The following is a 115343-nucleotide window of genomic DNA, read 5'->3' as shown; positions in this document are numbered from 1 at the left end:
CTTGTAATTTTGGATGACTAACAAACTTCGCTCCAACAAGACCATCAAACCAAGGGTTTTCTCTTTTACTATCTGAAGCAGCATGAATACCTATAAAACCTCCACCTCGTTTCATAAATGCTTTTAAAGCAACCATATGCCTTGTCTTTAAAGAATCGGCATTGGCATTCATAAATATTACCACATCATGTTCTGGTAATTTTTCTATAAGATCATTTGGCCTTTGCGTCCAATTAAACCTAAATTGATGTGCTTCTTCCATATCCTCAAAAGCTTGTATAGCAACAGGGATGGTATTGTAATGCCAATCATCATGTTGGGTAAACAATAATACACTAAATTGATCTTGAGCATTGGTTTTAATCATTGTAAGCATACATAGAGTTAATAAAAAATACTTCATTGTAAAGAGTTTCATAATAATACGTTTATTTTAATAATTCATAATAAATATACTCCCAAGCCAAACCAACACTAAACAACGGTGGAAAGCTATAATCTTCAACTTCAGATAAAATATATTGAACTCCAGATATTTCTTGATACCTAAATATATCTTCGAAATCTATTTTCCCACTTTCTCCTAATTCTTTATAGTCTTTAACATGCCAACTAATAAATCGGTTAGGATAGGTTTCAAAATAATGAACAGGATTAACACCTGCGACATGCATCCAATAGATATCCGATTGAAAATACACACATTCCGGATTTGTGTTTTGCAGAAAGTAATCGTAAACTCTTATACCTTCAACCATTAAAAATTCATCAGCATGATTATGAAAAATAAATTTTAAGCCATTGTCTTTACAAAGTTTTCCGATTTTATTATAATAATTACAATAATCTTGAAGCTCTCTAATTGTCTTAATACTTTTTATTTTACTATTTGAAGTTGAAAGATATTCGACACCCGCTTTTTTATGATCTTGTATAGCCTTATCCCACCAAGACTTGATTGCCACATCATCATTTTTATCTGCAGGATCAAAGAACGTCATGGAACCTAAAAACCTCATACCTGCTTTTTCAACTACAGCCTTGAACGCTTCCGGAGTATAACCATAAAAAAACCCTTCTTTATACACAAAAGTTTCAACATAACTATAACCCATTCTACCTAATTGTATCAAGGTTTTTTCTGGATTTTTAAGCATATCATCATGCACCGAAACTAATTGAATACCTATATTCTTATTTTTAGGATTATGCTTGATATATCTCGTTTTCCATAGACGTTTTTCGTTATTATCAAAGCCTTCCAAAGTAACATCGGTATAATTATTAAAGTTAAAATTAACCGTCATGGTGTTATTTCTATTAAGATCTTTATCCTGCATGGTACATTTTTTTTCTGAAGAAAACCTGCCTTTCCCTGTAAAAAAAGCACCTTCATTATTATGTCCGGCTGCAAAGACAGTATTCGTAACACGATCATAACCAATTATCTCCCTAAGTATTGGTTCATATTTACTGGCACTATTTTTTAGCAAAACCGTTATGCTAAGCGAATTATTATTAAAATTACTTATACTGCTCATTTTCAAAGCCGGCAGTGCTGCAACGCTATCTGTGCTAGAATTAATAGCACTTACCCATTGCCCACAATATTGCCTTAATCTATCTTTTTGAGAAGAAATACTATAGTCTGTTTGCCCAAAACTGAACGTAGATATTAATACAGTCAATATCTTAATGATTCTATTTCTTGTTTTCATTACAATTCTTCTTTTAAACCTTCTAAAACTCCAAAATAAGCTGGTTTTGGTTGTAAATTATCATCGTAAATTGTTGGCCAATCGGTTATACTAAAAAAGCCATCTATCCAGGAGTCTCTATCTGTAAAATCCCAAAATGTAATGCCGTATTGTTGTGCTTTCGGTACAATGGAACGGTACATTTTAACAAGGTTTTTATATTTTTCAGCTTGTGCCTTTTTCATATCTGTGGTTAATTCAGTGTAAATTTGTTCACCACCATATTGCGTATCGTTATGTGTATTAAAAATAATATCAACTTCAGATAAATGAATTTTTAAACCTGTATCGGCCGCTTTCTTCAAAGCATTTGCAATCACCTCATCTGGAATATCCATACGGATATGCATTTGAAAACCTAAACCATGAATTGGAACATTTTCCGCCCTTAAATCTTCTATTAATTTAAGTGTTGCATTTAGTTTTAAAGTGTCTCGCTCAATATTAAAATCGTTGTAAAACAAAACTGCATTTGAGTCGGCTTCATGGGCATAAGTAAATGCTTTAGCGATGTAATCTTTGCCCATAACGCTATACCAGATGGTCTCTCTCATGGCTCCTCCTGCAGATTCAAATGCTTCGTTTACAACATCCCAGCCCGCGACTTTACCTTTATAGCGGCTTACATAAGTTGTTATATATTCTTTCATAAAACCGGCTAACCACAAAGTATCTTTTAAAGCTTTCTCTTCTACCCATTTAGGTGTAGAACTGTGCCAAATTAAATTATGACCAAACAAACGTTGGTTATTATTTTGAGCGTAATTAAGAATACCATCTATTCTGCTCCAATTGTACACACCTTCGCTTTCTGTGATGCGGTTCATTTTCATGTCGCTTGCAGAGGTTATGCTATTGAAGTTTGATTTTTGTAAATCTTGAAGCTCAAAATCGGCATTTAAAGTTTCAATTTTAATGGCAGTTCCTATTGGAAATTCCGCATTAGCTTTTAAACCATTAATTTCTAATGTTTTATTTTTATCACAAGCATACAGAACAATTAACAGTAGGGTTATAAAAGTGATTTTTAAAATTTTATTGAAAAGCATATTTTAATTATTTGTTGGTTACTTTCGGTTTTTTTTAAAAAAGCAAAGCCCTAAAATGCTTAACAACTTAGGGCTCTCTAACTAAAATCTTAAATAATATTTATTACTCCAATCCTTCTAAAAACCCAGCATATGCAGGCTTTTTATTATAATCTTCGTCAAACATTAATGGCCACTCTGGAACACCCCAGAAATCTAATAACCAAGACTCATTATCTCTCACTCCCCAAACTGTTAATGCAAATTTATTATCCAACGGAATGGCATTATAGATTTGAACAACCTCTTTAAATTTATCTTTCTGAGCATTTGCTCTATCTGAAGAAAGTGAAGTTAAACTAGTATCTTCTTCTGGGTTTGCTCTAATATCTAATTCTGCAAAGTGTAATTTTAAATTTCTTGATACCGTACCATCTGCAACAGCTTGAATATTGGCAGCAGAAGGCCCGTTGTAAGAAATATGCATTTGTGCACCTACACCATCAATTAAATCTCCCAACTCATCTACCAAGTTAAACATAGCTTGACGTTTTGTTGGGCTAGATGCCATGTTGTAATCGTTATAAAAAAGAATTACATCTGGATCTGCGTTTCTTGCAAACTGAAAACATTTTTTAATATAATCATCTCCCATTTTTTGTCTAAAAACTGAATTTCTTAACGGGTGTCCTGTGCCATCTTCAAAAGCTTCATTCACAACATCCCAAGAACGTACCTTTCCTTTATAGTGATTTAAAGTTGTTGTAATATAATCTTCTACCATAGCTTCAAACTCTGCATCGGTTCCAGAAAAATTTTCTACCCAACTAGGTGTTGCATTGTGCCAAATTAAAGCGTGACCATGCACATTCATATCATTTGCTTGAGCGAAACCTACAATGGCATCTCCTGCAGAAAAATCATAATTACCTTCTGATGGATACATAATATTCATCTTCATTTCATATTCCGAAGTCAAGTTATTAAACTCATTCTTTAGAATTTCTATATGCTTACCTCCTGCCGTAACATAAGGCGATCTTGTAATTGTACCTACCGAAAATGTAGTTGCAGCACCTTTTAAACTCGCTGTATTTACACTTCCACAAACTGCATTAAGACAAATACCAATTTCATCTACAATAATATCTTTACTAATGGTGTTTGTAATACCATCACTAGATACGGTAAGGCTAATAGTATATCTTCCTGGAGTATCGTAAGTCACCTCTTTTACTCCTGCTCCATCGGCAATAGCGCTAGAGCCATTTCCGTAATCCCAAACTCCGGTATATGGTAGGTAATATTCGGTTGTATTATTTAAAATAAGCACTTTTGGATCTGATGGTGATATTGTGAAATCGAACGATGCTTGTATAGCATCTGGAAGTTCAGTTGGTCCAAATGTTGGAGAATCATCTGAAGAATTAGAACAGCTAAAAGCCATAAATAATACTACCAAACGAATTATATATTTAAATGTGTTTTTCATAGTTTTTTCGTTTTGTTTAGTTTTTAACAACTTTAATTGCATCTATTAAAAATGTTCCTTTTGTTTTCCCCATATCTAAAGCTATGGAAGATGTATCTGAATTTGCTGTAAATGTCCAATCATATTTTGTCCATTCTGCAGATGCGATATAACCACCAGCATATTGTTCGGTACTATTTGCACCTGGATTAGTAGAATATCTAACAGAAACAGCATCGCCTTTAATCCATAATGATACGGTGTAGTCTGCTCCATTCTCGGTTGCAAAACCATCACTTACCATTTGAGCTTCCCATTCGTTACCATCGACGCCGTTATTAACTCTAAGCGCTCTAGAACCACTTAAAACATCTACAGTTTCTTGAGTCATTCTATCTGCACCATTGTTTTGACTCCAATTGGTAAAATCATTTTCTTCACCTGCTTCTAAATCACCGTTTAATAATTCGCTATCATTAGAAGGTAATGGCAAGGCTACTTCGCCTGTTACAACCTCAACAGCATCTATTATAAATGTTCCTTTTGTTTTTCCCATATCTAGGGCTAATAAGGTTGTTGCAGAGTTTGCTACAAAGGTCCAAGAGTATTGAGTCCAATCGGAAGTAGCGGTGTAATTACCAGCATACTGATCGCCACCAACTCCAGGGTTTGTAGAAAAACGGATTGAAACAGGAGAACCTTTAATCCAAACAGAAGCAGTATATTTTTCACCATCTACGGTAGAAAATGCATCTGAAACTAATTGAGTTTCCCATTCGTTACCATCTACATCATTGTTAATTTTTACAGCTCTAGAACCTACTAATGGTTCGCTGCGTTCTTCCGTCATCCTATCGGCTCCATTATTTTTACCCCAATTAGTAAAATCATTACCTTCACCGTCTCCAAAATAACCATTAGCTAACAAATTCTCAGGATTTATTAAATGACGAATGTCTGATGGCGGTGGCAAGGTTACCGTAATATTTTGACTTGTATGTAAGTTTGTTAAAGCACTTACCATAGTTAATTTTACTGTTTTAGAACCTGAGCTTTTATACTCATATACAAACGGGCCATTTTGATCGATTACTTTAGAACCTCCAACTTCAAATTCCCAAAAGCTATAAAACTCTTCTTTATTTGGTGTTGTATTTTCGAATGTAAAAAAGCCAGACTCTCCTTCTGGAGCAGTTACCGTAAATTGAGGTTGTGTTAGTTCTATAACCGCATCGTCATCAGAACATGACCAAAACGCCAGACTTAAACATAAAAAACTTAAAATTTTAGTTGTTTTCATAATTGTTTTAATTAGTTTATTTAGTTATCAATATGTTTTCAACTACAGAAAAGTAACCTGAAATATTTTTTTAATTGAATCCATATTTTTGATACTCAAATTTATTCTTTAGCCACCTTTTTGAGTATAATAAATGTAGCGATGAATGATAAAATTGTTGCTTTTTACAGTAAAACCAGCGTTTTACCTCACTTTTACAACATCTAACGAATCGTTATTTTTAGCAATCAAAATATAGGTTTCATTTTTTACTGCTATGCTTTGCATATCCTTTGAATCTCCAGTAACAAAAAAGCCAGACTGATCAGCGGGTACAGCATTGAACTCACCTTGTCCATTTCCCTTTAAAAGCAATCCGTAACTAGCATCATTTCGTGGTGTTTCAACTTCAGACACATATAAGTTCCCTACTAAAAGGGCATCTAAATGCGTGTCTTTATCAAAATCTTCAACTATAATTTTATTGATACTAGACATCTGAGCCTCTATAGGTAATTGGTGCGTAACAAAATGATTGTTTTTATTTTCTAAATATATGCTAGCGAAAGATTGCACGCTGTAATGTAACGAAGATTCTAGCGCTTTTTTGGTGTAAACATCTACCAAAGTGGCTTTAGAAAAAGTTTCGTAATTTTTAAATTTACTTTTAATACCAGGTATTTGTTGAGATGAACACGACCTACCACGAACTGGGTATTGCCTGCCTTTATTGAAGTAGCTTAAAACAATATCGGTTTTCTGGTTATTATCAAAATCGTTTACAAAAATATCAAAGGTTTCGTTTTCTGTAGCTTTATATTTATAATTTAAGCCATTGTTGCCGAGTATATAATCTATATCACCATCGTTATCAAAATCTCCCGCTTCAATACTCCACCACCAACCTGTAGTATCTTTACTTAACCCCATGGTTTCCGATACGTCTTCAAAACCAGTTTTTATATTTTTATAAACCTTTATAGGCATCCACTCGCCTACCAAAATAACATCTGGCCAAGAATCGTTATTAAAATCGGTGATAACAGCGCTTGTAGCCATTCCTATATTTTCGAATACTTTGGAGTAACTTTCTTCAAATAAATTAAATTTTGGGCTGTCTTTTTCACCAACATTTCTTAATACATAAGAAGAAACTGGCATTGGATATTTACCCGGTATTTGTCTACCTAAAACCAATAAATCGTCCTTTCCATCTTTATTAAAATCTGCATTATAAACTTTAGATCCACTTACTAAAAACTCAGGTAAAACTTCAGGTTTTGCTCTTATAAAGTTTCCAGCTCCATGATTAATATACAATCTATCTTGTAATAATTTTGGTTGCGTAGCAAACTCATAACCGCCACTTACTATATACAAATCGTTATCATTATCTTTGTCTGCATCAAAAATGAGTGCGCTAATATCTTCATAGCTTTTATCTTCTAGCAATGCCTTTATAGATTGCTGCTCAAAACCACCTTCTTTATTCTGAAAATACATAGCTCCAGAATTTTTGTGAGATCCTCCAATAAAATAATCGTCCAAACCGTCTCCATTTAAATCACCTACAGCCAAAGCAGGTCCAAAAGCCGACATTTTGTGAGGCATTAAAACTTGATGTTCAAAATCATCAAAATTATTTTCAACGTGTTTATGTTTTGGAAAACGACTTTCTGAGGCTTTAGAAAATATTTTTTGATAGCTATCCGTTTCGTTGTTATTCTTTGCCTCAACTATGGCGTCAGCATAACTCAATACTAATTCTTGATTTGCTTTTAGATTTTTTAATTGCTGAATTTTTCCATCGGGCCAAACCACTTTTAGGACTTCTATATCGTTTTGTTTGCCTAATCCAAAATGTAATATTGGTGCTACGGAAGATTCAAAGCCACGAGTAAGCGTGAGCTCCTGCATTTGAGTTTTGTTCGCCGTTGTGATATAAACGCGCGCTCCCAAACCGAAAGCATTTGCTTTTTTCCCCTTAAATGAAACCATTAAATAATTATTGATTTCTGAGCTTTTGTTTTCAAAAACAGAAGCATAGTCGTCAACATTATTTGTCACAATTTCTAAATCGCCATCATTATCTAAATCTGCATAAATTACACCGTTAGAGAAGCCTTCGAACTCAATACCCCAATCTTTATTAACACGTTTAAAATTGAAATCACCTTTGTTTTGATACATGTAATTATCCAATTTCTCTGAAGGAATTTGTTCAACTAAATAAAGGACAGAATCGTTTGCAACCTTAAGTTCTTCTAAATTATTGAAAAAATCATTATTATGAATCTCTCTTCGTGAACCGTTAGAAATGTATAAATCTTTGAACCCATCGTTATCAAAATCAGCAAACAGTGGTCCCCAACTCCAATCTGTAGAAGATACTCCTGCTAATCTTGAAATATTTGAAAAATGAGGAATTCCATTCTGGTAAACTCCCGAATTAACTTGCATACAGTTTTGCATGTATTGGGTTTGAAATCCCGCATTTTCAATATTGGTGAACAACTGCGGATTCATGCTAGACATGTTTGCTTTTTGCCTTTTATTATCTTCCGCATCCATATCTGCTTGAAAAATATCAAGATTTCCGTCGTTATTAAAATCCGAAATATCGGCACCCATACCATAAAATGCTGTGTGCGATGTCGCTTGTTTTATAACCTCGCTAAACGTACCATCTTTTTGATTTAGAAACATTAAATCTGGTGAATCAAAATCGTTAGACACATAAATATCTGGCCAAGAATCATTGTTTAAATCGCCAACCGTAGCACTTAATGTTAATCCGAAATTTTTAATACCTGCTTCTTCCGATACATCGGTAAACGTGTTACCATCATTTCTATATAAATGATCGGATTCAATAGCTTTTACATTTCGCATATTCTGTTGATATACAAAGGTTGGCGAACCAAATTTTGTTGGCGGATAATTGGCTACATACACATCCAGATCTCCATCTTTATCATAATCGAAAAATGTTGCTTGTATACTATGGCTAACATCGTCCAATCCATAAGCAGTTGCACTTTCGGTAAATGTACCATCTTGATTATTGATGAATAATTGATTATTTCTAGGTTCAAACTTCCCGCTTACGGAACAATAAATATCTAAAAACCCATCGTTATTAATATCTACCATAGTTGTGCCTGTATACCACCTTTGATCTCCAGAAACGCCTGCTTTAGTTGTAATATCTTCAAAGTTTAAACCACCTTTGTTTAAGTACAATTTATTCTCTGCTTGGTTGCCCGTAAAAAACAAATCTATTAAACCATCATTATTAATATCTCCAGCAGAAACACCTGCTCCCATATACATGTAAGCATAAGTAAAGTAGTTTAACTTATCTGTTTCACTAAGTATATTTTTAAAATCTATTCCTGATTTTGAAACCTCAACTGAAGAAAAAATTTTACCATCTATAGATTTTACCTGTGCTTTCTCATTGGAACAACTAATAAGTATTACAAAGCAAATTACACTTACTACATGTATTTTTAAATGTTTGATTTTCATTTGTTAATATTTAATGGTTGATAATAAAATTCTAAAACATCATTATTTTACAAACGTTTTTTAAAGTTAAAAAGCAGCACAATTACATTGTGCTGCTTTTATCCAACTTAAAAAAACTATCACTAAACTAATTCTAAACTATTTTTAATACCCTGGATTTTGGTCTGCCACTGTAACGTTTGGATTTGTTGCAATTTCCTTATCTGGTATTGGCCAAAGCTCATGTTTACCAGCTTGAAAATTAGTGCCTGCTAACTCTGTAGCTGCGATGCCCCAACGAATCATATCATCAAAACGTACTTGCTCTCCACTTAACTCTACTTTACGCTCGTGCACAATAGCATCGAACACAGCCGGTTTAGAAAGCGAAGTAGATAAAGGATCTAAATCTGCACGTGCTCTAACTTCATTAATATACCCAACAGCAGTTGCTTGAGAACCGCCCGGTCTTTCATTTTCACATTCGGCCATCATTAATAGCACATCTGAGTAACGAATTACTTTCGGGTTAATTCCAGATTCCTGCACCTCACTAACTTGCTTATAATAATTTTGATATTTTTTCCAAGCAATAGGGCGAATATCTCCACTATTTTCAGCAAAATCTCCTTCTACAAAAGTATTAGCGCCATTGTTGTATGTATCACCAACAAAGTAAAAACTACCTTCAATTCTGTTATCTCCAGTTTCAAATTCGGCAACTAAATCATCTGATGGATATACGTTAAACCAATCTAACACACCATAATCTTGACCTCTATAAGTCGCATGATTTTTACCAAAACCAGCAACAAGACTAGACCATTTGTCTCCTGTTCCTAAAGATAAATCGTATTGAATTTCCCAAACAGACTCTATACCATTTTCTGTTTCTTCTTTAAAATTATCGAAATAATCAGGTTCTAAATCGTATCCAGACATTTTCTTGAAAGAGTTTAAAGCAAGTTCATATTCTTTTTGATATAATAATGCTTTTCCTAAAAATGCTTGCGCAGCTCCTTTTGTAGCACGACCAGTTTCTTCTTGAGATTTTGGTAATAAGTTTGCTGATGCAAAAGTTAAATCTTCAATAATTTGATTCATTACATCAGCTTTTGGACTCAATGGTTTTCCTTCCGGCTGTGTAAAATCTCCATTTCTTAAAGGCACATTACCAAATCTATTTACTAATAACCAGTAATATTGCGCTCTTAAAAACTTAGCTTCTGCCATAAATTTAGCCTTAGTAGCAGTCGATAATTCGTTTTCCGGAATCTTATTTATAGTAGCTTCATTACCTATAACAAAATTTGCTTTGTTTATACCTCTAAAACAACTGTCCCAATATTCTGCAATTTGTCCATTAGTGGAATCGAACGAGAAATCGTAAAATGTAATTTTATCGGCTTCTTGTTGTCCGTTAGGAGATTGCTCATGAGACATATTATCCATCATATACCAAATCAATCTACCGTATAATGAAATGGTTTGTAAATTAGCATAAGCTGCATTTACCGCAGATTCTACTTGGGTTTCTGTAGCAAAAAACGTTTCTGGAGACAACTGATTAGGATTAGCTAATTCAAACTCGCTCTCTGAACAAGAATTCACTACAAATATCCCAAACAACGCTGTAAGTATTAATTTATATGTTTTCATAATTTATTTCTTTTTTATTAAAATGATACTTGAAGTCCTAAAATAACAGATTTAGGTTGTGGATAAAGTCCACGGTCTATTCCAAATTCTTGATTTCCTTGTCCTATTTCTGGATCTAAGCCGCTGTAATCTGTTAATGTTATTAAGTTTTGCGCACTTACATATAATCTCAATTTTGAAAAATAATTTTCGAATACACCGTCGGTAAACGTATAACCTAAACTAATGTTCTTTAACCTTGTAAACGATCCGTCTTCAATATATCGATCTGAAACACTATGGTTTTGTGGAGCTCCTGGCACTCTTGGTTGGGTTGTTGATGGATTAGTTGGCGTCCAACTATCTAGTAATACTTTACTACCATTAAATAACCTATTGGCCCCAGCTTCTAAATCGTATTTATTAGTGTTATAAATATCTACACCTTCTATACCTGTAATGTATAGAGTTAAATCTAAGTTTTTATAATTAGCACTTAAGTTTAACCCGTAAGTAAAGTCTGGATAAGGGTTTGCTAAAATATCACGATCTTCTGATGTTATGTCTCCATCTCCATTTAAATCTTTATATCTAACATCTCCAGGCTGTACTGTAGTTTGCCCTGGGTTTGATGTAAACACCGCTGCCACCTCTTCTTGAGTTTGGTAAATACCATCGCTTACCAAACCATAAAAATGAAATAAAGATTCGCCAACCGTGGTTCTAGAGATATTTCCTTTTCCATCTTTCATGGCAGCACCTTCAAAAGCATCGAGGCTTCCTAAACTTAAAACTTCGTTTCCACTAGTTCCTACATTTAAATTCGCCGACCAAGTAAAATCACCTTCATAATCATTAAACCCTAAGGCTAATTCTAAACCACTAGTTTCTACAGAACCAACATTTGCTGTAATATTACCTGCATTAATACCATTTGATAATGGCGCTGGTAGGCTTAATAATAAATCGTCACTTTGATTTCTATAATACTCTAAACTTGCAGTAAACTGCCCATTATTTAAACCAAAATCTAAACCAACATTAAACATGGTAGTTTCCTCCCATTTTAAATCCGGATTTGCGCCACCATTTGCAGTTACACCTGCTCCATTACCATCGCCTAATGGGTACTCAAAATTCCCCGTTAACGTGGCACTGTATAAATAGTCTCCAATATTATCGTTACCAACAATACCGTAACTAGCTCTAAGTTTTAAATTACTAACATTAGAATCGTTTAAAAAGTTTTCTTTAGCAATGTTCCAACCTAAAGAAGCCGAAGGGAATGTACCCCAACGATTGTTTGCTCCAAACCTTGAAGAAGCATCTCTTCTAATAGAAGCCGATAAAATATATTTATCTTCAAAGTTATAGTTAACTCTTCCTAAATAACCTAATCTATTGGTTTCGCTCGACCCACTGCCAATAGCTTGATTTGTAGCGCCAAATTGAACCAACTCATTTGTAATTAAGTTTCTTGCACTTCCACCAAAATTAGTACTCTTGTTTTCTGTTTTTTCGGCAAGCGCTAATAATTCTAAATTATGTTTTTCGGCAATTGTAGTACTATAACTTAAACTGTTGGTAAAAATTAAAGTTTGTCCTTGAGTATGGCTTCTACCGTAATCTGCATAATTTTGAGCATGCGTTGTACTACCCTCTACACTATCATCACTAAATGATGGTGTAAATGTGTTACCATCAAAGGTAAAATAATCTAAACCTACTTGTGTTTTGTAATTTAAACCTTCAATAACCTCTAAATCGGCATATAAGTTACCGATAACGCTTAACGTTTTGTTAATGCTTGTAGGGTGTGTTTGAATACGTACTGGGTTTTCAGCATCTTGTCCATCTGCAGATGAAGAAGGCCCTTGAAAACCACCATCGTTATTAGAATTATAAACAGGTAAATACGGAGCCGCTTTAATAGCATGAGTAATTAAAGAACGTCCACCACCAGATAACTCTGGGTTTTGTTTTCCAAAAGAAAGCGCCATAGATTCACCAACTTTTAACTTCCCGATGTTAACAGAGCTGTTTGCCCTAAAAGAATAACGCTCAAAGCCTGTATTAACAATAATACCTTCCTGTTTTAAATATTCAGCAGAAAAATATTGAGAACTTTTATCGGTTCCCGCAGAATAGTTTAAACTATGATTTTGCATCATTCCTGTTCTAAATATCTCATCTTGATAATTTGTATTTATTTTATACGTAGATAATGGTCTGTTCGGGAATACTCCTAAATTACCTGCATGTTGTAAATACTCAATGGTGTTCATTGTGTTGTAGCGTTTTGTATTTTGCTGAAAACCGGTATAGGTATTGAATGATAATTGACTTTTACCACTTTTTCCTTTTTTAGTGGTTACCAGCACTACACCGTTAGAACCACGTGCCCCATAAATAGCAGTAGTAGATGCATCTTTTAAAATAGAGACGTTCTCGATATCACTTGGGCTTATTCCTGATAAATTACCAACAATAACACCATCTATTACATACAATGGTGAGTTGTTACCAAAAGTACCAAGACCTCTTATTAAAACTACTGGGCTAGAACCCGGTACACCACCATTTACAACGGTAACTCCTGGTGCACGACCCTGAAGCGCAGATTCTGCATTAGTTACTGGTAACGACGACATTTCTTCAGCATCTACTGTAGAAACTGCTCCTGTTACCGTTGCTCTACTCTGTTTTCCGTAACCAACTACAACAATAGCAGCTAGTGCTTCTACGGATTCTTCTAAGGTGATTTTCAATATATTTTGAGTACCTACGGTAAGCGTTTTAGTAGACATACCAATGTAACTTACAGTAATTTGGTCGCCTACATTTACGTTTTTCAAAGAAAAATTACCATCGAAATCTGTAGAGGCTCCATTTGTGGTACCTGCAACAATTAAAGACACACCTGGTAAAGGCATACCTCCAATATCCGAAACTGTACCGCTTATGGTTTTTACTTGTGAAAAGGCATTTTGCATACAGAACATAGCAAGCAACATACCAAAAAGTTTAAACTTCATCATATTAAATAGTTTAAGTTAATTAATTAGTTATTTATTTAGTTTGTTAATAATACTCTTTTTGTTAAAACAGATGTAGAAATCGCATCGGCAACACCTTTAAAATCAGACTGTTTACCTCCTACACTTAGCAATATATTCCCTGGTTCTAATATTTTTTTTCCTTCAGAATTAACCCAAGCATACTGTTCAGCATCTAATTTATAATTTAATGTTTTCGTCTCTCCGGCGGCTAGATGCACTCTATCGAAACTAACCAAAGTTCTAATGGCATTTTGCTCTTGTTTATCTAAATGAGATAAATAAATTTGAACCACATCATCGCCTACAACTTTACTTATATTTTTTATTTCGATTGAAATATCAATAGCATCTTTAAGCGTTACTTGTTCTTCTATTTTTAAGTTGGAATATTCGAAATTTGAATAACTTAGTCCGTGACCAAAAGGAAATAAAGGATCTCCTCTAAAATATTTATACGTTCTATTCTCCATGCTATAATCTTTAAAATCTGGTAAATCTGTTACCGATTTATAAAAGGTTACTGGAAGTTTTCCTCCAGGATTATAATCACCAAATAACACATCGGCAATAGCTTTTCCTCCAAATTCACCTGGATACCAAGCCTCTAAAATTGCAGGAACATTTTCGGCTGCCCAATTTACAGCAAGAGCACTTCCATTCATTAAAACAACAATGGTTGGTTTACCGGTAGCGTACACCTTTTTCATTAATTCAATTTGGTTTTTAGGTAATGAAATTTCAGAGCGATCTCCTTTATCAAACCCCTCCAATTCCACTTCCATTTCTTCGCCTTCAATTTCTGGTGAAAGCCCTAAAAATAAGATGGCAACATCGGCTTTATTTACCGCCTCTATAGCCGGAGTGATTAAATCTTTATCTAATTTAGCCCATAGTAAATGTGCTTGCGGATCGGACAATACGTTATTATACTCTATTTTAATATTATATGCTTTTCCTTTTTCTAGAACCGTATCGAAATATTTTGTTTTTGGCTCGTATTCTGAACTAAACTCGAAGTATAGCGAATCGTTTACAAACAATTTAGCAAAACTACTTGCCTTTAAACCTATTCTGTAAGCACCACTTTGGGTTGGTATTAATGCTCCTGTCCATCGGACTGAAAAATTATCTGATTTCAAATCTTTAATGGGTCGTTTTGGAGTCCAAACAAAATTGATAATGCTATCTACTCTGGTAAACTCAGGTATTCCTTTAAATATATTGTTACTATAATATTCTCCTTTTAAACCTGCTCCGCCTTCGCTTTTTAGTTCCGAATTAGGAATAGGTGTTAAAGTGGACCATCCCGTAGCAATATCACTACCCAAAGCATAATGTACTTCAGTATTAGGTAATTTTGCTTTTATAGCTTTTAAAGGAGTAATAAACTGGTTTGGTGTACCGTGATAATTACCTAATAGAGCTTGTGTAGCATTTGCATTAGGACCAATTATAGCAATGGATTTTAAGTCTTTACTTAGTGGTAATGTTTCATTTTCATTTTTAAGTAACACCATAGATTCCTTAGCTACTTTTTCCGATAATGCAAAATGTGCATCGCTAGCTACAACATCATAAGAAATGTTTGCCCATTTTACATGTTCCGGCACATCAAACATACCTAATTTAAAACGTGCCAAAAACAGTTTTTTTACAGCAACATCAATAGCTACCTCATTTACAAGTTCTTTTAAAACAGCATCGCTAAGACTAGGATCGTAAACATTTCCGCAATTTAAATCTGTGCCGTTATTTAAAGCCATAGCTGCCGCTTCTGCTGGTGTTTCTACAACACCGTGATGTTCTGCTTGCCAAAAATCGTTTATCGCCCAACAATCGGATACTACATAACCGTTGAAACCCCAGTCGTCGCGAAGAATTTTTTGTAGTAACATATCGCTCCCACAACATGGTACATCTCTATATCTATTATACGCACACATTACGGAATAGACATTCGCTTCCTTAACGGCTGCTCTAAACGCTGGTAAATAAGTTTCGTATAAATCTTTATTATTTGTTTGGTAATTATCTTGATGTCTCGATTTCTCCGGACCGCTGTGTACAGCAAAATGCTTAGCTGTAGCAACTACTTTCAAATATTTATCATCATCGCCTTGTAAGGCATTAATATAATTAACACCAATTTTACTGGTTAAAAACGGATCTTCACCATAAGTTTCTTGACCTCTACCCCAACGCGGATCTCTAAAAATGTTGATATTAGGTGTCCAAAATGTTAAACCCTGTCCCATACGTCTTTTATCCTCTTGTATAAACTGGTGATGTTTAGCTCTGGCTTCATCTGAAACTGCTGTTCCCATTTCAAATATTAAATCAGGGTTCCATGTCGCTCCCATGCCTATAGCTTGAGGAAAAACGGTTGCTTCTCCTGCTCTAGCCACACCATGTAAACACTCGTTCCACCAATTGTACTCAGGAATACCTAACCTCTCTATTGCAGGAGCATCATATCTTAATTGAGATATTTTTTCTTTTAAAGTTAAACGCGATACTAAATCGTTAACACGTGATTCTGTAGAAAGCGATTCATCTTGAAATTGAAAAGCAACCTCTTTTTTATTGGAGTTGCATGAATTCAAGACGCATGTAAATACTACAACAAAAACGATGTTATAAAATTTAACGTTCAATATGTTAAGTTTAGCTGGTAGCATATACTATTTGCGTTTAAAAAAAACTGAATATCATAACCAAAATGAAAAGCATAAAACAAACCAACATAATTTCTGCTAAAAGTTTTAATAGGGTTTTGCGGTGTTTCATTTTGAAATTCAATAATTACGAAATCAAATATACTTGACGAATTGCTTTTTTGATAGAACGCATTAAGCAAACAATGAGAATTTTGTTGCGATTACCCCCATAAACCCATGTTTTACAACATTTGACACAAAAGATGCAACATCTATTACAAAACAGCCTTGATGTTAAAATATTGATATACTTAAAATAAGGTAGCTAGAAATATTAAGATTGAATACGTTTAACATAGATTGTAGTGCATAAAAAAACACATAAAAACTATGCTTTTACAAGCCGCTTTTATGTGTTTCTCTTCTTTAATTTAAAATTGCATTCTTATTTACACCTCATCATCTTTTACCTTAACCTCGGTAGGTAGAATTCCAAAGTGTGCTTTAAAACATTTTGTAAAATATGAAGGTGAAGAAAACCCAACTTTATAGCATACCTCACTAATATTAGAATTTCCGGTTTCAAGAATTTGTTTAGCCTTCTGTATACGTATTTTTCTTAAAAACTCATTTACCGTTTGGCCTGTAAGCGATTTTATTTTACGATAGAGCTGACTCCTACTTAAATTTAATTGCGATGCCAAAACCTCAACACTTAAATCGGAATCACTCATGTTTTCACTTATGTAGCTCAGTACTTTTTGTATAAACTCTTTATCAATAGATGTAGTTCCGGCTTGCTCCTTACCACTAATATCTCCAAAATATTTATCGAATATTAACTTTCTACTCGTTATTAATTGCGCTAAACGTAATTTTAGTAAACGCATATCAAACGGTTTTACCATATACGCATCGGCACCAAAACCAATACCTTCCATACGGTCGTCTATTCTGGTTTTAGCCGTTAGCATTAATAATGGAATATGACTCGTTTTTATATCGGTTTTTATTTGTTTGCAAAACTCAAACCCATCCATTTCTGGCATAATTACATCGGTTAATATAATATCTGGCATAGATTCTTTTGCAATTTTTAAACCTTCCTTTCCATTTTTTGCAACTAATATTTTATAATGATTCTTTAATTCACTTTTTAAATATTTTCTAAGTTCTACACTATCTTCGACAATAAGTAATGTGCTCGACTTATTTTCGTTTACTAACTCTTCATCTCTTTCAACAGATTCTACAGAAGAATTTAAAATGAATTTTTCCTGTTTTGTACTTTCTGAAACTACCTGAGGTGCAAGTTCTTCTTTTGTAAAATGTGTATTCCCAGCAGGAAGTAGAATTCTGAATGTGGTACCCTTACCGACTTCACTTTCCACTTCAACTTTACCTTTATGCAGTTTAATAAAACTTTGCACAACCTCTAAACCTATACCTGTACTTCCGTAATACCCTTTGTTAAGGTTTTCAATTTGATAAAAACGTTCAAAAATTTTATTTATTTGATCTTTTTCTAATCCCGGACCTGTATCCGATATTCTAATTTCTAATGCCTTACGTGGTTCTTTTTCATCTATTAAAGGGAATAAAACCAAATCGTCTGTAGATAAAATATCTGCATTAATAGCACCACCATCTGGCGTAACTTTTATAGCGTTAGACAGGATATTAAAAATAATTTTCTCTAACATACTCGCATCTGCCCAAATTGGTAAATCGGGCACATCGGAATCCATAGAAAGATAAATATTTCGGTTAGATGCTTCTTCTTTAAAAAAAGCAACCACATCTTTTGTTAAACTCACCAGGTTAAATTCTGAAGCTCTAATATTAACTTTATCGAGTTCTAACTTTCTAAAATCCATAAGCTCGTTAATCATTCTATAAAGCCTATCGGTATTTCGGTAAATAACATCTAGTTTATCTTTAACCGTAAAAGGAAGGCTTAATCCTGTATCTCTTAAAATATCTTGTAACGGATTAATTATTAAAGTTAGTGGTGTTCTAAACTCGTGAGAAATATTAGTGAAAAATTGAATTTTCTTCTCATTTAATTGATCTTCTTGCGCACGCTGAACACGCTCATTTTTGATAGCCTCCTTCTCTTTTATTCTACTTTGGGTCATTCTATTTAAAAGGTATACTCCCATAAAAAACAAGGCAATATAACACACCATGGCAACATTTGTTTTCCACCAAGGTGGTAACATGGTTATTTTAAGTGTTAGCGGCGTTTCGTTCCAAACGCCATCATTATTAGCAGCTTTCAGCTTAAAGGTATACTCGCCATAATCTAGGTTTGTGTAGGTAGCACTTTGCAAATCGCCTACATAATTCCAAGATTCCTCGAAGCCTTCTAAATAATAAGCATATTGATTTTTTTCTGGTCTTGTGTAATTAATTCCGGTATATTCTATAGTAAATACCGTTTGTTCATAATTAAATTCTAAACTTTCAGTTTCGGTAATAACCATATCAAGCGGGCTATTTTCCTGATTAGGAACCACATCTTTATTGAAAATTTTTAATCCTGTTAAAAATAAAGAAGGTACGCTTGAGTTTACCTCTAGTTTTTCTGGATTGAAATAATCTATGCCTTTGTAATTACCAAAATAAAGAACACCATCTTCATCTTTTAAAGTGGCGTTGAAATTAAAATCGTCGGACAATAAGCCATCGTTAGACGAGTAGCTTGTTACTTCATTCGTTTCAATATTTAGTTTTGAAATACCAGAATTACCCGTTACCCAAATATCGCCAGCATTATCTTCAATAATACCAGTTATATTTTCTTCTTGCAAGCCTATGATTTTATTATACCATTTAAATTCATTGGTTTGCTTGTTGTATCTGCAGAGTCCTGCGCCACGTGTGCCGATCCAAATATATTGATTAGAACATTGATATAATGATAAAATATGATTTGCACTTTTTTGATTATTTGGCGCCTGCGACATCTGTTTTTCTAGAGAAGCAAGTTCCAATTCATCGTTTTCACTTTTTGTTATTTTGAAAAGTCCTGCAGTAGTACCAAACCAAATGGTATTATCTTTATCGACCAAAATTTTTCTAACATCGGTAGTTGAAATGCTTTCAAATGGACCAGAATTATAATTTTCAAGCACACCTGTTTCTGGGTTATAAGCGTATATACCAGTGTAAAACGACCCTATCCAAATAATCCCATCTTGATCTTCTGTAATAGATAATATAGCATTAGAAATTAAACTGCCTTGAGAGTTTTTTACATTAATATTTTCAAACTTATTTTGGTTTTTTTTAAGTATATAAAAACCATTATCCCAGCTTCCTGCCCAAACATTTTCTTTACTATCAATAAAAATAGTTTGAATATAATTACTAGTTAACCCCGAATAATGCTCGGTATTAGAAAGATTTATATGATTAAATTTTGAGTTTTTAACATCAATTACATCAATGCCTCCACCATCCATGGAAACCCATAATTTATCATCCCTATCTTTAACTATACCTGTTACAGAACCTGTTTGTAAAGAATTTACATTGCTCGTTAAACTTTCTATATTACCAAATTTATCAAAAAGTTTATCGCTTACAGCAACACCGCTGTTATAATATCCAAGCCATATACGCTCTTCTTTATCAAGAAATAAAGACCAAATAGAGTTTGAAAGAATGCTATTTTCATCTCTTTTATGATACAAGTATCGTTTTATAAGTTCTCCATTAGAATTAATATGAAAAAGTCCATCATTCTCAGAGCCAATTAATATTGAATTATCTGGCAACTGAATCATTGCAAGTATGCGCTTATTACTTATTTCAAAATTTGAATATTCAGTAATGGTATCGTCTTCTAATTGATACTTAACAACACCGTTTCCGTAAGTTCCCGCCCATAAATTATTATTAGTACTCCATTTTAATGTTTGTATAGGTAGGTCAAAATTTGCGCTGCTATTATTATGTGGTTTTCTAGTTTTATTATTAGAATAATCTAATACACGAAGCCCTACACTTGTTCCTAAAAACACTGTTTTATTACAAATTTCTATAGCATTTATAGCAGGATATCTATCTGTATCAATCACCCTTACTACTTCTCGGGTTTTTAAATTCATGAGAAACAAACCTAAACCTCTTGTTCCTATTAAAAGATTGCCATGATGATCTTCTTTAATACTTAATACTGAAATACCAATCTCATCGGTATTACCAACCGGTATTTTTTCAAACTGATCTAAATCTCTATTGTAGAGGTTTAGTCCATCTTCCGTCCCAACCCATAAACGATTGTTATTATCTAAATATGATGAAAAAACAAGATTGCTACATATTGATGTTGAATCTTCAACTTTAAATTTGTACGATGTATAATTAATACCATCAAATTTATATAAACCCGATCCGTTAGTACAAATCCACATAAACCCATGATGATCTTGGGTTATGGAATAAATACCTACTTTAGAAATACCTTCTCTTATATTAACAAAATTAAAATCTTGAGTAGGTGTTTGTCCCCAAAAATTTAGGGTTAACAGAAAGCTTAAAAATATTAAAAGATTAGTACATCTTTTTAGCTGCATATTATTACAATTTATTTAGGACTATAATTAACATCGGTTGTTAAAATAATTCGATCCATTTTTAAACCATCTTCGCGCATAGAGAACGATAAAATAGATTCTCCTTTTTCTAAATCTAAAAATATAGTTTTTGGCATTCCACAATGATTATCAGGCACACGCTGTGCTGACGACCAAGTCCATTTATTTTTACCATCGCACCATTGCATACGTGCTCCACTATCCGGCCATGTATTGTTTACACCAACATGAACGCCATTATCTTCAGTACCATTAGAGTAAACACTTACCCAAACATAGTAACGACCAGCTGTATTAATGTTTATTTTATATGAAATCAAACCACCAATACCAGGCACCGGAAAAAAGTTTTCATCTTCAATTAAAACATCGTCATGGGTAACACGAGTATCCGGAAAGGCCTCAATATATTTATTAGAGCTTGCGGTTTTACTTTGGTTTGTTTTCTCTTTAGCCGTTTTAATAATCCACGCTCTGTTTGTTCCGTTTTTTGAATTATAATGAAAATCTTCTGCCTCAATTTCTAACACCCCATCTTTTTCAGTAAAAGGAGTTTCAGATAACAACATATCGTTAGTTACCATGCCTTCGGGTGTTAAAACCAAACAACTCCATCGACCTCTAGACCAGGCTGTTTCATCATTTTCAGGTATTTTTTTATTTGTAACAGCCTTAGATGCTATTTGGATAATATCATTTTCAGAAATAAAAATCCTGCCTAAATCATGACGTGCTTCATTAAATGTTTTATCTGTTTCTGGGTTTGTTACCTCACTCATAACACTACCATTTTTTAAAATGAGGTATTCCGATTCCCCATCATTCTCTGCCATAGAAATAAACGTCAAGTTATACAATCCAGATAATCCGCTAAACCTAGTACTTGCATAAGCAAACTTAGAGCGTTGGTCTTTATTTGCTGCATTAATAGCAAACACACCATTAGCTTTGTCTTTGTAATAAACTGCGTTGTTATTAGCTACATCTATTTCAAAATCGGTTAAAGCACTTAAGGTTACTATTTCTTTTTTAGTTACCGAAGTTACTTTTGTTATCTTACTATCTAAGGTTAATAAAGCCACCCAATCTTTTTCTTTACTTGGAGGAAAACCAATGTCTACTTTTTGGCCACCTTGTATATCTTTAATAGTTCCGTTTTGTAAAGCTTCGCCTGTTCTTGGGTTATACCATTTTACTTGAAACGTGTTTTTAGAACCAAATAGATTGATTTTGGTTTCTGTCACTTCTGGTAAATAAACAGCATAGGTATCATCATTTTTAGCAAAAACAAAATCTTCCGGATTATCAGTTAAGCCATCGGCAGATTCCATTTCTGTAAAAGGTAAGTACTTCTGAAAAAACTCTAAAGCATATCTTGTTTGATTCCAAACGGCATCTCTAGAGCGCCAATCTTCGCATTTTAAATCGTTGTGATCAAATTTATACCCAAAATACCACTCTACACCTGCCCCACCAGCCATTAAATTTCCCCATAACACTTTGTGTCTAATATCATCATGATTAGGATCGTCCTTGTCTGGTTTTGCACCAGTATCAGCAGGGCCAATTTCATCTTGATTTACAACCCAATTTCTTCCATTTTTTTGAGATTCGTCTATCCATTTTTTTGTTATTTCATGAATTAAACCGGGTTCGTGCGTTTGCAACGAAGGCCCATCTAAAAATGGATAACCCAATAAAGGATTCAAAAATAAATCTTGATCTTTTGGTTGAGAGTGTGTATGTAGCACCACTAAACTCTGGTAAGGGTCTTGGCTTTTAAAATACTTAGCCATAGCCTTTCTATCGCTATCTGTTTGACCTTTCGGAGACCAATGTATAGGTCCATTTTCTTCTCCTAAATTCCATGTTATAGCTAAATGGTGAGAAAACCTTGCTATTAACTCCCTGTAGTACAGCTTTCTTTGCACACCCAGTTCGCCAATATCCATTAACAACTCGTTTTCTGTTTCTTGAGTTACAATATGTAGCATTAAACCTAACTTATCCATGTGATTGAAAACAATTTCCCATTGGTCTAGTTTACTACAATCAAAGCGGTAACGCTCATTCTCGTCTGTCCATGGCCAAACATCTTTTCCATCGCCTTGCACATTCATGGTTAAAAAATAAACCGAGTTCATGCCTTTTGATGCTAGATAATTTAATGCACCAATAATGTTTTTCCCTTTTCCGCCTTGCCACGTTGGATCTCCATTTTTCCAATCTTTAAAATGCGGTTGATATCTGTGTTTATCAGGTGTTTGGTCGAACTCGTAATATCCTAAAAAGTTTTCAGGACTATCCGTTCCTCCTTTTAAAAATGGTGTATTGGTTTCTGCATAGTGCAAATATCTATCGCCTGTATATTGCAATCGTCCTTTTGCTTCTTCATCTGGCTTAGTAATTTCGAAATCACCTTTTACACCATTAAAAGTCACTGGTTCTCCTGCTTCTTTATTATCATCTACAGCTATATTTTTTCCTTTTCTAAAAGACACTTCGTAAGTCCATACTCCAACTTCATCTGGAGTAAATCGAACTTGCCAAACCTTACCATCTTTCGCGCTTGTTTCGGCAGCATTACCATCTGCAGCATAAAAACCGGGAACTTTATAGGTCTTGTTTTTATGCTTAAAAAAAACATTAAGTCTGTAATTTAAAAAAGGGTTATCTTCTTGACTTTCACTAAAAGCATCACCTTTAAAACTTAAGGTTATTTTTTGCCACTTTTTAAAGGTTCCTTCTACTTTCACATCTTTATTTTGTGAAAAAGACAATTGGCTTATTAAAAAAAATAGCAGTGCAAAAATTCTCATTATATTTAGTTTTGGTTGGTTAATCCCATGTTGACTGTAAAAATTTCGGAGAATTAAATAAAATTCCCCGAAATCTCATTTACTTTTTATTTACTCTTTAAAAGTAAATATTATTTTTATTACATCCTATGCATTACCTTTTTTATAGTCTTCTAAAAATTTTGCCAAACCACTATCTGTTAACGGATGTTTTAATAAACCAGTGATTGATGATAAAGGTCCCGTCATAACATCAGAGCCTATTTTAGCACAATTAATAACATGCATGGTATTTCTTACTGATGCCGATAAAATTTGTGTTTCAAATCCGTAATTGTCATAAATTAACCTTATTTCGCTAATTAAGTTTAATCCATCTGTAGAAATATCATCTAAACGCCCTAAAAAAGGAGAGACATAGGTTGCTCCTGCTTTAGCAGCTAACAAGGCCTGCCCTGCCGAAAAAACTAAAGTGACATTAGTTCTAATTCCTTTATCCGAAAAATATTTGCAAGCTTTTACACCGTCCGCTATCATTGGTAATTTAACGACGATTTGAGGATGTAGAGCGGCTAAAGCCTCTCCTTCTTTTACCATGCCTTCAAAATCTGTTGAAATAACCTCTGCACTTACATCGCCCTCAACAATATCACATATTTTTTTGTAATGCGCTATAATGTTATCTGCTCCGGTAATACCTTCTTTAGCCATTAGCGATGGGTTTGTTGTTACTCCATCTAAAACTCCTAAAGCTTCTGCTTCTGCAATATCATTTAAATTTGCTGTATCTATAAAAAATTTCATACTTTTAATTTTATTCTGTTTTTAAATATTCTAATACTTGTTGGCTTACTTTTTCTCCTGTAAATCCAAATTTATCATCTAAGATTGTTGCTGGTGCAGAATATCCAAAATGATCCAATCCGAACACTTTACCTGCATCACCAACCAAACCTTCTAAGTTTACTGGTAAACCTGCAGTTAAGCCGAATAATGGTTTATTTTTAGGTATAACACTTTGTTGATATTCTTTAGATTGTAACCTAAACACTCCTTCAGAAATTACAGAAGCAATATTTACTCTCAATCCGTTTTCTGATTCTAAAATTTCTGCTGCAGCTACTAATGTTGCTACTTCAGATCCATTTGCAACTAAAACGACATCAGGATTCTCTACTTCTTTTACTAAATAGCCTCCTTTTTCTGCTGCTAAAGCCTCTTGATATCTTGAACTTCCTTTTGTTGGTAAATCTTTAATGCCTTGTCTTGATAAAATTAAACCTGTTGGTGTATTTTTATTTTCTAAAGCCATTTTCCAAGCCACACTTGTTTCTGCAGAATCTGCAGGACGCAAAGCCAAAAAACTCGGATTTCCACTATGGTTTTTTAATTTTTCCAACAATCTTATTTGTGCTTCTTGTTCTACTGGTTGATGTGTTGGTCCATCTTCTCCAACCCTAAATGCATCATGTGTCCACACGTATTTTACACCTAATTCTTGAATTCCGCTTAAACGAATCGCTGGTTTCATATAATCTGAAAACACAAAGAAAGTAGCTACAACAGGAATAATTCCTCCGTGTAATGCAATTCCGTTTGCGATACAAGACATGGTTAATTCTGCAACACCTGCTTGTAAAAATGATCCACTAAAATCTCCTTTTTTAAGCGCATGTGTTTTCTTTAAAAATCCGTCTGTTTTATCAGAATTTGATAAATCTGCAGAAGAAACAATCATGTTTTCTACATTTTCAGCCAAATACCCTAATACTCCAGAAGAAGCTGCTCTTGATGCTAAACCTGCTTTATGTTCGATTTTTTCAAAATCTAATTCTGGCAATTCTCCTGATAAAAAGAAATCTAATTTTGTCGCTAATTCAGGATTTGCTTCTCTCCAAATAGAAATATCTACTTTCTTACTTTTAGCTTCTTCAATTTTTCTTTCTAATAATTCTTTATAAAAAACACTTACATCTTCATAAATATCAAAAGGAGTTTCCGGATTTGCGCCTAAATTTAATAAGGTTTTTGCATAATCTGCTCCTGTTGCTCCAATAGGCTGACCGTGTAATTCACATTCACCTTCAAAAATTGAATCATCTGCAGAAACACATCCTTTACCCATGATGGTTTTACCAATAATTAAGGTTGGTTTTTCTGTTTCGGCATTTGCGTCTTTTAACGCTTTTCTTATTTCATCATGATTATGTCCATCAATAGTTACTACTTTCCAGCCCCAAGCTTCATACTTCATGGCTGTATCTTCAGAAGTCACTTCATCTGTTGATGTCGATAATTGAATATCATTAGAATCGTAGAACATAATAAAATTGTTTAACCCTAAATGACCTGCAATTCTTCCTGCTCCTTGAGATATTTCTTCTTGCACTCCACCATCAGAAATAAAACCATATACTTTATGATCCATCCAATTACCAAAACGAGCTTTTAAGAATTTAGCTGCAATTGCTGCACCAACTCCCATAGTATGCCCCTGACCTAAAGGTCCAGATGTGTTTTCGATACCTCTTGCAACATCAACTTCTGGATGCCCAGGAGTAATTGACCCCCATTGTCTAAAGTTAGCAACATCTTCCTTTTTATAATTTCCTAAAAGATAGTATTGCGCATACATTAAAGTTGATAAATGACCAGCATCCATAAAAAAACGATCTCTGAATGCCCAAGTCATATCTGACGGATCGAAATTAAAGAATTCTGAATATAGAATGTGCATAAAATCTGCACCTCCCATTGGTCCTCCAGGATGCCCAGAGTTTGCTTTTTCTACCATTGCAACCGCAAGAGCTCTAATATTGTCAGCTGATTGTTGGTCTATTTTTGTATTCATTTTTGTAAATTTTATTCTATTAAAAAAACCTTTCAGCAATTATATCTGAAAGGTCTTTTTGTATTTATATATGTTGATTGATGATGTTCTCAAACAATTCTTGCTTACCACTTTGCAATGTTAATTCTCCATTTTCTTGAGCAATGTTGTATAGGTCTTTTAATTCTAATTTCCCTGCTTCAAAATCCTTTCCTTTTCCTGCATCAAAAGAACTATATCTTTTTTCTCTTAAAGAATTATAAGAAGAAGAAGTCATAATTTTATCTGCAGTAATTAATGCTCTTGCAAAGGTATCTGCTCCACCAATATGTGCGTGAAAAACATCTTCCATATCTGTTGAATTTCTTCTGATTTTTGCATCAAAATTAACGCCACCTCCTTGTAAACCTCCTGCCTCTAAGAAAACTAACATTGCTTCTGTAACTTCTTGTATGTTGTTTGGAAACTGATCAGTATCCCAACCATTTTGGTAATCTCCTCTATTTGCATCTATACTTCCTAACATGCCTGCTTTGGCAGCAACAGCCATTTCGTGCTGCATGGTGTGTTGTGCTAAAGTTGCGTGGTTAACCTCAATATTCATTTTAAAATCTTTGTCTAAACCATATTCTTTTAAGAATCCGATTGCAGTTGCAGAATCAAAGTCATATTGATGTTTCATTGGCTCCATTGGTTTTGGCTCTATAAAGAACGTTCCTTTAAAACCTTGTGCTCTTGCATAATCTCTTGCCATGGTTAAAAATTGTCCCATGTGGTCTAATTCGCGTCCCATATCTGTGTTTAATAAAGACATGTAACCTTCTCTACCTCCCCAAAAAACATAATTCTCACCACCTAATTTAATGGTTGCATCTAAAGCCAATTTAACCTGACCTCCTGCTCTGGCAACTACATCAAAATCTGGATTTGTAGAAGCCCCGTTCATATAACGTGGATTTGAAAAACAGTTGGCTGTTCCCCATAATAATTTTACTCCACTTTCTGCTTGTTTCCCTTTTATGTAATCTGTAATGGTATTTAATCTTGCTTCAGATTCTGCAAAGGTTGCGCCTTCTTGAATTAAATCGTAATCGTGAAAACAGAAATAATCAAAACCTATTTTGTTAATAAATTCAAAAGCGGCATCTGCTTTGTCTTTTGCTGCTTGTACTGCGTCTGTAGATTTATCCCAACCAAAACTTTGTGTTCCTGGACCAAAAGGATCTCCACCTTGACCACAGAATGTATGCCAATAAGCGATTGAGAATTTAAACCATTCTTTCATCTTTTTACCTGCAACTACCTGTTCTGGGTTGTAGTATTTAAAAGCCATTGGATTGTCTGACTCTTTACCTTCGAATTGAATTTTGTTGATTCCTTTAAAATATTCTTTATTTGCCATCTTTAAATGTTGTTTAATTGTTTATTTGTGTAATTTTTTTATTGTGCTGTATTGCGTTAGGGATTGAAATGACATCCTTTTTGCTTTTTTGCAAAAAGATATAATGTAAAGCCCGACCTTTTTAGGGAACGCCCTAAATTTTATTATTTTATTTATTTTTTAAAACGAGTTCTAATTCTTCTTTCCAGTTGTTATAAGCCTCTAAATAAGGTTTTTGGTCTTTAAAAGGCATAAAAGTCATAACATGGTCATTGTCCATAATTACTTTTCCGAAAGCTTCGAAATCGCCTTTGTGTAAATTTGCTGCTCTTGCCGCACCAATAGCTCCGGTTGTATTATAGATTTCAATTTCTTGCTCTATTAAGGTTGCTACCGTGTTTGCAAATATTTCTGAACGGAATAAATTGTCGTTTCCTGCTCTAATAACGCTAGGCTTAATTCCGTCTGATTTCATGATTTCCATACCGTAAACAAATGAAAAAGCAATACCTTCTAAAGCGGCTCTACACATGTGCCCTTTGTGATGGTTATTTAGATTCATGTTTACAATTCGGGTACCAATTTCTTTGTTGTTTAACATGCGTTCTGCTCCGTTACCAAAAGGAATTAAGCAAACGCCATCTGAACCTACAGGAATTTCTGAGGCTAAAATATTCATCTCTTCATAAGAGTCTACAGCTAGATTATTTAATAGCCAACGGTACTGAATTCCGGCTCCGTTGATATTTAAAAGTTTCCCGATTATTGGATTGGATTTTGTATAATTTACGTGTGCAAAATTATTTACACGTGTGCTTTCTTTTCCTGATAAACTTTCTGTAACTGCATATACAACACCAGATGTACCACCTGTTGCAGCAACTTCGCCTGGATTAAATACATTTAATGACAATGCATTATTGGTTTGATCTCCTGCTCTGTAATAAATTGGAGTTCCAGCGGCAATACCACTTTCTTCTTCCCCTTTTTCATCAACTAAAGATTGGATTCCAAAGGTGTCTACGATATCCGGAACTAAAGATGCATCTATTCCGTAATATTCTAAAAGGAAATCTGCAACTGAATTATTTTTAAAGTCCCAAAATATACCTTCTGACAAACCAGAAATTGTTGTATTCATTTTGTTCGAAAATCTATAAGCTACATAATCTCCTGGCAACATAAATTTATGAATCTTGCTGTAGATATCTGGTTCATTTTCTTTAACCCATTTTAATTTTGATGCTGTAAAGTTGGCCGGGGAGTTTAGTAAATGTGCCGCACATTTTTCTTCTCCAATTTCAGCAAATGCGTTGTGACCAATTTCTACAGCTCTACTGTCGCACCAAATAATACTTTTACGAAGTGGAATTCCTTGTTTATCCAGTAAAACCAAACCGTGCATTTGATACGAAACACCAATCCCTTTAATTTGAGTTCTACTTATATTATATTCTTTTTTTAACTTAGTAATTGCGTTGCAAATATGCAGCCACCAATCGTTTGGTTTTTGTTCTGCCCAGCCATTTTTTTGAGCAAACATGCCCATTTCCTCCTTGGGTTCTTGAACAACACCCAAGCTTTTTCCTGATTCTATTTCTACAAGTGCTGCTTTGATTGAAGAACTTCCGATGTCTATTCCTAAGTAATACAATTGAAATGAATTTTAAATTAATATCTAACAAAAATATATTTAACCCTAAATCGGGTTTGTAACAAATCAAGCATCTTATATAACAAATGGTGCTATATCTAGTTTTTTTTAACAAACACTACTTTTGTTTTAATAATTATTCGTGCTAAAATGCATACTTTTAGCATCCGTTTGCTTTTAAAACATATTGTATTTTGTTTTAACAGATAATATTAAATAGCTAATGAAACCTTTATTTAACTTCTTATTTATTATCCTTTTAATTGGATTAACTGGTTGTAAAAATGAATCTGCAGGTAATACACACAAATTTACCAACGCTTTAATAAAAGAAACAAGTCCTTATCTTTTACAACACGCCCATAATCCAGTAAATTGGAACGCATGGAATTCTAAAACGCTTAAACAAGCTAAAGAACAAAACAAACTTATTATTGTTTCAGTTGGTTACTCTTCTTGCCATTGGTGCCATGTTATGGAAGCGGAAAGTTTTGAAAACGACTCTATTGCAAAAATGATGAACACTCATTTTATTAATATAAAAGTAGACCGTGAAGAACGACCAGATATAGATCAAATTTATATGAGTGCCTTACAACTCATGACGGGCAGCGGTGGCTGGCCACTAAACACCATTTGTTTACCAGATGGGCGACCTGTTTTTGCAGGCACTTACTTTACGAAGGACGAGTGGATGCAAGTTTTAAATAAGCTTTCGAGCATGTATAAAGACAATCCCGAAGACATGATACGCTTTGCGGAAAAACTAGAGGTAGGCATGAAAGATGTAGACTTAATTAAAGTAAATAAAGAATTTACAGCTTTTAATCTAGACGAGATGGATAAAACTATAAGCCATTGGAAGACAATATTAGATTTTAAAAATGGAGGCGAAATGTATGCGGAAAAATTCCCTAAAGCTAATAGCTTAAATGTCTTGATGAGATATAGCTTTCATACCAATGATAAAGGACTAAATCAATATGTCAATAATACTTTAACGAAGATGGCTTATGGAGGGCTTTATGACCAGGTTGGAGGTGGTTTTTCTAGATATACTATAGATAAAAACTGGCACATCCCTCATTTTGAAAAAATGCTTTATGATAACGCCCAACTGGTAAGTCTATATTCTAATGCTTATCTTAATACTCAAAATGAAGCGTATAAGCAAGTAGTTTCTCAAAGCCTAAATTTTGTGGAGCGTGAATTAATGCATGAGAACGGCGCATTTTATTCGTCATTAAATGCCGATAGCAAAAATGAAGATGAAAAAACGGAAGAAGGCTATTATTACGCATGGACTAAAGCAGAACTTAAAGAGTTAATAATAAATAAGTACAGCTTATTTGAAACATACTACAATATTAACAGTGTAGGGCTTTGGGAAGATGATAAATATATTCTTTTTAGAAATCAATCAGACTCCCTGTTTGCCCAAAAAAACGACCTAACGATTCCTGAATTGAAAAAGAATATTGAGGATTGGAACAATACTTTAACTATTGCAAGAAACAAAAGAAACAAGCCTAAAGTCGATAAAAAAGCATTAACCTCATGGAATGCTTTAATGTTAAAAGCTTATGTTGATGCTTACCGTGTTTTTAACAATCCCCATTACTTAGAAGTTGCTCTCAAAAACGCACAATTTTTAAAAAAAGAGCAATTAAAAACTGATGGTAGTCTTTATAGAACGCATATTAGCGACAAAAGCATGATTAATGCGTATGCTGAAGACTATGCCTTTGTTATTGAAGCCTACATAGCCTTGTATCAAGTAACTTTTGATGAGCAATGGTTACAGACCGCCAAAGAATTAATGGATTATACTATTCATCATTTTTACAATAAAAACAGTGGCATGTTCTATTTTACATCGGATGAAGATGACTCTTTAATTGTGAGAAAAACAGATATCTATGACAATGCTAATCCATCGTCCAACTCCGTTTTAGCTAAAAACCTTTTTAAATTGAGTCATTTTTATGATGATTTAGAATATAAAAAAATGGCGCATCAAATGGTAAATAATATAAAACCTAAAATTTTAGAATCACCAGCAGCGTACCCCAATTGGATGGACTTAATGGCAAATTTTACTTTCAAACATTATGAATTCGTTATTACGGGTAAGAATGCCAAAAAAGATTTAAAAACACTAAACAGTTACTACCTTCCAAATATTTTGATAGCAGGCTCGCTTAAAGAAAGTAATATACCTCTGTTAAAAAACAGGTATAGTGATGAGAAAAGTTATAGTTTTGTTTGTGTAGACGGCGCATGTAAACTACCGGAAACAGATGTTAGAAAAGCTATAGATCAACTTAAAAAATAATATTTCTCAAAACATAGAAATATTTAATAGACCAACTTTAAAAGTTTACAACTTCCAAAAAATTTCGCTGGTTGATATAAAGCTCATAGATTCTCAAATTAAACGTAACACCTATAATATACTCAAATAAAAAAAGCCTTATCTAATAAAAGATAAGGCTTTTGTACTGAAGACGGGACTTGAACCCGTACGTCCTAATGGACATTGGATTTTAAGTCCAACGTGTCTACCAATTCCACCACTTCAGCATTGGAATATTTTTAAGGAAAAATCTCAGAGCGAAAGACGGGATTTGAACCCGCGACCCCCACCTTGGCAAGGTGATGCTCTACCCCTGAGCTACTTTCGCAGTCTTTTAATGAACGAGCAATATTGCTATTGCGGTTGCAAATTTAAGCCTTTTATTGGATTAGCAAAGCCTTTTTCAAAAAAAAATTAAAAAAATTTTTAAGCTTGCTTTTTCTTCACCAACATGCGCTTAATTTCATTCAGTTTCATAAGCGCTTCTACCGGTGTAAGTGTATCAATATCAATATCTAAAATTTCTTCTTTTATATTTTCAAGCAACGGGTCGTCTAAATTAAAAAAACTGAGTTGCATATCGTCTTGCATCGATTTTACTTTATTTGTGAGTTCTTCACTAGAATGCGATTTTTCTAATTTCTCTAAAATTTTGTTTGCGCGGTGTAAAACTTGTTGAGGCATCCCAGCCATTTTTGCCACATGTATACCAAAACTATGCGCACTACCACCTTCAACTAGCTTTCTTAAAAAAAGCACGTTGTCTTTTAATTCTTTTACAGAAACATTGAAGTTTTTAATGCGTCCAAAAGTTTCTGTCATTTCATTCAACTCATGGTAATGTGTTGCAAATAACGTTTTAGGTTTTGCCGGATGCTCGTGTAAGTATTCACTAATAGCCCAAGCAATAGAAATACCATCGTATGTACTTGTACCACGTCCAATTTCATCTAAAAGCACCAAACTACGTTCAGATATGTTGTTTAGAATAGATGCCGTTTCATTCATTTCTACCATAAAAGTAGATTCTCCCATAGAAATATTATCACTAGCACCTACTCTAGTAAATATTTTATCTACTAAACCAATTCTAGCCTCTTTTGCGGGTACAAAACTTCCCATTTGGGCCAAGAGTACAATAAGTGCTGTTTGACGTAAAATGGCCGACTTACCAGACATATTAGGTCCCGTAATCATGATTAGTTGTTGTGTGGTTCGATCTAAAAATACATCGTTAGCAATATAAGCATCACCAATAGGTAATTGTTTTTCTATTACAGGGTGACGGCCATCTTTAATTTCTAAATCGTGAGACTCATCTATTATAGGGTACACATAACTATTATCTTTTGCTAATTGTGCAAACCCACATAAACAATCTATTTGCCCAATTAGAAAAGCATTTTGTTGTACAGCCTTAATGTATTGGTTCATCCAACTTACCAATTCGGCAAATAGCTTTTGCTCGATAGCCTGTATTTTATCTTCGGCTCCTAAAATTTTGGCTTCATATTCTTTTAATTCTTCAGTAATATAACGTTCCGCATTTACTAAAGTTTGTTTTCTAATCCACTCCTCGGGCACTTTATCTTTATGCGTATTTCGCACTTCAATATAATAACCAAACACATTGTTGGATGCTATTTTAAGCGATGTAATTCCGGTACGCTCACTTTCGCGGGCTAACATTCCGTTTAAATAATCTTTCCCAGAGGTAGAAAGTGCTCGTAGCTCATCTAACTCTTTTGAAAAGCCTTCGGCAATGCTATTACCTTTTAATACATTTACTGGAGCCTCCTCGTTTATAGTTTCCTTTATTTTAGCACGAAGTACTTCGCAACTTTGTAAGGTATCACCAATAATTCTTAAAGATTCATTATCACAGTCTGTAGCCAATGTTTTTATAGGTACAATAGCTTCTAATGAGTTTTTAAGCTGAATAACTTCTCGCGGATTAACTTTAGTTGTAGCCACTTTTGAAATTAATCGCTCTAAATCTCCAATTCCTTTTATATGGTTTTGAATGGTTTGTAACGTAACATCTTTTGTGGTTAAAAACTTAACAACCTCATGACGTTGTTTTATTTTATCTACACTTTTTAATGGTAGCGCTAACCAACGTTTTAGTAAACGCCCACCCATTGGTGATGTAGTTTTATCTATAACATTTAAAAGGGTTACAGCATTGTTATTTGTAGAATTGTAAAGTTCTAAATTTCTAATAGTAAAACGATCCATCCACACATAATCGTCTTCTGCAATACGCGCAATAGATGTAATATGTTGTAATTTATTATGCTGTGTCTCGCCTAAATAGTGAAGTATAGAGCCCGATGCTATAATACCTTCGTGCAAATCTTCTATACCGAAACCTTTTAAGGTTTTGGTATCAAAATGCTTTATTAAGGTTTCGTAAGTATAATCGGTTTGGTAAACCCAATCTTCCAAATAAAAAGTATGAAAATCGTCGCCAAAAGTCTCATTAAATTTGCCGCGTTTTTGTTTTGATACTAAAACCTCGCTCGGACTAAAGTTTTGCAACAACTTATCGATATACTCAGCATTACCTTGTGAGGTTAAAAACTCACCTGTAGAAATATCTAAAAAGGAAATACCGATATATTTTTTATCGAAATAAACCGAACATAAAAAATTGTTCGATTTAGACACTAAAACCTCATCGTTTAAAGCTACACCAGGTGTTACAAGTTCTGTTACACCACGCTTTACAATATTTTTAGTTTGTTTAGGGTCCTCGAGTTGGTCGCAAATAGCCACACGCTCACCAGCTTTTACCAATTTAGGTAAATAGGTGTTTAATGAATGATGCGGAAAACCAGCTAATTCTATTTCGCTTTCGCTACCTGCACCACGTTTGGTTAAAATAATACCAAGAATACCTGCTGTTTTTACAGCATCGGAACCAAAGGTTTCGTAAAAATCGCCCACTCTAAACAACAACAAAGCATCAGGATATTTGGCCTTGATGGCGTTGTACTGTTTCATTAACGGTGTTACTTTTTTACTTTTTGTTGCCAATGGTTTTCTGTTTTAGTAAGTTTGCTAAAGTAACTATTATTCTATTTTTTTTGAAGCGGAAACCATAGAAGTTATTGGTATTTGTTCACAAAATATCGAAAAATTTTTTATTCATGCTAATCTGCAGAAATAAGTAAGCACATAACCGTGGCGCGTTAGGGATTGCAGTGAAAAGCCCACAACCTGACGAAGGAAGTGTGAGGACTTGTAACGTAAAGCCCGACCCTTTTCGGGTAACGCCAAAAAAAACATAAAAGTTAAACTAGATACATTTCTGTTAGCTTAGAAACAAAAAGACACCATAATATGCGTAAATTAAAAAACAACGAGCTAGACAGACTGAGTGTTGATGCTTTTAAGGAGGCAAAAAAAACACCTATTATTATTGTTCTCGATAATATTAGAAGTTTAAATAATATTGGGTCGGTTTTTAGGACGAGTGATGCGTTTTTAGTTGAGAAAATTTACCTCTGCGGTATTACGGCAACGCCACCACACAAGGATATACATAAAACAGCTTTAGGAAGTACAGATACCGTAGCTTGGGAACATGTTGAAAACACCATGGATTTAATTGAAAAACTTAAAGCGGAAAAGGTGCAAATTTGCTCGATTGAACAAGCCGAAAACGCCACCATGCTTAACAATTTTACTCCAGAAGAGAACACTAAATACGCACTTGTTTTTGGTAACGAAGTTAAGGGTGTAGCACAAAATGTGGTTAGCGCTAGTGATGTGGTAATAGAGATTCCGCAGTATGGCACAAAACACTCTTTAAACATTTCTGTGAGTTGTGGTGTTGTTGTTTGGGATATATTTAGTAAATTGGTAAACCAATTTAAACAATAATGAAAACTAAACTAAAATTATCTTTTTTAGCAGCGCTTCTTTTCGCTGCTGCTGCAGTTTACGCGCAAGAAATCCCTATCAAACATCTCGATATGGAAATGCAAGAAAACCAGCAAGAACAAAGCAAAAACATTTTAACCGATGAGATTGACGGTGTCACCACCGAACACATTACCATTAATAGCGACATTACCCAAAAGGTAGATATTAATGACACGCACAAAACCATTTATTTATTTATAACTGGTAATGCAACTTTAACTTCTGGTGATAAAACTTACGAGATTGTACCGGAAACTATTATGTTACCGAACAATGTTGATGATATTGAATTTAAAGCTAACGAGAACGAAACACTACATTACCTTAAAATATCGGTTTTACAAACGGAATTAGATATTGTTGACATTAAAACATTCCCGAAAGAAAACGTAGACACTATTTACTTTAAACAGTTTACAGATTGCGAATCGTACACGGAACCAATTAAGAGTCCGCAAACTACAAGTAGAACCATATTACCTAACAAATACATACCAAGAGTGGCTATGGGAACAGTTAGAACTATTGGTCCAGACAAAGTTGGTGCACACGTACATGGTATGCTAGAGCAATTATTCTTAGGCCTTACGGACAATAACAGTGTTGTTTATGCTGATGAAGCTCAGGTTGATTTTCCTGAATACTCCTTATTACACATTCCAAGAGGTTCGAGCCACTCGGTGAGTGTAGAAGCTGATAATGAAATGTATTATGTTTGGATGGATTTCTTTGTTGATAAAGACGGAGAAGCTTGGCTAGAAACACACAACAAAGAAGAAAAATAAAAACTATTTTTTTAGATTAAATATATAGTGCAAACTAAGTTTTGGGAAATCTAATTAATTAGAATTTACAAAAATTTAGTTTGCATTTTTATTACAATAAACCTGACAAATTTTAAATAGGTGACTAAAAAAGTTAAAAAACCATGGCCAACTAAAGATGCCATGAATCAGATTTACGAGATGAAGCTTTGGGGCGGAACAGGTTTTGACTTCTACTCGGGTTCTGGATCGCATGATGCTGATATTATAAATCCTTATCTAGAATCTATTATCACCTTTTTTAAAACCCATAAAAATAACTTAACAGTCTGCGATTTGGGTTGTGGTGATTTTAATATTGGGAAACAGCTTACACCATACACCCAAAAATATATTGCTGCCGATATTGTTGAAAGCCTAATTAAGAGAAATAAACAAATATACCAAGCTGATAATTTAGAATTCTACTGCCTAGATCTCGCGAAAGACAAACTACCGAAGGCCGACTGTATTATTCTCCGTCAAGTATTACAGCATTTATCTAACCTAGAAATAATAAGCGTAGTTAAAAAGCTAGAACATTACAAGTTTATTATTTTAACAGAACATATACCCCTCGCACCATTTACTCCAAATAAAGATATTATTTCTGGGCAAGGAATCAGGCTGAAACAGAATAGCGGCGTTAACTTACTAGAAGCACCTTTTAATTTAGAAGTTAAAAAAGAAACACTGCTTGATGAGTACACTTTGGATAATGAGAAAGGACGAATTGTAACAACCCTCTATAAAATGTTTTAATGTTGTTCCTGACATGCACACCAAATAAACAAGAAATCATAAAACGCACAACCCTCTCTCAACATCTATCTGCTACTATTAGTAAATACATCTTCAGCAATAAACTCAATCCTTTTTTAAAAAGAAGCTAAAAGAACACTATTAAAACCGCTAATACAGAAATACTAACAAACTCAATTAAGAACTTATTGAAAAAAGCTCTATTTTTATTGAAAACCTAATTAAAACGCAGAAACATTAAAAAACTAAATTTGATGTTTATATCACATACATTTTAATTAATAGTTTCAACTTTATTAATAATGACAACTAGAATTTATGGCTGATAAAAACCCAGAATCGGAACGCTTAGCAACACCTAACAATTACAAAAACTGGAAAAACTGGGGACCATATTTAGCAGAAAGACAGTGGGGAACTGTTAGAGAAGATTATAGTGAACATGGAGAATCGTGGGAATTTATCGATCATGAAAAAGCTCGGAGTAACGCCTATAGATGGGGAGAAGAAGGCATAGGTGGTTTTTGCGATGCCAAAGAAATTTTATGTCTGGCTCCTGCATTTTGGAATGGGCAAGACACCATTTTAAAAGAACGTCTATTTGGCCTTACCAACAACCAAGGAAACCATGGAGAAGATGTTAAAGAACTTTACTTCCATCAAGTATCCACACCAACACATTCATACAATAAGTACCTATACAAGTATCCGCATTGCAAATTTCCTTACAGCGATTTAGTGGAGGGAAATAAAAAAGGGCGAGACGAGGACGAATATGAAATATTAGACACAGGCTGCTTTAAAGACAATGCATATTTCGATTGTTTTATTGAATACGCAAAAGGAGATATCGAAGACATTTTAATGAAGGTCACTGTTGTAAATAGAGGCTCGAAAGCAGCCGATATTCATGTATTACCGCATTTGTGGTTTAGAAATGTATGGAAACACAATAAAAAATTTGAACGTCCCATAATAAAATCTACAAAAGAAGGCTGTGCACAATCTAACAGTAGTAGAAATGGAGAATACTATTTGTATCATGAAAATGGCACACCTCTATTTTGTGAAAACGAAACCAATAACGAACGTATTTATAATGTAAAAAATGAAGTTCCTTACGTAAAAGACGGAATTCACGAACATGTTGTAAATAAAAAAAACACTGTAAACCCAAAAAACACGGGTTCTAAAATGGCCGTTTGGCATAAGTTTAGCTTAAAAGCTGGCGAAGAAAAAAGTGTTAAAATACGCCTTAGCAAAAATGAATTAAATAATCCGTGGGAAGCGTTTGATTCTATTTTTGATTTAAGAAAAGCAGAATGCGAAGAATTTTACAACGATGTAATAAAGAAAGACTTACCAGAAGCAAGACAGGATCTTGCTAAAAAAGCCTTTTCAGGGTTACTATGGACCAAACAGTTTTATTATTTCGATGTTTTTAAATGGCTTTTTGGAGGGCCAGGAGAAAATAAACCGAACAGAACCAACATGCGGAATTACAGTTGGCAACACCTTACCAATAGACATATTATTTCTATGCCCGACAAATGGGAATACCCTTGGTATGCCGCTTGGGATTTAGCTTTCCATATGGCCTCGTTTGTAGAAATCGACCCCTATTTCGCCAAAGATCAATTACTATTGGTATTACAAGAAAACTACATGCACCCTAACGGTCAAATCCCTGCTTACGAATGGAACTTTAGCGATGTTAACCCGCCTGTACATAGTTATGCGGTGTGGAAAGTTTACGAAAAAGATAAAGAAAAAACAGGAAAAGGAGATCTTCCATTTTTAGAAAAAGCATTCCAAAAACTTATGATTAACTACACATGGTGGGTTAACCAAAAAGATAAAAATGGAACAGATTTATTTGAGGGTGGATTTTTAGGCTTAGACAATATTGGTGTTTTCGACAGAAACCATATGCCAGAAGGTATCGCCAGAATGCAACAAGCAGATGCTACCAGTTGGATGGCTATGTTCTCTATTAATATGTTGCGCATGTCTCTTGAGCTTGCCAAAAACAATAAAGTTTACGAAGAGCCTGCTGTTAAGTTTTTTAGACACTTTTTGAATATCGCTTGGGCCATGCACCATATAGGAAAAAAAGATATTTCACTATGGGATGACGATGATAATTTTTATTATGATGTTGTTGAAATGAACGACGGAAGAACCGACCGATTAAGAGTGCGCTCTCTAGTAGGAGTTATACCAATGTTTGCTGTAGAAATTATCAACAAAGATTTATTTGAAGAATTAAAAGAATTTAGAAGAAGAGCCAACAATATTATAAAAACACGACCAGATTTAGCTTCTCTAATTTCAAATTTAGAAGAAGCCAATAAAGACGGAAACTTTATGTTTTCCATTATGCGAGGCTTTAGATTAGAACACTTATTAAAACGTTTGCTTGATGAAGACGAATTTCTATCAGATTTTGGAATTCGTTCGCTTTCAAAATATCACGAAAAATATCCTTTCGTATTTAACCATAATGGACACCACCAAATTCAATACGAACCTGGAGAAAGTCGCTCTAACATGTTTGGAGGCAACTCAAATTGGCGTGGCCCTATCTGGATGCCCTTAAACTACATGATTATTCAATCGTTACGTAAATACTACGAGTTTTATGGCGATGAATATACTTATGAATTCCCAACAGGTTCGGGTAACAAACTTAATCTAAAGCAAATTGCTAATGAACTAACTAAAAGATTAATAAAACTTTTTGAACCGAATGAAGATGGTAAATATCAATACCACTCAGATGATCCTGACAAGGTTTTCACTAATGATGAACATTTTAAAAAGGAACACTTTTTCTACGAGTTTTTTGATGGCAACACAGGCAGAGGTCTTGGCGCATCGCACCAAACAGGATGGACATCTCTTATTGCCAATTTAATTATGGAAATGGACGAGGACTAATTTCTGTTTTCTGAATATATACCTACTCCATTAAGACATCTTAACATACAGATATCTTAATGGAGTTTTTATTTTTAATTATTCACTACAAATTTCACCCAAAACCCAAAGGTAATCACTTCTGTTTGCAACAAAATCTCTATCGGAAATATCAATAATTTTCACATTAAAATCTTTCTGACTTTTTAAAAACTCTAAATATCCAGAGTTAATCTTCTCCAAATAATCGTCGGCTATATTTTGCTCGTAATCGCGTCCACGTTTTTTAATATTTTCTTGTAAACGTGTGGTGTTTTGGTATAGATAAACATAAAGCTCTGGCTTCGGGATATCCTTATACATTAAGTAAAACAACTTTCTATATAATCCATACTCATCCGTATTCAATGTTATTTTAGAAAAAATAAGCGATTTAAAAACATCATAATCGCTAACAACAAATTGCGTGAATAAATCGAGTTGTGCTAAATCTTCTGAAATTTGCTGATATCGATCTGCTAAAAAAGACATTTCTAAGGTAAACGCATAACGCTGTGCATCTTTATAAAACTTAGGTAAAAACGGATTATCTGCAAAACGCTCCATAAGTAATCTTGCATTAAAATCTTGCGCTATTTTATTTGCCAAACTGGTTTTACCTGCACCAATATTACCTTCTATTGCAATATAATTATATTTAGAAAAATCTAGGGTTTTACTAGGGTTTTTTAGCCAAATATTTAAAGGTTCTAAAACCGACTTATCTTCACAAACCTCTAACAACTCCGATACGGTTTTACTAAGTTTAGCATGCTTTAATTTAGGCGCCAAATCGTTGAGTGGCATTAAAACAAACTTACGCTTATGCATTTCTGGATGTGGAACTTGCAAAGTTTCGGTGCTTATTATTTGTTCTTCTGCAAAAACAACATCCAAATCTATTACTCGCGCTTCATATTCGTTTTTTAATTTACGAGTACGTCCTAATTCTATTTCAATAGCCAATAGCATATCCAAAACATCATGTGGCTGTAAATCACTTTCTAAAACCAAGCAGCAATTTAAAAAATCGTCACTTTCAAAACCTAAAGCAGCAGACTTATATACTTTAGAAATTAACTTTATATTACCAATTTGCTGAAAAATAGCATCTACAGCATCTTGTAAATTTTTAAATTTATCACCTTTATTACTGCCTAAAGCAATATGAAATGTTGTTGGTTCCGTCATAAGTAGACGCAAAATAATGAAAACTAAATGGTTTCATTGTATATTTACCCTAGGTATTTATTCACAACTTTATATGACTTTAAAAGACAAGCTCGCCGCCCAACGAATTTACATGCTTTTGGGGGCTTTATTTATCACATCCTTAGTAGTTTCTAATCTTATTTTTCAAAAATTCTTTTATTGGTATCCTTTTGATATCGAAATTTATGGCGCTAAACTTTTTGAAGTTTCAGTAGGCATATTACCTTATCCTATTACTTTTTTAATAACAGACTTAATTAGTGAAATTTATGGAAAAAAACGCGCCAACCAAGTTGTTAAAGCTGGTATTTTCGCTTCATTCTTTTCGCTCTTAATTGTTTATGTATCAAGCATTGTTCCCGCTACACCATGGTCACCTGTGCAAGATAGTATGTTTAATACCGTTTTTGGAAATACAGTTTTAGCCGTTTTTGCAAGCATGATGGCTTATTTGTTTGCTCAATTTATAGATATTCAAATTTATCATTTCTGGAAACAACTTACTAAAGGCAAACATTTATGGCTTCGGAATAACTTTTCAACTTTCTTATCTCAATTTGTTGATACATTTACCGTCGTTGGATTGCTTTGTATCTTCGAAATTATTGCCTGGGACCGGTTTTTAGGCTTATTACTTAGCGGATTTATATTTAAAATTATAATAGCATTTTTTGACACTCCTTTTCTATACTTAGGTGTATTTTTGTTCAGAAAGCGTTTCAAACTAAAGGTAAATGAAGAAATCCATCTCCTTTAAAATTCCGTTAAAGTTAACTTAAAACCACCCATAATCTCATCCCTTAATCCGTTTTTTACGTAAATATTTCACAAACACCGCGTTATGAAGAAAATTTTAAAAATCACAGGTTTCACTATACTTACCTTACTTATTTTATTGGTTGCAATTCCCTTTGTTTTCCAAGGAAAAATTCAAGGCATTGTAAAGCAATTTATAAATGATAATGTAAATGCTCAAGTAGAATTTAGCGATGTAAGCCTAAGCTTTATCCGTAGCTTTCCTGAGGCCCACGTTGGTATAAACGATTTTGTTATTACCAATTTCGAACCTTTTAAAGGCGATACCTTGGTAGCAGCAAAATCTATTGCGTTTACCGTGTCTATCCCCGAATTATTTAAAACAGCAGGTGAAGAGCCTATTGTCGTGAATAGCATTTTTGTGGATGAAGCAATGATTACTTTAAAAACAAATACAGAAGGACAAACAAATTATGATATTGCCAAAGCTAGCGAAACAGAAACTACAACAGACGCAACGAGCAGCAGTTTTACATTTAGCATTGAAGATTATAGCATTGAAAATAGTGCTTTTGATTATATAGATGAAGCTTTAAAAATGACCATGCAAATATCGGAATTAAACCATAGCGGAAGCGGAACTTTTTCGGGAGAAACATCGGAACTTGATACTAAAACAGAAGCCAATGTTAGCTTCACCATGGACGGCACAAATTACCTAAACCATAATGCTATAAAACTAGATGCATTAATAGATTTAGACTTAACAAATAGTAAATACACTTTTAAAGAAAATAAAGGCTATATCAATAAATTGCCAATAGAATTTGATGGTTTTGTTCAGTTACTAGATGAAGGTCAGAATATCGATTTAACCTTTAAAAACCCAGAATCTGATTTTAAAAATTTCTTAGCCTTAATTCCAGAAACGTATTCAGGCAGTTTAGATGGCGTACAAACTAGTGGAGACTTTACTATTAATGGTATTGTAAAAGGTATTAATTCTGATAAAACCATTCCTAAATTAGATATTAATATCGCTTCGAACAATGCGTCTTTTAAATATCCCGATTTACCAAAAAGCGTAACAAACATTGTAATTAATACCTCTATAAAAAACACAACAGGCTTTTTAGATGATACTTTTGTTGATATAAAAACCTTGAACTTTAAAATAGACGACGATGTTTTTAAATCGTCTGCCAGCATAAAAAACATGACCAAAAACATGCTTGTAAGTGCCAATTTAGACGGTGTTTTAAACTTAGCTAATATCACAAAAGCATACCCTATTGAATTGGCAAGTCCGCTTACAGGTATTTTAAAAGCAAAATTAAGCACGGCTTTTGACATGAATGCGATTGAAGCTAATGCATTTGAACGCATTAAAAGTAACGGAACTGCTAGCCTTAGTAATTTTGTATATACTTCTGAAGATATGGCAAACCCTCTAGAAATTTCAGAAGCAGATTTAACCTTTAATCCTCAAACCGTTTCACTAAATCACTTTAAAGCAAAAACAGGTGAAAGTGATTTAAATGCTAACGGAACTATAAACAACTTACTAGGATTTGTACTTAGTGATACAACACTAAAAGGTAATTTCGATTTAAATTCGAACCTTTTTAAAATGAGTGATTTTATGTCGGAAAGCGAAACAGCTTCAACCGAAACAAAAACACAAACTCCAACAGAATCGGAAGCCTTAAAAATCCCTGCTTTTTTAGATTGCACTATAAACGCCAATGCTAAAACCGTAATTTATGATAATTTAACGCTAACCGATGTTAAAGGGAAGCTATTAATAAAAGATGAAGCTGCAACGTTGAGCAACGTATCATCAAGTATTTTCGATGGAGCGCTTTCAATCTCAGGAGACGTTTCAACCAAAACAGAAACACCTACATTTAATTTTAAATTAGGCGCTAACGATTTCGATATTTCAAAATCGTTTAAAGGCTTAGAATTACTTCAAAACTTAGCTCCTATTGCCAAAATTTTACAAGGAAAATTAAACACAACTATTAATTTATCTGGAAGTTTAGATAAAGATTTTGCTCCAAATTTAAGTACTGTTTCGGGTAATGCGCTAGCAGAATTATTGACAACAAACCTATCCGAAAACGAAAGTGGCCTTTTAAGCAAACTTGATAACTCATTGAGCTTTATAGATTTTAGCAAACTCGATTTAAAAGATCTAAAAACCAAGTTAGAATTTGCCAATGGGCAAGTAAGCGTAAAACCTTTCGATTTAAAATATAAAGATATCGCTATTACGGTTTCTGGATCACACGGCTTTGATCAAACATTAAATTACAATGCTATTTTTAATGTGCCAGCAAAATACCTAGGCTCCGATATTACAGCGCTTATTAACAAAATTGATAGCGAAGAGGCCAACAACATTACCATTCCGGTTACTGCAAATATTGGAGGTTCTTACACGAGTCCGACTGTAAAAACAGATTTAACAAGTGGAGTTACCAACCTAACAAAACAACTGGTTGAAATTGAAAAACAAAAACTTCTTAATAAAGGTAAAGACAAAGTTACAGACCTAATTGGAGGTATTATTAGCGGTAACAAAACAAAAACAGACTCGACTAAAACAGAACAAACTAATGCCGTTAAAGATGTTTTAGGAGGTATTCTTGACAATAAAACAACTCAAACAGATTCTACTCAAACCACACCTACCAATAACACTACAAATGCAGTAAAAAATGTATTAGGTGGTTTATTAAAGAAAAAAACAAAGGATACGGTTAAATAATTTTGAGTAACTAAAATAAACTTTCAATAATTATTGAAAGTTTAGAAATATTATATATATTTGCCGTATGGAATACCAAGAAGCAAAAGATAAGTTTATTAGCACATGGGGAAGTTTAGGCACACTTTGGGGCATAAACAAAGCTATGGCGCAAATACAATCTTTGCTTTTTATTTCTATTAAACCTTTATCCATGGAAGAAATTATGGCAGAGCTTAAAATCTCCCGCGGTAACACAAGCATGAATTTGCGTCAACTAATGGATTGGGGTATTGTTACAAAGGAGCTCATTCCTGGCGAACGTAAAGAATATTTTTCGACTGAAAAAGACGTACAAGAACTTGCCAGACATATCGCAAAAGAACGTAGCCGACGTGAAATAAAACCTGTTATTAAAGTTTTAAAAGACGTATCCTCGATAAAAGATGATGGCACAGAAAAAACAAGAGAACTAATTAAACAAACTAAAGCTTTGCATGATTTAGCTGAAACTGCTGATGCGATGATGAATAAAATTGTAAACCAAGAACAAACTTGGATCACTAAATCTTTATTAAAACTCATCAAATAAAAAAAATTTAAATAATACTTTCAATAATTTCTGAAAGTTTAAAATGTTTAGAAAATGAATTATAATCTTCTCACATATAGCATTTACCTCCCCATCATCTTTTTTATCATGATAAAAATTGGTTGGTTGTTTTACACGCACGGAGAAATATACCTCATTCATCTATTTCAAAAAAACACCCAACTGGTAAAAAACATAAACAACATTTTACTTATTGGTTACTATCTCACCAACCTTGGTTATGCTATTTTCTCTATAGCCTATTGGGAACAATTAAATTCAATAATTCAAATTATTAACTCGCTAAGCTATCGCTTGGGCATCATTATTCTCGGATTAGCCATTTTACACTACAACAATGTTTTTTGGCTCACCTTTCTTATAAAATCAAAATCAATACATCATGGAAAATTCTAAAATCATTATCGCTTACTTAATCTATTTACCAATTGTTATCGCCTTAACAATCTACGTTTCCAAAATGCTCTTTAAAAATGGAAAACTCTTTATGATTGATATTTTTAAAGGCAAAGAAGACATTGCATTGGCAACAAACAAATTATTCGAAATAGGTTTTTACCTTATTAATATAGGTTGGGCTATGTTAATTCTGAAAATAACTTATCAGGCACACGAAAGCCTTACTTATCAATCAATCATTGAAATATTAAGTAAAAAAATCGGCGCCTTTTCTATCTATTTAGGCGTGATGCTGTTTTTAAATTTATATTTCTTTTTTAGAGGAAGAAACAAATCTAGACAATCTTTAAAGACTAACACTAAAGTTCAACTTCAATAACTAAACCTATGACAACTGCAACCATTAATTTAGAAAAAAGCCCAGAAACGAACCGTATAGAGATGATTGATTTCTATAACGAAGCTACTGAAGATTACGAGTTTTGGAGTAAAGATTTCAACATGCACTTTGGGTATTTTATTCCTTTTAAAACAAATCCCTTTAAGAGAGATTCTATGTTAAACGAAATGAATAATCAGGTAATAAACAGATTGAACTTAACTAATAAAAAAATTTCATTAATAGATATGGGCTGCGGTATGGGAGGCACCATGCGTTATGCTTTAAAAAATAAAAAAAACTTATCTGCGTTTGGAGTCACCCTATCAGAATTTCAAATGCAACAAGGCAACATGCTTCTTAAAAATTATAAAGGAAACATTTTAAAAGAAAATTATAACAACACATCATTTCCTTCAAACACATTCAATGCGGCCTTAGCCATAGAAAGCTTTTGCCATTCTGGACATAGCGATAAATCTATTAAAGAAGCTTATCGTGTTTTAAAACCAAACGGAAGATTGGTCATTGCTGATGCTTTCTTAAAAAAAGAAGCTTCAACATTGCAACGCACCAACAGATTTGCTTACAAAAGCCTTTGTGATCATTGGAGTTTAGAAAAATTAGAAACTATCGAAAATATGGTCAACAAACTAAAAGAGCAAGGTTTTACGGATATTAAGGTAGAAAACACATCCTACAAAGTCGCTCCATCTGTTTTACACGTTCCTTTCGCAATAACAGGATTCATCTTTAAAAAACTATTCGCTTCAAAAACATTAAAACGAGAAAGCCTACATAACCTAAAAGGATCGTTTTACGCCTTACTTTCGGGATTACACTTTAAAAGCTTTGGTTATTACATTATTAGCAGCACCAAATAATAAATTCATTTTTTTACCTTATTTTTGATAAAAATTGTAACACATGCCCAAACACGAAATACATCCCGATAAGTGGATAGATTTATATGCAGATTACTTGTTTAATTACACAGTAACCCGCGTAAGCGATAGAGAGATCGCCCAAGATTTGGTTCAAGATACATTTTTTGCAGGTTTAAAATCGATGAAAAATTTTAAGGGAGAAGCAAGCGAGCGTACTTGGTTAATTTCTATTTTAAAACGTAAAATTATTGATCATTACCGAAAAATAAACTCTAATAAAGGAAAAGCAGAAGTTAGAATTCAATACAGCGATACTGAATCTGAAGGTGATTGGCTTGAAGAACGCGTTGCCGACCCCTTCGACAAAACTGCTGAAGATACCATGCAAAACAGTGAGTTAGGCGAGGCTATTCATAATTGTTTAAGCAAACTACCTAAAAAACAAGCCAATGTTTTTAAAATGAAAACAGTACTTAATTATGAAACGGAGGTGATTTGTAATGAACTAAATATCACTGCGTCTAACCTATGGGTAATCATCCACAGAGCACGAACCGCCATGGCCGATTGCTTAAAAGAAAATTGGTTTTAATTATGAGTAAAAAAATAAACATATTCATGCCTTGTGATGAAGCAAACCAAGTTTGCGATAAGGCACAATATAAAGAAGCTTCGTTACTAGAAAAAATAAAGCTCAACTTACACTTATTATACTGTAAGACCTGTAGAGGTTATTCTAAAAACAATGCAAAACTTACAAAGCGCATTGAAGATTCTAATCTAGAATGCCTAGATCCAAAGTGTAAAGAAGATATGAAAAAAGATTTAAATAAAGCTATTGAAGAACAAGTGCATTAGGTAAACCAAAGCATAAATAGAAGCCAAAACACAGGCAATGCTTCTACCCAAAAAGAAGCATAATAAATACTTTGCTTTTTACTAGACAGTAACACAAATGCTCCCGTTAGTATCGATAAGCCCAACAAAACTAATATTTTTATCTGATGAGTTTCGTCTTTAAAAAACTCTAATAAAAAAAATAGAACCAATAAAGCAACACCCATTAATTTAGTTCCTTTTACACCTATCTTTTGTGGCACGGTAGATAGTTTTAAACTGTCGTATTGTAAATCTCGAATTTCAAAAGGCAACATTAAAACTAGTACATAAAGATAGCGCTGTACAGCCGTAACAACTACATCGGTATCTACCCAGTATTTATTTTCTATAATAGGAAGACATACGGTAACACCCATCCAAACTAGGCCAATTAAGTAAATTTTAAGACCACCAATACTACGCAAATTATTCTGTTGATCTAAAAACAGTCGCTTTGGCAAAAAAGGAATGGCATATAAAAAAGTTACCAATCCAAAGCCAGCAATACACAATAGAGTAAAAAAACTAAGCTGAAATCCGTAATAGCACATTAAAATAAAGGCAAAAAACGAAAAAATCTGGATCGCTTTTAACCAACTTGCTAGGCCTCGATGATGAAATTTAGCTACTCCAAAATATTTTACAAAATTATAACCCGTAATTGAAGCATAAAACACAAAACAAAGCACATTTTTTTCATAAGAAAATCCAAACTCTAAAAGCGTAATATAAGTTAGAGCATAGACCGATAAAGCCACGTGGATACTACTATTTAGATAAAAATTAAAAACTTGTTTTAGGAGCTTCATATCGCAAAAATAAACAAACTGTTGATAACACCTCCAAATGGTTAAAAACTTTCCGCTTTCTTCCATATAAAACATCAATTATTATTTATTTTTGCGAAATCTATAACAAATTGTAACTGTAATGAATACAAACGCTTTCGCTTTGCGTCATATTGGTCCTAGAGCAGATGACCAAAATAAAATGTTAACAACCATTGGTGCCGATTCTTTAGATCAGCTTATATACGAAACTGTGCCAGATGATATTCGTTTAAAAAAAGGATTAAATTTAGACGAACCCATGACGGAACATGAGTATTTACTGCATATTCATGAGTTATCGAAAAAAAACAAAGCCTACAAAACCTATATTGGCTTAGGCTACCACCCTACTATTTTACCTGCAGTAATCCAGCGTAATATATTAGAAAACCCAGGTTGGTATACGGCTTACACACCTTACCAAGCCGAAATTGCTCAAGGCAGACTCGAGGCGCTTTTAAATTACCAAACCATGGTTATTGATTTAACAGGAATGGAAATTGCAAACGCATCTTTGTTAGACGAAAGTACTGCTGCAGCCGAAGCCATGAGCTTACTATTTGCAGTTAGAGAACGTGATCAGAAAAAAGCAGGAGTTAACAAGTTTTTTGTTTCTGAGAACATACTACCACAAACGCTATCTTTATTAAAAACTAGAGCAAACCCAATTGGTATTGCGCTTGTTGTTGGATGCGAAAAAGATTTCGCATTTTCCGATGATTTTTTTGGTGCTATTTTACAATATCCAGGAAAAGACGGTCAAATTACCGATATAAAATCTTTTATTTCTAAAGCGAATAATAGCAGAATTAAAGTAGCTGTAGCTGCCGATATTTTAAGCTTAGTAAAACTAGAAGCTCCAGGTAAATTTGGAGCAGATGTTGTTCTTGGAACCACACAACGCTTCGGGATACCAATGGGTTACGGAGGTCCTCACGCCGCTTACTTTGCTACTAAAGAAGCTTACAAACGTGATCTTCCAGGGCGTATTATTGGTGTTACTAAAGACGCCAATGGCAACCGTGCATTACGTATGGCATTGCAAACCAGAGAACAACATATTAAGCGAGATAAAGCCACATCAAATATTTGTACAGCACAAGTACTTTTAGCCGTTATGGCAAGTATGTATGCCGTGTATCATGGACCAAAAGGCTTATCCCATATAGCTAATAAAGTGCATAACAAAACAGCCACTTTAGCTAGCGCGTTAGAGAAATTAGGCTATCAACAGGTTAATTCGTCTTATTTTGATACGCTTCAAATAAAAACTAAAGCGAAAAAAATCAAAAAGGCAGCCACAGATAAAAAGGTGAACTTATACTACCCAGATAAAAAAACGGTTACTATTTCTATAAACGAAACCACGTCAATTAGAGATATTAATTATTTAATTTCTGTTTTTGCCAAAGCAGCAGACAAAAAGACAATTACCATTTCCTCGATAGAACCTTCAAATAATATTGAAGAAACATTACAGCGCCAATCCGAATTTCTTACAAGTGATATTTTCAATACACACCATTCGGAAACCGAATTAATGCGTTACATTAAGTTATTAGAGCGTAAAGATTTATCACTAAATCACTCTATGATTTCTTTAGGTTCTTGTACCATGAAACTTAACGCTGCCGCAGAAATGTTGCCATTAAGTATTTTTAAATGGGCAAATATTCATCCTTTTGTTCCTGCGAAACAAGCCAAAGGTTATTTAACAGTAATTAAAGAACTAGAAGATCAACTTACCGAAATTACTGGTTTTGCAGCAACATCTTTACAACCAAATTCTGGTGCACAAGGTGAATTTGCTGGTTTAATGGTAATAAAAGCGTATCACGAATCACGTAATGACCACCATAGAAACATTTGTTTAATACCATCTTCTGCACACGGAACAAATCCAGCAAGTGCGGTTATGGCTGGTATGAAAGTGGTTGTAACAAAATCTACGGCAGAAGGAAATATTGATGTAGACGATTTACGCGAAAAAGCAGAACTACATAAAGATAATTTATCTTGCTTAATGGTTACTTATCCATCTACGCACGGCGTTTACGAGTCGGCTATTAAAGAAATAACCCAACTTATTCACGATAACGGTGGTCAGGTTTACATGGATGGCGCCAACATGAACGCGCAAGTAGGCTTAACAAATCCAGGAAATATTGGTGCAGATGTTTGCCACCTAAACCTACACAAAACCTTTGCTATCCCGCATGGCGGTGGTGGCCCAGGTGTTGGACCAATTTGTGTTGCCAAACAACTTGTTCCCTTTTTACCAGGAAATCCTGTTGTAAAAACGGGTGGTAAAAATGCCATTACAGCAATTTCTGCAGCGCCTTTTGGTTCAGCTTTAGCTTGCTTAATTTCTTATGGCTACATAAAAATGTTAGGCGCAGAAGGCTTAACCGAATCGACTAGAATCGCTATCTTAAATGCCAATTACATCAAACAACGTTTACAGGGTAATTTCGACACATTATACTCTGGAGAACGCGGACGTGCAGCTCACGAAATGATTGTAGATTGTCGTCCATTTAAAGAAAACGGCATAGAAGTTAGTGACATTGCAAAACGTTTAATGGATTATGGTTTCCATGCACCAACAGTTTCTTTTCCTGTTGCAGGAACACTTATGATTGAGCCAACAGAAAGCGAAAGCAAAGCTGAAATTGATCGTTTTTGTGATGCTATGATCTCAATAAAAAAAGAAATAGACAGTGTATCTAAAGACGATGATAACAACGTTTTAAAAAATGCACCACACACGCTAGATATGATTACAGCAGACGAATGGATTTTTCCGTACTCGCGCGAAACAGCAGCATTTCCGCTAGATTACGTAAGAGAAAACAAATTCTGGCCAAGTGTTCGTCGTGTAGATGATGCTTACGGTGACCGTAATTTAATATGTTCTTGTACGCCTATAGAGGCTTATATGGAGGCATAAATACCCTTTGAACATCGTAAAATAAAAGAAAATAAATTATATATTTTTTAATAAGATTTTATATTGCCGATATATAAACCATATCGGCAATTTTTTGTTTATTTAGTTATTAAAGGAACTCGAAAATTGAATAATACTTTTTGGTTTTTATAAAGAAAATGGAGATGTAAAGAGGACTTTCTTATTGCAGTCCTTTTCAATTAAGAATTAGTAGCATATGAATATTAAAATCACCGGAACAGGAAGTTATATTCCTGATAATGTTGAAAAAAACGAAAATTTTCACAGTAACGAATTTTTAAATAGTGATGGCACCTTAATAAATGCTCCCAACGAGGTTATCGTTAGGAAATTTAAAGCCATTACAGGTATCGATGAACGTCGTTATGCCAAGAATCACTTAAACACATCAGACCTAGCCTCTTTTGCGGCCGAAAAAGCTATTGAAAACGCTAAAGTTAACCGTGAAGACCTCGATTACATCATCGTGGCTCATAATTATGGCGATGTGCGCCATGATAGCATCCAGAGTGATACCGTACCAAGTATGGCCTCTCGTGTTAAACATTTATTACGCATAAAAAGCCCAAACTGTGTTGCCTACGATTTACTTTTTGGTTGCCCGGGTTGGATACAAGGTGTTATACAGGCCAATGCTTTTATTAAAGCTGGTATTGCAAAAAAATGTTTAGTTATTGGTGCAGAAACGTTATCTCGAATTCTAGATCCACACGACCGTGATTCCATGATTTATGGAGATGGTGCAGGAGCCGTTGTTATTGAATCCACCAATGAAGACGGAGGAATTTTAAATCACAAATCTGCAACGTATTCTTTAGACGAAGCACATTACATTTATTTTGGAGAAACCAACAATCCCGATATAAAAGAAGATCGTCGCTATATAAAAATGTATGGTCGTAAAATTTATGAATTTGCATTAACAAACGTACCACTCGCCATGAAATCTTGTTTAGACGAAGCTGGTGTAGATATAAAAGACGTAAAGAAAGTACTGATACACCAAGCTAACGAAAAAATGGACGAGGCGATTGTAAAACGCTTCTTCAAACTTTATGATTTAAACATGCCAGAAGGTGTTATGCCAATGTCTATTGCTAAACTAGGGAATTCTAGTGTTGCTACAGTGCCTACATTATTCGATATTATTTTAAAAAGCCAACTAGAAAATCAAGAAATTAACAAAGGTGATATCATTCTTTTTGCCAGTGTAGGAGCAGGTATGAATATTAATGCTATTGTTTATAAACATTAATAATGTACGAAAATAGTTTTCCTAACAAACGCTTTAAGCATACTATAGAGTTCTTAAAAAAACATGTTTCAAACTCTGAAACGATTTTAGATTTAGGAGTTGTAAACCCATTTACTAAAATAATGGAAGAACATGGTTTTTCAGTAGAAAACACCAAAGGAGAAGATTTAGATGAAGACACCTCAACCATTACAAACACCGAAGCTAGCGTTGTAACAGCTTTCGAAATTTTCGAACATTTACTTTCACCTTACACGGCTTTAAAAGCTATTAAAGGTGATAAACTAGTAGCAAGTGTGCCGTTAAAATTATGGTTTTCTTCAGCATATAGAAGTAAAACAGATATGCTAGATCGTCATTATCATGAGTTTGAAGATTGGCAATTCGATTGGCTTCTAGAGAAGGCCGGTTGGAAAATTATAGATCGTAAAAAATGGACAAACCCACCTAAAAAATTAGGAATTCGCCCTATTTTAAGACGCTTTACTCCGCGTTACTATATTGTTTATGCTGAAAGAATTTAGGCTATTCCATTCTAAATCGAAATAAATAAGTTTAACTTTGAATCTTAAATTTTAAACGGTTGAACATCCACATAATAATCCCTGCGCACAACGAAGAAAGCTCTATCGGGCTCACTTTAGAATCTTTGGCAACCCAAACTCTGTTGCCAAAACGCGTAGTAATTGTTAATGATAACTCAACTGATAATACAGGAAATATTGTTAATGCTTACGCGGAAAAATATCAATTTATTACTTTAGTAAACAATCAATCTTCCGAAGCACATTTACCTGGTTCCAAAATTATAAATGCCTTCTATAAAGGTTTTGAAGTTTTAGATGAAGATTACGACATCATTTGTAAATTCGATGCCGATTTAATTTTTCCTGAGAACTATTTAGAACAAATTTCTAAGCATTTTAAAGCGAACACCAAACTTGGTATGGTAGCTGGATTTTGCTACATAGAAAAAAACAACGATTGGGTTTTAGAAAACTTAACCAATAAAGACCATATTCGTGGTGCTTTAAAAGCTTATCGAAAATCTTGTTTCTTACAAATAGGGGAATTAAAACCATCTATGGGCTGGGACACCGTCGATGAGTTACTTGCAAAATATTATGGTTGGGAACTTTTAACCGATGAATCTCTGCATGTAAAACACCTAAAACCCACAGGGATTAGCTATAACAAAGCTTCCAAATACCTTCAAGGAGAAGCCATGTACAAAATGCGTTATGGTTTTACAATTACTTTAATTTCTGCAGTAAAACTCGCTTACAAAAAGGGAAGTTTCACCTTGCTTAAAGATTATATGTTGGGCTATTTTAAAGCTAAAAATGAAAATATCACACCTTTAGTATCTGTTGAAGAAGGTGAGTTTATTCGAGATCTACGCTGGAAAGGTATTTTGAGTAAGTTTAAGAGATAATAACCCTTTTAGTGTATATTTTTATGCAGTAATGGCTTTAGCCACAATAAAACCACTCGTCCAAGCATTCTGAAAATTAAAACCTCCGGTTACAGCATCAATATTTAAAACTTCACCAGCAAAATAAAGGTTTTCGTGTTTTTTACTTTCAAAAGTTTTAAAGTTAACCTCTTTTAAATTTACACCACCTGCCGTTACAAATTCCTCCTTAAAAGTACTTTTCCCATCAACATTAAATATAGCAGTAGTAAGTTGGTTAGCCAAAGCTTCCAATTGCATTTTATTTAAATCTGCCCAACGCGTATCTTCGGTCATTTGCGCTGCTAAAACCAGTTTATGCCAAAGGCGTTTAGGTAAATCAAACTGTGTAGATTTAAATACAGTTTTCTTGGCTAAATCGAGTTTTAAGATTTTTAAAGCATCCATACAAACATCAAAATCCTGACGGATAAAATTAACTTCAATGGCAAACTTATAATCTCTTTTAGCTAATTCTATTGCACCAAAAGCCGACAACTTTAAAATTGCAGGCGCACTCATTCCCCAATGCGTAATAAGCAACGGACCTTCACTCCATAAATTAGTGTCTGTAACGGTTATCTCAACATTTAAAGCGACAACACCAGGAATATCGGTAATACGGTCGTCTTTAATATTAAACGTAAACAGCGATGGCACAGGCTGTGCAACTGTATGACCTAGACTTTCTAAAAGTTTCCATATTTTCGGATTACTTCCTGTTGCAACCACAATTTTTTCAGCTGAAAAATCGCCTTGCGTTGTTTCTATTTTATAATGAGCTTCTAAATGCTTTATTGACTTTACAGCGTGATTCTTTAAAACCTCTACACCATGCTTTTCAGCTTCATCTAAAAAACAATCGATAATGGTTTGCGAAGAATTGCTTTCAGGAAACATACGTCCATCATCCTCAATTTTAAGAGGCACACCTCTATTTTCAAACCACTCTATGGTGTCTCCCGTCATAAATTGATGAAATGGCCCTCGCAATTCTTTTTCCCCACGCGGATAGTTTTTAACTAATTCATCAGGCATAAATTCAGCATGCGTTACATTACAGCGACCGCCACCAGAAATCTTCACTTTGGTTAGTACTTCACCACCACGTTCTAAAATAGCCACTTTTAAATGCGGGTTTTGTTCCGCAATATTAACGGCACTAAAAAAACCTGCGGCACCTCCACCAATAATTATAACATTGTATTCCTTCATAAGTATAAAAAACTCAGTAAATTTACTATTTTAAATTTTAAAGCTTAGATGAACAAACTTATAATATCATTATTAATCCTTAGTGCAAGTTGCGAAAACGCAAATATTAAATTTCTAGCAGAACTACCTAAATCTTTAGATGAAGTTTCTGGAACGGAAACCACAGTAAACTCCGACTATATCTGGATGCTTAACGATGGTGGAAATTCGCCAAAACTTTATGGTGTTTCAGCCAAAGGAAATATTAAAGAAGAAATAAAAATAGATGCAAAAAACAACGACTGGGAAGATTTAACCTCTGATGAAGAAGGCAACCTTTACATTGGCGATTTTGGCAACAATGATAGTAAACGCAAAAACTTATCTATATTAAAGGTAAAAAAGAAAGCCTTGAATGATAAAGGTAAAGTTGATATTGATCGTATTTCTTTTAGCTACCCAAACCAAGAAAAATTTCCTCCTAAAAATAAAAATTTATATTTTGATTGTGAAGCTTTTTTCTATCATAAAAACAATTTTTATTTGTTCACTAAAAGCCGTGTTAAAAACGATTTTGGAAAAACCTCTCTCTATAAAGTTCCTGCAAAAAAAGGAAAGCATGTTGCCGAGCTACTAGGAACCTTTGATACTTGTAATGATATGGATTGCTGGATAACATCGGCAGACATTAGCAGTAACGGAAAATCTATGGTGCTATTAAGCCCTAAATCAGTATGGCTATTTACAGACTTTGAAAATGATAACTTTTTCAACGGAACTGCTACCGAAATCCCTATTAATGGCCGTATATCGCAAAAAGAAAGTATTTGCTTTAAGGACAATAACACACTATACATTACCGATGAGAAAGCCCATGGTAGTGATGGCAATCTATATGAATTTAACTTAAACTAATACCCTCTTTAGAAACCAAAACCAACTTTAAAAGCGAAACGCAAGCCGTCGTCACTATTAAAGGCCGATAAGTTTAGAGTCATAACGTTTGCAGCATTTGCAAACACACCACCGCCAATAGAAGTGTTCCATGTATTAGAATTAAAGGTGGTATTATTATCTAAAACCAAATTATTATCAATCCAAACACGACCATAATCGAAACCTCCATAAACCCCAATATGCAATGGCAGTAAGGCTGTACGAAGTTTAGTTAGGTTTAAACGTAAATCGGTACTTTGATAAAAAGCATTTTTACCAGAAAACCTTTCATTTCGATAACCTCGCAACCCATTATCTCCTCCTAAACTTGCGGCTTGATAAAATTCAAATTCATCACCAAAAATTAAATGCGCCTTTATATTTGTTGCCAAAACCAATTGTCCACTAGGAATTAATTTATAGTCGAAACCAAGTTCTGGAATTAAATATCCAAAACCTCTAGAGTCATCTACATTTGTTTTATACCCTACTTGTAAACTGGTTTGCATCCCCATAGTTGGGAACGCTTCATTATCTCTATTTTGGAATTGATACAGAGCATCTACACCTGCAAATTTCTTGTTATTATCTTCACCGTTTTCAACATAAAACGTATTAATGAATCTATCTGTAGACTCTTCGACCTCTATAGCCTCGTAACTTAGGCTCACCTTGAAGTGGCCTCCCATTTTACCTCGCCAATTTAAAGAAGGTGCAAAAGATAGTGTACTGTATTTTACACGATTATAATCTAAGCTATAATTATCTTCATCATCGGCATTTAAATTTGGCGTGCTATTACCATATCCAAAAAAGTTAATAGCATAATTTGGGCTTGTAACTTTGGCGTTTAAACCTAAATTCCACTTGCCTACCACATTAGAAAACTCACCTGTATATTCAAAATCAAAACCACTAGTAGCGAAATAGTATGATGCTCCAAAGGTGTGCTGAGAACTAAACGGATTACTCTCAAAGCCATAATTTGTAAGGGTATTCAAGAATCCTATTTTCACACCATCGTCTGGGTTAGCTCCTAAAACTGGCACAAATTGATTCGTGCTATTTTTAAGCTTAGCAAAATCGTAAACATTTGTGTCATAATCATCCGTTAGTTTCTTTCTTCCATGATTAACTTCAATCGTATTTTTCTTAGATTTATAATCATAAAAAACCAACTTTTTTCCGTTTTCAATATTATATGTATCATTATTCTGGCCACCTATTAAACGCACTTTAATTAAGTGATCGCCTTCTCCAAAAGCATGAAACTCATCTTCATCATCTAAACCATAAACCCAAATTTCTTTGGTATCATCATTTGAGTATGTTTTATCAAAAATAACTATCCCTTTTTCACCATCCTTTATTCTGCTTACAGTAAGCCTGGTCTCTCCATTAGGCAATCTTTCAATTTCAAATAAATCATCCTTATCAGTTCCGGTTACAACAGCACAATCATTTAGTATTTTATAATACTCCATTCCAAACCTTGATAAATTTTTAACACGCTCTAGTAGCACTCTTTTCATTTCAATAGTACTTTCGCCTTGAACTTCCTTTGGGAAATGAGTAAAAGCATCATCTATAACTGCCGCCGTTAAATTGGTTTGAATGAATTTAATTTCCGATTCCCATTGGGCTCTACTCGTTTCATTTAGCAAAGTCATATCTAAAGAATACGGACTAAAATTGAACCCTTTTACATTTCTAATATCGTCATTAAAACCTTCCATTAATTTTAACGAAGGAATAATTCTAGTAGCAACTTCCATTAATCCGCCATCGCCCATTATAGAAAAGGCCTGATCACGATCTCGTGGAATAGGTTTATAGATAACCTCTCCTGTCTCTTTATTTTCAAATTCTGCCCAACGCCATTGATCGGTGTGTCTATCCCAATCACCAATAACCATATCGAACAAACGAGCTCTTAAAAACGATACTTCATCTACCTTATACTTTTCGTCTTTTCTCAATTTTTTCATTAAGTCGGTGGTACTTTCAATTTTATTCGAAAAACCAAAACTTGCAACATCTCCATGACCATCGGATACGTGTTCTTCAATCATATATAATTCATCACCAAAATCATCATTAAAACCAATTAAAGCTTTTTGTTTAGGCACATAATAAATGGTTGGATTGGTATGAAATAAATTAACCGCATCGGACAATGTACCTGTTACAAAAGGCGCATAAGGATGAGAACCTGTGTAAAAATCGAGTAGAATGCTTTCTGTTACGGTATCGTCAAACTCATCAGCAATGTATTGATCTTTAAAAGCCATGGCTTGTAAATAAACCGTAGCGCTCTTTCTAAGTGCACGCATAACATAGCGTTTACCAGTTTTATCTTTTAATTGAAGTGATTTAGATTGGTGCCCTCCACCTTTTCTAGATGGTGTTAAGCCTCCAAACATAGTGTCTAAGTTTACTACGGGTGCCTCTACTTTTGCTCCATAAAACTCGCGATATCGATCTCCCCAAATAGCTTTATGGAAACCACTTTTATCAACCTCCTGATCACTATAAATTGATGCTTTTTTTGTTTTAGCAAAAGAATCTTCAAAGGCAGACTCGTCTAGTTTTTTATCCGGGCCATGAACTTCAGTTTGAAAAATAACTTTATCTTCTTTTGCAGAATAAAATCTAACAAACGACGATCCATCCTTAAAAACATCTAACCTTGCATAACCAGGAACACTAGCCGAAAAGGCATCAACAACGTTATGAGTTGGTGTAGATTTAGAACCTGCGCCACTAACTATTTGCGCTAAATTATACTTTTCGAAATATTGTAAATTATGTTCGTGCCCAGAAACTAAAATAACCTTATCATTCTCTTGCGCTAAGGTTACTACACGTTTTTGTAGCTCGTTATATCTTTTGTTTTGAATATCTTCTGGCGAAACCCCAATAGTTTCGCGCAATACGTTTTTTAAAGTCCCTAGAACAGGTAAGGGTTGCATATGCGATTTAAAATCGTACTCACCACCATGTAACCCATTAGTAAACATAGGATGATGCATAGCAATTATTGTAGATTTTCCACGTGCCTTTTTTATTAAACTTTCTAATTCTTCAAAAAACCTAGATCGTGTTTTTATTTCACAATCATCATTTATTGTTGGGTGTTTGTCCCAGTTAGCCAGATACCATTCTGTATCGACAATAATCATTTCGATATCATCAGATATTTCAACTTTTTCAATAGGGCAACCATCTTCTGGTAAAAACGTGTTTTTTCCTAAGGCATCTTCTATATAATTTTCCTGACGCTTTAACCCCTTTAATCCGTTACTATACCAATCGTGATTTCCGGGAATAAAAATAGTCTCCCCTTTAAAATCTTTAACTGCTTGGGTCTGAATTTTTAATTGATACTCAGCAAACTCACGACCTTTTTCTCCTTTTTTAGGTAATCCCTTTGGGTAAATATTATCTCCTAAAAACAACACCATGCTTTGTTCTGGCGCCTTATTAATTTCTTCTCTAAACGCTCTTAATCCATCAGATTCTGAACCCATTGGTGAATTTCCTGCATCTCCAACTAAATAAAACGAATAGGCAATTTCCTTGTTGGGAAACTGAGCATTACTAACATCGTTAATTTGAGTTTTATAAGTTGCGCAAGCATTAATAAAAAACACCGAAAGAGATAATATAATGTAGCGTAAAGTTTTAGTCATAATTAATGATATTAATTTCTGTAAAAATAATTGTTTATAAAGAGAATATTGTAGATATACCTTAAGAAAACCTATTTTACCTAATAGGAATTAAAGATATACAGCATGACATATGATTTTTGTGTTAAAAACCTTATTCTTCGATTAAAGTGGTATTAAACACCACACCGCTGGCTAAGGTTTTGTGCACAGGACAGCGCGACGAAATTTCTTTTAATCGTGCTTTTTGTTTTTCATCTAAATTACCAATTAACTTTATTTTTTTTGAGATATGGTCTAAATATCCTGGCTTTTCTTGTTCTAACCCTAAATCGTCACTATGCTTTTTAGAATGTGTTACGTATACAAAAACTTCTTGTAGATCCCATTTTTTGCGTTCGGCATACATTTTTAATGTCATAGCCGTACAAGCTATTAAACCTGCATTTAAATACTCATAAGGTGAAGGTCCAAAATCATCTCCACCAACAGAAGCAGGCTCGTCGGCAATTAGGCTATGGTTTTTGGTTTGTATATTGGTTGTAAAATTATCTTCCGTTAGGTTTAAATGCCCAACAAGTTGCTCACCGTTTGTTTCTAGCATATCATTCTCTTGAGGCTCAAAATAGCGCTGCACCCAAGTTCCGATAACATTACCAGCATAATTACTATCTCTAGAATTTGTTAGTAAATGATCGGCATCATCCAAGGTAACAAAACTTTTAGGATGCATTGCTTTATGGTAAAGTTCTTCAGCATTTTTAATTCCTACAACCTGATCTGTAGGCGAATGCATAATTAAAAGCGGTTTACGTAAATTCTCCACTACTGTAGGTAAATCGGTTTTACCAAAATCTTCAACAAACTCATTATCAATTTTAAAAGGGCGACCTCCAATATTTACTTGCACTTCGCCTTTTTCCTTAACATTATCTAATCCATGAGAAAACAAATGCGTTACATGTCCTACTGTTGATGGAGCTCCAACAGTTGCAACAGCTTTTACATGCTCTAATTGCGCTGCTGCTGAAAGTACTGCCGCTCCTCCTAAAGAATGCCCAACTAATAAAGAAGGTGCCTCATAATGAGATGCCATAAAATCGCTTACGGCAATTAAATCCTGAACGTTAGCAGAAAAATGACTATCTGAAAATTCACCTTCACTTCTTCCTAGACCAGTAAAATCAAAACGAAGTACTCCAAAACCATAATTGGTTAAGGCTCTACTAATATTTTTTACAGCACTTAGTGAGCTTGTACATGTAAAACAATGCGCAAAAATAGCATATCGATTCGGTTTTTGGTTTGCAGGCAATTCTAGTTGAGCTTGTAACAATAAGCCTTTTTTATTTTCTATTTTCAGTCTAGTACTCTTCATGAATTAATTTTGAATATCAGTCGTTTATAAATCCTTTTCCTTAACTTTAAATAACATATTTTGAAAATTTATCTACTAATAATTTTAACTTCGGATTAATAAATTGTTTACAAAATGGTTTTTCCGGGTTCTTTTTATAATAATTTTGAATAGCCTCACGTGAAGCTTTAAATTCTGAAAAAGGCAGAACCTCCGTAATAATTGTCTTTTCAAAAGTATTGTTAAAATTCTTTAATACTGTAATAGCTTCCATTTCTTGTGCTTCGGAAAACGTATAAATAGCAGATCTATATTTATCGCGCATAGAATGATTGCTTGTGCTTTTATGGGTATGCAAATGAATTTCTACTAAAACCTCTAACGGTATAACATCTTCATAAAAATGAATGATTACAGCTTCGGAAAAGGTATTATTTTGATTTAAAGAGGATACATATCCCTGCTCTACTTTATCGACTCCCTTTAAAGACTGAAAAACAGCTTCGGTGCACCAATGGCAACCTCCTCCTAAAGCTATTTTTGTATGTGTGCCCATTTTAAACTAGTTCCATTGTAAAGCTTTGCGCTCTCCCCAATATTGAGTTGGATCTATCTTAAAGCTCGAAAGTTCCTCTAATTCTAAATGAGATAAAACAAACCCATTCACTTTTAAATTCTCATGCAACTGCTCAATATTGCTCACTCCGCTCAAAACAATACTACGTGGAATGGTTTGTGTGGCATATTGTAAACATATAGCATCTACACCGACCTGATATCCATTTGCTAAACGTTCTAAAACCGTGTACATCGCATTATAATTTGGATAATTTTTATTTCTAAAAACACGCCCATTGGCTAAAGCCTCTTTTATAACAATACTTTTATTTTCATTCTTTAACAAACCGAACACTTCTTTTAAACTTTGATCTAGCAAGTTATAAGTCACTTGAAAAACATCAAAAAGCAATTCATTTTCAACTTCAACAGTTAAGGCTTTTTTAATGACTTCTACTTGGTTTGCTCCTGTAGTTGTGATTCCTATTTTAATTTGATATTCTTTTTTTAGAAAAGCTAAATAATTTAAAACTGCTTTGTTTTCCAAAACACCCGTTTCTAAGGTCGCAGAATGTATTTGGTACACTTTTAAATATGGCAAAAACTGTTTAGAAACCTGCCATTGCTCCTTAAGTTTTTCCAAGCTGTGTTCTTTAACTTCGTGAACTTTTGCGTTAGCATCAAAATTTGCAGTGTACGTATACCCCCATTTTGTAGCTACTTGAATAGTTTGGTCATTTTTAGTTTTTAACCAATCTAGCAGTAACTGCTCTGCTAAACCATAACCGGGCGCAGTATCAAAATATCGAACACCTAATTTGTAAGCCTCTTCTATAACAGAAAAACTATTTTTTTTAAACAGCTCTAAATCAGAGGTATTTATAGCATCTTGACGCACATTGATATATTGTGGTCGTCCTAAAGCAGCTGTTCCTAAACCTAATTGCATTTGATTTTCTTTTTTTAATATTGAATTTATGAACTACAGGATAGCATAGAACACCCTACTTTATGTCGGGCCCACTCTGGTCTTTTTGCGAACCATTTTTCATTCTCAGGCTGCTCGTCGTAAGGTTTTTTTAGAAGATTAAATAACGTATCTATTAATTTATAATCGCCTTTATCGGCATCATCAATAGCTAACTGCGACATATAATTTCGTAAAACATACTTCGGATTTACAGCGTTCATTTTTACTTTTCTATCTTCGGAAGAAACTGTTTCAACATTTAAACGTTTCGCATAAGCTTCAAACCAAATCTGCCATTTGGTTTCAATAGCACCTTCAACTTCATTTAAATTATAAAAAGCATCTTTCACTATTGAAATGCCTTTGGAAGGATTTTCTTCTGAAAAGTTACTTAAACTTCTGAAGAAAATCGTCATATCCGTTTCTGTTAAATGAAGGTTTTCTTCTAGTTGTTGAATTAAAATTTTATCATTTTCATCTTCTTCTTTAAACCCTAATTTATTGCGCATCATAGCAAGAGATTGCTCATCAAAACCTATTTGATATGTATCTAAAACCTCTTGCAATGGCTCTACATCTTCAATTAATGGATATAATGCATTAGCTAGTTGGTATAAATTCCAAAGCCCCATATTGGGCTGATTTCCGTAACGATATCTTTTATGCTGACTGTCTGTTGTGTTCGGAGTCCAACCATAATTAAAATCCTCTAACCAACCGTAAGGCCCGTAATCTATGGTTAAACCAAGAATAGACATATTATCGGTATTCATAACGCCATGTACAAAGCCAACACGTTGCCAATCTACGATCATTTTTAAAGTGCGTTGTGCAACCTCATTAAAAAATGCGATATAAGTTTCTTTTGAAGGTTTACCTAACTCAGGAAAAAAGTTAGAGATGGTATAATCTGTAAGTGTCTTTAAAGTTTCAGTATTGCCTCTAGCGGCTAATATTTGAAAACTTCCGAAGCGTAAAAAACTAGGTGCAACACGAGAAACGATAGCTCCTTTTTCGTAAGCTGCATTACCATCATAAAGCATATCGCGTAACACTTGATCGCCAGATAAGGCTAAAGATAAAGCTCTGGTAGTTGGCACTCCTAAATGGAACATAGCTTCGCTGCATAAGTATTCCCGAACGGAAGAACGTAACACTGCCAAACCATCGGCCGTTCTAGAATATGGTGTTTCTCCCGACCCTTTTAATTGTACTGCCCAATGTTTATTATTGTGTTCTACTTCAAATAAATTAATAGCACGACCATCACCTAATTGACCTGCCCAATTACCAAATTGATGTCCACCATAGCACATAGCAAAAGGATTTGTATTTGGGTAAACTTCATTTCCTGTTAATACATTTAAAAACGTTGTCCTTTTTGCATCTGCTTCTGTTAAACCCAAACTCTCCAACATTTCCGGAGACACATGTAATAACTCTGGCTTTGCGGTTTGTTTTGGCGTTACAAAAGAAAAGCAAACATTTTCAACCTGTCTTCGTGTGTTTTCGAGTATTGGATCGGCAGGTAATTCTTTATTAAATGTATCTTGTATATTGAGTTTCATAAATAATATTTTTAGCTTAAATAACTCTAAACGTATAAGATAAACAAATAGACTAACGCTTCAACTTATCGGCATGCATACTCCTAAGTTTAGCTAATTTAGGTGTAATTACAAAACTACAATAGCCTTGTGTTTCATTATCTCTATAGTAATTTTGATGTTCTTTTTCTGCTTCAAAAAACTTAGGCAATTCTGATAATTCAGTAACTATTGGGTTTTCAAAATAAGCTTTCATTTCTTTTAAAACCAATTCCGCAAGTTCCTTTTGCTCGCTACTATGGTAATAAATAACTGAACGATACTGCGTCCCCTTATCTGCACCTTGCCTGTTTAGGGTTGTAGGATCGTGAGTAGTCATGAAAATAGTTAACAAATCGAGATATGAGATCTCATTGGCATTAAATGTTATTTGAATAACCTCGGCATGCCCCGTTAACCCAGAACAAATTTCTCGATAGGTAGGATGGCCAGGCACATTACCTCCTGCATAACCAGAGACCACTTTCTCCACACCTTTTACCTCTTGAAAAACAGCTTCCGTACACCAAAAACAGCCTCCACCAAATGTGGCGAATTGTATATTTTTATTTTGCATTTCTTTTTAATTTAAACCCGCTCGATAACAAACCAAACAAGAGATTATTAGATTGAATTATGCTTTTTCTAATTGCATGGATTCCGAGTTTACGCAATAACGTAACCCACTAGGTTCTGGACCATCTGGAAATATATGCCCCAAATGCGCATCGCAAGTATTACACATCACCTCAACGCGAACCATACCATAGCTCGTGTCGCGCTCGTACTTAATAGCATTTTCTTTTATAGGTTGTGTAAAACTAGGCCATCCCGTTCCCGAACTAAACTTTATTGTAGAATCGAAAAGAGGCGTATTGCAACACACGCAATTATATTTACCAGCATCATGAGCCGTACAAAGCGCTCCACTATGCGGACTCTCGGTACCTTTTAATCGTGTTACTCTAAATTGCTCAGGTGTTAATTGAGCCTTCCATTCAGTTTCTGTTTTTTCAACACGCTTATCTGGTGCTGGATTTCCATTAACCGAAAAATTAATAATATCTTTCCAAGTTAGCATATTTTATTCCTTTTCTTTTATTAATTAATATACTCTCATTTCCAAAATATAGTCGAAAACAGGTTAAAAACCTTACTATTTCTCTACATTAACCAAATATGAAAGCATTCACTAAATTTACGACAAATAATAGCGTTACTATAGTAATTATATTTTGATCTTTTAAAGTTTCGTACTTTTACTAAATAATCTTTTTACACGTTTTACATATGCTTATAGCTGAAGCTGAAAAATTTGTTATCAACCTTCTCAATGAAAAGTTAACTCCGGAGTTTACCTACCACAACATTCCGCACACGCAACTTGTTGTAAACAAAGCTACTGAATTAGCAGAACTGATAAAAATTGATGACAAACAAAAAGAATTACTTTTAGTTGCCGCCTGGTTTCACGATACCGGATATACAAAGGACACCAACAATCATGAAGAAGCAAGTGTTTTAATAGCTAAAGAATTTCTTAAAACACAAGCTTGTAGCGAGGAAGATATCGTTACGGTTTCCAATATTATTATGGCTACAAAAATGGGTGTTATTCCAAGCACTATTCTTGAAAAAATTATAAAAGATGCAGATTGCGCACATATTGGGAGTAAAAACTACGGTGACATTTCAGAATTGCTAAGAAAAGAATGGGAACTTCTCAGTAATTACAGAATAACAGAAGGCGAATGGCTAGAAGAAAACATTGTCTTTTTAAGCACAAAACATCGCTTTTTTACTAATGAAGCTGCCGCTAATTGGGAAAAACGCAAGGGTAAAAACCTAGCTAATTTAATTAATAGAAAGAAAAAAATTAAGTTAGATACTGGTAAACTTGCTCAAAAAAAAGCTGAATTAAAGTTCAAAAAAGAAAAAATAGAATTACCAGAACGCGGCATTGAAACCATGTTTAGAGTAACCTTAAAAAACCACATCACACTTAGTAATATTGCCGATACTAAAGCCAATATTTTACTATCTGTAAATGCTATTATTGTTTCGTTAGTATTATCTAACCTAGCATCTAAACTAGATAACCCGTCTAATGGTTACTTAATTACTCCAACTATAATTTTTGTTATGTTTACCGTAGCTTCTATAATTTTATCTATTATGGCTACACGCCCTAATGTAACAAGAGGAAAGTTTACAAAAGAAGATGTTGCTAATAAGCAGGTTAATTTATTATTCTTCGGGAATTTCCATAAAATGAGCCTTCAGGATTTTGAATGGGCCATGGGAGAAATGATGCAAGATCGAGACTACCTCTATTCTTCAATGAAAAAAGATTTATACTTTTTAGGCTTGGTTTTAGACAAAAAATACAAAATACTCAGGCTCACTTATACTGTCTTCATGATTGGTATAATAGTGAGCGTTATAGCCTTTATTATTTCATTTTACTCAGCAGGAATACTCGTATAGTCTATTTCTTCCATAAATTAAAGTATCAGTTACTTTAATAACTTTTTTTACGGCTCAGTATTTTCAGTTTTTCACAATCTGGAACTATAAAAGGCACCATAAATAATACATCTTCACTCCGTTACTTGGAGTTAACACCATTATTAAAAATACCGTAAAAGGTGCGCAAACTAATGAAAATGGCAGATTCGAAATTTCTAATATTAGCGATGGTGATTTCAATCAAAGTACTTTAGAAAAATAGAAACCCCTGCCATTTTCGGAAAATACGTTGACTCTAAAGTTCCTGATAAAAAACTTCGTATAAACTATGATATCCACATAGGAGCTATTGGAAGAATCGTTGGGAAAATAATTGCTTTTATAATAAGTTTATTAACTGCAAGCTTACCCGTTACAGGTGTGCTCTTATGGTATGGCAGACATTATAAAAAAACCAAAACCATTACAGTATAATATTATAAAATGAAGGACGCTAAGCTTTAATTTCCTTCATTAAATCGTCGTAAGTATAAAACGCCTTATCTTCTTTATTTTTATGATAAAGGACACTAACACGAATGGCTTTCAATCCTGTAACAGACTGTAAATCTTCAAGCTCTACAATCTCCTCATCGTTATCTACATAATGCTTTGCTTGCAAAAATTTAATGTATCTTAAATACTCTTGTTCATCTTGCTTTTGAGAATACACAATACTAATTTTCCCCTTCTGTGTAACACGCTCAGTAGTTCCTTTTATAAACGCTTTATCTACACGCTTTTTTACAATTTCGTATCGAGCGTTGTACGTACCATCAACATCAAATTGCTTTTCGTCCATTCTAAAACTAATAGTTAATGGCTGACTAAATACGAGTACCATAGAAGCAACATCTAAAGCTACCGGGAATTTATGCTGTTTTTGGTAGAAATCATTCTCCATTTCGCACATGACTTGTAATTGCCACAGACGTAAATTATACAAATAAATAAGGTTAAAAGAATCTTCTTTAGTAATCGATTCACCAATATACATATTGTGCTCTACCCCATCCGTTTTAAAACGTTCAAAATAGTGCGGATACATACGTTGCGCCACTTTTTGTTTCTTATCTAATAAAGAAGCCATGTCTTTATTTATCAAAGTCACCGTATTGTCATATTGTTTGCGGTGATTATAAAGCATCCCTAACTTATCATCTAATGTTTCAAAATACAAATCTAGATGAGATTTTAATTCGTCTATAACATATAAATGTTTCAAAGCCGAATCAATATCATTTTTGAAAAACGCAGAAATTTGCTGTTCACTATCAACCTGAAAATGTTCGTTTAACCCAAGTAAAAACTCATCTATTTGAAAAATAAATTGATCGTAAATTGGTAAAGACTCAATTTTTACGGCATATTCAAATATAGTTTTAGCTGCACTCAATTGTAATGCTAAATCTTGCTTTGTTGCCTGATTTCTGGCCTCCGATGATCCTTTAATATCTATTTGGCCGTAAAGTGGATAGATGTTCTCGAAAGCTATCTTTTTAAAGACTGCTTGTTCACCAAGAGCCTCAGCTTTGATAAAGTTTTTAGCCTCTTTTACAAATCGCCAATGCACACTCGGGTGAATTGAAGTACATTCCTTTTGAATTATAGCTTCAATTAAATTTGCTTCTTCTTCTATATTGCGCTCAGCAGCTTGTATTATATAAGGCAAAACATCTCCAAGCTTATTGGCATTAACACTATTTAATACCTGCCTTTTGTTCGATACTATTTCTATAATACCCATTAGGCCTTCATTATTTGCAACAGGGGCGAAAATGGCACTTTTTATACCTTGTTCGTGCAAACTTGCAATATGCGGTGCTTTACCTTGAGATAACTCAAACTTTTTATCAACATCAGACACCGAGAAATACTTGTACTCTTTCAATAACTTATCATAAGACCACGTGCACAAAGCGTTTGCACATTGCTTAGTCTCTTTTTTCCCTAATAAATAGCTATGCATGCCGGAACCATAAATACGCTCAAACCTATCATCTTCTTTATTATAGATTGAAAAACCAACTTTTAAATCTTTAATTCCAAAAAGAGAACTAAAAATATCTTGAAAACCTTCTATAAAACTATTTGGTTTCCGTTTATCTTTATTTATTAGACTCGATTTTATATTAGATATCGATTGATCGTCTGTTACATCAAAAATATTCGAAATAACAAAACCTTTAAACGTATAGCTATTTGGAGGAAATTTTTCTTTCCAAAGATCTATATTATCAAAATTATCCAGCAACTCGTCGAAATCCTCTTGTGTTATTTTTGGTGCATTTTTACCTGGCTTTATTTCACAAAAATCGGCGTTATAGAGTATTTTATAATAACGCATAATACCATTAGCATCTGGAATTTCGTAATAAAACGGACGTTTAAAATTAATATGAAATCCATGACAAAAACTTAATATTATAGTACAAGCCCCAACATAAACATCATCATGCGGCATGTTTTTCATTTGAAGCAGAAAACCATCACCTGCTGCTTTTATAATATTTTTAAATCGCGCCGATGCATTAAAAATGACATCATTAAAAGGTGCAGAAGCCGTTTTTATTTCATTGTGCGTTAACAAGGGGCTAAAGGTATCTTGAAGAATAAAAGCAATTTCTTTTTCTCGCTCTTTAATAGACGACACTTTACTAAACCCATCACGCAACTCTGGATATTGTGCGGCAATATCCAAAACTCCTTTGGCTTTATTTGCCAAAAAACTATCGGTGCTTAACGCTAAAGTTTCATATTGTTTTAATAATTTATTGAAACTTATTTTTACGTTTAAAGGCGATTCTATGTTATCGTTTATATCCATTTATTGCTAATACATCAAATGCAAAGTTACAAATTAATTGAATTGGTCGTTAATTAAACCTATTACTAACGTTAATTAACGGTATATCGCATAACGTAGTCAACCTTTGTACTATGCTCATATAATTGGCGTGACATGCAAAAACGCTTTAGTTTTTTTGAAAATTCAAATAAATGAAAATTCAGAAAAAACTAAAGCGTTTTAATTTATTGATGTAAAACTAAAGTTTTAAGACATCGCGATGTACAAACCGACAACCATTGCAACAACAATAAAGCCAACTGGTTTTAAATATTTCCAGTTTGCTATATCAACTTGCTCGGTATATTCTTGAACATAATCTGTTTCTCTTGGATAAAAATGACTTACCACGTACATGATGATGATAGTTAATACAAATAAAATTCCCATTAAGTGTAAAAAACTAATATCTGGCTTAATAACATATAATGTAATTAAATAAGTTACAACACTAAAAAGTATAGCAATATTTGCAGCTTTTCCAGAAACACGTTTAGAAAATACCCCAATAACAACAATAGCTAAAATAGGCACACTATGCGTTCCGTTTAGCTGTTGTAAATATGTAAAAATACCACCTTCTACACCATATAGCATAGGTGCTATTCCAATGGAAAATATAGCCAATACAATACCAAACGTTTTACCTGCTTTTACAACTTGTAATTCTGTTGCTTCTTTATTAATGTATTCTTTATAAAAATCTAATCCGAAAAGTGTAACAGAACTGTTTAACGCACTATTAAACGAACTTAAAATAGCCCCAAAAAGCACGGCTGCAAAGAAACCAATATAGGCCGCAGGCAACACTTTTTTAACAAGCATTGGATAAGCTTCATCAGCATTTGATAAATCGCCATTAAAAATATAATAAGCAATAATACCAGGTAAAACCACAATAATTGGACCTAATATTTTGACAAAAGCAGCCAATAAAAGTCCTTTTTGACCTTCTTTTAAGTTTTTAGCTCCTAAGGCACGCTGTATAATAGCTTGATTTGTTCCCCAGTAGTAAAAATTAACAATAATCATTCCTGTAAATAGTGTCATAAAAGGCACATCAGATTCTGGACCACCAATAATATCGAATTTCTCAGGCAATGCTGTAGTTAAAGTGCTTAAACCTGTAAATACATTTCCATCTCCAATATACATTAATCCGAAAATTGGTATTAACGACCCGCCAACAATAAGTCCAACAGCGTTAATAGAATCGGACACCGCAACGGCTTTTAATCCTCCAAAAATAGCATAAATACTACCAATAACACCAATAGATATTACAGTAACCCAAAGCGTAGCTTCTGGCCCCATACCTATCATCTCCGGAATATCAAACATGGTGTTTAAAGCTAACGCCCCCGAATATAATACCGTAGGAAGCATTGAAATGGCGTAACCCAAAAGGAATAAAAGTGAAACAATTGTTTTTGTTGTTTTACCGTAACGATTTTCTAAAAACTGCGGAATAGTTGCAATACCACTTTTAAGGTATTTAGGTAATAATACAAATGCTGTAAACACCATAGCAATAGCAGCTAAAACTTCGTAAGCCATAATAGGCGCTCCGTCTCTAAACGACACACCATTCATCCCTACAATTTGCTCTGTAGATAAATTCGTTAATAATAATGAACCTGCAATAACAGGTCCGGTAAGGCTTCTTCCTCCTAAAAAGTAACCATCTGAAGATGTTTCGTCCGTTTTACGTGTTGACCACCAAGCGATAAGTGCAACAAGCAATGTAAACCCGGCAAAAGAGATAATACCCATCATAATAAATTTAGTTTGGTTTAGTTAATATTGTGTTTGTTAATAAATGTCTTCATTATTTTTTTTAAAAGTAAAATAATAAATTGATAAAATGCTTCTATAAAAATTCATTTTCTATCAGAACATCATCTTCAAGCCAATTGTTTGGTTAAAACAACTTAAACATGAGTGTAATGATAACACTTATAATTTGGACTAAAAAATATCTATAATTTAATTATATAGAATAATTAAATTATAGATTAAAATTTTGATCTTTTATAAATAAGGCCTCATCAAAGCGATATAAGAAAGCTCCTCTACGAGACTCTGTCATATCCTTTTCTTCTAACCTTACTAAATAGTTCATTTGTGATACTTTTCTACGAAAGTTTCTTTTATCTAACTCTTCATCTAAAATACCTTCATATAGCGCTTGTAACTGCGGAAGCGTAAATTTAGATGGTAATAAATTAAATGCTATCGGGAAGTTTCGCACTCTGCGACGCATTCTTTTAATGGCAATATCAACCATATCATTATGGTCAAAAATAAGTTCTGGCACTTCGGTTATTGGAAACCACTGTGCATTATGCTTTTTTATTTGATCTTCTGTATAGCTCGATTTTAAAATCATGGCACTATACGTTGACGATATAATTCGATCGAAAGCACATCGATTTACTTTTCCGAAGGTTTTAATTTGCTCCATATAAATATCTTGCAAACCAGATAAATCGGATAGTATCCGATTGGCGGCTTCGTCTAAATCTTCATTGAAGCCAACGATACCGCCAATTAGAGACCATTTTCCCATTTCGGGATTTTCTTTCCTTTTAATTAATAACAATTCAAGCTTGTTATCATTAAATCCGAAAATAATACAATCTACTGCTACTTTAATTTGCTGAATATTTTTATCAGAGCTGTTCGATTCAATCATTCAGTTACGAGTAAATTCAACAAATTAATAAACAGTTATTATTGATTTCCTTTATTGTAATCTTCTAAAAACTTAGCTAAACCACTATCTGTTAAAGGATGTTTTAATAAACCTGTAATTGAAGATAAAGGTCCTGTCATTACATCCGAACCTAATTTAGCACAGTTAATTACGTGCATTGTGTGACGTATAGAAGCTGCTAAAATTTGAGTTTGAAAACCGTAGTTATCATAAATCATTCTAATTTCATCGATAAGATTTAAACCATCGGTAGAAATATCATCTAAACGACCTAAGAAAGGAGATACGTACGTTGCTCCTGCTTTGGCTGCTAATAAGGCTTGCCCAGCAGAAAACACTAAAGTTACGTTTGTTCTAATACCTTTATCAGAGAAATACTTACACGCTTTTACACCATCGGCAATCATAGGTAATTTCACTACAATTTGTGGGTGTAAAGCCGCTAAAGCTTCACCTTCTTTTACCATACCGTCAAAATCGGTAGAGATTACCTCTGCAGAAACATCACCATCTACTAAATCACAGATTTTTTGGTAGTGTGCTAAAATATTTTCAGAACCAGTGATGCCTTCTTTCGCCATTAATGACGGGTTTGTTGTTACACCATCTAAAACGCCTAAAGCCTGTGCCTCTGCAATTTCACCTAGATTTGCTGTGTCAATAAAAAATTTCATATTGTTAGTTGTTATTGTTTTATTAATTGAATATGCTACACCTAAAACACAGATAAACTATAGCTTTAGGTGCAGTATATTTTAATTTTTTAAACTGTTTTTAAATACTCTAATACTTGGTTACTTACTTTTTCGCCAGTAAAACCAAATTTCTCATCTAGTACAGATGCCGGTGCAGAGTAACCGAAATGCTCTAAACCAAATACCTTACCATTAGCTCCAACTAATCCTTCTAAGTTTACAGGTAAACCAGCTGTTAAACCAAATAATGGTGTGTTAGCAGGAATTACAGAGTTTTGGTATGCTTTAGATTGTAATCTGAAAACACCTTCTGAAATTACCGAAGCAATATTCACTTTTAAGTTATTTTTAGATTCTAAAATTTCGGCTGCTGCAAATAATGTAGCAACTTCCGATCCGTTTGCAATTAAAACTACATCTGGATTTTCAACTTCTTTTACTAAATAACCACCTTTTTCTGCAGCTAAAGCCTCTTCATATCTTGAAGACCCTTGAGGTTCAATATCTTTAATACCTTGACGAGAAAGTATTAAACCTGTTGGTGTGTTTTTATTTTCTAAAGCCATTTTCCAAGCTACGCTAGTTTCTGCTGAATCTGCAGGACGTAATGCTAAGAAACTTGGGTTTCCGCTATGGTTCTTTAATTTTTCTAATAAACGAATTTGAGCTTCTTGCTCAACAGGTTGGTGTGTTGGTCCATCTTCACCTACTCTAAAAGCATCGTGAGTCCAAACATATTTTACACCTAATTCTTGAATACCACTTAAACGAATAGCTGGTTTCATATAATCTGAAAACACAAAGAATGTTGCAACAACCGGAATAATACCGCCGTGAAGCGCTATACCATTTGCAATACAAGCCATGGTTAATTCAGCAACACCTGCTTGTAAGAACGACCCTGTGAAATCACCTTTTTTAAGAGCGTGTGTTTTCTTTAAGAATCCATCAGTTTTATCAGAGTTTGATAAATCGGCAGAAGAAACAATCATGTTTTCTACATTTTCGGCTAAGTAACCTAAAATACCAGAAGATGCTGCTCTTGTTGCTAAACCTGCTTTATGTTCTACTGAAGCGAAATCTAATTCTGGTAACTCACCAGAAAGGAAGAAATCTAATTTTGTAGCTAAAGCTTCGTTTGCTATTCTCCAAGTTGCTATTTCTGCTTTCTTTTCAGCAGCTTTTACAGTTTTTTCTGCAACTAAGTTTTTATAAAATTCTTGAACATCATCGAAAATATCGAAAGGACTTTCAGTATTTGCTCCTAAATTAGCTAAGGTTTTTGCGTAATCTGCTCCGGTAGCTCCAATAGGCTGTCCGTGTAATTCACAATGTCCTTCAAACATACTACCATCTGCAGTAACACAACCTTTACCCATTATTGTTTTACCAATAATTAATGTTGGTTTTTCAGTTTGGTTATTAGCATCGGTTAATGCTTTTCTTATTTCATCGTGGTTATGGCCATCGATAGTTACTACATTCCAACCCCAAGCTTCATACTTCATGGCGGTATCTTCTGTAGTTACCTCATCTGTAGGTGTAGATAATTGAATATCGTTAGAATCGAAAAACATAATGAAGTTACTCAACCCTAAATGCCCAGCAATACGCCCAGCACCTTGAGAAATTTCTTCTTGAATACCTCCATCAGAAATAAAACCATATACTTTATGATTCATCCAATCTCCAAAACGGGCGCCTAAAAACTTAGCTGCAATTGCTGCTCCCACACCCATAGTGTGCCCTTGACCTAATGGTCCAGACGTATTTTCAATACCACGCTTTACATCAACTTCTGGGTGACCTGGTGTAATAGAACCCCATTGTCTGAAATTGGCAACATCATCCTTTGCATAGTTACCTAAAAGATAATATTGTGCATACATTAAGGTTGATAAGTGACCAGCATCCATGAAAAAACGATCTCTAAACGCCCATTCCATATCTGTTGGATCATAATTAAAGAACTCTGAATACAGGATGTGCATAAAATCCCCTCCACCCATTGGACCACCTGGATGACCTGATTTCGCTTTTTCTACCATTGCTACAGCTAATGCTCTAATATTATCTGCTGCTCGTTGATCAATTTGTTTGTTCATTTTAAATTTATGGTTAATTTTTAATAACTCTAACTTTAATAGATTTGTCATTATATCAACAATAAAAAAGCAATAACGCATTTAAAACCACTGAAAAATAACATATTGCAAATGTAGTAATTAAACATAGATGAGTGTCACTAAAACACTTATTTTTTTAAAACACTAAATTTTGCGCCGTAAAAATACATCTAATTAAACGATAGACATAATAAACATGTAACGTTTTATGCACCAAATCGTGCTTTTTGTTAATAGTATTGTTTTAAAATTGAATAATTAAAAGATAAATTACCAGACGGATTGTATTTCTTACGAATACGCCTTTAGCGCAATGCGGTTTTAAACGCTTTAAAAACATGATATTTTAATATAACATCTTAGCTTATTCATCTTTTGAAAGAAAATTCTTAACCAGTTAAATTAATAAAACACTAAAAAAGTTTTCACTCTAACCCAAAACATGAACCTAGTAAACACAAAAAAGCCGACTAAAAATAGTCGGCTTTTTTTATTACTGTGCGGGCGGGGAGACTCGAACTCCCACACCGTGAGGCACTAGATCCTAAGTCTAGCGTGTCTACCAATTCCACCACGCCCGCTTAAGGACTGCAAATATAAACAAGATTTTCAAATTGCAAACTTCTTTCAGTAAAAAAACATTCTTTTTTTTTACTTTTGATAAAATAAAGAAAAACAACTTCATGAATAGTATTCAAAACTACATATTAGAACACAAAACAAGATTTTTAAACGAGCTTATCGAGCTCCTTAAAATACCATCTATTAGTGCAGACTCAGCATACAAAACCGATGTATTAAAAACAGCAGACGCCGTAAAAATGCGACTAGAACAAGCCGGATGCGATACTGTGGAAATTTGCGAAACAGACGGCTACCCTATTGTTTACGGACAAAAAATAATAGATAAAAACCTTCCAACGGTACTTGTTTATGGACATTACGATGTACAACCGCCAGATCCAATTAACCTTTGGGACTCGCCACCATTTGAGCCCGTAATTAAAACAACCGAAAAACATCCAGAAGGTGCCATTTTTGCCCGTGGAGCTTGCGACGATAAAGGCCAAATGTATATGCATGTAAAAGCCATGGAATTCATGACTGCAACAAACCAACTACCATGTAATGTAAAATTCATGATAGAAGGTGAAGAAGAAGTTGGTAGCGCTAACCTAGCAACCTTTGTAAAAAACAACCACGATAAACTTAAAAACGACGTTATTTTAATTTCCGATACCGGAATGATTGCCAACGATGTTCCTTCTATTACCACAGGGTTACGTGGCTTAAGTTACTTAGAAGTTGAAGTTACAGGCCCGGATCGTGATTTACACTCCGGACTTTACGGTGGCGCAGTAGCTAACCCAATAAACGTGCTAACGAAAATGATTGCCTCACTTCATGATGAAGACAATCACATTACTATTCCTGGCTTCTACGATAACGTAGAAGAACTTTCTATCGAGGAGCGCGCACAAATGGCAAAAGCACCTTTCAGTTTAGAAAATTATAAAAAAGCATTAGATATTAACGCCGTTTATGGAGAAAAAAACTACACCACAAACGAGCGTAATTCCATTCGTCCAACACTAGATGTTAACGGTATTTGGGGAGGTTACACTGGCGAAGGTGCAAAAACAGTTATAGCCAGCAAAGCATACGCAAAAATATCTATGCGCTTAGTACCAAACCAAGACTGGGAAAATATCACCCAACTTTTCAAAACCCATTTCGAAAGTATTGCACCCCAAGGCGTAACCGTAAAAGTCACACCACATCACGGCGGCCAAGGCTACGTAACACCAATAGATAGTTTAGGTTATAAAGCTGCAAGTCATGCCTACCAAGACACTTTTGGAAAAGCACCAATACCACAACGAAGCGGAGGTAGCATACCAATTGTTGCATTATTCGAACAAGAATTAAAAAGCAAAACCATACTCATGGGCTTTGGTTTAGACAGCGATGCTATACACTCACCAAACGAACATTTTGGAGTTTGGAATTACTTAAAAGGCATCGAAACCATTCCGTTATTTTATAAATATTTCACGGAGTTTTCAAAATAAATTCTTTGGGCGTTACCATAAGCTCGCTTTTATGGCGAGCTTATGGTCGGGCTTTCACTACGCGCTCCCTCCTAAGGTCGGGGAGCTTAAACAAACCGTTCAATCCCTAACGCAACCAATCCGCTAACTTCAATTAGCAACTTAAAATAAGTGCTTACTTGTACAACAATGAAAAACCAACACAACAATCACTTATTTCTACTCGCATTAGCCACACTACTTATAAGCACATCAGGAACACTTGGTAAATTTATAGATTTACCAACACCAGTAATTATATGGGGTCGCAGTGCTATAGCATCCATTTTTCTTTTCGCTTACTGTCGATTTAAAAAATTCAGCATTAAAATAAAATCAAAAAAAGATGCTCCAACTATCATTCTAGGCGCCGTACTTTTAGCAACACATTGGATTACCTATTTTCAGGCCCTAAAACTATCCAACGTTGCCATAGGTATGCTCGCCATGTTTACCTTTCCAGTAATAACCGCATTACTAGAACCCTTTTTCACCAAATCGAAATTAAACCCCATACATATACTATTAGGGTTTATTGTTTTACTCGGCGTTTACATACTAGCACCAGATTTAAACCTAGAAAACACCCATTTAAAAGGTATACTTTACGGTATATTTTCAGCTTTATGCTACGCCTTACGAAACCTGATTTTAAAAGGCCATGTAAACAATTATAATGGCACCGTCCTCATGACACAGCAAGCTATAATAGTTGCTATTATACTCATACCCGTTATGTTCACCATGGACCTTGGTAATATGCAAACCCAATTTCCATACCTCATTATTTTAGGCTTAGTAACAACTGCTATTGGTCATTCACTTTTTATTGGCAGTTTGAAACATTTTTCGGTAAGTACAGCAAGTATTATCGGAAGCGCACAACCTATTTGTGGTATTATTATCGCTTTTTTCTTTTTAAACGAAATACCAACCGTAAACACCTTTATTGGTGGCGCATTAATTCTAGCAACAGTCGTTATAGAAAGTGTTCGGTCTAAAAAGGCTAAATCTTAAAAAAACAGCACACTTTTAAACCTAATAAAATTTGTTTTCTTAAAAATTGTACTTTTGATGTTCGTCCATTTTAAAACAAAGCGGCTATCTCTAATAATAAATGCAAAACCAAAGCAAAACCGAATTACTTAATTTCAAAAACCTAAAAACAGGTAATGAAAAAGCTTTTGAATATTTTTTCAATAAATATCACAGTCATATTTTAGGATTTTGTATTCAATTTATTTACGATAAACCCCAAGCATCCGGTATAACTCAAGATGCTTTTTTAAATCTATGGCTTAATAAACATAAAATCGAAAAAGTTAGTGGCATAGAATCTTTCTTATACACCTATGCCAAATCTAAATGCTTAAATGTTATTAGACATAACGAAGTTAAAGAACGTTATAAGAGTAAAACATTAAATAAAAAAGAGCGAGAATTAGATTTCGATATTTTAAACTCTATGAATTTCGATACGCTGGCTTTATCAGAACTTGAAGATTTAATTTCAAAATCTATTGATGAGTTACCAGATAAAACAAAAGTGATTTTCTTAAAGAAACGTTTTGAAAATAAAAAGAACCAAGAGATTGCCGACGAACTTAATATTACAGTGAAAACTGTAGAGGCTCACATGACAAAAGCTTTAAAAATTTTAAGATTAAACCTATCCGATTATTTACCACTTGTTCTTATTACTCTCATCCTTTCTAAATAATAGAACAAACAATTATTCTGCACTAAACTTCATCACAGCTAGACAACTCAAAAAAAAAATTATTTTTTATCATAAGATAAATTCGATTATTCTTATATTTTTGTTAATTATTTTTAACAAGTCTAAATAAAAATAATTTTTATTTATTAGGGTTTTTAAATATTGGGGTGTACTCATTACAGTATTACCAACTGAAACAACCAAATAAAATCAAAATAGTATGATCTCCAGTCTAATAATAAAATACTTAAACGGTGAAGCCTCCGAAAATGAAGTCGAATTAATTTTTGAATGGATAAACAAGTCACATGCAAACAAAAAGGAATTCATGACCTTGAAAAAGGCATGGCTCCTTACAGAATCTACTAAAACAGACACAAAAATTGCTTGGAAATCTCTTCAAAAAGAAATAGCAAAAACACAAACATTCAAACACAAAACATGGTTAAAATACGCAGCCATTGTTGTTCTGTTAATATCGGTTGGTAGATTTACTTGGTCTTCATTAAATAAAAAACAAGAGCAACCAAATGGTATTGTTTTAGAAGTTGAGAATACATCTATTAACCTCAATGAAAACAAAGCTGATGTCACAACCGCTGAAGGACACGTTATAGCAAAACAAAATAATAATGAAATTATATATAAAGCAGCAAAAACAGCTACTAATTTAGAATACCATACGTTAAAAATTCCGCTAGGAAAAACATTCAATGTTACATTATCAGATGGTACAAAAGTGCACTTAAATGCCGGAACTACGTTTAAATACCCTAAACAATTTAGTAATACAGGAAACCGACTAGTGTATTTAAATGGAGAAGCCTTTTTTGAGGTTGAAAAAGATAAAGCTCATCCCTTTATAGTTAATATAAACGATATAGACGTAAAGGTTTTGGGTACAAAATTTAATGTAAATGCTTATCCTGAAAACTCCGAAACCTCATGTGTTTTAGTTGAAGGATCTGTAGAACTTTCAAACATAAATAATCCAAATAACAAATCACTATTAACACCCAACCATAAAGCAACATGGAATGCAACAACAGAAACTTTTAAACAAACACAAGTAAATACACACATATACACCAGCTGGATTCATGGGGAAATCATCCTTGATTCTGCACATTTTAGCTCATTTTCTAAAAAACTCGAACGTGCTTTTAATGTAAAAATCACGAACAACAACACCTTATTAGAAGCTCAAGAATTCAGCGGTACTATCAATTTTAAAACATCGACTTTAGAAGATATTCTCGATTTATTAAAGTTTGATACCTTTTTTGAATATAGTATCGAAGACAACCAAATAATAATTAGCAACAATTAATAAATGAAGTATTTTTTTAACCAACATGTAAAAACAGTAATTCTCGCTCTCGGACTTATTTTGTTTTTCAACAGTGCTAACGCACAATCTGATTCTATTTCAATTAACGTCACAGGACAATCTTTTGAATCAGTTTTAAAAATAATTGAACAGCAATCTACTTACCGCTCTATTTATAATGCAAATAAAATAGACCTCAACAAAAAAATTAGCCTTAATGTGAGCAACGTGAGTCTAGAAATAGCCCTAAACAAATTACTAGAAAACACACAACTCACCTACGTTATAAAAAACAATCAAATATTATTGATTGAAAAACAATTAACCCAAATACCTACTGTAACTAAAAGTACAGAACAAAGGTTAATATCTGGCGTTGTTCTTACTAGCCCCGACAACCTTCCTTTACCTGGTGCTACTGTACTAATAAAAGGAACAAAACGAGGCGCGATAACCAATTTTAATGGCGAATTCACTTACCGATTACAAGGAAACAACCTCAACAATATAGAACTTGAGGCACATTATTTAGGTATGCAAACCTTAACTCAGTTGGTTGGCGATAAATCCAAATTCACTTTTTATTTAAAAGAAGCAGCCGATGAGCTAGATCAGGTCGTTATTACATCATCCTACGGTACAAAAACACTTAGAGAAGAAATTGTTGGCAGTATTGAAACACTTAACGCTAAAGATATAGCTGTAGATCAAGCCTCGGAAAGTATTGATAAAATGGTAGATGGGCAAATAGCGGGTGTATATATAGAAAACACATCTGGCATTGGTGGCCCAGTAAGTATAAATATTCGAGGGCAAGGGAGTTTAACACCGTTAAATAGCGCCATTTTTGGAACTTCTACACAACCACTAATAATTATCGACGGGGTTATTATGGCAGAAGAAATAGCTATCGACAATAACTTTTTTAATGGTAGTGGCAGTTATTCTGAAGATTTATCAAACCCATTATCACAAATTTCACCAGAAAACATTGAAAGCTTCACGGTTTTAAAAGATGCCGCAGCTGTTAGTATTTATGGTGCTGATGCTGCAAACGGTGTTATTTTAATTACAACCAAACAAGGAAAAAAAGGTACAGCAAAATTTGGTTTCTCAACACAATTAGGAATTTCATCAGCTGTTAACCAAATTGAATATTTAAATGGTTCGCAATATCAGGAACTCCGAAATGAATATCTAAAAAACACAACAGCAGATTTCACACCCACAGCTTACAACGGTGTAAATACCGATTGGTTTAACTTGCTAAATGGTACAGGTATTTACAACAAATATAATTTTAGTGTATCTGGAGCTTCAGATAAAATTTCATATCGCTCGAGTTTAACTTATAAAAAAATAGACGAACCACAAATAGGTAATACCAACAAACAATTAAACGGAAGTATTAACCTTAGTTATCATCATAAAAAACTAGATATAAGCTTAGCCTTAACACCAAGTTATGTTGAGAAAGATGCACCAAATATTTACTATAGTTATGCTTTTGCACCAACACTATCGCCTTACAATGAAGATGGGTCTTTTGCAGATGTCGGTGTTGCTGGCTTAGGGAACCCGCTTGCAGCCATAGCCCAAAACACAAATACCGCTAAAACTTATGGTATACTCGGTAGCTTACAGGCTACTTACCATATTACAAACGACTTAAATATATCGTCTCTATTTGGCCTATCATACAGAGATAAAAAACAAAATCGTTATCTATCAGGAGAAAATGAAAGCGGACAATATAACGGCAGCTTTACTTTAGACGGCATATCGTATCCAAATTACGGACGTCGAATCATAAATAACAGACATACCAATAAATGGAACTGGCAAACACGTGCACTTTACAACAAACAAGTAACAGAAAATAGCTCCTTTGATGGTATTTTCGGTATAGAACTTATTAAAGAAGATGTTGACTTTGATTATGCTTCTGGCCGTGGCTTTGTAAATCCAAATGTAGTAAACAGTATTACCGATGCGATACAAGATGATGACCCGTCAACAACCGATGACGAATCTAAAAACAACCAAACGTATAGCTATGATGTTAGCAATAACTCTCGAGTATCTTTATTTTCACAACTTAATTACAACTACAAAAAACGCTATTTTATTTTAGGCAATTTTCGACGTGACCAAAGTTCTGTTTTTGGAAACGACACCGATGTGGCTTATACCGGCGGCGCAGGTGTAAGCTGGATTATATCTAATGAGAATTTTTTAGATTCTAATAATTGGATCGATTTATTAAAACTAAAATTCAGCTACGGAAGCACCGGAAATTCCAGAATAGGCTCTTACCGCTCCAAAGGCTTATACACCATTGACGATAACGGTTATAATAATTTAAACATTGCCTATCCATCTACCGCGCCCAATGGCGAACTTAGTTGGGAAAAAAACAAAAAGTTTAATGCAGGTTTAAATTTTAACTTTTTAAATACTGTGAGTTTAACTCTCGAATATTATTACGACGATATTAACGATCTTATTACTAGCAGAAATATACCTACTGAAACGGGCTATAGCTCTATACAAATTAATGCTGCAAGTATGTACAATAAAGGATTAGAACTATCAACAAGTTTTAAATGGTTTCAAAAAGAAAATTTTAAATGGCACACATCTTTTAACATTTCCACCTTAAAAAGTGAAGTTACTGAACTGAAAGGCTTAGGTAGTGCTTTTTCTCTTTCAGAAATTGCATTAGCTCAAAAAGTAGGCTATAGCACATCTACTATTTGGGGTATTAAATGGGCTGGAATAGACCCAGCTACCGGACGAGATTTACTTAAAAAAGATGGTCAAATTTATGATTCCGTTACTTACAATAGCTTATTTAGCAGTGTCGATTGGGTACCCATTGGGGATTACCAACCCGATGCTTATGGTGGTTTTAACAACACCTTTACCTTCAATAGTAACCTAAGCCTATCTATTCGCGGAAGTTTTCAAATAGGTGGTGACTTTTTAGCCCAAGACGAACTTATTGCTAAATACAATATCACATCAAATAGAAACCTTTCAGTTAACGCTTACGATTATTGGAGAAACCAAGGAGATGTTGCCCTAAACCCAATTGTAACAAGTAACAATCCAACTATTTCTAACTATGATAAATACCTATACGACGCTACTTCATTAAGAATAAGCAACGTGAATTTAAATTTTAGCTTCCCCAGAAATAGTATCGGTTTTTTAGACGCACTATCTATTTACACAGATGTTTCTAATGTACTCTATTGGTATAAAGAAAAAAGCTTGAATGGCAGAAACGGTATAAGTGAATTCAGGTTTACTTACCCACAAGCAAGAACAATTTCAATTGGATTAAACGCAAAATTTTAAGGTAATGATAGAAACAAAACAACTTAAACAATTTTTGAAATATACCTTAATAGTACTCCTTGTAACTTGCTATAATTGTAGTGATTTCTTAGAACAAGAACCTGGCTCGCAAACATCAATCACCGAGCAACTTACAACTACAGATGGTATAATAACTGCCCTAAATGGTGCTTATGGCAATTTAGAAGCTAATGTTAGAGGAGAACGTTATGCAACCTATGCAGATATGTTATCTGGAAATATCACCTTTACTCCAACAGAAACAGGTAATAACGTTGGACTAATTACTCCACCAATAAATACAGAGAACGTATATAACTTTACAGACCTAGCCGAAGAAAGCAATTTAGAAAGCTTTTATGATGACAGCTACGATATTATAAACCAAGCAAACCTAATATTAGAATATACAGATGCCTTAACAGACTCTAGTAATGATGTAAAGGCCCAAATAAAAGCGGAAGCCTTAACACTTAGAGCATATTCACATTTTTTATTATCGCAAGTATATGCTCAAAACTATGGTTACACTGCCGATGCTAGCCATTTAGGCATTGTTTATAATACAACAACCTTAACCAACGGCATTACTTACCCGTCCCGAAAAACCTTGGCAGAAACCTATACTTTAATTATTGACGATTTAATTGCTGCAATAAGCAACTATTCGAACACTCTACTTTTAGAGGGACCAACTTACTCTTACTTTAATAAAGTAAGTACTAAAGCGCTACTTGCCAGAGTATATATATCTAAATACGACTGGCAAAACGCCTATGATTTGGCAAATGAAGTAATTCTAAATTCAGGAATATCACTTACTCCTTCTGAAGATTATATTGCAGAGTGGGAAAAAACAGATCTACCAATATCTGAAGTACTGTTAGAATTTTCAATTCCAAGAGATACCGGTGGCACCGTTGGCGGTTCTTTATCCAGTTTCTTTGGATACACCTCATCTGCCGATTATGCCGATTATGTTGCTTCAGAAAATTTACGAAACATTTTTGAACCTAATGACTTACGCGGACAGCTTTTTCTAGAAGCCAATCTACCAACTCTAATTAACAGTAAACTTGAAGACCGCCCATATTATTTCACTAAAAAATTTCAAGACAATCCTGGTTTTATAGCCATCAGGTTAAGTGAAATGTATTTAATAAGAGCCGAAGCATCATTAGGACTTGAAAACCTAGAAGATTGTAAAGACGACATCAATATATTAAGAAACCGAGCAAATGCCACACTACTAACGGAGACCACCAATTTAGAAGATGCACTTATACTAGAACGCAGAAAAGAAATGTGCTTTGAAGCGCAGTACCTGTTCGATTTAGCTAGATATCAAAAAGATATTGTACGCGGTGCCGACTGTGTTTCGCAAACCTGTAATTTAAACTATCCATCAGGAAAATATGTACTTCCAATACCGGACAGCAATTTAGAACTTAACGAAAATTTGATACAAAATGAAACATATTAAGACCCTATTAACCGTAGCAACCGTTTTTACTATAATGTTTTCATGCTCTAAAAACGATGATAACAGTAATAACGATATCCCTAGCTTTGTTAGGTTTAATTTTCTAGCCAACAGCAACAACGAACCGTTAGAATACCCAGAAGTAAGTAGTGCTATTATACCAAGTGTTAGTTATAAAAATAAAAGCGTTAACACTTTAAAAGTACCTGTAACCTTAACATCTTACACTTTAGAAAACGAAGTAATAGTAAATTACAGCGTTGTATCTTCCTCTAATGAAGACTTATTTACTATAAATCCTATAAATCAAGTTTCATTTCTAAACAATCAATTAACTGATACTATTTATATAAACTTTAATAAAAGATGGTCTAGCGAAGAAAGCATCATTTTAAACCTAGAATCAGTATCAGACCCTTCGATAAATTTAGGCAACTTAAATTCAAACGAAACTAATACAGAATTCACTATTAATTTAGAGCCTATTACAACTACCTATACATTTCTGGAAAACAGAATTGAAATTACAGGTACAGCAGGTGAACAAATAGACTTTACTGTAAATTTCCCTAACGGATACCTTCCTTCGGAAATTGAAACTTTAGATATTTTTAAATTTTTAAACGGCTTTGATTATAGCATTGAACCACTAGATATAGGAGAAAACACTTCGACTATTAACTACAGAATTACTTTAAATGAATCTATTGAAAATGATGATGTATTATACCAAACCATTATTACACTTATTGATAGCGAAAACTACACAACCACCGGAAATAGCACACTACAAATTGTAAAGCCTATTAAGTCTGATCGTGATGTTACTGTTAATATAGCAGCGAATTTCTACAATTTATCAAATTCATTTTATCGCACCTACGTAGAGCATTGGAACGATTTTAATGAAGATGGCGAATGCGCTTGGCAATCTACTTTTGCTTTCACCTACCCTATTGTTGTAGAATCTACAAACCCTAATGCTGTACTTTATAGCGATAATGGTACTGCCGATCCGCTAGACGACATTTACCATCATGCCTTTCAAATTGGTTTCGATAGCCCTATTGCAACCACCACTACAAATGCATTCAACTTAAAAAGATACTTTAGTAACGAGAGTACAAGTCGAGCGAACTCTCCGGGCTTCAATACCACACCTGCTATAGAGTTTTTCCCAGAAAACGGTACAAGCACAACGACTGGTTCTATTTTAATAATCCCTCAGTTTTTAACCATTTCTAACAAAAGTGACGAAAGTTTTTCTTTTGCTATTTCAGGTGAAGGTACTTACGAAGAAGTAAGCCCAGGTATTTTTGAACTTCAATTTCAACTAAACCTAACTAACGAAGCCATTTTCGGAGGCACAATTACTTCTGAGTATCGCTTATACAACACTAGCAGTTATACCGACCCCGAAGATTTAACGACTAACAACTGCATTACAGAATACATACTAGAATAACCATGAGAAACAACCTAATTTTATCCTTATTTATTTGTGTTTTTATATGCTCGTGCAAAACAGAACATAAAGACGAATACACCAATATTGCAAACTTAAAAGCCATTTACTCTAGTGGTGATATTACTAAATGGCCTGCACCAGATTTAGATAGTACAGTAAACAAAGAAAGTTTTAAAGATATTGGCGCTTTACCCAAATTACAACATCCAGAATACAACCCGTTTAGTCAAGAGAAATCGAAACTCGGTAAAACACTCTTTTTCGACCCAAGATTATCGGTTAGCGGACAAATAGCATGTGCGTCTTGCCATAATCCAGAATTAGCATGGACGGATAATTCCACACGTTCTTTTGGTCACAATCGTCAAACCGGAGCACGAAACTCTATGACTATTTTAAACTCTGGTTTTGCGCACAGTCTCTTCTGGGATGGTCGTGCTACTACCCTAGAAGATCAAGCTAGGTTTCCTATTGGAGACCCTTTAGAAATGAACGAAAAACTCAATATTGCCGTTGATAAAATAGCTAAAATAGATGGTTACAAGCCCTTGTTTGAAGCTGCCTTTGGTAATGACACCATTTCATTAGAACGTATTCAATTTGCAATAGCAACCTTTGAACGCACGGTAAATAGCTACAAAACAAGGTTCGATAAGTTTGTTGAAGGTGACTCTACAAAACTTAACAATCAAGAGGTGTTAGGACTGCATATATTCCGTACAAAAGCGAGATGTATTAATTGCCATAATACACCTTACTTCTCAGATAATCAATTTCATAATGACGGGCAAACCTTGTTTGGAACAAAAGATGAAGATTTTGGCCGCTACAACGTGACCAAAAACATGGATGATATTGGAAAAATAAGAACACCTACATTAAGAGAAGTTGCAAGAACAGGTCCTTGGATGCACCATGGTAATTTTCCGAGTTTGTTAGATGTTGTACAGTTTTACAATCTAGGAAATCCATCTCCAATTCAAAAAAAGTATTTAGGTAAAGGGCGTGACTCTCTAATACCAACCACCTCACCTATCTTAAAAAAGCTAAGCCTAGAAAAAAATGAAATAGAAGCATTAATCGCTTTTATGGAAACCCTTTCTTCTAGCAAGGGTAGAACATTAATACCAAAACTTCCTCAATAAATTATTATTAACTCAAAATTTTAAATTATGAAAAAACAATTACTCGTAATGGCCTCATTACTCCCTCTCGCGGTAATGAGTCAAATCAACCAAATTGAAGACATTAACCCTTTAGGAGACTCTTCTCCATCGGAGTTTTTTGTAGACTCAAATCATACATTATTTTTTCAGGCTACTAACGGGACCGACGGCAAAGAACTTTTTGTATATAATGGCACATCTACAACGCTTATCGATATAAGTACAGCTGATCCGGGTGACAATTCATCACCTGCTCGATTTATCGAATTCAACGGAAAAGTGTACTTTAAAGCAAGCGAAGACGCTACAAAAGCAGAATTATATGAAACTGATGGGACCGCTGCGAACACAAACTTGGTTGCAGATTTAAATCCAGGAACAGGAAACGGAAACCCAGATCATTTCTTTGTATATAACAACGAATTATACTTTACGGTTTTAGATGGAGGAAGCACTCAAGTTTGGGCCTATAATGAAGGTAATCCTGTAAAAATAACAAACAATAATGGTGGTTCTTTCTCTAGTGCTTCCTATCCACATGTAGCTTCAACAGGTGTATTTATGCGCTTAAACAATGGTAACGGAAACGAATTAGGCTTTTTCAATGGTACAGGTGACGCTATTGAGATCTTAGATATTAGACCAGGGTCTTCTGCAGGATTTTTAGCATCTTCAGATTTAGAAAACATGGAACTATTAGGAGACAAATTATTTTTTGAAGCAGATTCTTCTGGTTCTGACGATGAATTATGGGTTTCAGATGGTACAGCTGTCGGAACTTTTCAAGTAGCCAATACAAATCCGTCAGGCTCAGGAGACCCAGATTATCTGGAAGTTCACCAAGGCGAAATGTTTTTTGCTAGCGAAGATGCAGATGGTTATCAACTATGGAAATCTAACGGAACAGTAACTGGAACCGTTCTAGTTTCGGATATATTCCCTGGAGGAAATGGAGACATAACGAATTTATTTTCTGATGGTACTACGCTTTATTTTTCCGCAACAAATGGAACTGATGGCGTGGAGCTTTGGAAGTATGACGGAACAACATCATCCATGGTTAAAGACATTAATACCACAGGTGATTCTGATCCGGACAATTTTACGGCATTTGATGGAGCTGTTTATTTTTCTGCAGATGATGGAACAGGAACAAAACTATGGATAACCGATGGTACAAACGCAGGAACAAACTCTATAGCCTCATACTTTACTTCTAGCGCCGACCCAATAGATGTCGACGACATTTTAGTTCGTGACAATGAACTTATATTTTCTGGAGAAACAACTAATGGCAATGAATTATTTCGTTTCAATCCGTCAACTCTATTTGTAGAAAACTTAAAAACAGAAACAATTAATATCTACCCAAACCCAACTTCGAATTATATTATGGTACCTCAAAGCATGGTAGACTACAACTATACCATTCATGATATATCTGGAAAACAAGTATATCAGGGTGCGATTTCTTCAGAAAAAATTGACTTGAATTTAAATAGCGGTATGTATTTATTAAATATTACAACAGACCTAAATAATATTACAAGAAAAATAATAGTAAAATAGTTAATAGGTAAATCCCCCTCTTTTATTACAAAGCCTCGTTAATTCGAGGCTTTTTTTATTATAATTTGTAACAAAATCAAGCTTTTAGCGTTTAATAGACAATCAATCAAAAATCAATCATATTATGCTAAAGCAATTCTTCATCATTTGCTCTGGCGCCGACACCGATATTTTAGAGCAATGCTCTAAAGGTGAACAAAACAAATACGCGGGTATTGGCGCAACCGTTTTCTTTACTGCACTTATGGCTTTTATAGCAGCCAGTTATGCACTCTTTACCGTTTTCGATAATTACTTTGCGGCTATTGGGTTTGGGTTTATTTGGGGTTTACTCATTTTTAATTTAGACCGCTATATCGTGTCAACCATAAAGAAAACAGGTCGTTTTTTAGATGAACTTTTACAAGCGACACCGAGAATTATGCTCGCCGTAATAATAGCTATTGTGATTTCTAAACCTTTGGAACTCAAAATTTTTGAAAAAGAAATTAATCAGGTATTATTAGAACAGAAAAACGATTTAACATTAGCCAATCAAAACCAAATATTAGAACAATTTAACCCAAAAATATCAGCTCTTGAAGCAGATATTACAACTCTAGAAAACGCAATTATCAGTAAGGAAGCAGAAGTTAATACACTTTACAATACTTATATCGCAGAAGCCGAAGGCACGGCTGGGACAAACCGACTAGGAAAAGGTCCTGTATATCAAGAAAAAAGAGATAAACACGATGCTCTACTAACCGAACTTCAAGAATTAAAATCAGAAAATAAAACAAAAATAGCAGACTTAGAACAACAGATCACCACTCTAAAATCAAATTATCAATTACAAGTTGATACAACACAACCTGTAATTAATAATTTTGATGGACTAATGGCTCGTGTAAATGCGCTAGGCACATTATCATGGTGGCCGTCATTTTTTATTTTTCTGTTATTTTTAGCTATAGAAACATCTCCGATAATCGCGAAATTACTATCTCCAAGAGGTTCTTACGACTTTAAATTAGAAGATTTAGAAACGGCTATTAAAACCCATGTACGTCAAAATAAAAACCAACGAGAAACTCTACTAAAAACAGACAACGCCATTAACGACCGTGTTTATAACGACCTAAAAACCGAAGATGAACTTTATGCCTATAAACGCGCAAAAACGAGAGAACTTATGCAATTACAGGCCGATGCTTTTATTAAACATCAAAAGAACATCTCATAATAGGTTGTTTGTAATTTTAATAATTACGCAGCAGTATTAGCCTTAAAATGATTGTATAGATCTTTGCTTCCAAAACCAACAATAGCCATGCTTTTATTTTTGGAAACGGCTTCGTTATGCAATTCTGTTAAAGCTTTTACACCATAACGATCCATACTTTTCACATCTTCGATGCTAATAGTAAGTGTGCTTACACGATTAAAAATATTTTGAAATTCGTTTTGAAAAATAGATAAACTCTTTTTATTTAGTTCACCCTTCATTTTGAAAAAATTGTTGCAGTTTGTAATACGTAAATCCATAATAAGTTGTTTTTTTTTAGTTAAATGATAAATCTGAGGGAAACATAATCAATTGATTATAAGTTAAAAGTATAGTATTAAAGAGTTACCTCAAGAATTTTTTCGATTAAAAGAATTCATCCTTGGACGAAAAATATTTACGTGTCAATTTAATCGTTGAGTAACCTACTTAAACATCATTTTAAAACAAGAACAGTAAAATACAGTAAGAACTCGAACTACTTATTGGCACTTTAACTATATTTTGTTATTATCACCTGCGTTTTTAACACCGACTATAATTTCGGCATAGATTTGGTATAAAATATTTTATATAAATTGCAACATGAAAAAACTCGTTCTACTTATCTGTCTTATTTCGGCGTTAACTAGCTATTCTCAAAATGAAGACAAAGACATAAAAGCCATTAATAAAGTTTTAAAAGCACAGCGTATCGCTTGGTCTAAACACGATTTAGAAGGCTATATGGAAGGTTACTGGAAAAGTGATTCACTAAAATTTTATGGCAAAAACGGTGTTACTTATGGCTGGGAAGATACTTTTGATCGTTATGAAAAAAGCTACCCAACAAAAGACCATACAGGTACTTTAAGTTTTAAAATTAACGACATCACTAAAATAAGCGAAGATGCTTATTATGTGCTTGGTGAGTTTCACTTAAAACGGGAAGTTGGTAATGCAGACGGTATTTTTATGCTTATTTTTAAGCGTATTAATGGTGAATGGAAAATTGTTGCAGACACCTCTTGCTAAAATTTGTAGAGAAAAAAAACTACTTTACTACAAATACTCCTCGATAACACTAATAAGTGCATTGGAATCTTGTGCTCCGGTATGGCGCCATTTCATTTCACCACCTTTATAAACCATTAAAGTTGGCAGACCTTTTATTTGTAAAGCCTCTGTTAATTCTTGGTTTTTTTCGACATCAATTTTTATCACCTTAGCTTTATCGCCTAAGGTCGCAGCTACGTCGTTTAAAACATCGTGCATGGCTTTAGACGGCTCACTTGCTTCTGCATAAAAATCTAGCAGCACAGGCATATTAGCATCGATAAGTTCCCCAAATTTTGACATATTATAAAGTTTTTGTCTATTTAATAGTTTTCTAAGCGGATAGAAAATCGTTATTATAAATTCTATTTGATTATTATAAATATAAACAATTTAAGATAAACAGCAATACCAAAGCCGGTTTATACTGTTTCTGTTCCTTTCTTAAGTTCGATTACAGTAATTTCTGGCCAAATACCAACACGCCCAGGGAAAGCTAAATACCCAAAACCACGGTTTACATTTATGTATTGTCCCATTTCTTGATAAATACCAGCCCAATATTTGTAGCGCCATTTTACTGGGCTCCATTTAAACCAACCGGGAATTTCGATACCAAACTGCATACCGTGTGTATGTCCACTTAGTGTTAAATGGTAATGGTAATCATCATCAATCACCTTTTTTTCCCAGTGTGATGGATCATGGCTCATTAAAATTTTAAAATCGTTTTTATCAATAGCAGAAGATGCTTTATGCAAATCGCCTGCCGTTTTAAAACCACCAGCACCCCAGTTTTCAACACCAACTAAAGCGATACGCTCCCCATTTTTTTCAAGATATTTGCTTTCATTTAAAAGTAAATTAAACCCGATTTCTTTTTGAAGCGCTTTCAAATCCTCTAAGTTTTGATGCTTTGCTTCATCAGAATCCCAATTTACATAATCCCCATAATCGTGATTTCCTAATACAGAATACAATCCATCTTTAGCCTTCAGTTTATTGAAAACGTTTTTGTATGGTACTAATTCTTCTACCTTATTATTTACAATATCTCCGGTAAAAAGTATCACGTCGCTCGCTTGTTCATTGATTAAATCAACGGCATATTTTACCTTTTCCATATTGTCAAAACTTCCAGAATGGATATCACTAATTTGCGTTAATTTATACCCATCAAAAGCCGCTGGTAAATCTTCAAAATACAAGGTGTATTTTAAAACTTTGTAATTGTATTTTCCTTTGTAAATGCCGTAAATTATAGAAGCTAATGGAATGGCAGCCAAACCTAAAGCCACTTTACTTATAAACTGGCGACGCGATGCAAAGTAGTTTCCTTTTGCAGCTTCACCAACCGTAAAATAACGATAAATAGCCTGTGGCACTCTAAAAATATCTTCAAAAAACACACCTAATAATAAAACCAATTTTGGCACCAAAAGCGCTATAAATAATCCAATGGCATAAGAATGCGCATGTGAAAAACCATTACGACGGCTAAACCCGTAAAATTGAAACACAAAATTACCGATAATCAAGGCGGTAACAACCCAATATAATATATGAATCCAGTTGTTTTTAACCACCGTTTTAAAAGCCTGAAAGGCGTAGTAATCGGCCACTAAAAAAACTGCTAAAAATATAATCCAACGTAGCATTTGCTCTTTTTTTATCCAAAGATAACGGTATTAAAGATTAATGTTTCCTTTAGCAAATGGATTTAACGAATTGTTAAGAATATCCGTTTATAGTAAATCCCTCTATTTCATTGACACTACTCTATTTTACCTCCAAGAATTCAACAGGACTTTCTAACTTTTTTATTAAAATGAAATTGTAAATTTTCGACTAAAACATTTTAACAGCTTTAGAGCATTCAAACTTTAAATTATAACCATAACTTTTTGTAGTTTTGAATTCTATCAAAAATTACAACATGTCCGATAACAAACGCGTATTTCTAGTTGATGCTTTTGCATTAATTTTCCGTGGCTACTATGCCTTTATAAAAAACCCAAGAATAAACTCTAAAGGCACTGATACCTCAGCTATTTTAGGATTTATGAACTCACTTTTAGACGTTATTAAACGTGAGCGACCAGACCATTTAGCCGTTTGTTTCGATAAAGGTGGTAGTGCAGACCGTGTAGAAATGTTCGAAGCTTACAAAGCCAATAGAGATGAAACGCCAGAAGCCATAAAAATTGCTGTGCCTATTATCCAAGAGATTTTAAAGGCCATGCATATCCCAATTATGGTGAAAGCAGGTTTCGAGGCCGATGATGTTATTGGAACACTAGCAAAACAAGCCGAAAAAGAAGGTTACCAAACCTTTATGGTAACGCCCGATAAAGATTTTGCACAATTAGTAAGCGAAAATATATTTATGTATCGTCCTGTTTTTGGTGGCGGTTACGAAACTTGGGGAATCCCTGAGGTTCAGAAAAAGTTTGAAGTTACCGACCCATTACAAGTTATCGACTTTTTAGGCATGATGGGCGATGCCAGTGATAACATACCCGGTTTACCAGGTGTTGGCGAAAAAACAGCTAAAAAATTCCTTGCCGCTTATGGCTCTATGGAAAACCTGTTTGCAAACTCACACGAGCTTAAAGGTAAAATGAAAGAAAAGGTAGAAGCCAACCAAGAACTCGGTTTACTATCTAAAAAGTTAGCAACTATTATGCTTGATGTTCCGGTGGAATTTAATGCAAAAGATTTTGAATTAGATCAACCAGATATCCCAAAAGTAACCGAAATTTTTGAAGAGTTAGAGTTTAGACGTCTCATAGATAATTTCACAAAAACTTTTGCAGTTCAAGCAGCAGCAACCTCAACAGAAACTGCCGCAACAAGCACAGAAAACAAAGCGACTCCAAAAGAAGAAGCCTCGGCTGGCGCAGGGCAGTTTTCACTTTTTGGTGGCAATCCATCAAGCACCACCGAAGTCGTTACCGAACATACACGAAAAACAGCCGAAAACACCTCGCATTTTTATCAAAGTGTGGCCGCAGGCATGGGCACCAAATTATTTCTCAAAAATTTAATGAGTCAAACCTCGGTGTGTTTTGATACCGAAACCACAGGCTTAAACCCGCTAACCGCAGAATTGGTTGGTATTTCATTTTCATGGGAAGTTGGAAAAGGCTTTTACCTACCATTCCCGGAAGATAAAACCGAAGCCCAAGACCTTATCGAGCAATTACGCCCCTTTTTCGAAAGTGAAAGTATTGAAAAAGTAGGTCAGAATTTAAAATACGATATTAAAGTTCTTGCAAAATACAATGTCGATGTCAAAGGTAAATTGTTCGATACCATGCTTGCGCATTATCTTATAAATCCAGATATGCGTCACAATATGGATATCTTGGCAGAAACCTATTTAAACTACACACCTATTGCTATCACCGAATTAATTGGTAAAAAAGGAAAAAACCAATTATCAATGCGCGATGTGCCTTTAGAAAAGCAAACCGAATACGCTGTTGAAGATGCCGATATTACGCTACAACTAAAGCAACATTTTACAAATGAGTTAGGCGAAGCTAATACACAAAAATTATTCGATGAGATTGAAATTCCGTTGCTACGTGTGCTTGCCGCTATGGAATTAGAAGGTATTAATTTAGATGAAGAGTTCCTCAATTCTTTAGCTGAAGCTTTAAATAGCGATATTGAAACTTTAGAAAAAAGCATTTACGAAGCCGCTGGCGAAGAGTTTAATATTGCCTCACCAAAGCAGTTAGGGATTATACTTTTTGAAAAACTAAAACTGGTAGATAAACCTAAAAAAACCAAAACAGGACAGTATGCTACAGGCGAAGATATCTTATCTTACCTCGCCAAAGATCATGCTATTATCCAGAACATTTTAGAATATCGTGGTTTAGCCAAACTAAAAAGCACCTATGTAGATGCCCTACCAACACAAGTAGAGCCCGCAACAGGCCGCGTACATACCGATTACATGCAAACCGTTGCCGCTACAGGCCGTTTAAGCAGTAATAACCCCAACTTACAGAATATACCCATCCGTACAGAACGTGGTCGCCAAGTGCGTAAAGCCTTTGTGCCTCGCAATGAAGACTACATTTTATTAGCGGCCGATTATAGCCAAATAGAACTCCGTATTATTGCCGCCTTAAGTAAAGAGGAAACCATGATTGAAGCCTTTAAAAACGGCGAAGATATTCATGCCTCTACCGCATCGAAAGTATTTAAGGTGCCTTTAGATGAAGTGACTCGCGAGCAACGTAGCAACGCTAAAACCGTAAACTTCGGAATTATTTATGGGGTGTCTGCCTTTGGGTTAAGTAACCAAACCGATTTATCCCGTGGTGAAGCCAAAGAACTTATAGACACCTATTACGAAACCTACCCGAAATTACGTGCATACATGAGCGAGCAAGTCGATTTTGCACGCGATAATGGTTATGTACAAACCGTTTTAGGGCGTCGTCGTTATTTAAAAGATATTAATTCTAGAAATGGCGTGGTACGTGGTGCCGCAGAACGTAATGCCGTAAATGCACCTATACAAGGTAGCGCTGCAGATATTATTAAAATTGCCATGATTAATATTTACAACAAACTAGAAACAGGCAACTATAAAACTAAAATGCTTCTGCAAGTACATGATGAACTGGTGTTCGATGTCTTTAAACCTGAATTAGAAGACATGAAAACTCTAATTAAAACCGAAATGGAACAGGCCTTTAAAATGGATGTGCCTTTGGATGTGGAATTGGATACGGGTCTGAATTGGTTGGAGGCGCATTAAAAAAATTAAATAATTGATATTATGAATGATATTCAGAGAAAAAAGATAATTAAAAATGCGAAAAAATTCTTTCGTGATGAGATTGTTCAAAATCACATAGATGGAGCATGTGAGCGAGCAAGCAAACTTTCATCCTATAATATCAATCCTTTCTTATATAAATATTTAGCTAATTTTTTAACAGGTAATGATGATCCTGAAAGTATAGCAAAAGCTTTAGTATTACCAAGAATTTTAGGAACTTCAATTAATACTTCTTTCGGTATGAAAATTCAAAATCTAATAAGTTCGCTGTTTGAAGGATTAGGCTCAACTACTCAAGGAATAGATATTGAATTTATTGATGCAATTGATAACAGGAAAAAATACTGTCAACTAAAAGCTGGGCCAAATACAATAAATCGTGATGATGTTACAACAGTTGTAAATCATTTTAATGGAGTTAGGAATCTTGCTAGAACGAACAATTTGAATGTAGGAATAAACGATATGATTGTAGGTGTGGTATACGGTGAACACAAAGAACTGAGTTCACATTATAAAAACATTAACATTAAATATCCAGTAATTATTGGTCAAGATTTTTGGCATAGACTTACTGGTCAAGAAAACTTTTATTTTGAGCTAATTGATGCAGTAGGAGAAGTAGCTTTAGAAGTTGATGCAACAAAAGTTGTATCTGAAACAATAGCTAAATTAGCCAAAGAAATCAAATTAAAAATTAAATAACTTAATTTTCTAGCTAAGAATAATAATCATTCAAAAACTTTACAATAGAATATCCAATTTCTTGGCCTAAATTACAAGGAACAGCATTTCCTATTTGCTTGTATTGTTGAGAGATAGACCCCATGAACCTCCAGTCGTCCGGAAAGGTTTGAATTCTAGCATACTCACGAACAGTAAAAGGTCGTGTTTCATCTGGATGACACCTTTCAGTTTGCTTTTGTGCAGGACTACAAGTTAAAGTTAAACTAGGTTCATCCCAACCTATACGTCGAGCCATTCCCGTTTTTCCACCACCTAAATAAAAACTTTTACCCATATATTCTTTTTGTAATTCTAAAGGTAAATCTCTCCAATAGCCTTTTGGTGGCACTAAATCCAAAACTACTTTTTTATGTTCAGGATATTTTGAACCTTCAGATTTTGGGACATCAGAGTCGTACAATTTTCCTTTTTTTAAAGCATCTGATAAATTATAAATGGTTTGATACGGTTTTGGATATTCATATTTAATATCAATATCTTTTCTGATACCCACTAAAATTATACGTTCTCTTTTTTGAGGCACTTTATAATTAATTGCTTTTAAAACCTCAACAGGAACAACATTATAACCAATCTCATCAAGAATTGATAACATTCCTTTAAGCGTTTCTCCTTTTTCGTGAGAACGCAATCCTTTTACATTTTCACCAATACAAATTGGAGGATTGACTTCTTTAACTGCACGTGCAAATTCGTAAAACAAAGTCCCTCTAGCATCCTCTAAACCTAGTTTTTTTCCAGCATAACTAAAAGCCTGACAAGGAAAACCACCAGTAACAATATCAACTTCTCCATTAAATTCTTCAAAATTAAAAGATTTGATATCTCCTTCTAAAACATTCCAATTTGGTCTGTTTTCTCGTAATGTTTGACACGCCCATTTATCAATTTCGTTTAATGCAACACATTTTATCCCTGCCTTTTCAAGCCCAATTGCTAAGCCTCCAGCTCCAGCAAAGAGTTCTAAAACTTTAAATTCTTTAATTGGTGTTTCAGAATTATCTACATCTTCGTCAAAATTATCAAACAAGGGTTTGATTAGATTATTAATATCTTCCTTTTTATATATGCGATATTCACTAATAGGCTCTCTTAACGCAGAAAGCTTCCCTTCTTTATCCCATCTTCTTAAAGTTTCTTTACTTTTGCCCAGTAATTCGGCAGCTTCGGAAAGCGAATAACAATCTTTCATAACCATCTTATCCAACATTATACAATGGTTACAAATTTATAAAAAAACTTAGATTAATTTTAAAGTTATTTCATCTTTCTTTATTAAGATAAAATTTTCAAACTCTCTAAACATTCTACTCCGAGTAACTTTAAGTCTCGTTCATCAATTTTTTTCTTAATTTTCAAAACTTCCAAATAACGCTCCAATTGTTTAGTTGTAAGTACATCTACTTCCAAATCCTTTGCATAAACAGCACTTAACCAAGGAAACGAATAGCGAGTATTAAGCGCTCTCATCTTAACTCTTGATTTATCATTATCTTCTATAAATTCAAGAACCAAATACAAATCATTTGGATCTTCATCATAATTCGGTGTGTGAAATTTTACAATTTGCCCTCTTCTATTTGGTTTCATAATATAAATATTTTTACCAAAAAATAGAGTCTAAACCAACCATAGTCAACAGACAATTAGTATCATTTTTATTGATTCTCTAAAATTTGCCTACTCATAATTTCAATAGCTTCTTCTTTTCCTAAAATACACCTTAATTCAACTAAAATCTTCCCAATCCAGTCAAAATAAATATTTATCAAGTCACTCATCAATAAACTTTATCCATAATTTGTTCATAAAACGATAAATTATGATAATTACAAAAGTATTAGGACTTACAAGTACATTAACGAAGAGTAAAAAAGCTAAAATTGCCATTCTACTTATAGAAGTCGCTGTCTTGGCACATGCTGTAGCAACAAGAAAAGGGAAAGCTTCAAAAAAAATAGAACCTTAGAATTTAGTTTTATCTGCCCTCAAAAAACTCCTTCCACTTAATTGCGGGATTGGTTTTTCGGTTTATAAAAGCATGTGTAGAGCTGCTAATTATTAAAACCGCAGCTGCTATTAGCGCTGTATAAGCAACAACCGTATTAGCATCGCTATTAGCAATATAAATAGCTATTAATGCCCAAGCTCCAACAAGAGCAAACTCGCGCATGTTTCGTTTCCAGGTTACGCGCAGATTTATGGCTGTTGCAATGGCTATTAATAAAAGCGTCCAAAATGTTGGCGACAAGCCAAAACCGCCCCAATTGTATTTCACTAAAACAGCGGCTACGTTGGCAATACTAGCCACGGTAATCCAACCGCTATAAATTACAAATGGCCACCATAGAAACACAATAACAGAAAAAGGCGCATCGAACAGTTCCATTTTATTTTTAAGTACAATTTGTAGCAACGCGAATAGAATAAGAAATATAAATAAACAGGACAGCAAGGTATAACCGTAAATCCAGGTTACAATCCATAAGCAATTAGCAAAACATGAAATTACAAACCACCAACCTGTGGTTAGAATAAAGGCATCGTCTCTAACTTTTACAAATAAACTACGGCCTTGGTAAAACATAAACCCAGCTAACAGCAAATAGATTAATCCCCAAATGGCAAAGGCATAACCTGCGGGTGTAAATAAGGTGTTGTATGTTTTAGAAACCCTCCCAATGGTGGTATTATTTAATAAACCCGTGTTGGATAAATAGTTCATGACTATAACACACACAAATGCAACGCCATTAAGTATTTGTAGCTGTTTTTTCATATTATCGAATATAACAAAGTAAAACTACACTTAAAAGTATCTACAGAAAAAACTTAACGACGTTTCTTTTTACTTCTAAATTTTGCTTTGTTCTTGCGCTTATTAAAAGGTACAGCATCATCAAAAGTGTGCTTAGCATCACCAGTTGGTTTGTTTTTACGCCACTTCTCTGTTTTTTCGGGTAAGAGTACTTTTAGTAAATCTTGACGCCCTAATTTGTTTAAAGTCTTTTTAATCCAGTCTTTATTTTCATCTTTATACCAAAAGAAAAAACGATGTTGCTCATCTTTTTCCTTTCGAGTAATAGGCGTGTTTACTTTTTTAAGTGTGTATGGATGGTAACCACTATAATAAATAACGGTAGCTACAGTCATTGGTGTTGGTGTAAACCCTTGTACTTGCTCGAGTTGGAAACCCATATCTTTAGTTTCGGCAGCGAGGTTTGCCATATCTTCCACTTCACAAGCCGGATGATTGGATATAAAGTAAGGAATTAACTGTAGTTTTAAGCCTTTAGCGATATTGATTTTATCGAAACGCTCTTTAAACTTATGGAAATACGAAAACGATGGTTTACGCATTAGTTTTAAAACAGGATCACTGGTATGTTCTGGCGCTACTTTAAGTCGTCCCGAAACATGCTTCGTCATCACCTCTTCCGTGTAAGCATCTAATTCTTTTGGATCGGCATTTTTATTAAATTCCGGCACCAACATATCGTGGCGAATACCCGAACCAATAAACGATTTTTTTACTTTTGGATGACTATCAACCGCTTGATACAATTCGGTTAAAGGCTTGTGAGAGGTATCTAAATTGCTACAAATAACAGGCGAAATACAAGAAGGCGCCACACATTTATCGCAAATAGACTGCACTTTCCCTTTCATTTGATACATATTGGCACTAGGCCCACCAATATCACTTAAATAGCCTTTAAAATCCGGCATATTAGCAACCGTATCTACTTCCTTTAAAATAGATTCTTGACTACGAGAGGCAATAAATTTGCCTTGGTGTGCCGAAATAGTACAAAAGCTACAACCACCAAAGCATCCACGGTGGATGTTAATGGAAAACTTAATCATTTCGAACGCAGGTATCGGTCCGCGCTTATTATATTTTGGATGTGGTAAACGTGTATATGGGTAATCGAAAGAAGCATCAATTTCAGCTTCCGTCATCGTTGGGTACGGCGGATTTATCATTAAGGTTTTATCCCCAATTTTCTGAAAAATACGTCGCGCAGCCAATTTATTAGACTCCTGCTCTATCACTTTAAAGTTAGACGCGTATTTTTTCTTATCCTTTAAACAGACTTCATGCGAAGCTATTTCAACATCTTCCCAATTACTATTTTTTGGTATTTTTTCACCTTCATCTAAAAGCACAGCCGTTTGCAATACCGTATTTATACTACTAAATGGCACGCCTCTTTCTAGCAAACGCACTACTTCGCGCAAGGGTTGTTCGCCCATACCGTAAACCAACATATCGGCTTTCGAAGTTTCTAAAATAGAAGGCAATAATTTATCGCTCCAATAATCGTAATGCGTCACACGACGTAATGACGCCTCGATACCACCAATTAAAACAGGTGTATCTGGCCATTTTTCTTTTAAAATTTTAGAATAAACCGTTGTTGCGTAATCTGGACGAAACCCAATATCACCATTTGGTGTATAAGCATCCTTATCACGGCGCTTTTTATTGGCATTATAATTACTAATCATCGGGTCCATGCAACCACCAGTAACACCAAAAAATAATTTTGGAGCACCAAGCTTTACAAAATCCTGAAGGTTATCGTTAACATTGGGTTGCGGAACAATCGCAACACGCAAGCCAAAACTCTCTAGCATACGCCCAATAACTGCAGGCCCAAACGTTGGGTGATCTACATAAGCGTCGCCACTGAAAAGGATAACATCTAGTGCTTCCCATCCGCGTATTTTCACCTCTTTATTTGTGGTAGGTAACCAATCTGATAGTTGTAGTTCTTGCATAACGCTACAAAAATAGTCAAAAAACGATTCGTTGGCATTATAATTCTAGTATTTCGGGCGTTCCCTTCGGGCCGTGCTTTCCGCTATATCTTTTTAAAACACTAAGTTTTCATCTAAAAAACGGTTCAACGCCATCCCACTTTAGCCTATTCCCAAATGTTAAATCTAATTTAAGTTTTAAAAAGGATGCCGCATCAATCACTAACGCGGGCTCGTTTGCTATTTCTGGCAATGGCTTTAAGTTAGTTTCTGCTCTTGGAAAATTTAACGACAGTAACTAAACACCTTAACATATTTTTTTAAAAACCGATTAACGGTGTTTTTAAACATTTAAACGGCTTAAATTCAATAAAATTCTTTTTTATGTAAATAAATACAACTAATCTTGTGTAACCTTTAAAATAAAATTTTAACCATTAAAAAGATTCTTTATGCACAAAATTACTTTTCTATTCACATCCCTTTTTACATTTTTTATAAATAGTAATTACTTACAAGCTCAGGTTACACCTGTATCAACAACCATGGAGTTTGGCTCATCTACTTTAGTATTGGCAGCAGCAACGAATCCGAGTGTTGATCAAAGCGCCCATACTCTTTTAAATGGCTTTGATGTATCCATGACTTCGTCGGGTATAAGATATATAGCATTTGCATTATCAGGAAACGGATCGGGAACTACCCAAACAGCTTCAGGAAGTGAGGCCGCTTTATATTTTGGAGGAGATGCAAATGGCACAAGCAATTCATGCACACTTTCTACAGATTCAGGAAATGAAATAGGTATTACAAGTTTTGATTTTGCCTATGAAAATAATTTAGGCCCCATCACCCTAACCTTTACAGCAGAAGGAAAAAAAGATGGAATTATAATAGGCACAAAAACCATATCAGCCCCTCATAATACATTAATAAATGTAGATTTAACCTCCTCAATAACAGGGGCATTTACAGATATAGACCAATTAGTACTAACTCCATCATCACCAATTACGGGAGGATGGACCATGGATAGTATTATTGTTACAGAAAAACATACATTGGAAGTTTCTAAACAAGAATTCAATGACAAAATAACCACTTACCCTAATCCATCTTCTGATTTTATTTATTTCAAAGGTTTAAGCAAAAACGAGAATTACACAGTTTACAATTCTATAGGAACCAAAATTTTTAGCGGAAACACCAATAAAGAAATAGACATACAGAATTTAACAAATGGAATATATTTATTGAAACTTGATAATGGAAATACCTCCAAATTTATAAAACAATAAACTTATACCGGCGCGAGTTTACAACAGATGCCAATAGCAATAAATCAAAAGCTTCATTTTATTTAAAAAATGAAGCTTTTATAATTTTAAAAGTTATTAAACAAAACCACACGCTGCAGCTAGTACAAAACCCTAAATTTGATTTTACCCAAGGGTTAGATGCTATGCGCAGGTTTGTAATGCGGATTTTAAACTTGTAGTTCTATACATGGATTATAGCTTAAGCCTAAGTTAGCCTGCATAAAATACATCAATTTAATCTATAAAGCAGACAGCTCGTTAACAGGTAGTGTTTCGTTAAACTTTTTTACTGCTTTGGTATCATAAATAACTTCTTCACTTTTATCTAAATACACGGCGTAAACAACCAAAGTGTTTTTCTTTCCGGTAGATGTTGCTAAATCGAGTGTGTTTTTTCTAATTAAAGTATCTTTTCGTTCTTCTGAAAACACATTAAATCGACTTAAACTATATGTGTAAGACACGGTAGATACAATACGGTAAAACTTTATTTTTTTCTCTACCACCTCTACTGGAGCTTCAACAGCCTCAATAGTTTTGGCGATACTTAAATCTCTTTTAGCCGGTTTAGCTCGTTCGGCAGCGTAACTTGAATCGTAAGTTTCATTTAAACCTAGACCTACTATATCGATATTGAATACTTTAACATCGCCATTAATATAAACCATAGCCGTATATGCGCCTGTTTTAAGTCTATCTAAATCGATATCAATATTTTTAGCTTGATTTTCGAATACCGTTTGCTCTGTAGTCTCTTTGTTATACAACAACACTTTATTTATAACATATTTAGAGTCTGATAAACCCAATGTATTATCAACTAGAGTTGTGCCCAAATTTAATGAGGCGTGTATATTTGGAAGCAATTTGCTTTGCGCATTTAAACCCATTGTACAGAGTACAATAAACATGAATACTTTTTTCATAACATTAACATTCTTAATAAGGTTCCTAGATCTTGAGGGGGTAGATTGCAATAGGATTATTAATTACTGTAAACTGATATGTTCCTATTTTAGATCTATTAACACCTAAAGCCATTTCAGTAAAACAATAATTATACCGCAAAGATAATTTGAATCTAAAGTGTGAAAAAATAGTTTAGAAACTAAAACCTTTTTTTTAGATGAAGCAATAAAAAATTAGGTTAATCGACTTAAAAACCAAAATTTTTGAATTTTACTTTTAGATGAAATAACAAGAAAATAAGACGAAAAGATCTACAAATCGATAGCTTTTAAGCTTTCTATCCTATTTCTAACCAAGAAATCGTCAATAGTTTCAAAATGTTCAATAACACGTTTTTCTTTAAACTCAAATACTTTGTTTGATAAACCTTGTAGAAAATCTCTATCGTGCGACACTAAAATTAGTGTACCATCAAAATCTTGTAAAGCTTCTTTTAAAACATCTTTCGATTTTAAATCTAAGTGATTTGTAGGTTCATCGAGAATAAGAAGGTTTACGGGTTCTAATAAAAGCTTCACCATAGCAAGCCTGGTTTTTTCACCACCAGAAAGCACGCTTACTTTTTTATCAATATCGTCGCCTTTAAACATAAAACGACCTAAAATATTTTTAATTTGTGTACGTACATCGCCTTTAGCAACTTCGTCTACGGTTTGAAAAATAGTTAAATCTTCGTCTAACAAAGCGGCTTGATTTTGAGCAAAATATCCCACTTTAACATTGTGGCCTAAACTACATTCGCCTTCTACATCAATTTCGCTTAAAATGGCTTTTATCATGGTAGATTTTCCTTCACCGTTTCTACCTACAAAACAAACTTTTTCGCCACGGGCAATAGACATATTAGCATTATTAAACACCACATGCTCTCCATAAGATTTTGAAACATCTTTAACAGTAACTGGATAATCACCAGAACGCTGTGTTTTTGGAAAACGTAGCTTTAAAGCCGATGTATCAACATCGTCCACTTCAATAATTTCTAATTTTTCCAGCATACGCTCGCGGGACGTTACTTGGTTGGTTTTAGAAAACGTGCCCTTAAAACGATCTATAAACGCCTGATTATCGGCAATAAAACGCTGCTGCTCTTGGTAGGCTTTTATTTGGTGCGCACGCCTATCTTCTCGCAATTGCAAGTAATGCGTGTAATTGGCTTTATAATCGTAAATGCGCCCCATAGTAACTTCTATAGTACGGTTTGTAATATTATCAATAAACGCTTTATCATGAGAAATTACGACTACGGCTTTAGCTTTGTTCAGTAAAAAATCTTCTAACCAAATAACAGATTCTATATCGATATGGTTGGTAGGCTCGTCTAACAATATAAGGTCTGGTTTCTGTAGTAAAATTTTAGCAAGCTCTATACGCATACGCCATCCACCACTAAATTCGTTGGTATTTCTTGTAAAATCATCTTGTCTAAAACCTAAACCATTTAAAGCTTTTTCAACTTCAGCATCGTAATTTACATCTTCTAAGGCATAATATTTTTCACCCAAATCGGATACGCGCTCAATAATTTTCATATACTCGTCCGATTCGTAATCCGTACGGGTTTCCAATTGTTTGTTTAAGCCATCCATTTCATCACGCATGGTATACACGTGGCTAAATGCTTTAGAAGCTTCATCGAAAACCGTAGTATCATCTTCAGTTAATAAATGCTGAGGTAAATAAGCGATTACAGCTTCTTTTGGACAACGCACGTTACCACGTGTTGCATTTTGTACCCCTGCAATAATTTTCATCATTGTGGATTTTCCTGCACCATTTTTTCCCATTAAGGCAATTTTATCGTTTTCATTAATAGTAAACGATACATCACTAAATAGCTTGGTTCCACTAAATTCTACGGCTAAATTATCAACTGAAATCATATTATGAGGTATAAGAAAGCGCAAAACTAACAAAAGAGAATCATTAGAAAACATAAACTATTCAAAAAATTATTAATTATTAACCAACGCATAACTAACTGACGACAATAGACTTACATCCCAAACCCCCAATAACGGCAATGGTTTCAAAATAATTGTTAACATAAATTTTGTAATCAACAACACTAAAAAGCGTCTTAAAGTGCTTAACAAAAAAAACATAATGCTATGAAAACTAAATTATTTTTAACTCTAATTGCACTGTTTAGTATTACGATACAAAACACTCAAGCTCAAATTAACCCTGATGGTTTTTTCAACAAAAAAGGTGAGGCTAACATTTCACTGTCTTACACGTTTGCAACCTACGAGAAATTTTATTTAGGCGCAGATGAACAAGATGCTGTGCCAGCTCACAACCAAATAGACCAAAACATATATAATGTATATGCCAACTATGGTATTACAGATAATATTACGGCTATCGTAAACTTACCCTATATTGAGGCCACAGGTGATGGTGTTGCAGATCCTGTAAACGGATCAACAGAGCAATCCGATTTTCAGGACATAAGCTTATTAATTAAGTGGGCACCTTTTGTAACAGAACATAAACATGGTACAACTACCGGTATTATTGCAGTTGGTGGATCTTACGCTTTTGATTATGAACCTAACGGTATTCTTTCTTTAGGTAATGGTGCATCGTCTATCGACACTAAATTAGGATTTCAATACAATAACAACTCAGGTTTTTTTGGTAATGCATTTGTTGGGTACTCGATTAGAGGTGAAGCTGATAATACTTTAGGACTAGGCACAGGCGCCAAATTTGATGTTCCTAACAGTGTTAACACACAAATAAAATTAGGGTATGCAGGAAAATCTTTTTACGCAGATGCTTGGTTTGATGCTCAAAAAAGTAATGGGAATTTAGATATTAACTCATCTAACTTTGCAGGTAACTTCCCAGAAACTAAGGTAGATTTTTCTAGAGTTGGTTTAAACCTATATGCCCCAATAACAAAAACTATTGGTGTAAGCCTTGCGTCTGGAACCATAGTTAGTGGTAGAAACATAGGCAAAGGCACTTTTTATTCTGGTGGTATTACTATAGGACTAGGAAAATAAATTACAAACTTTACTGAATAAAAAAGCTAGGTGAATTAAATTTACCTAGCTTTTTTTTATTACACTTTATATAGATGCCTTAAACAGCTAAATATCAATACTTTTAATTTTATTAAAAGAATATAGCACACTATTTGGTAATCAAATATATAATCGTAAATTTGCAAACTCTTTTTAAGAGAGGAATGTTTAATAAAAATAAATTAAAAACGTGGACACATTAAGCTACAAAACGATTTCAGCGAACAAAGCAACTGCAGATAAGCAGTGGGTTTTAGTTGATGCTGAAGGACAAGCACTTGGTCGTTTAGCTTCTAAAGTTGCAAAACTTTTAAGAGGTAAACACAAGCCAAACTTCACACCTCACGTTGATTGTGGTGATAACGTAATTGTTATCAACGCAGAAAAAATCAGTTTATCTGGTAACAAATGGAACGACAAGTCGTACATTCGTCACACTGGGTATCCAGGAGGTCAAAGAAGTTTAACTGCTACAGAATTGTTTGGAAAAGATCCTTCAAGAGTAGTAGAAAAATCAGTTAAAGGAATGCTACCTAAAAACAAATTAGGTGCTGAGTTATTCCGTAATCTTACCGTTGTTGTTGGAACAGCTCATAAACATGAAGCTCAAAAACCAGCTGTAATTAATCTAGAAGAATTTAAATAACATGGAAGTAATTCACAAAATTGGCCGTAGAAAGACGGCTGTTGCTCGTGCTTATGTTTCTACAGGAACAGGAAACATTACGATTAATAAAAAAGACTTAACTAACTATTTCCCTACAGCTACTTTACAGTACAAGGTAAATCAGCCTTTAGTTTTGACTAACAATGACAGCAACTTTGATATTACAGTAAATGTATATGGAGGTGGTATTACTGGACAAGCTGAGGCTGTTCGTTTAGCAATTTCTCGCGCTATGTGTGAGTTAGATGCAGAGAACAGATTAATCTTAAAGCCAGAAGGTTTATTAACAAGAGACCCAAGAATGGTTGAACGTAAGAAATTCGGTCAGAAGAAAGCTCGTAAGAAATTTCAATTCTCGAAACGTTAATATCCTGGACATGGTTCAGGATCTGTTTTACAGATGCCTTTATCATTTCAAACAAAATAAAAAAACAAGTTATTGTTGTCCTTCCTTATTAATAAGTTAGGATTTAGTTTAGCATCTAAATGAAGCCACAAGCCCAAAAGCTTAAATGGAACATTGCTAATTCAACAGAACGTAAACTATTATTACAAAATGGCAGTAGAAGTAAAAGAATTACTTGAAGCAGGTGTACATTTCGGACACCTTACACGTAAGTGGGATCCAAACATGGCTCCTTACGTATATATGGAGCGTAATGGCATCCATATTATCAACTTATACAAAACAGCAGCTAAAATTGATGAAGCTGGAGAAGCATTAGCAAAAATTGCTAACTCTGGTCGTAAAATTTTATTTGTTGCAACAAAAAAACAAGCTAAAGATATCGTTGCTGAAAAAGCGGGATCTATTAACATGCCTTACATCACTGAAAGATGGCCTGGTGGAATGTTAACTAACTTTGTTACTATTAGAAAAGCTGTTAAAAAAATGGCTACTATCGATAGAATGAAGAAAGATGGTACGTTTTTAACGTTATCTAAAAAAGAGCGTTTACAAGTTGATCGTTTAAGAGCGAAGTTAGAAAAAAACTTAGGTTCTATAACTGATATGACACGTTTACCTGGAGCTTTATTTGTTGTAGATATTAAGCGTGAGCACATCGCGATTAAAGAAGCACAAAAATTAAACATTCCAATTTTTGCAATGGTTGACACAAACTCTGATCCACGCCAAGTGGATTACGTTATCCCTGCAAATGACGATGCTTCTAAATCGATCGATAAAATTTTATCTCACGTAACTTCTGCAATATCTGAAGGTTTAGCTGAGCGTAAAGCTGATAAAGATGCTGCTGCATCTGCAAAAGAGGAAACTCCTAAAGCAAAAGCTGCACCAGCACCTAAAGCATCTGCTGAAGAAGAAGAATAAAATAACATTAACAAAACACAAATAAGTCGTTTAGTTCTTTTCTTTGTTGAAAATATATTGAACGACTTTTTTAAATTCTAATAACTATGAGTACTACAGTAAAAATTACAGCCGCTGAAGTAAACAAATTAAGACAAGCTACTGGCGCAGGAATGATGGACTGCAAAAAAGCTTTAGTTGAAGCGGAAGGCGATTTCGATAAAGCAATCGATGTTTTACGTAAAAAAGGACAAAAAGTAGCTGAAAAAAGAGCCGATAGAGACTCTTCTGAAGGTGCTGCTGTTTCTAAAATTAATGCAGACCAAACAGAAGGTGTTGCTATTGTTTTAGGTTGTGAAACTGATTTTGTTGGTAAAAACGAAAACTTTTTAGCTCTAGCTAGCCAATTAGGTGATATTGCTTTAACAGTAGATTCTAAAGAAGCATTTTTAGCTGCTGATTTTGAAGGCATGACTGTTGCTGAAAAATTAATTGAGCAAACAGGTGTAATTGGTGAAAAACTAGACATTACTAGTTTTGAAAAATTACAAGCACCATTTGTTGGAACTTATGTTCACATCAACAAAATTGCTGCTTTAGTTGGTTTATCTGCAAAAGTTGATAACGCTGATACTTTAGTTAAAGATGTAGCTATGCAAGTAGCATCAATGGGAGCAACTACATTATCTTACAAAGATTTTGATCCTGCTTTTGTTGCATCGGAAACTGAAGCTAGAATTGCTGTTATTGAAAAAGATAATATTGAGTTAGGTCGTTTAGGTAAAACACAAAAAAACGTACCTCAATACATTTCTATGTCTCAATTAACTCCTGAAGTTATAGCTCAAGCTGAAGAAGCTGCTAAAGCGGAATTAAAGGCTGAAGGAAAACCAGAACAAATTTGGGATAGAATTTTACCTGGAAAAATGGAGCGTTTCATTTCTGATAACACAACATTAGACCAAGAAAAATGTTTATTAGATCAAAATTTCATTAAAGACGAAAAATCTAACGTAGCAAAATACGTTGCATCTTACGGCGAAGTTGAAATTACAGATTTCAAACGTGTATCTGTTGGATAATTAATTATTCTAATTTTCGTTTACACGGAAATAAAACATATTAAAAACCACTACTCTTTTTTTAGATGTAGTGGTTTTTTTATGCAAAATTCTAATTTCATATAAATTCAAAAAAATAAAAATTTTATGTAGCTTTGCTAAACTTTTGTTTCCGCTTAAGCGAACATCTCATAATTCATAAAATGAAATATAAAAGAATACTTTTAAAACTTTCAGGCGAGGCCTTAATGGGTGAACGTCAATACGGTATAGACCCAGAACGTTTAGCCGAATACGCACAAGACATTAAAACCATTACAGACCAAGGTGTACAAGTTGCCATAGTTATTGGTGGCGGAAACATTTTTAGAGGTGTTGCTGGAGCTAGCAAAGGTATGGATCGCGTTCAAGGTGATTACATGGGTATGCTTGCTACAGTTATTAACGGTTTAGCATTACAAGGTGCTTTGGAAGATGCCGATATACCAACAAGGCTACAAACTGCCATTAAAATAAACGAAGTAGCCGAGCCTTTTATTAGACGAAAAGCTATGCGCCACCTAGAAAAAGGACGTGTAGTTATTTTTGGAGGGGGAACAGGAAATCCGTATTTTACAACAGATTCTGCAGCCGTTTTAAGAGCTATTGAAATAGAAGCAGACGTTATTTTAAAAGGCACACGTGTAGATGGTATTTACAATGTAGACCCAGAAAAAGATTCTAAAGCAGTAAAATTCGATAATATTTCTTTTGATGATGTATTACGAAAAGGTTTAAAAGTAATGGATACAACAGCATTTACTTTAAGTCAGGAAAATAAATTACCAATTATTGTTTTCGACATGAATAAACCTGGTAATTTACTTAAAGTGGTTTCTGGCGAAAAAATAGGTACAGAAGTAAACCTTTAAAACTTGGCGCAATTTTTGGATACAGCTAAACCATATTAAAGTTAAAAAAAATGGAAGACATTCAATTTATATTAGACAGTACACAAGAAGCTATGGATAATGCCCTTAAGCATCTTGAAAAGCAATTTGTAAACATTAGAGCAGGTAAAGCTAGCCCTGCTATGCTTGGGAGCGTTATGGTAAACTATTACGGATCTCAAACGCCAATTGGCCAAGTAGCCAATATAAATACACCAGATGGTAGAACAATAACGGTACAACCATGGGAAAAAAACATGCTACAAGAAATTGAGCGCGGTATTGCTTATGCAAATCTAGGTTTTAACCCAATGAATAATGGAGACGTTATTATTATAAATGTACCACCTTTAACAGAAGAACGTCGTAGAGATTTAGCTAAACAAGCAAAAGCTGAAGCCGAAGACGCCAAAGTAAGTATCCGTACAGCTCGTAAAGATGCCAACAACGACATTAAGAAAAATGACGATGTATCGGAAGATTTAAAAAAGAATGCTGAAATAGATGTACAACAAATAACGGATAAGCACGTTAAAAAAGTGGACGAACTTTTCGAAGCAAAAGAAAAGGAAATCATGACTGTTTAACTCTAGTTTTATTTCAGTTTAAAAAATATAAAGCGGCAAATTTGTCGCTTTTTTTATCACTTTACTCCTTGCTTATTAGATGAAACATTGTATTCTGTTTTTGTTTATTTTATTCTCAGTCGCTTTAAATGCGCAAATAGAAAATGAAGGTACAACAGAACCAGCACAAGATTCTATTAAAAAGAAAGCTTTTTTTAAACAGCTAGGCAACGGCTTTTTTCCTTTAAAATATTTTAATTTCGATTTAAGGTATTTAGTAAAATACAACCAATACGAAGGTTTAAGAACTGGTTTAGGAGCAGAAACTAATAAAGCATTTTCCGAAAAATATAGAGTAAACACCTATTTAGTTTACGGTTTTAAAGACCGTAGATTTAAATATAGTTTAGGTGGCGGATTTCGGTTAGCAGAAGCTACTAATACCTGGATTAACTTATCCTATACCGATGATTTACAAGAAACGGGAAGTACAAAATTTTTAACCGATAATCGTTTTTTTCAATTTTTCGAACCACGTTTACTTAATATAGACCTATTTCATAAGCACATAACCAAAGTTATATCGCTAGAACATGAATTTACGCCTAAAATTATAAGCGAAACTGAATTTTCAATTAGTAAAATCGATCCAACTTATACCTACGGTTTTAATCTTGACGGAAACATTTACAACAACTTCAACATTAGTTCTGCAAAAACAGCTTTACAATGGAGTCCCTTTAGTAAATTTGAATCTACAAAAGATGGCATAACACAAACAAAAGATGGCTATCCTAAATTCACACTGCAATACACCAAAAGTTTTAAAAACGTATTAAAAAGTGATTTCAACTTTTCGAAATTAGATTTTAGAGGTATTTACCAAATTGGAGATCCTAATGCTGCACATTCCAGACTTACACTAGTTTCAGGTATTTCTAGCGGTGACACGCCATTAACACATTTATACCACGCCTACCCCAACAATATTAATAAAGAAACTATTCTACAACGTTTTTCGGTTGCTGGTTTAAACAGCTTTGAAACTATGTTTTTCAACGAATTCTTTTCCGACAAATTTGCTACATTTCAACTTAAACACTACTTAGCCCCTTTTAATATTTCTGAGCGTTACAAACCTCAAATGGTTTTAATAACAAGGTATGCTATTGGTGATATGAATAACCCAGAACGCCACGAAAACGTAACATTTGGCTCTCTAGAAAAAGGATATACAGAATCGGGTTTCGAACTTAATAAATTACTGTTTGGTTTTGGTTTAAGCTTTACCTATCGCTATGGCGCCTATCACTTGCCGGAAATTGGTGACAATGTAGCTTTTAAGTTTACATTTAACGTCTCTTTGTGAGGTAATCTGCTCCTTTTTTCTACCTTTGCGCATCTTTTAAATAGAGCATGCTTAAACTTTTTACAAAGGACTTTTGGGACGTTATTGCTAGAGTTATTTTACGCAATAAAATTATTATACTTGTAGCGATTCTAGCTACAACAATTTTCTTTAGCCAGCAATGGGATAAAATGCGGTTTACCTATACCGAAGCCAATTTACTCCCTGACGATCACGAAATTAATATTATTTACAACGATTTTCTAAAGGTTTTTGGAGAGGAAGGTAATTTAATTGTGCTTGGTGTAAAAGATTCTACACTTTTTACTGTTGAAAAGCTAAACGCTTGGAACAACCTAACGGAAAGTTTTAAAAACTCATCAGAAGCTGTAGAATCTGTAATTTCTATAAAAGAGCTCCAAAAGCTTGTAAAAGATACCGAAAATGAAAGGTTTGCTTTAGAACCTTTTATTAAAGATTCTATCACTACAATGGCTCAAATTGAGGTATTGGAGAACGACCTTTTCAAAAAATATCCATTTTACGATAATTTCCTCTTCAATAAAGATACAAAAACCATTCGGTCGGCTATTTACATGAATAAGGCTATTGTAAATACTTCTGCTCGAAAAGATTTTGTAATGGATGTTTTAATTCCTAGAGTTGAAGCGTTCGAAGCCGAATACGATTTAGATGTACGTATTTCTGGAATGCCATATATTAGAACTCTAAACTCAACTAATATTGTTGATGAAATTGGCCTATTTATCGGTGCTGCCCTATTGGTTACCTCAATAATATTCTTTTTCTTTTTTAGATCATTCCGCGCAACATTTATTTCACTTATTGTAGTGTGTATTGGTGTCATGTGGACCTTAGGAATTATTGGATTACTAAATTATGAAATCACTGTTTTAACGGCTTTAATTCCACCATTAATTATTGTTATTGGGATACCAAATTGTATTTTCCTTATTAATAAATATCAGCACGAGGTAAAACTACATGGTAACAAAGCCAAATCTTTACAACGTGTAATTACCAAAATTGGTAATGCAACTTTAATGACAAACGTAACTACCGCTTGTGGTTTTGCTACATTTATTCTCACCGAAAGCAAGCTCCTTAAAGAGTTTGGGTTAGTCGCTTCACTTAGTATTTTGTCTATTTTTATATTGTGCATTCTTATTATTCCAATAATATATTCTTTTTTACCTTACCCAAAAGACCGCCATTTAGAACACTTAAATAAAAAATGGATCGGTGGCTTTGTAAATTGGATGGAACGCATGGTTAGAAACAAGC

84 protein-coding genes and 3 tRNA genes (2 of these 87 running past the window's edge) are annotated in these 115343 nt (G+C 34.1%); 44 read left to right on the top strand and 43 right to left on the bottom strand.

Features of this window, described 5'->3' with window-relative positions; translation table 11 throughout:
- From ACJJV4_RS13470 to ACJJV4_RS13400, 15 genes are all read right to left on the bottom strand, one after another.
- A protein-coding gene (locus tag ACJJV4_RS13470; RefSeq protein WP_405295256.1) for a ThuA domain-containing protein crosses the window boundary here: on the bottom strand, nucleotides 1–418 show its 5' portion. Its footprint begins 335 nt before the window's first position; 418 of the gene's 753 nt are visible here — the first part of the coding sequence; its start codon is at nucleotides 416–418; the stop codon falls past the left edge of the window.
- A 10-nt stretch (nucleotides 419–428) separates the two neighbouring features.
- Entirely contained in the window at nucleotides 429–1718 is a 1290-nt protein-coding gene (locus ACJJV4_RS13465; RefSeq protein ID WP_405295254.1) for a sugar phosphate isomerase/epimerase family protein, read from the bottom strand.
- Nucleotides 1718–2806, bottom strand: a complete 1089-nt coding sequence (locus ACJJV4_RS13460) for an endo-1,4-beta-xylanase (RefSeq protein WP_405295252.1) — start codon at nucleotides 2804–2806, stop codon at nucleotides 1718–1720. The genes ACJJV4_RS13465 and ACJJV4_RS13460 overlap by 1 nt, the downstream gene beginning before the upstream one ends.
- Before the next feature lie 103 nt (nucleotides 2807–2909).
- Nucleotides 2910–4277, bottom strand: a complete 1368-nt coding sequence (locus tag ACJJV4_RS13455; RefSeq protein WP_159020916.1) for an endo-1,4-beta-xylanase — start codon at nucleotides 4275–4277, stop codon at nucleotides 2910–2912.
- Between the two features lie 16 nt (nucleotides 4278–4293).
- Nucleotides 4294–5556 carry a carbohydrate binding domain-containing protein gene (locus ACJJV4_RS13450; RefSeq protein ID WP_405295250.1) on the bottom strand — a complete coding sequence of 421 codons (1263 nt, stop codon included), beginning with the start codon at nucleotides 5554–5556 and terminating at the stop codon, nucleotides 4294–4296.
- Between the two features lie 183 nt (nucleotides 5557–5739).
- Nucleotides 5740–9066, bottom strand: coding sequence for a VCBS repeat-containing protein (locus tag ACJJV4_RS13445; RefSeq protein ID WP_405295248.1), 3327 nt, complete (start codon nucleotides 9064–9066; stop codon nucleotides 5740–5742).
- Nucleotides 9067–9210: 144 nt separating this feature from the next.
- Nucleotides 9211–10704, bottom strand: a complete 1494-nt coding sequence (locus ACJJV4_RS13440) for a RagB/SusD family nutrient uptake outer membrane protein (protein WP_405295246.1) — start codon at nucleotides 10702–10704, stop codon at nucleotides 9211–9213.
- A gap of 17 nt (nucleotides 10705–10721) precedes the next feature.
- Entirely contained in the window at nucleotides 10722–13721 is a 3000-nt protein-coding gene (locus tag ACJJV4_RS13435) for a SusC/RagA family TonB-linked outer membrane protein (RefSeq protein ID WP_405295244.1), read from the bottom strand.
- Nucleotides 13722–13756: 35 nt separating this feature from the next.
- Nucleotides 13757–16396 carry a glycoside hydrolase family 3 C-terminal domain-containing protein gene (locus ACJJV4_RS13430; RefSeq protein ID WP_405295242.1) on the bottom strand — a complete coding sequence of 880 codons (2640 nt, stop codon included), beginning with the start codon at nucleotides 16394–16396 and terminating at the stop codon, nucleotides 13757–13759.
- Between the two features lie 452 nt (nucleotides 16397–16848).
- Complete coding sequence (locus tag ACJJV4_RS13425) at nucleotides 16849–20982, bottom strand: two-component regulator propeller domain-containing protein (RefSeq protein ID WP_405295240.1); 4134 nt, start codon at nucleotides 20980–20982, stop codon at nucleotides 16849–16851.
- A gap of 11 nt (nucleotides 20983–20993) precedes the next feature.
- The gene (locus ACJJV4_RS13420) at nucleotides 20994–23822 is read right to left on the bottom strand and encodes a DUF5060 domain-containing protein (RefSeq protein WP_405295238.1); all 2829 of its coding nucleotides are present in this window, start codon (nucleotides 23820–23822) and stop codon (nucleotides 20994–20996) included.
- Nucleotides 23823–23948: 126 nt separating this feature from the next.
- Nucleotides 23949–24605: a fructose-6-phosphate aldolase gene (gene fsa / locus ACJJV4_RS13415; RefSeq protein ID WP_405295236.1), complete on the bottom strand. Its 657-nt coding sequence runs from the start codon at nucleotides 24603–24605 to the stop codon at nucleotides 23949–23951.
- A gap of 10 nt (nucleotides 24606–24615) precedes the next feature.
- Nucleotides 24616–26652 (bottom strand): transketolase family protein, encoded by a 2037-nt coding sequence (locus tag ACJJV4_RS13410; RefSeq protein WP_405295234.1) that lies wholly within the window; start codon nucleotides 26650–26652, stop codon nucleotides 24616–24618.
- A 64-nt stretch (nucleotides 26653–26716) separates the two neighbouring features.
- Nucleotides 26717–28033, bottom strand: coding sequence for a xylose isomerase (xylA, locus tag ACJJV4_RS13405; RefSeq protein WP_405295232.1), 1317 nt, complete (start codon nucleotides 28031–28033; stop codon nucleotides 26717–26719).
- 148 nt (nucleotides 28034–28181) lie between these two features.
- Nucleotides 28182–29666 carry a xylulokinase gene (locus tag ACJJV4_RS13400; RefSeq protein WP_405295230.1) on the bottom strand — a complete coding sequence of 495 codons (1485 nt, stop codon included), beginning with the start codon at nucleotides 29664–29666 and terminating at the stop codon, nucleotides 28182–28184.
- A gap of 223 nt (nucleotides 29667–29889) precedes the next feature.
- Here ACJJV4_RS13400 and ACJJV4_RS13395 point away from each other — a divergent pair, with 223 nt between their 5' ends.
- Nucleotides 29890–32001: a thioredoxin domain-containing protein gene (locus ACJJV4_RS13395; protein ID WP_405295228.1), complete on the top strand. Its 2112-nt coding sequence runs from the start codon at nucleotides 29890–29892 to the stop codon at nucleotides 31999–32001.
- Nucleotides 32002–32165: 164 nt separating this feature from the next.
- Here the strand turns inward: ACJJV4_RS13395 and ACJJV4_RS13390 are convergent.
- The 3 genes from ACJJV4_RS13390 to mutS all read right to left on the bottom strand — a co-directional run bounded on the left by ACJJV4_RS13390 (nucleotide 32166) and on the right by mutS (nucleotide 35061).
- A tRNA-Leu gene (locus ACJJV4_RS13390) sits at nucleotides 32166–32249 on the bottom strand.
- 29 nt (nucleotides 32250–32278) lie between these two features.
- Nucleotides 32279–32350 (bottom strand) — tRNA-Gly (locus ACJJV4_RS13385).
- Between the two features lie 98 nt (nucleotides 32351–32448).
- Nucleotides 32449–35061: a DNA mismatch repair protein MutS gene (mutS, locus tag ACJJV4_RS13380; RefSeq protein WP_405295226.1), complete on the bottom strand. Its 2613-nt coding sequence runs from the start codon at nucleotides 35059–35061 to the stop codon at nucleotides 32449–32451.
- Between the two features lie 306 nt (nucleotides 35062–35367).
- Here mutS and ACJJV4_RS13375 point away from each other — a divergent pair, with 306 nt between their 5' ends.
- The 4 genes from ACJJV4_RS13375 (at nucleotide 35368) to ACJJV4_RS13360 (ending at nucleotide 40457) form a co-directional block, all read left to right on the top strand.
- Nucleotides 35368–35910, top strand: a complete 543-nt coding sequence (locus tag ACJJV4_RS13375) for an RNA methyltransferase (RefSeq protein WP_405295224.1) — start codon at nucleotides 35368–35370, stop codon at nucleotides 35908–35910.
- A complete protein-coding gene (locus ACJJV4_RS13370; RefSeq protein WP_405295222.1) occupies nucleotides 35910–36737 on the top strand; it encodes a cupin domain-containing protein in 828 nt (275 codons plus the stop codon). The genes ACJJV4_RS13375 and ACJJV4_RS13370 overlap by 1 nt, the downstream gene beginning before the upstream one ends.
- 120 nt (nucleotides 36738–36857) lie before the next feature.
- Complete coding sequence (locus tag ACJJV4_RS13365) at nucleotides 36858–37517, top strand: class I SAM-dependent methyltransferase (RefSeq protein WP_405295220.1); 660 nt, start codon at nucleotides 36858–36860, stop codon at nucleotides 37515–37517.
- A 318-nt stretch (nucleotides 37518–37835) separates the two neighbouring features.
- Nucleotides 37836–40457, top strand: a complete 2622-nt coding sequence (locus tag ACJJV4_RS13360; RefSeq protein WP_405295218.1) for an MGH1-like glycoside hydrolase domain-containing protein — start codon at nucleotides 37836–37838, stop codon at nucleotides 40455–40457.
- 78 nt (nucleotides 40458–40535) lie between these two features.
- Here the strand turns inward: ACJJV4_RS13360 and folK are convergent, their stop codons facing one another.
- A complete protein-coding gene (folK, locus tag ACJJV4_RS13355) occupies nucleotides 40536–41666 on the bottom strand; it encodes a 2-amino-4-hydroxy-6-hydroxymethyldihydropteridine diphosphokinase (RefSeq protein WP_405295216.1) in 1131 nt (376 codons plus the stop codon).
- A 73-nt stretch (nucleotides 41667–41739) separates the two neighbouring features.
- On the opposite strand from folK, the gene ACJJV4_RS13350 reads away from it, so the two are divergent.
- From ACJJV4_RS13350 to ACJJV4_RS13315, 8 genes are all read left to right on the top strand, one after another.
- Entirely contained in the window at nucleotides 41740–42444 is a 705-nt protein-coding gene (locus ACJJV4_RS13350) for a queuosine precursor transporter (protein WP_405295214.1), read from the top strand.
- An 84-nt stretch (nucleotides 42445–42528) separates the two neighbouring features.
- Complete coding sequence (locus ACJJV4_RS13345) at nucleotides 42529–45216, top strand: AsmA-like C-terminal region-containing protein (RefSeq protein WP_405295212.1); 2688 nt, start codon at nucleotides 42529–42531, stop codon at nucleotides 45214–45216.
- A 67-nt stretch (nucleotides 45217–45283) separates the two neighbouring features.
- Nucleotides 45284–45787, top strand: coding sequence for a GbsR/MarR family transcriptional regulator (locus ACJJV4_RS13340; protein ID WP_405295210.1), 504 nt, complete (start codon nucleotides 45284–45286; stop codon nucleotides 45785–45787).
- Nucleotides 45788–45841: 54 nt separating this feature from the next.
- Nucleotides 45842–46204, top strand: coding sequence for a hypothetical protein (locus ACJJV4_RS13335; protein WP_405295208.1), 363 nt, complete (start codon nucleotides 45842–45844; stop codon nucleotides 46202–46204).
- Nucleotides 46191–46586, top strand: coding sequence for a hypothetical protein (locus tag ACJJV4_RS13330; RefSeq protein WP_405295206.1), 396 nt, complete (start codon nucleotides 46191–46193; stop codon nucleotides 46584–46586). The genes ACJJV4_RS13335 and ACJJV4_RS13330 overlap by 14 nt, the downstream gene beginning before the upstream one ends.
- An 8-nt stretch (nucleotides 46587–46594) precedes the next feature.
- Nucleotides 46595–47470: a methyltransferase domain-containing protein gene (locus ACJJV4_RS13325; protein WP_405295204.1), complete on the top strand. Its 876-nt coding sequence runs from the start codon at nucleotides 46595–46597 to the stop codon at nucleotides 47468–47470.
- A gap of 43 nt (nucleotides 47471–47513) precedes the next feature.
- Nucleotides 47514–48065 carry a sigma-70 family RNA polymerase sigma factor gene (locus ACJJV4_RS13320; RefSeq protein ID WP_405295202.1) on the top strand — a complete coding sequence of 184 codons (552 nt, stop codon included), beginning with the start codon at nucleotides 47514–47516 and terminating at the stop codon, nucleotides 48063–48065.
- A 2-nt stretch (nucleotides 48066–48067) separates the two neighbouring features.
- A complete protein-coding gene (locus ACJJV4_RS13315; protein WP_405295200.1) occupies nucleotides 48068–48331 on the top strand; it encodes a hypothetical protein in 264 nt (87 codons plus the stop codon).
- Here ACJJV4_RS13315 and ACJJV4_RS13310 read toward each other — a convergent pair.
- Nucleotides 48328–49161 (bottom strand): hypothetical protein, encoded by an 834-nt coding sequence (locus ACJJV4_RS13310; protein ID WP_405295198.1) that lies wholly within the window; start codon nucleotides 49159–49161, stop codon nucleotides 48328–48330. The genes ACJJV4_RS13315 and ACJJV4_RS13310 overlap by 4 nt on opposite strands.
- A 121-nt stretch (nucleotides 49162–49282) precedes the next feature.
- Here ACJJV4_RS13310 and gcvP point away from each other — a divergent pair, with 121 nt between their 5' ends.
- The 4 genes from gcvP (at nucleotide 49283) to ACJJV4_RS13290 (ending at nucleotide 54843) form a co-directional block, all read left to right on the top strand.
- A complete protein-coding gene (gene gcvP, locus ACJJV4_RS13305) occupies nucleotides 49283–52132 on the top strand; it encodes an aminomethyl-transferring glycine dehydrogenase (RefSeq protein ID WP_405295196.1) in 2850 nt (949 codons plus the stop codon).
- A gap of 217 nt (nucleotides 52133–52349) precedes the next feature.
- A complete protein-coding gene (locus ACJJV4_RS13300; RefSeq protein WP_405295194.1) occupies nucleotides 52350–53408 on the top strand; it encodes a 3-oxoacyl-ACP synthase III family protein in 1059 nt (352 codons plus the stop codon).
- A gap of 2 nt (nucleotides 53409–53410) precedes the next feature.
- Nucleotides 53411–53932, top strand: coding sequence for a methyltransferase (locus ACJJV4_RS13295; RefSeq protein WP_405295192.1), 522 nt, complete (start codon nucleotides 53411–53413; stop codon nucleotides 53930–53932).
- A gap of 59 nt (nucleotides 53933–53991) precedes the next feature.
- Complete coding sequence (locus tag ACJJV4_RS13290) at nucleotides 53992–54843, top strand: glycosyltransferase family 2 protein (RefSeq protein ID WP_405295190.1); 852 nt, start codon at nucleotides 53992–53994, stop codon at nucleotides 54841–54843.
- A 21-nt stretch (nucleotides 54844–54864) separates the two neighbouring features.
- Here ACJJV4_RS13290 and ACJJV4_RS13285 read toward each other — a convergent pair whose 3' ends face one another.
- Nucleotides 54865–56076: an NAD(P)/FAD-dependent oxidoreductase gene (locus ACJJV4_RS13285; protein ID WP_405295188.1), complete on the bottom strand. Its 1212-nt coding sequence runs from the start codon at nucleotides 56074–56076 to the stop codon at nucleotides 54865–54867.
- A 48-nt stretch (nucleotides 56077–56124) separates the two neighbouring features.
- Here ACJJV4_RS13285 and ACJJV4_RS13280 point away from each other — a divergent pair, with 48 nt between their 5' ends.
- Nucleotides 56125–56970: a hypothetical protein gene (locus ACJJV4_RS13280; RefSeq protein WP_405295186.1), complete on the top strand. Its 846-nt coding sequence runs from the start codon at nucleotides 56125–56127 to the stop codon at nucleotides 56968–56970.
- A gap of 8 nt (nucleotides 56971–56978) precedes the next feature.
- Here ACJJV4_RS13280 and ACJJV4_RS13275 read toward each other — a convergent pair whose 3' ends face one another.
- The 7 genes from ACJJV4_RS13275 to msrB form a co-directional block, all read right to left on the bottom strand.
- On the bottom strand, nucleotides 56979–60683 hold the full coding sequence (locus ACJJV4_RS13275) for a metallophosphoesterase (RefSeq protein WP_405295184.1): 3705 nt from the start codon (nucleotides 60681–60683) through the stop codon (nucleotides 56979–56981).
- A gap of 133 nt (nucleotides 60684–60816) precedes the next feature.
- Nucleotides 60817–62040 (bottom strand): alpha/beta fold hydrolase, encoded by a 1224-nt coding sequence (locus tag ACJJV4_RS13270; protein WP_405295182.1) that lies wholly within the window; start codon nucleotides 62038–62040, stop codon nucleotides 60817–60819.
- 46 nt (nucleotides 62041–62086) lie between these two features.
- Complete coding sequence (locus ACJJV4_RS13265; RefSeq protein WP_405295180.1) at nucleotides 62087–62575, bottom strand: peptide-methionine (S)-S-oxide reductase; 489 nt, start codon at nucleotides 62573–62575, stop codon at nucleotides 62087–62089.
- Between the two features lie 6 nt (nucleotides 62576–62581).
- Entirely contained in the window at nucleotides 62582–63526 is a 945-nt protein-coding gene (locus tag ACJJV4_RS13260) for an aldo/keto reductase (RefSeq protein ID WP_405295178.1), read from the bottom strand.
- 26 nt (nucleotides 63527–63552) lie between these two features.
- A complete protein-coding gene (locus tag ACJJV4_RS13255; protein WP_405295176.1) occupies nucleotides 63553–65115 on the bottom strand; it encodes a protein adenylyltransferase SelO in 1563 nt (520 codons plus the stop codon).
- Nucleotides 65116–65167: 52 nt separating this feature from the next.
- Complete coding sequence (gene msrA / locus ACJJV4_RS13250) at nucleotides 65168–65710, bottom strand: peptide-methionine (S)-S-oxide reductase MsrA (protein ID WP_405295174.1); 543 nt, start codon at nucleotides 65708–65710, stop codon at nucleotides 65168–65170.
- 57 nt (nucleotides 65711–65767) lie between these two features.
- Nucleotides 65768–66214: a peptide-methionine (R)-S-oxide reductase MsrB gene (gene msrB / locus ACJJV4_RS13245; RefSeq protein ID WP_405295172.1), complete on the bottom strand. Its 447-nt coding sequence runs from the start codon at nucleotides 66212–66214 to the stop codon at nucleotides 65768–65770.
- Between the two features lie 209 nt (nucleotides 66215–66423).
- On the opposite strand from msrB, the gene ACJJV4_RS13240 reads away from it, so the two are divergent.
- Both ACJJV4_RS13240 and ACJJV4_RS13235 read left to right on the top strand, forming a co-directional pair.
- Nucleotides 66424–67620 carry a Pycsar system effector family protein gene (locus tag ACJJV4_RS13240; RefSeq protein WP_405295170.1) on the top strand — a complete coding sequence of 399 codons (1197 nt, stop codon included), beginning with the start codon at nucleotides 66424–66426 and terminating at the stop codon, nucleotides 67618–67620.
- A 240-nt stretch (nucleotides 67621–67860) separates the two neighbouring features.
- Nucleotides 67861–68076 (top strand): PepSY domain-containing protein, encoded by a 216-nt coding sequence (locus tag ACJJV4_RS13235; protein WP_405295425.1) that lies wholly within the window; start codon nucleotides 67861–67863, stop codon nucleotides 68074–68076.
- A 19-nt stretch (nucleotides 68077–68095) separates the two neighbouring features.
- On the opposite strand, the gene ACJJV4_RS13230 is transcribed toward ACJJV4_RS13235, so the two are convergent.
- From ACJJV4_RS13230 to ACJJV4_RS13205, 6 genes are all read right to left on the bottom strand, one after another.
- Nucleotides 68096–70468, bottom strand: a complete 2373-nt coding sequence (locus ACJJV4_RS13230; RefSeq protein WP_405295168.1) for a GAF domain-containing protein — start codon at nucleotides 70466–70468, stop codon at nucleotides 68096–68098.
- Between the two features lie 228 nt (nucleotides 70469–70696).
- The gene (locus ACJJV4_RS13225) at nucleotides 70697–72262 is read right to left on the bottom strand and encodes a solute:sodium symporter family transporter (RefSeq protein ID WP_405295423.1); all 1566 of its coding nucleotides are present in this window, start codon (nucleotides 72260–72262) and stop codon (nucleotides 70697–70699) included.
- 235 nt (nucleotides 72263–72497) lie between these two features.
- Nucleotides 72498–73184 carry an NrtR DNA-binding winged helix domain-containing protein gene (locus ACJJV4_RS13220; protein ID WP_405295166.1) on the bottom strand — a complete coding sequence of 229 codons (687 nt, stop codon included), beginning with the start codon at nucleotides 73182–73184 and terminating at the stop codon, nucleotides 72498–72500.
- Between the two features lie 38 nt (nucleotides 73185–73222).
- Nucleotides 73223–73879, bottom strand: coding sequence for a fructose-6-phosphate aldolase (gene fsa / locus ACJJV4_RS13215; protein ID WP_042502600.1), 657 nt, complete (start codon nucleotides 73877–73879; stop codon nucleotides 73223–73225).
- Between the two features lie 89 nt (nucleotides 73880–73968).
- On the bottom strand, nucleotides 73969–76005 hold the full coding sequence (locus ACJJV4_RS13210) for a transketolase family protein (protein WP_405295163.1): 2037 nt from the start codon (nucleotides 76003–76005) through the stop codon (nucleotides 73969–73971).
- A 520-nt stretch (nucleotides 76006–76525) separates the two neighbouring features.
- A tRNA-Leu gene (locus ACJJV4_RS13205) sits at nucleotides 76526–76607 on the bottom strand.
- 102 nt (nucleotides 76608–76709) lie between these two features.
- Here ACJJV4_RS13205 and ACJJV4_RS13200 point away from each other — a divergent pair.
- The 10 genes from ACJJV4_RS13200 to ACJJV4_RS13155 all read left to right on the top strand — a co-directional run bounded on the left by ACJJV4_RS13200 (nucleotide 76710) and on the right by ACJJV4_RS13155 (nucleotide 91440).
- On the top strand, nucleotides 76710–78098 hold the full coding sequence (locus tag ACJJV4_RS13200) for a dipeptidase (protein ID WP_405295161.1): 1389 nt from the start codon (nucleotides 76710–76712) through the stop codon (nucleotides 78096–78098).
- Nucleotides 78099–78266: 168 nt separating this feature from the next.
- A complete protein-coding gene (locus tag ACJJV4_RS13195; RefSeq protein WP_405295159.1) occupies nucleotides 78267–79133 on the top strand; it encodes a DMT family transporter in 867 nt (288 codons plus the stop codon).
- 100 nt (nucleotides 79134–79233) lie between these two features.
- Nucleotides 79234–79836, top strand: a complete 603-nt coding sequence (locus ACJJV4_RS13190; protein WP_405295157.1) for an RNA polymerase sigma-70 factor — start codon at nucleotides 79234–79236, stop codon at nucleotides 79834–79836.
- Nucleotides 79837–80056: 220 nt separating this feature from the next.
- Nucleotides 80057–81166, top strand: a complete 1110-nt coding sequence (locus ACJJV4_RS13185) for a FecR family protein (RefSeq protein WP_405295155.1) — start codon at nucleotides 80057–80059, stop codon at nucleotides 81164–81166.
- 3 nt (nucleotides 81167–81169) lie between these two features.
- Nucleotides 81170–84529: a SusC/RagA family TonB-linked outer membrane protein gene (locus ACJJV4_RS13180; protein WP_405295153.1), complete on the top strand. Its 3360-nt coding sequence runs from the start codon at nucleotides 81170–81172 to the stop codon at nucleotides 84527–84529.
- Nucleotides 84530–84533: 4 nt separating this feature from the next.
- Nucleotides 84534–86012, top strand: coding sequence for a RagB/SusD family nutrient uptake outer membrane protein (locus tag ACJJV4_RS13175; protein ID WP_405295151.1), 1479 nt, complete (start codon nucleotides 84534–84536; stop codon nucleotides 86010–86012).
- Nucleotides 85999–87477 (top strand): hypothetical protein, encoded by a 1479-nt coding sequence (locus tag ACJJV4_RS13170; protein WP_405295149.1) that lies wholly within the window; start codon nucleotides 85999–86001, stop codon nucleotides 87475–87477. The genes ACJJV4_RS13175 and ACJJV4_RS13170 overlap by 14 nt, the downstream gene beginning before the upstream one ends.
- Nucleotides 87478–87479: 2 nt before the next feature.
- Nucleotides 87480–88625, top strand: a complete 1146-nt coding sequence (locus ACJJV4_RS13165; RefSeq protein ID WP_405295147.1) for a cytochrome-c peroxidase — start codon at nucleotides 87480–87482, stop codon at nucleotides 88623–88625.
- Between the two features lie 27 nt (nucleotides 88626–88652).
- Nucleotides 88653–90215: a T9SS type A sorting domain-containing protein gene (locus ACJJV4_RS13160; RefSeq protein WP_405295145.1), complete on the top strand. Its 1563-nt coding sequence runs from the start codon at nucleotides 88653–88655 to the stop codon at nucleotides 90213–90215.
- Between the two features lie 124 nt (nucleotides 90216–90339).
- Entirely contained in the window at nucleotides 90340–91440 is a 1101-nt protein-coding gene (locus tag ACJJV4_RS13155; RefSeq protein ID WP_405295143.1) for a DUF4407 domain-containing protein, read from the top strand.
- Nucleotides 91441–91463: 23 nt separating this feature from the next.
- Here the strand turns inward: ACJJV4_RS13155 and ACJJV4_RS13150 are convergent, their stop codons facing one another.
- Nucleotides 91464–91703: a hypothetical protein gene (locus ACJJV4_RS13150; protein ID WP_405295141.1), complete on the bottom strand. Its 240-nt coding sequence runs from the start codon at nucleotides 91701–91703 to the stop codon at nucleotides 91464–91466.
- A gap of 364 nt (nucleotides 91704–92067) precedes the next feature.
- Here ACJJV4_RS13150 and ACJJV4_RS13145 point away from each other — a divergent pair, with 364 nt between their 5' ends.
- Nucleotides 92068–92496: a YybH family protein gene (locus ACJJV4_RS13145; protein ID WP_405295139.1), complete on the top strand. Its 429-nt coding sequence runs from the start codon at nucleotides 92068–92070 to the stop codon at nucleotides 92494–92496.
- A 27-nt stretch (nucleotides 92497–92523) separates the two neighbouring features.
- Here the strand turns inward: ACJJV4_RS13145 and ACJJV4_RS13140 are convergent, their stop codons facing one another.
- Entirely contained in the window at nucleotides 92524–92820 is a 297-nt protein-coding gene (locus ACJJV4_RS13140; protein ID WP_405295137.1) for a thioredoxin family protein, read from the bottom strand.
- 119 nt (nucleotides 92821–92939) lie between these two features.
- Nucleotides 92940–94175: a metallophosphoesterase gene (locus tag ACJJV4_RS13135; protein WP_405295135.1), complete on the bottom strand. Its 1236-nt coding sequence runs from the start codon at nucleotides 94173–94175 to the stop codon at nucleotides 92940–92942.
- A gap of 278 nt (nucleotides 94176–94453) precedes the next feature.
- On the opposite strand from ACJJV4_RS13135, the gene polA reads away from it, so the two are divergent.
- Entirely contained in the window at nucleotides 94454–97297 is a 2844-nt protein-coding gene (gene polA / locus ACJJV4_RS13130; protein ID WP_405295133.1) for a DNA polymerase I, read from the top strand.
- Nucleotides 97298–97318: 21 nt separating this feature from the next.
- Nucleotides 97319–98026, top strand: coding sequence for a PmeII family type II restriction endonuclease (locus ACJJV4_RS13125; RefSeq protein WP_405295131.1), 708 nt, complete (start codon nucleotides 97319–97321; stop codon nucleotides 98024–98026).
- A 13-nt stretch (nucleotides 98027–98039) separates the two neighbouring features.
- Here the strand turns inward: ACJJV4_RS13125 and dcm are convergent, their stop codons facing one another.
- Nucleotides 98040–99266 carry a DNA (cytosine-5-)-methyltransferase gene (gene dcm, locus ACJJV4_RS13120; RefSeq protein WP_405295421.1) on the bottom strand — a complete coding sequence of 409 codons (1227 nt, stop codon included), beginning with the start codon at nucleotides 99264–99266 and terminating at the stop codon, nucleotides 98040–98042.
- 77 nt (nucleotides 99267–99343) lie between these two features.
- Nucleotides 99344–99658 (bottom strand): hypothetical protein, encoded by a 315-nt coding sequence (locus tag ACJJV4_RS13115; RefSeq protein ID WP_405295129.1) that lies wholly within the window; start codon nucleotides 99656–99658, stop codon nucleotides 99344–99346.
- Between the two features lie 232 nt (nucleotides 99659–99890).
- On the opposite strand from ACJJV4_RS13115, the gene ACJJV4_RS13110 reads away from it, so the two are divergent.
- Entirely contained in the window at nucleotides 99891–100037 is a 147-nt protein-coding gene (locus ACJJV4_RS13110; RefSeq protein WP_405295127.1) for a hypothetical protein, read from the top strand.
- Between the two features lie 9 nt (nucleotides 100038–100046).
- On the opposite strand, the gene ACJJV4_RS13105 is transcribed toward ACJJV4_RS13110, so the two are convergent.
- Nucleotides 100047–100847, bottom strand: coding sequence for a tryptophan-rich sensory protein (locus ACJJV4_RS13105; protein WP_405295125.1), 801 nt, complete (start codon nucleotides 100845–100847; stop codon nucleotides 100047–100049).
- Between the two features lie 53 nt (nucleotides 100848–100900).
- Nucleotides 100901–102853: a YgiQ family radical SAM protein gene (locus ACJJV4_RS13100; protein WP_405295123.1), complete on the bottom strand. Its 1953-nt coding sequence runs from the start codon at nucleotides 102851–102853 to the stop codon at nucleotides 100901–100903.
- A gap of 431 nt (nucleotides 102854–103284) precedes the next feature.
- Between ACJJV4_RS13100 and ACJJV4_RS13095 the strand changes: the two genes are divergently transcribed.
- Nucleotides 103285–104130, top strand: coding sequence for a T9SS type A sorting domain-containing protein (locus ACJJV4_RS13095; RefSeq protein ID WP_405295121.1), 846 nt, complete (start codon nucleotides 103285–103287; stop codon nucleotides 104128–104130).
- A 260-nt stretch (nucleotides 104131–104390) separates the two neighbouring features.
- Here the strand turns inward: ACJJV4_RS13095 and ACJJV4_RS13090 are convergent, their stop codons facing one another.
- Complete coding sequence (locus ACJJV4_RS13090) at nucleotides 104391–105077, bottom strand: hypothetical protein (RefSeq protein ID WP_405295119.1); 687 nt, start codon at nucleotides 105075–105077, stop codon at nucleotides 104391–104393.
- A 294-nt stretch (nucleotides 105078–105371) separates the two neighbouring features.
- Nucleotides 105372–107003 (bottom strand): ABC-F family ATP-binding cassette domain-containing protein, encoded by a 1632-nt coding sequence (locus ACJJV4_RS13085; protein WP_405295117.1) that lies wholly within the window; start codon nucleotides 107001–107003, stop codon nucleotides 105372–105374.
- A 228-nt stretch (nucleotides 107004–107231) separates the two neighbouring features.
- Here ACJJV4_RS13085 and ACJJV4_RS13080 point away from each other — a divergent pair, with 228 nt between their 5' ends.
- The 9 genes from ACJJV4_RS13080 to ACJJV4_RS13040 all read left to right on the top strand — a co-directional run.
- Complete coding sequence (locus ACJJV4_RS13080; RefSeq protein WP_405295115.1) at nucleotides 107232–108134, top strand: hypothetical protein; 903 nt, start codon at nucleotides 107232–107234, stop codon at nucleotides 108132–108134.
- A gap of 211 nt (nucleotides 108135–108345) precedes the next feature.
- Entirely contained in the window at nucleotides 108346–108801 is a 456-nt protein-coding gene (gene rplM / locus ACJJV4_RS13075) for a 50S ribosomal protein L13 (protein ID WP_405295113.1), read from the top strand.
- Between the two features lies 1 nt (nucleotide 108802).
- On the top strand, nucleotides 108803–109189 hold the full coding sequence (gene rpsI, locus ACJJV4_RS13070; protein WP_042496568.1) for a 30S ribosomal protein S9: 387 nt from the start codon (nucleotides 108803–108805) through the stop codon (nucleotides 109187–109189).
- Nucleotides 109190–109378: 189 nt separating this feature from the next.
- Entirely contained in the window at nucleotides 109379–110155 is a 777-nt protein-coding gene (rpsB, locus tag ACJJV4_RS13065; protein ID WP_042496565.1) for a 30S ribosomal protein S2, read from the top strand.
- An 86-nt stretch (nucleotides 110156–110241) separates the two neighbouring features.
- Nucleotides 110242–111216: a translation elongation factor Ts gene (gene tsf, locus ACJJV4_RS13060; protein ID WP_405295110.1), complete on the top strand. Its 975-nt coding sequence runs from the start codon at nucleotides 110242–110244 to the stop codon at nucleotides 111214–111216.
- A gap of 182 nt (nucleotides 111217–111398) precedes the next feature.
- Complete coding sequence (gene pyrH / locus ACJJV4_RS13055) at nucleotides 111399–112106, top strand: UMP kinase (protein ID WP_405295108.1); 708 nt, start codon at nucleotides 111399–111401, stop codon at nucleotides 112104–112106.
- Between the two features lie 50 nt (nucleotides 112107–112156).
- Nucleotides 112157–112711, top strand: coding sequence for a ribosome recycling factor (gene frr, locus ACJJV4_RS13050; RefSeq protein WP_042496558.1), 555 nt, complete (start codon nucleotides 112157–112159; stop codon nucleotides 112709–112711).
- A gap of 79 nt (nucleotides 112712–112790) precedes the next feature.
- A complete protein-coding gene (locus ACJJV4_RS13045) occupies nucleotides 112791–114059 on the top strand; it encodes a DUF5686 family protein (protein ID WP_405295105.1) in 1269 nt (422 codons plus the stop codon).
- A gap of 47 nt (nucleotides 114060–114106) precedes the next feature.
- Nucleotides 114107–115343 carry the 5' portion of an RND family transporter gene (locus ACJJV4_RS13040; protein WP_405295103.1) on the top strand. The gene runs 1172 nt beyond the window's last position, so the window shows 1237 of its 2409 coding nt (coding positions 1–1237); the start codon lies at nucleotides 114107–114109; the stop codon falls past the right edge of the window.

The organism is Algibacter sp. Ld11 (assembly GCF_045066735.1).
Taxonomy (GTDB): Bacteria; Bacteroidota; Bacteroidia; order Flavobacteriales; family Flavobacteriaceae; genus Algibacter.
The sequence above is the reverse complement of the archived record's forward strand: the minus strand, read 5'-3'. Positions and strand labels throughout refer to the sequence as shown.

Bases quoted from the DNA above. Each gene is read 5' to 3' on its own strand.
- ACJJV4_RS13340 (WP_405295210.1), top strand. From the start codon at position 45,284: ATGGAATACCAAGAAGCAAAAGATAAGTTTATTAGCACATGGGGAAGT.
- ACJJV4_RS13310 (WP_405295198.1), bottom strand. From the start codon at position 49,161: ATGAAGCTCCTAAAACAAGTTTTTAATTTTTATCTAAATAGTAGTATC.
- ACJJV4_RS13265 (WP_405295180.1), bottom strand. From the start codon at position 62,575: ATGGGCACACATACAAAAATAGCTTTAGGAGGAGGTTGCCATTGGTGC.
- ACJJV4_RS13160 (WP_405295145.1), top strand. From the start codon at position 88,653: ATGAAAAAACAATTACTCGTAATGGCCTCATTACTCCCTCTCGCGGTA.
- ACJJV4_RS13325 (WP_405295204.1), top strand. From the start codon at position 46,595: ATGACAACTGCAACCATTAATTTAGAAAAAAGCCCAGAAACGAACCGT.
- rpsB (WP_042496565.1), top strand. From the start codon at position 109,379: ATGGCAGTAGAAGTAAAAGAATTACTTGAAGCAGGTGTACATTTCGGA.
- ACJJV4_RS13140 (WP_405295137.1), bottom strand. From the start codon at position 92,820: ATGTCAAAATTTGGGGAACTTATCGATGCTAATATGCCTGTGCTGCTA.
- ACJJV4_RS13095 (WP_405295121.1), top strand. From the start codon at position 103,285: ATGCACAAAATTACTTTTCTATTCACATCCCTTTTTACATTTTTTATA.
- ACJJV4_RS13280 (WP_405295186.1), top strand. From the start codon at position 56,125: ATGAACAAACTTATAATATCATTATTAATCCTTAGTGCAAGTTGCGAA.
- ACJJV4_RS13195 (WP_405295159.1), top strand. From the start codon at position 78,267: ATGAAAAACCAACACAACAATCACTTATTTCTACTCGCATTAGCCACA.
- gcvP (WP_405295196.1), top strand. From the start codon at position 49,283: ATGAATACAAACGCTTTCGCTTTGCGTCATATTGGTCCTAGAGCAGAT.
- fsa (WP_042502600.1), bottom strand. From the start codon at position 73,879: ATGAAATTTTTTATTGACACAGCAAATCTAGGTGAAATTGCAGAGGCA.
- ACJJV4_RS13200 (WP_405295161.1), top strand. From the start codon at position 76,710: ATGAATAGTATTCAAAACTACATATTAGAACACAAAACAAGATTTTTA.
- ACJJV4_RS13105 (WP_405295125.1), bottom strand. From the start codon at position 100,847: ATGAAAAAACAGCTACAAATACTTAATGGCGTTGCATTTGTGTGTGTT.
- ACJJV4_RS13085 (WP_405295117.1), bottom strand. From the start codon at position 107,003: ATGATTTCAGTTGATAATTTAGCCGTAGAATTTAGTGGAACCAAGCTA.
- ACJJV4_RS13335 (WP_405295208.1), top strand. From the start codon at position 45,842: ATGAATTATAATCTTCTCACATATAGCATTTACCTCCCCATCATCTTT.
- ACJJV4_RS13270 (WP_405295182.1), bottom strand. From the start codon at position 62,040: ATGAAGAGTACTAGACTGAAAATAGAAAATAAAAAAGGCTTATTGTTA.
- ACJJV4_RS13165 (WP_405295147.1), top strand. From the start codon at position 87,480: ATGAGAAACAACCTAATTTTATCCTTATTTATTTGTGTTTTTATATGC.
- ACJJV4_RS13185 (WP_405295155.1), top strand. From the start codon at position 80,057: ATGATCTCCAGTCTAATAATAAAATACTTAAACGGTGAAGCCTCCGAA.
- ACJJV4_RS13460 (WP_405295252.1), bottom strand. From the start codon at position 2,806: ATGCTTTTCAATAAAATTTTAAAAATCACTTTTATAACCCTACTGTTA.
- ACJJV4_RS13260 (WP_405295178.1), bottom strand. From the start codon at position 63,526: ATGCAATTAGGTTTAGGAACAGCTGCTTTAGGACGACCACAATATATC.
- ACJJV4_RS13170 (WP_405295149.1), top strand. From the start codon at position 85,999: ATGAAACATATTAAGACCCTATTAACCGTAGCAACCGTTTTTACTATA.
- ACJJV4_RS13300 (WP_405295194.1), top strand. From the start codon at position 52,350: ATGAATATTAAAATCACCGGAACAGGAAGTTATATTCCTGATAATGTT.
- ACJJV4_RS13330 (WP_405295206.1), top strand. From the start codon at position 46,191: ATGGAAAATTCTAAAATCATTATCGCTTACTTAATCTATTTACCAATT.
- tsf (WP_405295110.1), top strand. From the start codon at position 110,242: ATGAGTACTACAGTAAAAATTACAGCCGCTGAAGTAAACAAATTAAGA.
- ACJJV4_RS13285 (WP_405295188.1), bottom strand. From the start codon at position 56,076: ATGAAGGAATACAATGTTATAATTATTGGTGGAGGTGCCGCAGGTTTT.
- ACJJV4_RS13320 (WP_405295202.1), top strand. From the start codon at position 47,514: ATGCCCAAACACGAAATACATCCCGATAAGTGGATAGATTTATATGCA.
- ACJJV4_RS13465 (WP_405295254.1), bottom strand. From the start codon at position 1,718: ATGAAAACAAGAAATAGAATCATTAAGATATTGACTGTATTAATATCT.
- xylA (WP_405295232.1), bottom strand. From the start codon at position 28,033: ATGGCAAATAAAGAATATTTTAAAGGAATCAACAAAATTCAATTCGAA.
- ACJJV4_RS13350 (WP_405295214.1), top strand. From the start codon at position 41,740: ATGACTTTAAAAGACAAGCTCGCCGCCCAACGAATTTACATGCTTTTG.
- ACJJV4_RS13275 (WP_405295184.1), bottom strand. From the start codon at position 60,683: ATGACTAAAACTTTACGCTACATTATATTATCTCTTTCGGTGTTTTTT.
- ACJJV4_RS13225 (WP_405295423.1), bottom strand. From the start codon at position 72,262: ATGGGTATTATCTCTTTTGCCGGGTTTACATTGCTTGTTGCACTTATC.
- ACJJV4_RS13145 (WP_405295139.1), top strand. From the start codon at position 92,068: ATGAAAAAACTCGTTCTACTTATCTGTCTTATTTCGGCGTTAACTAGC.
- ACJJV4_RS13090 (WP_405295119.1), bottom strand. From the start codon at position 105,077: ATGAAAAAAGTATTCATGTTTATTGTACTCTGTACAATGGGTTTAAAT.
- rpsI (WP_042496568.1), top strand. From the start codon at position 108,803: ATGGAAGTAATTCACAAAATTGGCCGTAGAAAGACGGCTGTTGCTCGT.
- ACJJV4_RS13410 (WP_405295234.1), bottom strand. From the start codon at position 26,652: ATGAATACAAAAATAGACCAACAATCAGCTGACAATATTAGAGCTCTT.
- ACJJV4_RS13375 (WP_405295224.1), top strand. From the start codon at position 35,368: ATGCGTAAATTAAAAAACAACGAGCTAGACAGACTGAGTGTTGATGCT.
- frr (WP_042496558.1), top strand. From the start codon at position 112,157: ATGGAAGACATTCAATTTATATTAGACAGTACACAAGAAGCTATGGAT.
- fsa (WP_405295236.1), bottom strand. From the start codon at position 24,605: ATGAAATTTTTTATAGATACAGCAAATTTAAATGATATTGCAGAAGCA.
- ACJJV4_RS13220 (WP_405295166.1), bottom strand. From the start codon at position 73,184: ATGATTGAATCGAACAGCTCTGATAAAAATATTCAGCAAATTAAAGTA.
- dcm (WP_405295421.1), bottom strand. From the start codon at position 99,266: ATGGTTATGAAAGATTGTTATTCGCTTTCCGAAGCTGCCGAATTACTG.
- ACJJV4_RS13315 (WP_405295200.1), top strand. From the start codon at position 48,068: ATGAGTAAAAAAATAAACATATTCATGCCTTGTGATGAAGCAAACCAA.
- folK (WP_405295216.1), bottom strand. From the start codon at position 41,666: ATGACGGAACCAACAACATTTCATATTGCTTTAGGCAGTAATAAAGGT.
- ACJJV4_RS13210 (WP_405295163.1), bottom strand. From the start codon at position 76,005: ATGAACAAACAAATTGATCAACGAGCAGCAGATAATATTAGAGCATTA.
- ACJJV4_RS13255 (WP_405295176.1), bottom strand. From the start codon at position 65,115: ATGAAACTCAATATACAAGATACATTTAATAAAGAATTACCTGCCGAT.
- ACJJV4_RS13135 (WP_405295135.1), bottom strand. From the start codon at position 94,175: ATGCTACGTTGGATTATATTTTTAGCAGTTTTTTTAGTGGCCGATTAC.
- ACJJV4_RS13190 (WP_405295157.1), top strand. From the start codon at position 79,234: ATGCAAAACCAAAGCAAAACCGAATTACTTAATTTCAAAAACCTAAAA.
- ACJJV4_RS13155 (WP_405295143.1), top strand. From the start codon at position 90,340: ATGCTAAAGCAATTCTTCATCATTTGCTCTGGCGCCGACACCGATATT.
- ACJJV4_RS13295 (WP_405295192.1), top strand. From the start codon at position 53,411: ATGTACGAAAATAGTTTTCCTAACAAACGCTTTAAGCATACTATAGAG.
- ACJJV4_RS13175 (WP_405295151.1), top strand. From the start codon at position 84,534: ATGATAGAAACAAAACAACTTAAACAATTTTTGAAATATACCTTAATA.
- ACJJV4_RS13450 (WP_405295250.1), bottom strand. From the start codon at position 5,556: ATGAAAACAACTAAAATTTTAAGTTTTTTATGTTTAAGTCTGGCGTTT.
- msrA (WP_405295174.1), bottom strand. From the start codon at position 65,710: ATGCAAAATAAAAATATACAATTCGCCACATTTGGTGGAGGCTGTTTT.
- ACJJV4_RS13080 (WP_405295115.1), top strand. From the start codon at position 107,232: ATGAAAACTAAATTATTTTTAACTCTAATTGCACTGTTTAGTATTACG.
- ACJJV4_RS13370 (WP_405295222.1), top strand. From the start codon at position 35,910: ATGAAAACTAAACTAAAATTATCTTTTTTAGCAGCGCTTCTTTTCGCT.
- ACJJV4_RS13440 (WP_405295246.1), bottom strand. From the start codon at position 10,704: ATGAAAACATATAAATTAATACTTACAGCGTTGTTTGGGATATTTGTA.
- ACJJV4_RS13360 (WP_405295218.1), top strand. From the start codon at position 37,836: ATGGCTGATAAAAACCCAGAATCGGAACGCTTAGCAACACCTAACAAT.
- msrB (WP_405295172.1), bottom strand. From the start codon at position 66,214: ATGCTAACTTGGAAAGATATTATTAATTTTTCGGTTAATGGAAATCCA.
- ACJJV4_RS13045 (WP_405295105.1), top strand. From the start codon at position 112,791: ATGAAACATTGTATTCTGTTTTTGTTTATTTTATTCTCAGTCGCTTTA.
- pyrH (WP_405295108.1), top strand. From the start codon at position 111,399: ATGAAATATAAAAGAATACTTTTAAAACTTTCAGGCGAGGCCTTAATG.
- ACJJV4_RS13100 (WP_405295123.1), bottom strand. From the start codon at position 102,853: ATGCAAGAACTACAACTATCAGATTGGTTACCTACCACAAATAAAGAG.
- ACJJV4_RS13115 (WP_405295129.1), bottom strand. From the start codon at position 99,658: ATGAAACCAAATAGAAGAGGGCAAATTGTAAAATTTCACACACCGAAT.
- ACJJV4_RS13240 (WP_405295170.1), top strand. From the start codon at position 66,424: ATGCTTATAGCTGAAGCTGAAAAATTTGTTATCAACCTTCTCAATGAA.
- ACJJV4_RS13420 (WP_405295238.1), bottom strand. From the start codon at position 23,822: ATGAGAATTTTTGCACTGCTATTTTTTTTAATAAGCCAATTGTCTTTT.
- ACJJV4_RS13345 (WP_405295212.1), top strand. From the start codon at position 42,529: ATGAAGAAAATTTTAAAAATCACAGGTTTCACTATACTTACCTTACTT.
- ACJJV4_RS13425 (WP_405295240.1), bottom strand. From the start codon at position 20,982: ATGCAGCTAAAAAGATGTACTAATCTTTTAATATTTTTAAGCTTTCTG.
- ACJJV4_RS13445 (WP_405295248.1), bottom strand. From the start codon at position 9,066: ATGAAAATCAAACATTTAAAAATACATGTAGTAAGTGTAATTTGCTTT.
- ACJJV4_RS13230 (WP_405295168.1), bottom strand. From the start codon at position 70,468: ATGGATATAAACGATAACATAGAATCGCCTTTAAACGTAAAAATAAGT.
- ACJJV4_RS13395 (WP_405295228.1), top strand. From the start codon at position 29,890: ATGAAACCTTTATTTAACTTCTTATTTATTATCCTTTTAATTGGATTA.
- ACJJV4_RS13455 (WP_159020916.1), bottom strand. From the start codon at position 4,277: ATGAAAAACACATTTAAATATATAATTCGTTTGGTAGTATTATTTATG.
- ACJJV4_RS13125 (WP_405295131.1), top strand. From the start codon at position 97,319: ATGAATGATATTCAGAGAAAAAAGATAATTAAAAATGCGAAAAAATTC.
- polA (WP_405295133.1), top strand. From the start codon at position 94,454: ATGTCCGATAACAAACGCGTATTTCTAGTTGATGCTTTTGCATTAATT.
- ACJJV4_RS13110 (WP_405295127.1), top strand. From the start codon at position 99,891: ATGATAATTACAAAAGTATTAGGACTTACAAGTACATTAACGAAGAGT.
- ACJJV4_RS13150 (WP_405295141.1), bottom strand. From the start codon at position 91,703: ATGAAGGGTGAACTAAATAAAAAGAGTTTATCTATTTTTCAAAACGAA.
- ACJJV4_RS13180 (WP_405295153.1), top strand. From the start codon at position 81,170: ATGAAGTATTTTTTTAACCAACATGTAAAAACAGTAATTCTCGCTCTC.
- ACJJV4_RS13435 (WP_405295244.1), bottom strand. From the start codon at position 13,721: ATGATGAAGTTTAAACTTTTTGGTATGTTGCTTGCTATGTTCTGTATG.